Annotated in this window: 120 protein-coding genes, 11 tRNA genes, 6 rRNA genes, 1 pseudogene and 2 other annotated features (2 of these 140 cut by a window edge); of the genes and pseudogenes, 1 reads left to right on the top strand and 137 read right to left on the bottom strand. The window is 45.8% G+C overall.

What is annotated here, in order from left to right:
* The 126 genes and pseudogenes from NYE36_RS00880 to metG all read right to left on the bottom strand — a co-directional run.
* Positions 1–334: the beginning of an energy-coupling factor ABC transporter ATP-binding protein gene (locus NYE36_RS00880; RefSeq protein WP_007615256.1), read on the bottom strand. 512 nt of this gene lie to the left of the window's left edge; only the first 334 of its 846 coding nucleotides appear in the window; its start codon is at positions 332–334; its stop codon lies off the left edge, out of view.
* A 131-nt stretch (positions 335–465) separates the two neighbouring features.
* Entirely contained in the window at positions 466–828 is a 363-nt protein-coding gene (rplQ, locus tag NYE36_RS00875; protein WP_003156550.1) for a 50S ribosomal protein L17, read from the bottom strand.
* 77 nt (positions 829–905) lie between these two features.
* On the bottom strand, positions 906–1,850 hold the full coding sequence (locus NYE36_RS00870) for a DNA-directed RNA polymerase subunit alpha (protein ID WP_003156549.1): 945 nt from the start codon (positions 1,848–1,850) through the stop codon (positions 906–908).
* Between the two features lie 176 nt (positions 1,851–2,026).
* Positions 2,027–2,422 (bottom strand): 30S ribosomal protein S11, encoded by a 396-nt coding sequence (gene rpsK / locus NYE36_RS00865; RefSeq protein ID WP_007410409.1) that lies wholly within the window; start codon positions 2,420–2,422, stop codon positions 2,027–2,029.
* Between the two features lie 20 nt (positions 2,423–2,442).
* Complete coding sequence (gene rpsM, locus NYE36_RS00860; protein ID WP_003156545.1) at positions 2,443–2,808, bottom strand: 30S ribosomal protein S13; 366 nt, start codon at positions 2,806–2,808, stop codon at positions 2,443–2,445.
* Between the two features lie 22 nt (positions 2,809–2,830).
* A complete protein-coding gene (rpmJ, locus tag NYE36_RS00855; RefSeq protein WP_003156543.1) occupies positions 2,831–2,944 on the bottom strand; it encodes a 50S ribosomal protein L36 in 114 nt (37 codons plus the stop codon).
* A gap of 33 nt (positions 2,945–2,977) precedes the next feature.
* Positions 2,978–3,196, bottom strand: a complete 219-nt coding sequence (gene infA / locus NYE36_RS00850) for a translation initiation factor IF-1 (RefSeq protein WP_003156508.1) — start codon at positions 3,194–3,196, stop codon at positions 2,978–2,980.
* A pseudogene (locus NYE36_RS00845) lies at positions 3,174–3,456 on the bottom strand (RNA-binding protein). The gene infA and the pseudogene NYE36_RS00845 overlap by 23 nt, the downstream one beginning before the upstream one ends.
* Before the next feature lie 64 nt (positions 3,457–3,520).
* Positions 3,521–4,267, bottom strand: a complete 747-nt coding sequence (gene map, locus NYE36_RS00840) for a type I methionyl aminopeptidase (protein WP_007410408.1) — start codon at positions 4,265–4,267, stop codon at positions 3,521–3,523.
* On the bottom strand, positions 4,264–4,917 hold the full coding sequence (locus NYE36_RS00835; RefSeq protein WP_007410407.1) for an adenylate kinase: 654 nt from the start codon (positions 4,915–4,917) through the stop codon (positions 4,264–4,266). The genes map and NYE36_RS00835 overlap by 4 nt, the downstream gene beginning before the upstream one ends.
* A 51-nt stretch (positions 4,918–4,968) precedes the next feature.
* The gene (secY, locus tag NYE36_RS00830) at positions 4,969–6,264 is read right to left on the bottom strand and encodes a preprotein translocase subunit SecY (protein ID WP_007410406.1); all 1,296 of its coding nucleotides are present in this window, start codon (positions 6,262–6,264) and stop codon (positions 4,969–4,971) included.
* A gap of 1 nt (position 6,265) precedes the next feature.
* Entirely contained in the window at positions 6,266–6,706 is a 441-nt protein-coding gene (gene rplO, locus NYE36_RS00825; protein WP_003156499.1) for a 50S ribosomal protein L15, read from the bottom strand.
* Between the two features lie 30 nt (positions 6,707–6,736).
* A complete protein-coding gene (gene rpmD / locus NYE36_RS00820) occupies positions 6,737–6,916 on the bottom strand; it encodes a 50S ribosomal protein L30 (RefSeq protein WP_003156497.1) in 180 nt (59 codons plus the stop codon).
* Positions 6,917–6,929: 13 nt separating this feature from the next.
* Positions 6,930–7,430: a 30S ribosomal protein S5 gene (gene rpsE / locus NYE36_RS00815; protein ID WP_003156493.1), complete on the bottom strand. Its 501-nt coding sequence runs from the start codon at positions 7,428–7,430 to the stop codon at positions 6,930–6,932.
* Between the two features lie 24 nt (positions 7,431–7,454).
* Entirely contained in the window at positions 7,455–7,817 is a 363-nt protein-coding gene (gene rplR, locus NYE36_RS00810) for a 50S ribosomal protein L18 (RefSeq protein WP_003156492.1), read from the bottom strand.
* A gap of 34 nt (positions 7,818–7,851) precedes the next feature.
* Positions 7,852–8,391 (bottom strand): 50S ribosomal protein L6, encoded by a 540-nt coding sequence (gene rplF / locus NYE36_RS00805; protein WP_003156490.1) that lies wholly within the window; start codon positions 8,389–8,391, stop codon positions 7,852–7,854.
* Between the two features lie 30 nt (positions 8,392–8,421).
* Positions 8,422–8,820 (bottom strand): 30S ribosomal protein S8, encoded by a 399-nt coding sequence (gene rpsH, locus NYE36_RS00800; protein WP_003156489.1) that lies wholly within the window; start codon positions 8,818–8,820, stop codon positions 8,422–8,424.
* 31 nt (positions 8,821–8,851) lie between these two features.
* Positions 8,852–9,037: a 30S ribosomal protein S14 gene (gene rpsN, locus NYE36_RS00795; protein ID WP_003156488.1), complete on the bottom strand. Its 186-nt coding sequence runs from the start codon at positions 9,035–9,037 to the stop codon at positions 8,852–8,854.
* Between the two features lie 22 nt (positions 9,038–9,059).
* Positions 9,060–9,599, bottom strand: coding sequence for a 50S ribosomal protein L5 (gene rplE, locus NYE36_RS00790; RefSeq protein WP_227579172.1), 540 nt, complete (start codon positions 9,597–9,599; stop codon positions 9,060–9,062).
* 26 nt (positions 9,600–9,625) lie between these two features.
* On the bottom strand, positions 9,626–9,937 hold the full coding sequence (gene rplX, locus NYE36_RS00785) for a 50S ribosomal protein L24 (RefSeq protein WP_003156486.1): 312 nt from the start codon (positions 9,935–9,937) through the stop codon (positions 9,626–9,628).
* Between the two features lie 36 nt (positions 9,938–9,973).
* Positions 9,974–10,342 carry a 50S ribosomal protein L14 gene (gene rplN, locus NYE36_RS00780; protein ID WP_007410404.1) on the bottom strand — a complete coding sequence of 123 codons (369 nt, stop codon included), beginning with the start codon at positions 10,340–10,342 and terminating at the stop codon, positions 9,974–9,976.
* A gap of 40 nt (positions 10,343–10,382) precedes the next feature.
* Positions 10,383–10,646: a 30S ribosomal protein S17 gene (rpsQ, locus tag NYE36_RS00775; protein WP_003156484.1), complete on the bottom strand. Its 264-nt coding sequence runs from the start codon at positions 10,644–10,646 to the stop codon at positions 10,383–10,385.
* A gap of 22 nt (positions 10,647–10,668) precedes the next feature.
* On the bottom strand, positions 10,669–10,869 hold the full coding sequence (rpmC, locus tag NYE36_RS00770; protein ID WP_003156482.1) for a 50S ribosomal protein L29: 201 nt from the start codon (positions 10,867–10,869) through the stop codon (positions 10,669–10,671).
* Positions 10,859–11,293: a 50S ribosomal protein L16 gene (gene rplP, locus NYE36_RS00765; protein ID WP_003156478.1), complete on the bottom strand. Its 435-nt coding sequence runs from the start codon at positions 11,291–11,293 to the stop codon at positions 10,859–10,861. The genes rpmC and rplP overlap by 11 nt, the downstream gene beginning before the upstream one ends.
* Position 11,294: 1 nt before the next feature.
* Positions 11,295–11,951 carry a 30S ribosomal protein S3 gene (rpsC, locus tag NYE36_RS00760; protein WP_003156476.1) on the bottom strand — a complete coding sequence of 219 codons (657 nt, stop codon included), beginning with the start codon at positions 11,949–11,951 and terminating at the stop codon, positions 11,295–11,297.
* Between the two features lie 3 nt (positions 11,952–11,954).
* A complete protein-coding gene (gene rplV / locus NYE36_RS00755) occupies positions 11,955–12,296 on the bottom strand; it encodes a 50S ribosomal protein L22 (RefSeq protein ID WP_003156475.1) in 342 nt (113 codons plus the stop codon).
* Between the two features lie 16 nt (positions 12,297–12,312).
* Positions 12,313–12,591, bottom strand: coding sequence for a 30S ribosomal protein S19 (rpsS, locus tag NYE36_RS00750; RefSeq protein ID WP_003156472.1), 279 nt, complete (start codon positions 12,589–12,591; stop codon positions 12,313–12,315).
* A gap of 57 nt (positions 12,592–12,648) precedes the next feature.
* The gene (rplB, locus tag NYE36_RS00745) at positions 12,649–13,482 is read right to left on the bottom strand and encodes a 50S ribosomal protein L2 (RefSeq protein WP_003156470.1); all 834 of its coding nucleotides are present in this window, start codon (positions 13,480–13,482) and stop codon (positions 12,649–12,651) included.
* Between the two features lie 31 nt (positions 13,483–13,513).
* Positions 13,514–13,801 carry a 50S ribosomal protein L23 gene (gene rplW, locus NYE36_RS00740; protein WP_342496870.1) on the bottom strand — a complete coding sequence of 96 codons (288 nt, stop codon included), beginning with the start codon at positions 13,799–13,801 and terminating at the stop codon, positions 13,514–13,516.
* Complete coding sequence (rplD, locus tag NYE36_RS00735; RefSeq protein WP_007615239.1) at positions 13,801–14,424, bottom strand: 50S ribosomal protein L4; 624 nt, start codon at positions 14,422–14,424, stop codon at positions 13,801–13,803. The genes rplW and rplD overlap by 1 nt, the downstream gene beginning before the upstream one ends.
* Positions 14,425–14,451: 27 nt before the next feature.
* On the bottom strand, positions 14,452–15,081 hold the full coding sequence (gene rplC / locus NYE36_RS00730) for a 50S ribosomal protein L3 (protein WP_007410402.1): 630 nt from the start codon (positions 15,079–15,081) through the stop codon (positions 14,452–14,454).
* 39 nt (positions 15,082–15,120) lie between these two features.
* On the bottom strand, positions 15,121–15,429 hold the full coding sequence (rpsJ, locus tag NYE36_RS00725; protein WP_003156464.1) for a 30S ribosomal protein S10: 309 nt from the start codon (positions 15,427–15,429) through the stop codon (positions 15,121–15,123).
* Positions 15,430–15,677: 248 nt separating this feature from the next.
* A complete protein-coding gene (locus NYE36_RS00720) occupies positions 15,678–16,643 on the bottom strand; it encodes an alpha/beta hydrolase (protein ID WP_015416676.1) in 966 nt (321 codons plus the stop codon).
* Positions 16,644–16,746: 103 nt separating this feature from the next.
* A complete protein-coding gene (gene tuf, locus NYE36_RS00715) occupies positions 16,747–17,937 on the bottom strand; it encodes an elongation factor Tu (RefSeq protein WP_007410400.1) in 1,191 nt (396 codons plus the stop codon).
* Positions 17,938–18,056: 119 nt separating this feature from the next.
* On the bottom strand, positions 18,057–20,135 hold the full coding sequence (fusA, locus tag NYE36_RS00710; protein WP_007410399.1) for an elongation factor G: 2,079 nt from the start codon (positions 20,133–20,135) through the stop codon (positions 18,057–18,059).
* Positions 20,136–20,187: 52 nt separating this feature from the next.
* The gene (gene rpsG, locus NYE36_RS00705) at positions 20,188–20,658 is read right to left on the bottom strand and encodes a 30S ribosomal protein S7 (RefSeq protein ID WP_003156447.1); all 471 of its coding nucleotides are present in this window, start codon (positions 20,656–20,658) and stop codon (positions 20,188–20,190) included.
* A gap of 39 nt (positions 20,659–20,697) precedes the next feature.
* A complete protein-coding gene (gene rpsL, locus NYE36_RS00700) occupies positions 20,698–21,114 on the bottom strand; it encodes a 30S ribosomal protein S12 (protein WP_003156445.1) in 417 nt (138 codons plus the stop codon).
* A 115-nt stretch (positions 21,115–21,229) separates the two neighbouring features.
* Complete coding sequence (locus NYE36_RS00695; protein WP_003156443.1) at positions 21,230–21,478, bottom strand: 50S ribosomal protein L7ae-like protein; 249 nt, start codon at positions 21,476–21,478, stop codon at positions 21,230–21,232.
* Between the two features lie 168 nt (positions 21,479–21,646).
* On the bottom strand, positions 21,647–25,246 hold the full coding sequence (rpoC, locus tag NYE36_RS00690; RefSeq protein ID WP_007410398.1) for a DNA-directed RNA polymerase subunit beta': 3,600 nt from the start codon (positions 25,244–25,246) through the stop codon (positions 21,647–21,649).
* Positions 25,247–25,308: 62 nt separating this feature from the next.
* Positions 25,309–28,890: a DNA-directed RNA polymerase subunit beta gene (gene rpoB / locus NYE36_RS00685; RefSeq protein ID WP_003156440.1), complete on the bottom strand. Its 3,582-nt coding sequence runs from the start codon at positions 28,888–28,890 to the stop codon at positions 25,309–25,311.
* Positions 28,891–29,134: 244 nt separating this feature from the next.
* The gene (locus NYE36_RS00680) at positions 29,135–29,740 is read right to left on the bottom strand and encodes a class I SAM-dependent methyltransferase (protein WP_007410397.1); all 606 of its coding nucleotides are present in this window, start codon (positions 29,738–29,740) and stop codon (positions 29,135–29,137) included.
* 91 nt (positions 29,741–29,831) lie between these two features.
* Entirely contained in the window at positions 29,832–30,203 is a 372-nt protein-coding gene (gene rplL, locus NYE36_RS00675) for a 50S ribosomal protein L7/L12 (RefSeq protein WP_003156436.1), read from the bottom strand.
* 41 nt (positions 30,204–30,244) lie between these two features.
* A complete protein-coding gene (gene rplJ / locus NYE36_RS00670) occupies positions 30,245–30,745 on the bottom strand; it encodes a 50S ribosomal protein L10 (protein ID WP_014416746.1) in 501 nt (166 codons plus the stop codon).
* A 63-nt stretch (positions 30,746–30,808) separates the two neighbouring features.
* Positions 30,809–30,951 (bottom strand) — a sequence feature (ribosomal protein L10 leader region).
* A 48-nt stretch (positions 30,952–30,999) separates the two neighbouring features.
* Positions 31,000–31,698 carry a 50S ribosomal protein L1 gene (gene rplA / locus NYE36_RS00665; protein WP_003156431.1) on the bottom strand — a complete coding sequence of 233 codons (699 nt, stop codon included), beginning with the start codon at positions 31,696–31,698 and terminating at the stop codon, positions 31,000–31,002.
* 94 nt (positions 31,699–31,792) lie between these two features.
* Entirely contained in the window at positions 31,793–32,218 is a 426-nt protein-coding gene (rplK, locus tag NYE36_RS00660) for a 50S ribosomal protein L11 (RefSeq protein ID WP_003156430.1), read from the bottom strand.
* Between the two features lie 167 nt (positions 32,219–32,385).
* A complete protein-coding gene (nusG, locus tag NYE36_RS00655) occupies positions 32,386–32,919 on the bottom strand; it encodes a transcription termination/antitermination protein NusG (RefSeq protein WP_003156423.1) in 534 nt (177 codons plus the stop codon).
* Positions 32,920–33,086: 167 nt separating this feature from the next.
* A complete protein-coding gene (secE, locus tag NYE36_RS00650; protein ID WP_003156422.1) occupies positions 33,087–33,266 on the bottom strand; it encodes a preprotein translocase subunit SecE in 180 nt (59 codons plus the stop codon).
* A gap of 32 nt (positions 33,267–33,298) precedes the next feature.
* Positions 33,299–33,448: a 50S ribosomal protein L33 gene (gene rpmG, locus NYE36_RS00645; RefSeq protein ID WP_003156421.1), complete on the bottom strand. Its 150-nt coding sequence runs from the start codon at positions 33,446–33,448 to the stop codon at positions 33,299–33,301.
* Between the two features lie 85 nt (positions 33,449–33,533).
* A complete protein-coding gene (gene sigH / locus NYE36_RS00640) occupies positions 33,534–34,190 on the bottom strand; it encodes an RNA polymerase sporulation sigma factor SigH (protein ID WP_003156415.1) in 657 nt (218 codons plus the stop codon).
* 62 nt (positions 34,191–34,252) lie between these two features.
* On the bottom strand, positions 34,253–34,765 hold the full coding sequence (gene rae1 / locus NYE36_RS00635; protein WP_003156414.1) for a ribosome-dependent mRNA decay endonuclease Rae1/YacP: 513 nt from the start codon (positions 34,763–34,765) through the stop codon (positions 34,253–34,255).
* Positions 34,766–34,771: 6 nt separating this feature from the next.
* Positions 34,772–35,521 (bottom strand): 23S rRNA (guanosine(2251)-2'-O)-methyltransferase RlmB, encoded by a 750-nt coding sequence (rlmB, locus tag NYE36_RS00630; protein ID WP_003156413.1) that lies wholly within the window; start codon positions 35,519–35,521, stop codon positions 34,772–34,774.
* Entirely contained in the window at positions 35,505–35,936 is a 432-nt protein-coding gene (locus NYE36_RS00625; protein ID WP_003156412.1) for a Mini-ribonuclease 3, read from the bottom strand. Before NYE36_RS00625 ends, rlmB begins: the two co-directional genes overlap by 17 nt.
* 4 nt (positions 35,937–35,940) lie before the next feature.
* A complete protein-coding gene (gene cysS / locus NYE36_RS00620) occupies positions 35,941–37,341 on the bottom strand; it encodes a cysteine--tRNA ligase (RefSeq protein WP_060562031.1) in 1,401 nt (466 codons plus the stop codon).
* The gene (gene cysE / locus NYE36_RS00615; protein WP_007410393.1) at positions 37,338–37,991 is read right to left on the bottom strand and encodes a serine O-acetyltransferase; all 654 of its coding nucleotides are present in this window, start codon (positions 37,989–37,991) and stop codon (positions 37,338–37,340) included. The genes cysS and cysE overlap by 4 nt, the downstream gene beginning before the upstream one ends.
* A gap of 74 nt (positions 37,992–38,065) precedes the next feature.
* Positions 38,066–38,299: a binding site (T-box leader), on the bottom strand.
* A gap of 2 nt (positions 38,300–38,301) precedes the next feature.
* Entirely contained in the window at positions 38,302–39,753 is a 1,452-nt protein-coding gene (gene gltX, locus NYE36_RS00610; protein ID WP_007410392.1) for a glutamate--tRNA ligase, read from the bottom strand.
* A 91-nt stretch (positions 39,754–39,844) separates the two neighbouring features.
* Positions 39,845–40,321, bottom strand: coding sequence for a 2-C-methyl-D-erythritol 2,4-cyclodiphosphate synthase (ispF, locus tag NYE36_RS00605; protein WP_003156407.1), 477 nt, complete (start codon positions 40,319–40,321; stop codon positions 39,845–39,847).
* Positions 40,314–41,012 (bottom strand): 2-C-methyl-D-erythritol 4-phosphate cytidylyltransferase, encoded by a 699-nt coding sequence (ispD, locus tag NYE36_RS00600; protein WP_063096294.1) that lies wholly within the window; start codon positions 41,010–41,012, stop codon positions 40,314–40,316. The genes ispF and ispD overlap by 8 nt, the downstream gene beginning before the upstream one ends.
* Before the next feature lie 12 nt (positions 41,013–41,024).
* Positions 41,025–42,125 (bottom strand): PIN/TRAM domain-containing protein, encoded by a 1,101-nt coding sequence (locus NYE36_RS00595; RefSeq protein ID WP_113766798.1) that lies wholly within the window; start codon positions 42,123–42,125, stop codon positions 41,025–41,027.
* A gap of 113 nt (positions 42,126–42,238) precedes the next feature.
* Complete coding sequence (disA, locus tag NYE36_RS00590) at positions 42,239–43,321, bottom strand: DNA integrity scanning diadenylate cyclase DisA (protein WP_007410390.1); 1,083 nt, start codon at positions 43,319–43,321, stop codon at positions 42,239–42,241.
* 3 nt (positions 43,322–43,324) lie between these two features.
* Entirely contained in the window at positions 43,325–44,704 is a 1,380-nt protein-coding gene (gene radA, locus NYE36_RS00585; RefSeq protein WP_014304212.1) for a DNA repair protein RadA, read from the bottom strand.
* Between the two features lie 93 nt (positions 44,705–44,797).
* Positions 44,798–47,230, bottom strand: coding sequence for an ATP-dependent protease ATP-binding subunit ClpC (gene clpC, locus NYE36_RS00580; RefSeq protein ID WP_007410388.1), 2,433 nt, complete (start codon positions 47,228–47,230; stop codon positions 44,798–44,800).
* The gene (locus tag NYE36_RS00575) at positions 47,227–48,318 is read right to left on the bottom strand and encodes a protein arginine kinase (RefSeq protein WP_003156398.1); all 1,092 of its coding nucleotides are present in this window, start codon (positions 48,316–48,318) and stop codon (positions 47,227–47,229) included. The genes clpC and NYE36_RS00575 overlap by 4 nt, the downstream gene beginning before the upstream one ends.
* Positions 48,318–48,875 carry a UvrB/UvrC motif-containing protein gene (locus NYE36_RS00570; RefSeq protein ID WP_007410387.1) on the bottom strand — a complete coding sequence of 186 codons (558 nt, stop codon included), beginning with the start codon at positions 48,873–48,875 and terminating at the stop codon, positions 48,318–48,320. The genes NYE36_RS00575 and NYE36_RS00570 overlap by 1 nt, the downstream gene beginning before the upstream one ends.
* Positions 48,876–48,888: 13 nt before the next feature.
* Positions 48,889–49,353: a transcriptional regulator CtsR gene (ctsR, locus tag NYE36_RS00565; RefSeq protein WP_003156396.1), complete on the bottom strand. Its 465-nt coding sequence runs from the start codon at positions 49,351–49,353 to the stop codon at positions 48,889–48,891.
* Positions 49,354–49,580: 227 nt separating this feature from the next.
* Positions 49,581–49,696 (bottom strand): 5S ribosomal RNA (rrf, locus tag NYE36_RS00560).
* A gap of 50 nt (positions 49,697–49,746) precedes the next feature.
* Positions 49,747–52,676: ribosomal RNA gene (locus NYE36_RS00555) — 23S ribosomal RNA — on the bottom strand.
* Between the two features lie 175 nt (positions 52,677–52,851).
* A 16S ribosomal RNA gene (locus NYE36_RS00550) occupies positions 52,852–54,401 on the bottom strand.
* Positions 54,402–54,565: 164 nt separating this feature from the next.
* Positions 54,566–54,641, bottom strand: a tRNA-Ala gene (locus NYE36_RS00545).
* Between the two features lie 4 nt (positions 54,642–54,645).
* Positions 54,646–54,722 (bottom strand) — tRNA-Pro (locus tag NYE36_RS00540).
* A gap of 16 nt (positions 54,723–54,738) precedes the next feature.
* Positions 54,739–54,815, bottom strand: a tRNA-Arg gene (locus NYE36_RS00535).
* 11 nt (positions 54,816–54,826) lie between these two features.
* Positions 54,827–54,912 (bottom strand) — tRNA-Leu (locus NYE36_RS00530).
* Positions 54,913–54,926: 14 nt separating this feature from the next.
* Positions 54,927–55,001 (bottom strand) — tRNA-Gly (locus tag NYE36_RS00525).
* A 24-nt stretch (positions 55,002–55,025) separates the two neighbouring features.
* Positions 55,026–55,107, bottom strand: a tRNA-Leu gene (locus tag NYE36_RS00520).
* Between the two features lie 6 nt (positions 55,108–55,113).
* Positions 55,114–55,189: transfer RNA gene (locus NYE36_RS00515), tRNA-Lys, on the bottom strand.
* Positions 55,190–55,225: 36 nt separating this feature from the next.
* A tRNA-Thr gene (locus NYE36_RS00510) sits at positions 55,226–55,301 on the bottom strand.
* Between the two features lie 5 nt (positions 55,302–55,306).
* Positions 55,307–55,382 (bottom strand) — tRNA-Val (locus NYE36_RS00505).
* Between the two features lie 23 nt (positions 55,383–55,405).
* A 5S ribosomal RNA gene (rrf, locus tag NYE36_RS00500) occupies positions 55,406–55,521 on the bottom strand.
* A gap of 50 nt (positions 55,522–55,571) precedes the next feature.
* A 23S ribosomal RNA gene (locus tag NYE36_RS00495) occupies positions 55,572–58,501 on the bottom strand.
* Positions 58,502–58,676: 175 nt separating this feature from the next.
* A 16S ribosomal RNA gene (locus NYE36_RS00490) occupies positions 58,677–60,226 on the bottom strand.
* Together the 16S, 23S and 5S rRNA genes with 9 tRNA genes alongside form the textbook arrangement of a ribosomal RNA operon.
* A 327-nt stretch (positions 60,227–60,553) precedes the next feature.
* The gene (gene lysS, locus NYE36_RS00485; RefSeq protein ID WP_007409949.1) at positions 60,554–62,053 is read right to left on the bottom strand and encodes a lysine--tRNA ligase; all 1,500 of its coding nucleotides are present in this window, start codon (positions 62,051–62,053) and stop codon (positions 60,554–60,556) included.
* Positions 62,054–62,142: 89 nt separating this feature from the next.
* Positions 62,143–63,144 carry a tRNA dihydrouridine synthase DusB gene (gene dusB / locus NYE36_RS00480; protein WP_007409948.1) on the bottom strand — a complete coding sequence of 334 codons (1,002 nt, stop codon included), beginning with the start codon at positions 63,142–63,144 and terminating at the stop codon, positions 62,143–62,145.
* A 21-nt stretch (positions 63,145–63,165) separates the two neighbouring features.
* On the bottom strand, positions 63,166–63,375 hold the full coding sequence (locus tag NYE36_RS00475; RefSeq protein WP_003150668.1) for a helix-turn-helix transcriptional regulator: 210 nt from the start codon (positions 63,373–63,375) through the stop codon (positions 63,166–63,168).
* The gene (gene folK / locus NYE36_RS00470) at positions 63,327–63,830 is read right to left on the bottom strand and encodes a 2-amino-4-hydroxy-6-hydroxymethyldihydropteridine diphosphokinase (RefSeq protein ID WP_007409947.1); all 504 of its coding nucleotides are present in this window, start codon (positions 63,828–63,830) and stop codon (positions 63,327–63,329) included. Before folK ends, NYE36_RS00475 begins: the two co-directional genes overlap by 49 nt.
* Positions 63,827–64,189 (bottom strand): dihydroneopterin aldolase, encoded by a 363-nt coding sequence (gene folB / locus NYE36_RS00465; RefSeq protein WP_003150671.1) that lies wholly within the window; start codon positions 64,187–64,189, stop codon positions 63,827–63,829. The genes folK and folB overlap by 4 nt, the downstream gene beginning before the upstream one ends.
* Entirely contained in the window at positions 64,182–65,039 is an 858-nt protein-coding gene (gene folP / locus NYE36_RS00460) for a dihydropteroate synthase (protein ID WP_007409946.1), read from the bottom strand. Before folP ends, folB begins: the two co-directional genes overlap by 8 nt.
* Positions 65,020–65,904, bottom strand: a complete 885-nt coding sequence (gene pabC, locus NYE36_RS00455) for an aminodeoxychorismate lyase (RefSeq protein ID WP_094032136.1) — start codon at positions 65,902–65,904, stop codon at positions 65,020–65,022. Before pabC ends, folP begins: the two co-directional genes overlap by 20 nt.
* A complete protein-coding gene (gene pabA, locus NYE36_RS00450) occupies positions 65,901–66,488 on the bottom strand; it encodes an aminodeoxychorismate/anthranilate synthase component II (protein ID WP_007409944.1) in 588 nt (195 codons plus the stop codon). Before pabA ends, pabC begins: the two co-directional genes overlap by 4 nt.
* Positions 66,489–66,503: 15 nt before the next feature.
* Entirely contained in the window at positions 66,504–67,916 is a 1,413-nt protein-coding gene (pabB, locus tag NYE36_RS00445) for an aminodeoxychorismate synthase, component I (protein WP_094032138.1), read from the bottom strand.
* 167 nt (positions 67,917–68,083) lie between these two features.
* Complete coding sequence (gene cysK, locus NYE36_RS00440; protein WP_007615206.1) at positions 68,084–69,010, bottom strand: cysteine synthase A; 927 nt, start codon at positions 69,008–69,010, stop codon at positions 68,084–68,086.
* A gap of 75 nt (positions 69,011–69,085) precedes the next feature.
* Positions 69,086–69,976, bottom strand: a complete 891-nt coding sequence (locus tag NYE36_RS00435) for a peptidyl-prolyl cis-trans isomerase (RefSeq protein ID WP_094032135.1) — start codon at positions 69,974–69,976, stop codon at positions 69,086–69,088.
* Positions 69,977–70,021: 45 nt separating this feature from the next.
* Complete coding sequence (hslO, locus tag NYE36_RS00430; protein WP_004264606.1) at positions 70,022–70,897, bottom strand: Hsp33 family molecular chaperone HslO; 876 nt, start codon at positions 70,895–70,897, stop codon at positions 70,022–70,024.
* 10 nt (positions 70,898–70,907) lie between these two features.
* Positions 70,908–71,684 carry a type III pantothenate kinase gene (locus tag NYE36_RS00425; RefSeq protein ID WP_007409940.1) on the bottom strand — a complete coding sequence of 259 codons (777 nt, stop codon included), beginning with the start codon at positions 71,682–71,684 and terminating at the stop codon, positions 70,908–70,910.
* A gap of 148 nt (positions 71,685–71,832) precedes the next feature.
* Positions 71,833–73,752 carry an ATP-dependent zinc metalloprotease FtsH gene (gene ftsH, locus NYE36_RS00420; RefSeq protein WP_004264608.1) on the bottom strand — a complete coding sequence of 640 codons (1,920 nt, stop codon included), beginning with the start codon at positions 73,750–73,752 and terminating at the stop codon, positions 71,833–71,835.
* 97 nt (positions 73,753–73,849) lie between these two features.
* Positions 73,850–74,389, bottom strand: a complete 540-nt coding sequence (gene hpt, locus NYE36_RS00415; RefSeq protein WP_004264611.1) for a hypoxanthine phosphoribosyltransferase — start codon at positions 74,387–74,389, stop codon at positions 73,850–73,852.
* Positions 74,386–75,804 (bottom strand): tRNA lysidine(34) synthetase TilS, encoded by a 1,419-nt coding sequence (gene tilS / locus NYE36_RS00410; protein ID WP_094032137.1) that lies wholly within the window; start codon positions 75,802–75,804, stop codon positions 74,386–74,388. Before tilS ends, hpt begins: the two co-directional genes overlap by 4 nt.
* Before the next feature lie 104 nt (positions 75,805–75,908).
* Positions 75,909–76,910: a serine/threonine-protein kinase gene (locus NYE36_RS00405; protein ID WP_064107682.1), complete on the bottom strand. Its 1,002-nt coding sequence runs from the start codon at positions 76,908–76,910 to the stop codon at positions 75,909–75,911.
* Positions 76,876–77,613: a VWA domain-containing protein gene (locus NYE36_RS00400; protein WP_004264624.1), complete on the bottom strand. Its 738-nt coding sequence runs from the start codon at positions 77,611–77,613 to the stop codon at positions 76,876–76,878. The genes NYE36_RS00405 and NYE36_RS00400 overlap by 35 nt, the downstream gene beginning before the upstream one ends.
* A gap of 67 nt (positions 77,614–77,680) precedes the next feature.
* A complete protein-coding gene (spoIIE, locus tag NYE36_RS00395) occupies positions 77,681–80,170 on the bottom strand; it encodes a stage II sporulation protein E (protein WP_007409936.1) in 2,490 nt (829 codons plus the stop codon).
* Positions 80,171–80,379: 209 nt separating this feature from the next.
* Positions 80,380–80,451: transfer RNA gene (locus NYE36_RS00390), tRNA-Glu, on the bottom strand.
* Positions 80,452–80,460: 9 nt separating this feature from the next.
* Positions 80,461–80,537 (bottom strand) — tRNA-Met (locus NYE36_RS00385).
* Between the two features lie 158 nt (positions 80,538–80,695).
* Positions 80,696–81,082, bottom strand: coding sequence for a S1 domain-containing RNA-binding protein (locus NYE36_RS00380; RefSeq protein WP_004264630.1), 387 nt, complete (start codon positions 81,080–81,082; stop codon positions 80,696–80,698).
* Between the two features lie 80 nt (positions 81,083–81,162).
* On the bottom strand, positions 81,163–81,540 hold the full coding sequence (gene divIC, locus NYE36_RS00375; protein WP_004264632.1) for a cell division protein DivIC: 378 nt from the start codon (positions 81,538–81,540) through the stop codon (positions 81,163–81,165).
* A 17-nt stretch (positions 81,541–81,557) separates the two neighbouring features.
* Positions 81,558–82,193 (bottom strand): spore cortex biosynthesis protein YabQ, encoded by a 636-nt coding sequence (gene yabQ, locus NYE36_RS00370; protein WP_011996177.1) that lies wholly within the window; start codon positions 82,191–82,193, stop codon positions 81,558–81,560.
* A complete protein-coding gene (gene yabP, locus NYE36_RS00365; protein WP_004264638.1) occupies positions 82,190–82,492 on the bottom strand; it encodes a sporulation protein YabP in 303 nt (100 codons plus the stop codon). The genes yabQ and yabP overlap by 4 nt, the downstream gene beginning before the upstream one ends.
* A 78-nt stretch (positions 82,493–82,570) precedes the next feature.
* Positions 82,571–82,831: an RNA-binding S4 domain-containing protein gene (locus NYE36_RS00360; protein WP_007409934.1), complete on the bottom strand. Its 261-nt coding sequence runs from the start codon at positions 82,829–82,831 to the stop codon at positions 82,571–82,573.
* 1 nt (position 82,832) lies between these two features.
* Entirely contained in the window at positions 82,833–84,308 is a 1,476-nt protein-coding gene (gene mazG / locus NYE36_RS00355; RefSeq protein ID WP_060561975.1) for a nucleoside triphosphate pyrophosphohydrolase, read from the bottom strand.
* The gene (locus NYE36_RS00350) at positions 84,298–85,878 is read right to left on the bottom strand and encodes a polysaccharide biosynthesis protein (RefSeq protein ID WP_053573822.1); all 1,581 of its coding nucleotides are present in this window, start codon (positions 85,876–85,878) and stop codon (positions 84,298–84,300) included. The genes mazG and NYE36_RS00350 overlap by 11 nt, the downstream gene beginning before the upstream one ends.
* A gap of 168 nt (positions 85,879–86,046) precedes the next feature.
* The gene (gene spoVT / locus NYE36_RS00345) at positions 86,047–86,583 is read right to left on the bottom strand and encodes a stage V sporulation protein T (protein ID WP_004264646.1); all 537 of its coding nucleotides are present in this window, start codon (positions 86,581–86,583) and stop codon (positions 86,047–86,049) included.
* A gap of 136 nt (positions 86,584–86,719) precedes the next feature.
* Entirely contained in the window at positions 86,720–90,253 is a 3,534-nt protein-coding gene (gene mfd, locus NYE36_RS00340; protein WP_033575247.1) for a transcription-repair coupling factor, read from the bottom strand.
* Between the two features lie 69 nt (positions 90,254–90,322).
* Positions 90,323–90,553, bottom strand: coding sequence for an anti-sigma-F factor Fin family protein (locus NYE36_RS00335; RefSeq protein ID WP_004264650.1), 231 nt, complete (start codon positions 90,551–90,553; stop codon positions 90,323–90,325).
* Positions 90,554–90,614: 61 nt separating this feature from the next.
* A complete protein-coding gene (pth, locus tag NYE36_RS00330) occupies positions 90,615–91,181 on the bottom strand; it encodes an aminoacyl-tRNA hydrolase (protein ID WP_004264652.1) in 567 nt (188 codons plus the stop codon).
* A gap of 84 nt (positions 91,182–91,265) precedes the next feature.
* The gene (locus NYE36_RS00325) at positions 91,266–91,874 is read right to left on the bottom strand and encodes a 50S ribosomal protein L25/general stress protein Ctc (protein WP_014416724.1); all 609 of its coding nucleotides are present in this window, start codon (positions 91,872–91,874) and stop codon (positions 91,266–91,268) included.
* Between the two features lie 84 nt (positions 91,875–91,958).
* Positions 91,959–92,912, bottom strand: a complete 954-nt coding sequence (locus NYE36_RS00320) for a ribose-phosphate diphosphokinase (protein WP_007409928.1) — start codon at positions 92,910–92,912, stop codon at positions 91,959–91,961.
* Positions 92,913–92,933: 21 nt separating this feature from the next.
* A complete protein-coding gene (glmU, locus tag NYE36_RS00315; protein ID WP_004264658.1) occupies positions 92,934–94,304 on the bottom strand; it encodes a bifunctional UDP-N-acetylglucosamine diphosphorylase/glucosamine-1-phosphate N-acetyltransferase GlmU in 1,371 nt (456 codons plus the stop codon).
* A gap of 191 nt (positions 94,305–94,495) precedes the next feature.
* Positions 94,496–94,789 carry a septation regulator SpoVG gene (gene spoVG, locus NYE36_RS00310; RefSeq protein ID WP_004264660.1) on the bottom strand — a complete coding sequence of 98 codons (294 nt, stop codon included), beginning with the start codon at positions 94,787–94,789 and terminating at the stop codon, positions 94,496–94,498.
* A 194-nt stretch (positions 94,790–94,983) separates the two neighbouring features.
* Positions 94,984–95,364, bottom strand: coding sequence for a 2-iminobutanoate/2-iminopropanoate deaminase (gene ridA / locus NYE36_RS00305; RefSeq protein WP_004264663.1), 381 nt, complete (start codon positions 95,362–95,364; stop codon positions 94,984–94,986).
* Positions 95,361–96,218, bottom strand: a complete 858-nt coding sequence (gene purR, locus NYE36_RS00300; protein ID WP_004264666.1) for a pur operon repressor — start codon at positions 96,216–96,218, stop codon at positions 95,361–95,363. Before purR ends, ridA begins: the two co-directional genes overlap by 4 nt.
* A 55-nt stretch (positions 96,219–96,273) precedes the next feature.
* Positions 96,274–97,143, bottom strand: coding sequence for a 4-(cytidine 5'-diphospho)-2-C-methyl-D-erythritol kinase (gene ispE / locus NYE36_RS00295; protein WP_007409927.1), 870 nt, complete (start codon positions 97,141–97,143; stop codon positions 96,274–96,276).
* Positions 97,144–97,286: 143 nt separating this feature from the next.
* Positions 97,287–97,475: a small, acid-soluble spore protein, alpha/beta type gene (locus NYE36_RS00290; protein WP_011996172.1), complete on the bottom strand. Its 189-nt coding sequence runs from the start codon at positions 97,473–97,475 to the stop codon at positions 97,287–97,289.
* A gap of 162 nt (positions 97,476–97,637) precedes the next feature.
* The gene (locus NYE36_RS00285; protein ID WP_003218330.1) at positions 97,638–97,898 is read right to left on the bottom strand and encodes a Veg family protein; all 261 of its coding nucleotides are present in this window, start codon (positions 97,896–97,898) and stop codon (positions 97,638–97,640) included.
* 211 nt (positions 97,899–98,109) lie between these two features.
* Entirely contained in the window at positions 98,110–98,985 is an 876-nt protein-coding gene (gene yabG / locus NYE36_RS00280) for a sporulation peptidase YabG (protein ID WP_015416657.1), read from the bottom strand.
* A 172-nt stretch (positions 98,986–99,157) separates the two neighbouring features.
* The gene (gene rsmA, locus NYE36_RS00275; RefSeq protein WP_004264694.1) at positions 99,158–100,039 is read right to left on the bottom strand and encodes a 16S rRNA (adenine(1518)-N(6)/adenine(1519)-N(6))-dimethyltransferase RsmA; all 882 of its coding nucleotides are present in this window, start codon (positions 100,037–100,039) and stop codon (positions 99,158–99,160) included.
* Positions 100,029–100,592, bottom strand: a complete 564-nt coding sequence (rnmV, locus tag NYE36_RS00270) for a ribonuclease M5 (protein WP_004264696.1) — start codon at positions 100,590–100,592, stop codon at positions 100,029–100,031. The genes rsmA and rnmV overlap by 11 nt, the downstream gene beginning before the upstream one ends.
* Positions 100,593–100,726: 134 nt before the next feature.
* Positions 100,727–102,052 (bottom strand): G5 and 3D domain-containing protein, encoded by a 1,326-nt coding sequence (locus NYE36_RS00265; RefSeq protein ID WP_099686894.1) that lies wholly within the window; start codon positions 102,050–102,052, stop codon positions 100,727–100,729.
* 134 nt (positions 102,053–102,186) lie between these two features.
* On the bottom strand, positions 102,187–102,954 hold the full coding sequence (locus NYE36_RS00260; protein WP_039253034.1) for a TatD family hydrolase: 768 nt from the start codon (positions 102,952–102,954) through the stop codon (positions 102,187–102,189).
* Between the two features lie 76 nt (positions 102,955–103,030).
* Positions 103,031–105,022, bottom strand: coding sequence for a methionine--tRNA ligase (gene metG, locus NYE36_RS00255; RefSeq protein WP_265451348.1), 1,992 nt, complete (start codon positions 105,020–105,022; stop codon positions 103,031–103,033).
* Positions 105,023–105,504: 482 nt separating this feature from the next.
* Here metG and abrB point away from each other — a divergent pair, with 482 nt between their 5' ends.
* On the top strand, positions 105,505–105,795 hold the full coding sequence (gene abrB, locus NYE36_RS00250; protein ID WP_169510469.1) for a transition state genes transcriptional regulator AbrB: 291 nt from the start codon (positions 105,505–105,507) through the stop codon (positions 105,793–105,795).
* A 49-nt stretch (positions 105,796–105,844) separates the two neighbouring features.
* Here the strand turns inward: abrB and rsmI are convergent, their stop codons facing one another.
* The 11 genes from rsmI to NYE36_RS00195 form a co-directional block, all read right to left on the bottom strand.
* Complete coding sequence (rsmI, locus tag NYE36_RS00245) at positions 105,845–106,726, bottom strand: 16S rRNA (cytidine(1402)-2'-O)-methyltransferase (RefSeq protein WP_039253039.1); 882 nt, start codon at positions 106,724–106,726, stop codon at positions 105,845–105,847.
* On the bottom strand, positions 106,701–107,000 hold the full coding sequence (locus NYE36_RS00240; RefSeq protein ID WP_007409921.1) for a GIY-YIG nuclease family protein: 300 nt from the start codon (positions 106,998–107,000) through the stop codon (positions 106,701–106,703). Before NYE36_RS00240 ends, rsmI begins: the two co-directional genes overlap by 26 nt.
* Positions 106,987–107,730, bottom strand: a complete 744-nt coding sequence (locus NYE36_RS00235; RefSeq protein ID WP_004264717.1) for a tRNA1(Val) (adenine(37)-N6)-methyltransferase — start codon at positions 107,728–107,730, stop codon at positions 106,987–106,989. The genes NYE36_RS00240 and NYE36_RS00235 overlap by 14 nt, the downstream gene beginning before the upstream one ends.
* A 60-nt stretch (positions 107,731–107,790) precedes the next feature.
* A complete protein-coding gene (gene yabA / locus NYE36_RS00230) occupies positions 107,791–108,150 on the bottom strand; it encodes a replication initiation-control protein YabA (RefSeq protein WP_004264720.1) in 360 nt (119 codons plus the stop codon).
* Positions 108,151–108,164: 14 nt separating this feature from the next.
* Entirely contained in the window at positions 108,165–108,992 is an 828-nt protein-coding gene (ricT, locus tag NYE36_RS00225) for a competence/sporulation regulator complex protein RicT (protein WP_004264723.1), read from the bottom strand.
* 2 nt (positions 108,993–108,994) lie between these two features.
* Positions 108,995–109,984 (bottom strand): DNA polymerase III subunit delta', encoded by a 990-nt coding sequence (gene holB / locus NYE36_RS00220; RefSeq protein WP_031379324.1) that lies wholly within the window; start codon positions 109,982–109,984, stop codon positions 108,995–108,997.
* A gap of 11 nt (positions 109,985–109,995) precedes the next feature.
* A complete protein-coding gene (locus NYE36_RS00215; protein WP_004264730.1) occupies positions 109,996–110,436 on the bottom strand; it encodes a DUF327 family protein in 441 nt (146 codons plus the stop codon).
* Between the two features lie 12 nt (positions 110,437–110,448).
* Complete coding sequence (gene darA, locus NYE36_RS00210; RefSeq protein ID WP_004264734.1) at positions 110,449–110,778, bottom strand: cyclic di-AMP receptor DarA; 330 nt, start codon at positions 110,776–110,778, stop codon at positions 110,449–110,451.
* Positions 110,779–110,848: 70 nt separating this feature from the next.
* Entirely contained in the window at positions 110,849–111,487 is a 639-nt protein-coding gene (tmk, locus tag NYE36_RS00205) for a dTMP kinase (protein WP_007409918.1), read from the bottom strand.
* On the bottom strand, positions 111,484–112,917 hold the full coding sequence (locus tag NYE36_RS00200; RefSeq protein WP_094032131.1) for an aminotransferase class I/II-fold pyridoxal phosphate-dependent enzyme: 1,434 nt from the start codon (positions 112,915–112,917) through the stop codon (positions 111,484–111,486). Before NYE36_RS00200 ends, tmk begins: the two co-directional genes overlap by 4 nt.
* Before the next feature lie 77 nt (positions 112,918–112,994).
* Positions 112,995–113,841: the 3' portion of a toxic anion resistance protein gene (locus NYE36_RS00195; protein WP_064115727.1), read on the bottom strand. It continues 272 nt past the right edge of the window; only the last 847 of its 1,119 coding nucleotides appear in the window; its start codon lies beyond the right edge, outside the window — the gene reads right to left on this strand; its stop codon occupies positions 112,995–112,997.

The following is a 113,841-nucleotide window of genomic DNA, read 5'->3' as shown; positions in this document are numbered from 1 at the left end:
TGTTTTCTAAACCAAAAGCCACATCATCGCGAACAGTCGTTCCGACAAATTGGTTATCGGGATTCTGAAAGACCATCCCTATTTTTTTTCGCACATCCCACACGGTATCCTCAGTCAGTTTGATGCCGCCGACTTCAATTTCTCCGGCCTCGGGCAAAATCAGTCCGTTCAGCGCTCTGGCCAAAGTCGACTTCCCTGAACCGTTGTGGCCTACGATAGCAAGCCATTCTCCTTCGTATACCTCCAGACTCACACCGTCCAGTGCCGGTCTTTCTGCATCTTTGCGGTAGCGGAATAGAATGTCTTTTACGGATATAAGCTGTTTTTGATCCACGGGCGCCTGACCTCCTCTCAGCTATAGCTCTGCTTTTCTGTCTCATGATAAAAAGTTCTGATATCTAAAAAAAGGGCATAGATCCAGTTAGAAACTGTCCCGCCCTTCTTTAGATACACAAAAATATGTGATTAAACCAATTCGATGATTGCCATTGGTGCACCGTCACCACGGCGAGGACCAAGCTTCATAATACGTGTGTATCCGCCTTGGCGCTCCTCGTAACGAGTTGCAATGTCAGAGAATAATTTTTGAAGTGCATCTTGGTTATTTTCTTCATTAGCAACCTCGTTGCGAATGTATGCAGCTGCTTGACGACGAGCATGCAAGTCACCGCGCTTACCAAGAGTGATCATCTTTTCAACAACAGAGCGAAGTTCTTTCGCACGTGTTTCAGTTGTTTCAATTCTTTCGTTGATGATCAAATCTGTTGTAAGATCACGAAGCATAGCTTTACGCTGTGAACTCGTACGTCCTAGTTTTCTGTATGACATGTGATGTCCCCTCCTTTAATGGAATGCTGTTTCTAAATAAAAAACACACGAAAATCCTAGTTCACATGGAAACTAGATCAATCGTCTTTGCGAAGGCCGAGTCCAAGTTCTTCTAGTTTCGCTTTCACTTCTTCAAGTGATTTGCGTCCCAGGTTGCGAACTTTCATCATATCTTCTTCCGTCTTGTTCGCAAGTTCTTGAACCGTGTTAATGCCCGCACGCTTCAAGCAGTTGTAAGAACGGACAGAAAGGTCAAGTTCCTCAATCGTCATTTCAAGAACTTTTTCTTTTTGATCCTCTTCTTTTTCAACCATGATTTCAGCATGCTGAGCTTCGTCAGTTAAACCGACGAATATATTAAGGTGTTCAGTTAAAATCTTTGAACCGAGAGCAATTGCTTCCTTCGGTCCAGTGCTTCCGTCAGTCCAAACATCAAGTGTAAGTTTGTCATAGTTTGCAACCTGGCCTACACGAGTGTTTTCTACCTGATAAGATAAACGAGAAACTGGCGTAAAGATTGAATCGATCGGAATCACGCCGATTGGCTGATCGTCTCTTTTGTTCGAATCAGCAGGTGTATACCCACGTCCTCTTTGTGCAGTAAGGCGAACTCGGAAACTCGCATTCTCACCAAGAGTCGCGATATGAAGATCCGGATTAAGGATTTCAACATCGCTGTCGTGTGTAATATCAGCTGCTGTGACAGTTCCTTCGCCCTGTACATCAATTTCAAGCGTCTTCTCTTCATCAGAGTAGATTTTCAATGCAAGCTTTTTAATGTGCAAGATTATCGTTGTAACATCTTCCACAACGCCTTCGATTGTCGAGAATTCGTGCAGTACACCATCTATCTGGATCGATGTTACAGCGGCACCAGGGAGTGAGGATAAGAGGATACGACGTAAGGAGTTACCCAGAGTTGTACCATATCCACGCTCAAGCGGCTCTACGACAAACTTACCAAATTTGGCATCGTCGCTGATTTCAACCGTTTCGATTTTTGGTTTTTCAATCTCGATCATTACTTAAAACCCTCCTTCAAAACGTCGAAACCTCGAATAGAATCATATGAGATTCCATCCGAAATTCCCCATTGTTTAGTCCCGTATGTGCTCAGGCAACGAGTCGGTGCATTCGTTTCATAAATAACTGTATCATAACCCATTATTGACAGGGACACAAAATCTATACAAACAAATTACACGCGGCGACGTTTTGGTGGACGGCATCCATTATGAGGAACAGGAGTTACGTCTCTGATAGCTGTAACTTCAAGTCCGGCAGCTTGTAAAGCACGGATTGCAGCTTCACGGCCAGAACCTGGTCCTTTAACAGTTACTTCAAGAGTTTTAAGTCCGTGTTCGATTGAACCTTTAGCAGCTGTTTCAGCAGCCATTTGCGCAGCAAAAGGAGTAGATTTACGAGAACCTCTGAATCCTAGAGCTCCGGCACTTGACCAAGAAAGAGCATTACCATGAGTATCAGTGATCGTAACGATCGTGTTGTTGAAAGTTGAACGAATATGAGCGATTCCTGACTCAATATTCTTTTTCACGCGACGTTTACGCGTGTTTTGTTTACGAGCAGCAGCCATTGTTTAGGTACCTCCCTTACTTATTTTTTCTTATTAGCTACAGTACGACGCGGACCTTTACGAGTACGCGCATTGTTTTTAGAGTTTTGTCCGCGAACAGGCAAACCTCTGCGATGGCGGATTCCGCGGTAGCTTCCGATTTCGATCAGACGCTTGATGTTAAGAGAAACTTCACGGCGAAGGTCACCTTCTACTTTCAGTTTGTCAATAACATCACGGATTTTACCAAGTTCTTCTTCAGTAAGATCACGCACACGAGTATCTTCAGAAACACCAGCCTCTTTCAAGACTTGCTGAGCCGTTGTGCGGCCAATTCCGAAGACATATGTTAAAGAAATAACAACACGTTTGTCACGTGGGATATCTACACCAGCAATACGAGCCATTCTCTGGGCACCTCCTTATTAATTATCCTTGTTTTTGTTTATGCTTTGGATTTTCACAGATCACCATTACTTTTCCTTTTCTGCGAATAACTTTACATTTCTCGCAGATTGGTTTAACTGATGGTCTCACTTTCATGTGTTTCCAACCTCCTTCAGTTTCCGGAGTGCTTTATTTGTAACGGTACGTAATCCTGCCACGAGTTAAGTCATATGGAGATAATTCTACCGTAACTTTGTCTCCAGGTAAAATGCGAATGAAGTGCATGCGGATTTTACCAGATACGTGAGCCAAAACCGTATGGCCATTTTCGAGTTCAACTTTGAACATCGCGTTTGGCAGTGTTTCGACAATCGTACCTTCCACTTCAATTACATCGTCTTTCGCCATTCAAGTGTTCTCCCTTCTTCAAATCAGTAACTTGCTCTCTGACAAATTTCAAAAGAGAAAATCTCAGTTATCCGTTTGTCACACGCCCTGTTTCGTTTATACTGTTCTGAACTTCCGGAGATACGCAATCATAAAGGGTGAATGATTGATATTCTTTTTCTAAGGAGAATGAAATGTACGCTTTTCTCCGTCTGCTTTAGTACACGATGATGAATCTTCATTCCGATGACAGCAGCTAGCCGGTTTTTCTTCCGACCAATTGTAAACCTACAATCTGCCCAGGTGCGGAATGAAAAACATGTGTCATGGAATTCATTTCATCATCTAGACTTTTGTCAGTATATCAAAACCCGTTTCCGTAATCGCAATCGTATGTTCAAAATGAGCACACTTTTTCCCATCTACCGTTACAACCGTCCAGTTATCAGCCAATGTTTTCACATATCGGCTGCCAGCGTTAACCATCGGTTCTATAGCGAGAACCATACCAGGCTTCAGCCTAGGTCCTTTGTTTGGCGGACCGTAATGAGGAATTTGCGGATCCTCATGCAAGTCTTGACCAACACCATGTCCGACATACTCCCTAACAACTGAAAACTGCTCATTTTCGACATACGTTTGTATTGCGTGGGAAATATTCGACAAACGTTCACCTGGTTTTGCTTCCTTCAAGCCTTTATATAAAGACTCCTCTGTTACTTCCAGCAGTCGTTTATCATCATCACTGATGTTTCCTACCGGATATGTCCAAGCAGAGTCACCATGATAACCATTTAATTTAGCACCGATATCAATGCTGATAATGTCACCGTCACGTAAAACCCTTTTACCGGGTATTCCGTGAACGAGTTCTTCATTAACTGATACACAGATGCTCCCGCGAAACCCATTATACCCCTTAAAAGATGGGATTGCACCCTGCTTCTCAATAAAACGTTCGGCAATTTGATCCAATTCTTTTGTCGAGATTCCTGGTTTAATGTGCTTTTTCATCTCTTCATGAGTCAAAGCCACGATTCGCCCTGCTTCCCGCATGATGCCAAGCTCACGAGGGGTCTTACAGATAATCATTTGCTCAATCCTCCAAGAAGCTCTTTCACATCTTTGTACACGTCGTTAATGTCCTGCTGGCCATTGACGTTGACAAGATACCCTTTCTCAGAATAAAAATCGAGTAAAGGCTGAGTCTGCTTCATGTTGACCTCAAGCCGTTTTGAGACGGTTTCCTCATTATCATCTGCCCGTTGATAAAGGTCTCCTCCGTCTTTATCACAAACACCCGGCGTTTTCGGCGGATTGAAAACCAAATGATAGGTTGTGCCGCAAACACTGCAAATTCTGCGTCCAGTCAAACGTTCCATTAAAGAGTCTTTGTCTACTTTAATGTTAATGACATAATCAATCGGCTTGCCGTATTCCTCAAGAATGTTTTCAAGAGCTTCAGCCTGAGCGACTGTTCGCGGAAATCCGTCCAGAAGAAAACCTCTTTCACAATCATCTTTGCCTAGTCTTTCTTTGACAATGCCGATTGTGACTTCGTCCGGTACGAGCTCGCCTTTATCAATATAAGACTTTGCTTCGAGTCCGAGTGGTGTTTCTTCTTTCATAGCAGCACGGAACATATCTCCCGTTGAGATATGAGGTATCCCATAATCCTCAACAATTCGTTCTCCCTGTGTGCCTTTACCGGCTCCAGGAAGTCCCATTAAGACTAAGTTCATTCGGATTTCCCCCGTCCTCTCTTATTTAGAGGAATGGTTAAAACCAGTCCTCTAATTTTTCATAAATCCTCGGTAATTACGTTTCACTAACTGGCTCTCCAGCTGCTTCATTGTCTCCAAGGCTACCCCGACGACAATTAACAATGATGTTCCGCCAATCTGTGCACTTTGAGGCAATCCAGCGAATTGAATGAAAAAGATAGGAAGAATGGAAATCACGGCTAAGAATATAGAACCCACAAACGTAAGTCGATACAAAATGCTCGTAATTCTATCTTGAGTCATTTTCCCTGGACGAACCCCCGGGATATAGCCACCCTGTTTTTTAAGGTTATCAGCCATTTGTTCAGGGTTTACCTGCACAAAAGCATAGAAGTACGTAAAGGCGATAATTAATGCGACATAAACCGCCATGCCCACCGGATGTGTATTGTCAAAGTTGGCTTGAATCCACTTTGTCACATCGTTCTCTCCGAAAAATGACGCGATAGTACGCGGCGTAATAAGAAACGCAACCGCAAAGATTACCGGAATAACCCCTGCCGGATTCACTTTAAGCGGAAGGTGAGTTGACTGGCCTCCGCCAACAGGTGAACGACCTTGCCCTTTTGCATATTGAATCGCGATTTTGCGTACGGCCTGCTGAATGAAAATAACACCAACAATAACGGCCAAAATCGCAATCACCAGTAAAGCGATTTTTACAATATGAATAAACAGCTGATCGCTGCTGCCGACAAATTGAGTCTCATAAATCTGCCCAACAGTTTTCGGAATACTAGCCACAATCCCCGCGAAGATGATGATCGAAATTCCGTTACCTACTCCATTGGAAGTAATTTGTTCTCCCAGCCACATTAAAAAAGCAGTTCCTCCAGTGAGTACTAAAGCAATAATCAGATATGTCGATATGCCGGATTTTTCAATCAGCATACCGTTTGCCAGGTTGTTAAACCCGTAAGACATACCTAATGCCTGGATAAAACCAAGCACAATCGTAAAATATCTCGTGAACTGAGCTAATTTACGGCGGCCGACTTCACCTTGCTTAGACCACTCGGTAAACTTCGGCACAACATCCATCTGAAGCAGCTGAATGATGATTGAAGCAGTGATGTAAGGCGTAATTCCCATCGCAAAAATGGAGAACTGATAAAGCGCACCGCCGCCAAATGTATTAAGGAGATCAAAAACCCCCATCGAACTTTGTGTCTGCAACGCCTGAGCATTTACATATGGCACAGGGATAAATGCACCTATGCGAAAGACGATAAGCATGAGTAATGTAAAAATGATTTTATTCCGAATATCACTCACACGCATAAAGTTGGAGATTGTCTTAAACAAGTTAGATCACCTCAGCTGTACCGCCAGCAGCTTCAACAGCTTCTTTCGCAGAAGCAGAGAATTTATTGGCTTTTACAGTTAATTTTTTCTCTAATTTACCGTTGCCAAGAATCTTTACTCCTGCATTAAGTTTGCTAATAACACCAGTCTCAAGAAGAAGTTCAGGAGTGACTTCCGTTCCTTCCGCAAAACCGTTCAATTTGTCTACGTTCACAATAGCGTATTCCTTACGGTTGATGTTTGTAAAACCGCGTTTAGGAAGACGTTGGAATAAAGGCATTTGTCCCCCCTCGAATCCAGGGCGTACACCGCCGCCAGAACGAGCGTTTTGACCTTTGTGACCTTTACCAGCTGTTTTACCGTTACCAGAACCAATACCACGACCTACGCGATTGCGTACTTTACGTGAACCTTCTGAAGGCTTTAATTCATGAAGTTTCATTAGGACACCTCCTTAGCCTATAATTTATTTTTATTGTTCTTTAACAGAAACTAGATGAGATACTTTATTAATCATACCGCGGATCGCAGCGTTATCTTCATGAACGACAGTTTGGTTTGTTTTCTTTAAACCAAGTGTTCTTACAGTAACGCGCTGATCTTCCGGGCGACCGATTACACTGCGTTTGAGGGTAATTTCTAATTTAGCCATTAATGTTCCCTCCTTATCCTAACAGTTCTTCTACAGATTTTCCACGAAGCTTCGCAACCTCTTCGGCACGTTTAAGCTCACTTAAACCTTGAAGTGTTGCACGGATCATGTTGATCGGTGTGTTAGAACCTAAAGACTTAGAAAGGATATCAGCAACGCCAGCAAGCTCAAGTACCGCACGTACAGGGCCTCCAGCGATAACTCCAGTACCTTCAGAAGCAGGTTTCAACAAGATATTGCCTGCACCGAAACGTCCGATGATTTCGTGTGGAATCGTAGTTCCAACCATTGGTACTTCAATCAAATTCTTTTTCGCATCTTCAACAGCTTTGCGGATTGCTTCAGGTACTTCTTGTGCTTTACCAGTACCGAAACCTACGTGACCGTTTTTGTCACCGACAACGACTAGAGCTGCGAAACGGAAACGACGACCACCTTTAACAACTTTCGCTACGCGGTTAACCGTAACTAAGCGTTCTTCTAACTCTAATTTGCTTGGGTCAATACGACGCATAATCATGTGTCCCTCCTTTTTTTATTAAAATTTCAGTCCGGCTTCACGAGCTGCATCGGCCAGAGCTTTTACACGTCCATGGTATAAGTATCCGCCGCGGTCAAATACAACGTCAGAAACACCTTTCTCAGAAGCGCGTTTCGCAACGAGTTCACCGACTTTAGCAGCAGCAGCGCTGTCACCAGTGCTTTCCACGTTCAAATCTTTATCGAGAGTAGAGGCACTAGCAAGTGTAACGCCATTTACATCATCGATGATTTGAGCATAAATGTGTTTGTTTGAACGGAACACATTCAGACGAGGTCTTTCAGCTGTGCCTGAAAGTTTAGCACGAACACGGGCATGTCTTTTTTGACGAGCAGCATTTTTGCTAGTTTTCGTAATCATCCTTAGGTCACTCCTTTCTTCACTTTAAGCGGTCTTACTTAGCAGATTTACCTTCTTTACGGCGAACAACTTCACCTTCGTAGCGGATTCCTTTACCTTTGTAAGGCTCTGGAGAACGTACAGCGCGGATGTTAGCAGCGATAGCTCCTACACGCTCTTTGTCTGTACCTTTTACAACTACTTTAGTTTGAGAAGGAACTTCGATTTCGATGCCCTCTTCAGGAACGATCTCAACAGGGTGAGAGTATCCAACGTTTAAAACAAGTTTGTTTCCGGATTTAGCCGCACGATAACCGACACCGACTAATTCCAAACCTCTTTCAAATCCTTTAGATACGCCTTCAACCATGTTTCCAAGCAGACTGCGAGTCGTACCATGCAGTGCACGGTGCTCTTTGTGATCAGAAGGACGAGTAACTGTAAGCACGTTGTCCTCAATTTTGATTTCCATATCAGGATGGAAAGTACGAGTTAATTCTCCTTTTGGTCCTTTTACAGCTACAGTGTTGCCTTCGTTCAGCGTTACTGTAACTCCAGAAGGGATCTCAAGCAGTTTTTTTCCTACACGAGACATACTAAAACACCTCCATTCTTGTTAAACTTCTTACCAAACGTATGCTAGAACTTCTCCACCAGCTTGTTTTGCACGGGCTTCTTTGTCCGTTAAAACACCTTGTGATGTAGAAATAATCGCGATTCCAAGACCGTTAAGTACGCGAGGTACTTCATTTGATTTAGCGTATACACGCAAACCTGGTTTGCTGATTCTTTTAAGACCAGTGATAACGCGCTCGTTGTTTTGTCCGTATTTCAAGAAAACGCGGATGATACCTTGTTTGCTGTCTTCTACGAACTCAACGTCACGAATGAAACCTTCACGCTTTAAAATGTCAGCAATTTCTCTTTTCAATTTAGAAGCAGGAATTTCAAGCTTCTCATGACGTACCATGTTTGCATTGCGAATACGAGTCAGCATATCTGCAATTGGATCTGTCATAACCATTATATAATTACCTCCTTCCCATTCTTGGGGATTACCAGCTGGCTTTTTTCACGCCAGGAATTTGTCCTTTATATGCAAGCTCACGGAAACAAATACGGCAAAGTTTAAATTTACGAATGACTGAGTGCGGACGTCCGCAGCGTTCACAGCGAGTGTACTCTTGCACTTTAAACTTTGGTGTACGTTGTTGTTTCGCAATCATTGACTTTTTAGCCACGATTTCGCCTCCCTTTCATTGATTATTTCTGGAACGGCATACCTACTTGAGTTAATAGCTCACGAGCCTCTTCGTCAGAGTTAGCAGTCGTTACGATAACGATGTCCATTCCGCGAACCTTTGTTACTTTATCGTAGTCAATTTCAGGGAAGATTAACTGTTCTTTAATACCAAGAGTGTAGTTTCCGCGACCGTCGAAAGATTTCTTAGAAATCCCGCGGAAGTCACGTACACGCGGTAAAGATACAGAAATAAGTTTATCAAGGAAATCATACATGCGCTCTCCGCGAAGAGTTACTTTCGCACCGATAGGCATTCCCTCACGAAGACGGAATCCAGCAATTGATTTCTTCGCACGAGTAACGACAGGTTTTTGACCTGCGATAAACGTTAATTCTTCAACAGCACTGTCGATTGCTTTTGCGTTTTGAACAGCATCACCGACACCCATGTTGATTACGATTTTTTCGATTTTTGGCACCTGCATAACAGAGTCGTAGTTGAACTTCGTCATTAAAGCAGGTGAAATTTCTTTACTGTACTTTTCTTTAAGGCGGTTCATGAGATAGACCTCCCTTCCTTTAAATACTATTTATCTAAAACTTGCCCAGATTTTTTTGCAACACGAACTTTTTTGCCATCTTCCACTTTGTATCCTACGCGAGTCACTTCACCTGTTTTAGGATCGAGCGGCATAACGTTTGATACATGAATTGGCGCCTCTTGATTAGAAATACCGCCTTGAGGGTTTGCTTGAGTTGGTTTAGAGTGCTTCTTCACCATGTTTACGCCCTCAACTAGAACGCGGTCCTTTTTAGGGAAAGCAGCAAGGATCGTACCTTGTTTGCCTTTATCTTTACCAGAGATAACCATTACTTTATCGCCTTTTTTCACATGCATCCTGATCGCACCTCCTTGAGTAAGGCATTTATTTCATTAGATAACTTCTGGAGCCAGAGAAACAATTTTCATGAAGTTGTTTTCACGTAATTCACGGGCAACCGGTCCGAAGATACGAGTTCCACGCGGGCTCTTGTCGTCACGGATGATAACACATGCATTCTCATCGAAGCTGATGTATGATCCGTCAGTTCTGCGTGCTCCGCTTTTTGTGCGAACGATAACAGCTCTTACGACTTCACCTTTTTTGACAACGCCTCCTGGTGTTGCTTGTTTAACCGTGCAAACAATTACATCACCAATGTTAGCCGTTTTACGTCCAGAACCGCCAAGAACTTTAATAGTAAGTACCTCACGCGCACCGGAGTTGTCAGCAACTTTTAAACGAGTCTCTTGTTGAATCATTATTTGTTACCTCCCTTCGGAAAAAGAATTCCGAACTTTATTAGATAATAACAGCTTCTTCGACAACTTCTACTAGACGAAAACGCTTAGTTGCAGATAATGGACGAGTTTCCATGATCTTTACGATGTCTCCGATTTTAGCTTGGTTATTTTCATCATGTGCTTTGAATTTCTTTGAGTATTTTACGCGTTTACCGTAAATAGGATCCTTTTTGTATGTTTCAACAACAACAGTGATGGTTTTATCCATTTTGTCAGAAACAACACGGCCTTGGTAAACTTTGCGTTGGTTACGTTCGCTCATGCTCACGACCTCCCCTCAGTGATTATTTGTTGGCAGCAATTTCTCTTTCACGAATCACAGTTTTCATGCGCGCGATAGCTTTGCGCACTTCACGAATGCGAGCAGTATTTTCAAGTTGTCCTGTCGCTAATTGAAAGCGAAGATTGAAAAGTTCTTCTTTAAGAGACTTTACTTTTTGTTCAATTTCAGCAGTGGTAAGGTCACGAATTTCATTAGCTTTCATTTGATTCACCACCAATTTCTTCACGTTTTACGAACTTCGTTTTAATTGGCAATTTGTGAGATGCAAGACGAAGAGCTTCACGAGCAACCTCTTCAGACACACCAGAAATTTCAAATAAAACTTTGCCCGGTTTTACAACAGCTACCCAGCCTTCAGGAGCCCCTTTACCGGAACCCATCCGTACCTCAAGCGGTTTAGCAGTGTAAGGTTTTGAAGGGAAAATTTTAATCCAAACTTTACCGCCACGTTTCATGTAACGAGTCATCGCAATACGTGCAGCTTCGATTTGGCGGTTTGTGATCCAAGAAGCTTCAAGAGCCTGGATACCGTACTCACCAAAATGTACTTCAGTACCGCCTTTAGCGCGACCGCGCATTTTTCCGCGATGCTCTCTGCGATATTTAACGCGTTTTGGTAATAACATATTATTTTCCTCCTTCCTCAGTTTTCTTCTTAGTAGGAAGAACCTCTCCACGATAGATCCAGACTTTTACACCAAGCTTACCGTAAGTTGTGTCAGCTTCAGATGTTGCATAGTCGATGTCAGCACGTAAAGTGTGCAATGGAACAGTTCCTTCACTGTAGTATTCAGAACGAGCAATGTCAGCTCCGCCAAGACGGCCGGAAACCATTGTTTTCACACCTTGTGCTCCAGCACGCATAGTGCGTTGGATTTGTTGTTTCTGCGCACGGCGGAAAGAAATACGGTTTTCTAGTTGACGAGCGATGTTGTCAGCTACAAGCTGAGCATCAAGATCTGCTCTTTTGATTTCAAGAATGTTAATGTGTACACGCTTGCCAGTAAGGCTGTTAAGGGCTTTACGAAGTGCTTCAACTTCAGATCCGCCTTTACCGATTACCATACCAGGCTTAGCAGTGTGGATCGTAATGTTAACGCGGTTTGCTGCGCGCTCGATTTCTACTTTAGAAACAGAAGCGTCAGAAAGGCGTTTGCTAATGAATTCACGAATTTTTAAATCTTCGTGCAGGAAGTCAGCGTAATCTTTACCAGCGTACCACTTAGATTCCCAATCACGAATGACTCCGATACGAAGACCGACTGGATTTACCTTTTGACCCACTACTTATCCCTCCTTCTTTTCTGATACAACGATTGTAATGTGGCTCGTACGTTTGTTGATTTGGCTCGCACGTCCCATAGCACGCGGGCGGAATCTTTTTAACGTTGGGCCTTCGTCAACAAATGCCTGAGAAATAACCAGATTGTTAGCGTCCATCTCGTAGTTGTGCTCAGCATTTGCGATAGCAGATTTTAAAACTTTTTCGATGATCGGAGAAGCAGCTCTCGGAGTTAAGTTCAGGATAGATACTGCTTCGCCTACTTGCTTACCTCGAATCAGGTCCATTACTAGACGTGCTTTACGAGGAGCAATACGGACTGTTCTTGCAACAGCTTTAGCTTGCATTTAAAAGCCTCCTCTCTTAGCGTCTTGTTTTTTTATCGTCACTGGCGTGGCCTTTGTAAGTACGAGTCGGTGCGAATTCGCCCAACTTGTGGCCTACCATGTCTTCAGAAATGAATACAGGCACGTGTTTACGTCCGTCATATACTGCGATAGTGTGACCGATAAATTGTGGGAAAATAGTTGAACGGCGAGACCAAGTTTTTACAACTTGTTTCTTGTCCGTTTCATTTAATTTCTCGATTTTTGTCATCAAGTGTCCATCGACAAATGGTCCTTTTTTCAAGCTGCGAGCCATTTTGGAACCTCCCTTCGTGATTGCACTACGGTCCGAAATGAACCGTAGACAACCCCGTTATTTATTTTTACGACGACGTACGATAAATTTATCAGATTTGTTCTTTTTCTTACGTGTCTTGAATCCAAGAGTCGGTTTGCCCCAAGGAGACATTGGTGATTTGCGTCCGATTGGCGCGCGACCTTCACCACCACCGTGCGGGTGATCGTTAGGGTTCATTACAGAACCGCGGACTGTAGGGCGGATGCCTTTCCAGCGAGAGCGTCCTGCTTTACCAACGTTGATAAGTTCGTGCTGCTCGTTACCTACTTGACCGATAGAAGCGCGGCAAGCAGAAAGGATCATGCGAACTTCACCAGAGTTAAGACGTACAAGAACGTATTTGCCTTCTTTACCAAGAACCTGAGCAGATGTACCAGCTGAACGTACAAGCTGTCCGCCTTTACCAGGTTTTAATTCAATGTTATGCACAACTGTACCAACAGGGATGTTGATAAGCGGAAGTGCGTTACCTACTTTGATGTCAGCTTCAGGGCCGGACATGATTTCAGTACCTACTTGAATTCCTTTTGGTGCAAGAATGTAACGTTTTTCTCCGTCTACATAGTTGATTAGTGCAATGTTAGCTGAACGGTTTGGATCGTACTCAACTGTAGCAACGCGTCCAGGTATACCATCTTTATCGCGTTTGAAGTCGATAACACGGTATTGGCGTTTGTGTCCGCCACCTTGGTGACGTACAGTCAATTTACCTTGGTTGTTACGTCCGCCTTTTTTGTGAAGGGGCGCAAGCAAGGATTTTTCCGGCTGGTCAGTCGTGATTTCAGCAAAATCTGAAGTTGTCATGCCACGACGTCCGTTAGAGGTCGGTTTATACTTTTTAATCGCCATTTTGAATTTCCCTCCTTCTTTTTACAGATAATTAAGCTTCAAAAATTTCGATTTCTTTGCTGTCTGCAGTAAGTTTTACGATCGCTTTTCTGCGACGGCTAGTCATACCAGTGTAGCGGCCGACACGTTTTGATTTCCCTTTGTAGTTCATGATGTTGACTTTGTCAACTTTCACTCCAAAGATACTTTCAATTGCATCTTTCACTTCTGTTTTATTAGCTCTTACATCAACTTCAAAAGTATATTTTTTTTCAGTCATTAAATCAGCAGAACGTTCAGTAATGACGGGGCGCTTAAGAACATCACGAGGATCTTTCATTATGCAAGCACCTCCTCTACTTTTTCAACCGCAGCTTTTGTAATCAGAAGCTTCTCGTGGTTGACAACGTCTAACACGTTGATTCCGTTAGCTTGAACAACTGTAACTCCAGGGATGTTGCGTGCAGAAAGAGATACTGCTTCGTTTGCATCCGCAGTTACGATTAAAGCTTTTTTCTCAACAGATAATCCTTTAAGGATAGCTGCCATTTCTTTTGTTTTAACCGTATCAAGAGTAAGATCTTCAAGAACAATGATGTTGTTGTCGTTCACTTTAGAAGACAATACTGATTTGATTGCCAAGCGGCGAACTTTTTTAGGTAATTTGTAAGAATAGCTGCGTGGTGTTGGGCCGAATACGACACCACCTCCGCGCCATTGCGGTGAACGGATTGAACCTTGACGGGCACGACCTGTACCTTTTTGACGCCATGGTTTGCGACCTCCGCCGCGTACTTCAGAACGATTTTTTACTTTGTGAGATCCTTGACGTAAGGAAGCTCTTTGCATAAGAATAGCGTCGAATACTACGCTCTCATTTGGCTCAATTCCAAATACAGACGCGTTTAATTCGATATCACCAGCAGTAGAACCGTTTTGGTTGTATAATGCTACTTTTGGCATGATCAATTTCCTCCTTTCCTAAGAGACTTATTTAGATTTAACAGCACTTTTAACAGTGATTAAAGTTTTTCTCGCACCAGGTACGTTACCTTTAATCAAAAGAAGATTGCGCTCAGCATCTACTTTTACGATTTCAAGGTTTTGGACAGTGATTTGATCTCCGCCCATGCGTCCAGGTAATAGTTTACCTTTGAATACACGGTTAGGATCTACAGGTCCCATTGAACCAGGACGACGGTGGTAGCGTGAACCGTGAGACATAGGTCCGCGAGATTGTCCGTGGCGCTTGATTGCACCTTGGAAACCTTTACCTTTAGATACTCCTGTTACATCTACGATTTCTCCTGCAGAGAAAATTTCAACCTTGACTTCCTGACCAATTTCATACGCATCCATATCCACGCCGCGTAATTCTTTAACGAAGCGCTTAGGAGCAGTTTCCGCTTTTGCAACGTGTCCTTTTTCCGGTTTGTTTGAAAGCTTTTCACGCTTATCGTCAAAACCAAGCTGGATCGCTTCATAGCCATCATTTTCAGCTGTTTTCTTTTGAAGAACAACGTTTGGAGCTGCTTCAATAACAGTTACCGGGATAAGATCACCGTTCTCTGCGAATACTTGCGTCATACCAATTTTTCTTCCTAAGATTCCTTTGGTCATTCGTCACACCTCCTATTAAGATCATTCTATATTTTAGAATTAAAGTTTGATTTCGATATCGACACCAGATGGTAAGTCTAATCGCATGAGAGCATCAACAGTTTGTGGTGTTGGGTTCACAATGTCGATTAAACGTTTATGTGTACGCATTTCAAATTGCTCACGAGAATCTTTGTATTTGTGCACCGCACGAAGGATTGTGTAAACTGATTTTTCAGTTGGCAACGGAATCGGACCAGATACGCTGGCACCAGAACGTTTTGCCGTTTCAACAATCTTCTCTGCAGATTGATCAAGGATTCTATGATCATATGCTTTTAAACGAATACGAATTTTTTGTTTTGCCATTATTTTCCCTCCTTTTCGCCTACATCACGTTAGACAGTTCTCCGTGAGAAAAACCTGATCACCTTGCCATGGCAAAGCGGCCGGGTGTGTCAGCAACCTCTCACTTCATCGCAGTCAAAGACCAACATACACTATTATACAGAAAATAGACGTATGTTGCAAGGTTTATTTAAAGAACCTTGTGGTTTTCACACTTTGATTATTATACAGGTGATACCATGATTAATCAAGGATATGCCTGTTTTCTTTCAGAGATGGAACGATGCGAACCGGCTGACAACTTCGGCAAAGCGATCCGGTTCCTCCAAGTGAGGCGAATGGGCTGAGTTCTCAAACCAATGCCATTCTTTATACGGCGCATCAACCTTCTGATAATATTCATAAGACGTCGTCCCCGGGACCGTCAAATCGTATCTCCCTGACATAAAACAGCACGGTATTATAATAGAAGAAACTGATTCCCCGGCATTAAAGAAAATGAGATCCTCCCACAGGTGTTTCAGGCTGAACATTTGTCCCCGCGCGGCTAAGAAACTCCCTCTCACACCGTACGGTTCACCAAACAGCATTCGCCCCCCTGCTTTAAGAGCACCGATCGGATGATGGGTAAAGCCCCCTCCCCTCATCTCGATACAAAGCAGAAACAACGTTCGCTGCAGCTGTTTCTCCCATGGAGGCGCTCCGATAAAGCTAAGCGTCTTTTCCAGCAGGAAATGTTTGCGTCGCCTGCTCCATTCCATCATCAGCCGGTAAGCTTCCGTTTCTTCCTTTTGAATATTAACCACCTGACTGATACCGATATACGCATAATACAAATCAGGCCTCTCTTGAAGAACATGAAGCGCCAGAACTGAACCCCACGAATAGCCGGCGATATATATTTTTTGCCTGCTGAATTGCTTGCATAAGCGTTCGGTCAAATGAATGGTATCGGCTGTCAGCTGATCCAAGGTCATAGATGAAGCCGGAATTTCCTTTGAATAAGAGAGACCCGCCCCTCTCTGATCCCAGTTCACAACGGTGAAATGCTTTTCCAGCTTATTCTGGTATTTTCTCGCATAGCCGATTTGGGGCGTGCCGGGACCGCCGTGCAAAAACAAAAGCAGCGGATTACTCCTGTCATCACCATTAATCATAATGGTTTGTTCACTGCCATTAATCAGCAATTGCTGAAGCATTGAAATACGATTGGTTTTCTTGAAGTTATCGTTCATCGCTCTGCTCCTAAAATTTGTATACGTTCTATTATACATGGAATCAGCGGGGAAACAAAAAAACGAGGCCCCATAAGGGACCCCGCATTAATGAACGAGTCGATTACTCAGTGATTGTAGAAACAACGCCTGAACCAACTGTACGTCCGCCTTCACGAATAGAGAAACGAGTTCCTTCTTCGATAGCGATTGTAGAGATAAGTTCAACGATCATTTCAGTGTTATCTCCAGGCATAACCATTTCTACGCCTTCTGGAAGATTGATGATACCAGTTACGTCAGTTGTACGGAAGTAGAACTGAGGACGGTAGTTAGAGAAGAATGGAGTATGACGTCCACCCTCTTCTTTAGAAAGAACGTAAACTTCAGCTTTGAATTTGCTGTGTGGAGTGATTGTACCTGGTTTAGCAAGTACTTGTCCACGTTGGATGTCTTCACGAGCTACACCGCGAAGAAGCGCACCGATGTTGTCTCCAGCTTCAGCATAGTCAAGAAGCTTACGGAACATTTCAACACCTGTAACAGTTGTTTTGCTGTTTTCTTCTTGAAGACCGATGATTTCAACTTCGTCACCGACTTTAACTTGTCCGCGTTCTACACGGCCAGTAGCAACTGTACCACGACCAGTGATTGAGAATACGTCCTCAACTGGCATCATGAATGGTTTGTCAGTGTCGCGTTCTGGAGTTGGGATGTACTCGTCAACCGCAGCCATAAGTTCAAGAATTTTTTCTTCGTACTCAGCGTCACCTTCAAGAGCTTTAAGAGCAGAACCTTTAACAACTGGTACATCATCACCAGGGAAGTCGTATTCGCTAAGAAGATCGCGAACTTCCATTTCAACAAGCTCAAGAAGCTCTTCGTCGTCTACCATGTCGCATTTGTTAAGGAATACTACGATGTATGGTACACCAACGTTTTTAGAAAGAAGGATGTGCTCACGAGTTTGTGGCATTGGGCCATCAGCAGCAGATACTACAAGGATAGCTCCGTCCATTTGCGCAGCACCAGTGATCATGTTTTTAACATAGTCAGCGTGTCCTGGGCAGTCAACGTGTGCATAGTGACGAGTGTCAGTTTCGTACTCAACGTGTGCAGTAGAGATTGTGATACCGCGCTCACGTTCTTCTGGAGCACCATCAATTTGATCGTACGCCATAGCTGTACCTTTACCAGATTTCTTATGAAGTACTGTTGAGATAGCAGCAGTTAATGTTGTTTTACCATGGTCAACGTGTCCAATTGTACCGATATTGGCATGTGATTTGGAACGGTCGAATTTTTCTTTAGCCATTCTAAAATCCTCCTTAAGAGCTTTTAATTAGTAATGTATAGAGTGATAGAAAGTGAAAGCAAGCTCTCACTTCCTCATCTTACAATAGTAGTTATACTTGAGTTAAGTGGCAAAATCAATTATTCGCCTTTATTTTTTTTGATAATTTCTTCAGCGATGCTCTTCGGCACTTCTTCGTAGTGATCCATGAACATTGTGAACGTACCGCGTCCTTGCGTGTTAGAACGAAGGGCAGTAGCGTAACCGAACATTTCAGCAAGAGGTACCATCGCACGCACAACTTGAGCGTTACCGCGAGCTTCCATACCTTCTACGCGTCCGCGACGAGAAGTAACATCACCCATGATGTCTCCCATGTATTCTTCAGGAATAACAACTTCAACTTTCATGATTGGTTCAAGAAGAACTGGGTTACATTTGCTGACTGCATTTTTCAATGCCATAGAAGCAGCGACTTTAAACGCCATTTCGTTTGAGTCAACATCATGGTAAGATCCATCAAAAAGTTTCGCCTTGATGTCGATTAGCGGGAATCCGGCTAGGACACCATTTTCAAGAGAGTCTTCAAGACCTGCTTGTACGGCTGGGATGTATTCACGAGGAACAACACCACCGACGATTGCGTTTTCGAATTCAAAGCCAGCGCCTTCTTCGTTCGGTTCAAATTCGATCCAAACGTGACCGAACTGACCGCGTCCGCCTGATTGACGTACGAATTTACCTTCAACTTTTGCACCGGTACGGAATGTCTCACGGTACGCAACTTGAGGAGCACCAACGTTAGCTTCGACTTTGAACTCACGCTTCATACGATCAACAATGATATCAAGGTGAAGCTCACCCATACCAGAGATGATTGTTTGACCCGTTTCAGGGTTTGTTTGTGTACGGAATGTAGGATCTTCTTCAGCAAGTTTCGCTAAAGCGATACCCATTTTATCTTGGTCAGCTTTTGATTTAGGCTCAATCGCTACGTCGATAACAGGCTCTGGGAATTCCATTGATTCAAGGATTACAAGATCCTTCTCATCACATAGAGTATCTCCAGTAGAAGTATCTTTTAGACCTACAGCAGCTGCGATGTCTCCAGCGTAAACAGTAGAGATCTCTTCACGGCTGTTAGCGTGCATTTGAAGGATACGTCCTACGCGCTCACGCTTGCCTTTTGTAGAGTTCTTTACATATGAACCGGAATCAAGTGTACCGGAATATACGCGGAAGAATGTCAGCTTACCGACATAAGGGTCAGTCATAACTTTAAATGCAAGTGCAGAGAATGGCTCTTCATCAGAAGAATGACGAACGATCTCTTCATCTGTGTCAGGACGTACACCTTTGATTGCAGCAACATCAGTTGGCGCAGGAAGGTAGTCAAGAACAGCATCAAGTACAAGCTGAACACCTTTGTTTTTGAAAGCAGATCCAACAAGTACAGGGTAGAATTCAACATTCAGTGTACCTTTACGGATAGCAGCTTTCAGTTCAGGGATAGTGATTTCTTCACCTTCAAGGTACTTTTCCATAAGCTCTTCATCAAGCTCAGCTACAGCTTCAATCAGGCTGCTGCGAAGCTCTTCAGCTTGCTCTTTGTACTCTTCAGGGATTTCTTTCGCATCTGAACGAGTTCCAAGGTCATCTTCGTAGAAATACGCAACGTTTTCTACTAAGTCGATGATACCTTCGAAGTTGTCTTCAGCGCCGATCGGCAATTGAATTGCGTGAGCGTTAGCTTGAAGACGGTCTCTTAAAGTGCCTACAGAGTAAAGGAAGTCTGCGCCGATTTTGTCCATTTTGTTGACAAATACAACGCGCGGCACTCCGTAAGTTGTTGCTTGGCGCCATACTGTTTCTGTCTGAGGCTCAACACCTGATTGAGCATCAAGTACGGCAACCGCACCATCAAGTACACGGAGTGAACGTTCAACTTCAACTGTGAAGTCTACGTGTCCCGGTGTATCGATGATGTTTACACGGTAACCTTTCCACTGTGCAGTCGTTGCTGCAGAAGTGATTGTGATACCGCGTTCTTGTTCCTGCTCCATCCAGTCCATTTGCGAAGCACCTTCGTGAGTTTCGCCAATTTTGTGGATACGGCCTGTGTAGAACAAGATCCGTTCTGTAGTAGTCGTTTTACCGGCATCGATGTGAGCCATGATCCCGATATTACGAGTTTTTTCTAAGGAGAACTCTCTTGCCATTGGGTAATTTCTCCTTCCTTATTAGGGAATTATTATTTTGATTATATGAATCCTACCAGCGGTAGTGAGCAAATGCTTTGTTCGCTTCTGCCATCTTGTGAGTGTCTTCACGTTTCTTAACGGCAGCGCCAGTGTTGTTAGCTGCATCAAGAATTTCGTTAGCCAGGCGCTCTTCCATTGTTTTTTCTCCGCGAAGACGCGCATAGTTAACCAACCAGCGAAGACCAAGAGTTGTACGGCGTTCAGGACGAACTTCTACAGGCACTTGGTAGTTAGCTCCACCTACACGGCGTGCTTTTACTTCAAGTACAGGCATGATGTTTTTCAATGCTTGTTCGAAAACCTCCATTGCATCATTGCCAGTGCGTTCTTTAATGATATCGAATGACTTGTATAGGATTGTTTGAGATTTACCTTTTTTACCGTCGATCATCATTTTGTTGATCAGGCGGGATACCAGCTTAGAGTTGTAAAGCGGATCAGGTAAAACATCTCTTTTTGCTACAGGACCTTTACGTGGCATCTGAATATCCTCCCTTCATAGTTTTAATGATTTATTTGATTACTTTGCTTTAGGACGTTTCGTACCGTATTTAGAACGGCCTTGTGCACGGTTTTCAACTCCGGCAGTATCAAGCGCGCCACGAACGATGTGGTAGCGTACCCCCGGTAAGTCTTTTACACGTCCGCCGCGGATCAGTACAACGCTGTGCTCTTGCAGGTTGTGACCGATACCAGGAATGTAGGCAGTAACCTCGATTCCGTTAGTCAAACGAACACGAGCATATTTACGAAGTGCTGAGTTCGGTTTTTTCGGTGTCATTGTACCCACACGAGTACATACCCCGCGTTTTTGTGGAGAAGATACGTTAGTGTGCTCTTTTTTAAAGCTGTTGTATCCTTTGTTTAGTGCAGGTGACTTAGAGTTTTCAACTTTGCTCACGCGTCCCTTGCGAATTAGCTGATTAATTGTAGGCATGTTGTGTTCCTCCCTTCATTACGTTTTATAACCCACATACCCAGGTGGTTCATCATTAGGCAAAAAACAATGTCTTTACACAAGATTGATATCTTATATAAAAACAAAAAGTACGCTATAACATAATGGCAACAGCTGCTGCTCCCACTTCAATTCCGCAGGCTTTGCCGAGCTTTTTCATGGAATCCACCATACAGACAGCGGTATTTTGGTTCTTTGCAAGCTGGATAACGCCAGCTGTAAGAACTGAATCCGCGTCTTTTGCCACGACGACTTCCTTCACTGAACCTCGTTTTAGAGCTTTCACTGTTTGCTTCGTACCAATAATAATTGATTTGGCCTGTGATACTTTATCATAAGACATAAACATATCCTCCAAAGTAACAGGTTTTATTTCGAGCACCTTGGTTATATTATCACTCTGCGGGACGGATGTCAACAACGTATGACATTTTTTAGTGCAGTCCACCGCCAGAATAATTGTAATACTGAGGAAAAGCTGTCGAAACAGCCTTTCCTGCAGCAGTTTCTATTATTCAGCCGGAACCATATCTTCCGAAGGCTGAACGTTTGAAACAGGTTTTACTTTTCTGTAATTCATCATACCGGTACCGGCCGGAACCAGTTTACCGATGATAACATTCTCTTTCAGGCCGAGAAGTTCATCGCGCTTACCTTTAATCGCAGCATCTGTAAGAACGCGTGTTGTTTCTTGGAATGATGCGGCAGACAAGAATGAATCCGTCTCGAGTGAAGCTTTTGTGATACCGAGAAGGACAGGACGGCCTGTAGCAGGTCGATTGCCTTCAAGCAGCACTTTTTTGTTCGCTTCTGTGAATTGGTGAATATCAAGCAATGTGCCAGGGAGAACATCAGTATCTCCGGCATCGATCACACGGACTTTGCGAAGCATCTGGCGAACCATTACTTCTACGTGTTTATCGCCGATTTCAACCCCCTGCATACGGTAAACCTTCTGAACCTCATGCAGAAGATATTCCTGAACCGTTGTCAGGTCAGTGACTTTAAGAAGTTCTTTCGGATCGATAGAACCTTCTGTCAGCACTTGACCGCGGGTAATCTGATCACCCTCAGCCACTTTCAGGCGTGAGTTGTAAGGTGCCGTGTATGAACGTGTCTCAACAGCGCCCTGAACAACAATCTCCTGCTGTTTGTCGCGGACTTCATTGATTTCGGCAATTGTACCGTCAATCTCAGAAATCGTCGCTTGACCTTTCGGATTACGCGCTTCGAAAAGCTCTTGGATACGCGGAAGACCTTGTGTGATATCGTCTCCGGCAACCCCGCCTGTGTGGAACGTACGCATTGTTAACTGTGTTCCAGGCTCACCGATAGATTGAGCGGCGATAATACCTACTGCTTCGCCGACTTCAACATCAGTTCCGGTTGCAAGGTTACGTCCGTAGCATCGTTTACATACACCATGAGGAGTGTTACATGTGAACGCAGAACGGATCCACACTTCTTCGATTCCGGCTTCAACGATTTCCAGCGCTTTATCTTCATCGATCAATTCATTTTCGTTAATGAGCACAGCACCCGTTTCAGGATGTTTGATCTGTTTTCTGGCGAAACGTCCGATCAGACGCTCTTCCAGACGCTCGATGATTTCCGTGCCTTCTTTGAGCGGTTTTGCAAGAATACCGCGGTCTGTTCCGCAATCTGTTTCACGAATGATAACATCCTGCGCAACATCAACAAGACGGCGTGTAAGGTAACCTGAGTCAGCTGTTTTCAGGGCGGTATCGGCAAGACCTTTACGCGCACCGTGAGTGGAGATAAAGTACTCCAATACTGTCAGACCTTCACGGAAACTTGATTTAATCGGCAATTCAATGATTCGTCCAGCCGGGTTGGCCATCAGACCGCGCATACCCGCAAGCTGTGTAAAGTTAGATGCGTTACCACGGGCTCCTGAGTCACTCATCATGTAGATCGGGTTGACTTCGTCTAATGATTTCATCAGTTTGCCTTGGATAACATCTTTCGCTGAACTCCAAATTGAAATGACTCTTTCATAACGTTCTTCTTCGGTGATTAAACCGCGTCTGAACTGTTTCAGGACATTATCAACTTTGCTTTGTGCTTCTTCTAGGATTTCCTGTTTGTCATCGAGAACGACGATATCAGAAACCCCTACTGTGATGCCGGCTTTCGTTGAATATCTGAAACCGAGGTTTTTCATGCGGTCAAGCATTTTAGACGTTTCCGTGATATGGAATCGTTTAAAGATTTCCGCGATGATTTTACCGAGAATGCCTTTTTTAAACGGTGCGTTGATCGGCTGCTCAGCAATCACAGCTTTTACGTCAGCACCTTTATCTAAGAAGAAACGGTCAGGTGTCTTCTCTTCAATGTTGCTCTTCGTTGGTTCATTCATGTAAGGGAATGATTCCGGAAGAATTTCATTGAAGACGAGCTTACCGACAGTTGTAATTAACAATTTTGAACGCTGTTCTTCAGTAAATGTCACATTCTTAAGGGAGTTCGCTGCAACAGCAACTCTCGTATGAAGGTGAACATAACCGTTTTGATAAGCAAGAAGCGCTTCGTCCGTATTTTTGAAAACCATACCCTCGCCGACTGCTCCGGCGCGCTCAAGCGTCAGGTAGTAGTTTCCTAATACCATATCCTGAGACGGCGTAACAACCGGTTTACCATCTTTAGGGTTCAAGATGTTTTGGGCCGCAAGCATCAGAATGCGCGCCTCAGCTTGAGCCTCAGCTGATAAAGGTACGTGAACCGCCATTTGGTCACCGTCAAAGTCAGCGTTATAAGCTGTACATACTAACGGGTGAAGACGGATGGCGCGTCCTTCAACAAGCGTCGGTTCGAAAGCCTGGATACCTAATCTGTGAAGAGTAGGGGCACGGTTCAGTAAGACCGGATGCTCCTTAATGACAGATTCAAGTACATCCCATACTTCAGGCTGCACGCGTTCGATTTTGCGTTTTGCGCTCTTGATATTGTGAGCAAGGCCTTTTTCAACAAGCTCTTTCATGACGAAAGGCTTGAAGAGCTCAAGCGCCATTTCCTTCGGCAAACCGCACTGATACATTTTCAGATGCGGACCTACGACGATAACGGAACGGCCTGAGTAGTCTACACGTTTACCGAGAAGGTTCTGACGGAAACGCCCTTGTTTCCCTTTCAGCATGTGAGAAAGAGATTTAAGCGGACGGTTACCCGGTCCGGTAACCGGACGGCCGCGGCGTCCGTTGTCAATCAGAGCATCGACTGCTTCCTGAAGCATACGTTTTTCGTTCTGAACGATGATGCTTGGCGCGCCGAGGTCTAACAGACGTTTTAAACGGTTATTACGGTTGATGACACGACGGTAAAGGTCGTTCAGGTCAGACGTTGCGAAACGTCCGCCGTCAAGCTGAACCATCGGTCTTAATTCAGGCGGAATAACCGGAAGCACGTCGAGGATCATCCAAGACGGCTTGTTTCCTGAATTACGGAAGGCTTCAAGCACTTCAAGACGTTTGATCGCACGTGTTCGGCGCTGTCCTTGAGAAGTCTTCAGCTCTTCTTTTAACATATCAACTTCTTTGACAAGGTCGATGTCCTGCAGAAGTTTATTAATGGCTTCCGCACCCATAGAGGCTTGGAATTTGTTTCCGTACTTATCCAGATACGCACGGTATTCCTTTTCAGATAAAAGCTGTTTCTTTTCGAGCGGTGTATTGGCCGGGTCAGTTACGACGTAAGAAGCAAAGTAAATAACTTCTTCCAGCGCACGCGGTGACATATCCAATACAAGACCCATACGGCTCGGTATACCTTTGAAATACCAAATGTGAGAAACCGGGGCAGCCAGTTCAATATGCCCCATTCTCTCACGACGGACTTTAGCCCGCGTTACTTCAACTCCGCAACGGTCACAAACTACGCCTTTATAACGAACCCGCTTGTACTTGCCGCAATGACATTCCCAGTCCTTAGTCGGTCCGAAAATGCGTTCGCAGAACAGGCCGTCCTTTTCAGGTTTCAACGTACGATAGTTTATCGTTTCAGGCTTTTTCACTTCACCAAAAGACCATGAACGGATTTTATCCGGTGAAGCAAGACCGATGTTCATATACTCAAAATTGTTCACATCTAGCAAGGGGCCTACCTCCCTTTTTATCTTCGGATTAACCGATGTCACTTGCCTTTATCAATCAGAGACTATTCTTTCGTTACTGCGTCACGTTCAACGTCTGGAGATGCTGTTTCTTCCGGCGCTTCATCACCTGATAATGCAAGGCCGTCAGCTTGTTTCGCATCTTCCTCGTCTTCTAGATCTCTCATTTCTATTTCTTCTTCATCGCCTGAAAGGATTTTTACGTCCATACCTAAGCTTTGAAGCTCTTTGATCAATACTTTGAATGATTCCGGAACACCAGGCTCTGGAACATTGTCGCCTTTGACGATGGCTTCATATGTTTTCACACGTCCGACCACGTCATCGGACTTCACAGTCAGGATTTCTTGAAGCGTGTAAGCTGCGCCGTAAGCTTCAAGCGCCCAAACCTCCATCTCACCGAAACGCTGTCCGCCGAATTGGGCTTTACCGCCGAGAGGCTGCTGCGTAACAAGTGAGTAAGGACCTGTAGAACGGGCATGAAGTTTATCATCAACCATGTGCGCCAGTTTGATCATGTACATGATTCCGACAGATACACGGTTGTCGAACGGTTCTCCCGTACGGCCGTCATAAAGAACTGTTTTAGCGTCTCTTGACATGCCTGCTTCTTCAAGTGTTTCCCACACATCTTCTTCACGCGCGCCGTCAAATACAGGTGACGCGATGTGAATGCCGAGGTAGCGGGCAGCCATACCCATGTGAAGTTCTAATACCTGACCGATATTCATACGTGATGGTACACCCAGCGGGTTAAGCATGATATCGATCGGCGTGCCGTCAGGAAGGTAAGGCATATCTTCTTCAGGAAGAATCTTCGAGATAACCCCTTTGTTTCCGTGACGTCCGGCCATTTTATCACCTTCAGAAATCTTACGTTTCTGAACGATATATACGCGTACAAGCTGGTTCACTCCCGGAGGAAGTTCGTCGCCGTCTTCACGGTTGAAGACTTTTACGTCGTGGATAATTCCGCCGCCGCCGTGAGGCACACGGAGAGAAGTATCACGGACTTCACGCGCTTTTTCTCCAAAGATCGCATGCAGAAGGCGTTCTTCAGCCGTAAGCTCAGTTACACCTTTAGGCGTTACTTTACCTACGAGAAGGTCTCCGTCGTTGACTTCCGCACCGATACGGATAATTCCGCGGTCATCAAGATTGCGAAGCGCGTCTTCCCCTACGTTTGGAATATCGCGGGTGATCTCTTCCGGCCCAAGCTTTGTATCACGTGCTTCTGATTCATATTCTTCAATGTGAATAGATGTGTATACATCATCTTTCACAAGGCGTTCACTCATGATGATGGCATCCTCATAGTTGTAACCATCCCATGTCATGAAGCCGACCATTACGTTGCGGCCGAGAGCAAGTTCACCAAGCTCCATTGAAGGTCCGTCAGCAAGGATTTCTCCTTTGACTACTTCGTCGCCGACACTGACGATCGGACGCTGGTTGTAGCACGTACCTTGGTTGGAGCGGACGAATTTCAGCAAGCTGTACTTATCCAGGTTGCCTTTTACTTTTTGGCCGTCAATTTCTTCATAGCGGCGCACCCATACGTTTTTCGCTTCCACCCGTTCAACGATACCAGGGTGTTTACAAATAACGGCTGCACCGGAGTCTTTACCGGATACGTATTCCATACCCGTTCCGACGATCGGAGCTTCCGGCTGCATCAAAGGCACAGCCTGACGCTGCATGTTCGCTCCCATGAGGGCGCGGTTCGAGTCATCGTTTTCCAAGAACGGAATACATGCTGTCGCAGCAGATACAACCTGTTTAGGAGATACGTCCATGTAATCCACGCGGTTGCGGGCTACAACGGTGTTTTCCCCTCTGAAACGCGCTACGATGCTGTCATCCAAGAAAGAACCGTCATCGCTCAGCTTAGCATTCGCTTGGGCTACGACATAGTTATCCTCTTCATCAGCAGTCAGGTAGTCGATTCTAGGCGTTACTTTTCCTGTTTCAGGATCAACGCGGCGGTATGGCGTCTCAATGAAACCAAAGCGGTTTACTTTCGCAAATGATGACAATGAGTTGATCAAACCGATGTTCGGGCCCTCAGGCGTTTCAATCGGACACATACGGCCATAGTGAGAGTAGTGAACGTCACGTACTTCCATACCTGCGCGCTCACGCGTCAAACCGCCCGGTCCGAGAGCTGACAGACGGCGTTTGTGCGTCAATTCAGCGAGCGGGTTCGTCTGATCCATGAATTGAGAAAGCTGTGAGCTTCCGAAGAACTCTTTAATAGACGCAATAACAGGTCTGATGTTAATCAGCTGCTGCGGCGTAATTGTATTCGTGTCTTGAATAGACATTCTTTCACGAACGACACGTTCCATCCGGCTTAAACCGATACGGAATTGGTTTTGCAGGAGCTCACCTACAGAACGCAGACGGCGGTTTCCGAGATGGTCGATATCATCAGTGTCACCCACTCCGTGCAGGAGGTTGAAGAAGTAGCTGATAGAAGAAATAATATCAGCAGGCGTAATGTTTTTAATCGCCTCTTCGATGTAAGCATTGCCGATCACATTGATCGTCTGCTCTCCTTCTGCATCGGTAGGAGCATAGATTTTAATGGATTGAAGCATCACTTCATCCTCGACAACGCCGCCGTTAGGATAAAGTTTTCTGAAGCCGATTCCATTTTCTAAGTATGGCAGTACTTTATCAAGTGTTCTTCTGTCAAGAATCTGCCCTTTTTCAGCGAGAATTTCACCGGTTTCCGGATCCACCAGTGTTTCTGCAAGGCGCTGGTTAAACAGGCGGTTCTTGATATGAAGCTTTTTATTAATTTTATAGCGTCCTACATTCGCAAGGTCGTATCGCTTCGGATCGAAGAAACGGGAATCCAGCAAGCTTTTTGCGTTTTCTACTGTAGGCGGCTCTCCGGGACGAAGGCGCTCATAGATTTCAAGAAGCGCTTTGTCACTGTTTTCAGTGTTGTCCTTATCCAGTGTATTGCGGAGATATTCGTTCTCACCAATGAGATCGAGAATCTCTTGGTCGGAACCGAAGCCGAGAGCACGCAAAAGAACCGTAACCGGCAACTTACGTGTGCGATCAATGCGGACATACACAACATCTTTCGCATCAGTTTCGTATTCTAACCATGCGCCACGGTTTGGAATGACAGTCGCGGTAAAACCTTTTTTACCGTTCTTGTCTACTTTACCACTGAAATATACACTTGGAGACCGAACAAGCTGAGATACGATAACACGTTCTGCACCGTTGATGATAAAAGTACCGGTATCTGTCATAATAGGGAAATCACCCATGAAGACATCCTGGTCTTTTACCTCTCCAGTTTCTTTGTTAATTAAACGAACCTTCACTCTCAGCGGAGCTGAGTAAGTCACATCACGTTCTTTTGACTCTTCAACGGGATACTTAGGATCTCCTAAACTGTAGTCAATGAACTCTAGAGAGAGGTTACCAGTGAAATCCTCAATTGGTGATATGTCTTGAAACATCTCTCTAAGACCCTCATCAAGAAACCACTGATAAGAAGAGGTTTGAATTTCAATGAGATTTGGTAATTCTAACACTTCGCTAATGCGAGCATAGCTTCTGCGCTGGCGGTGTCGTCCATACTGAACTAGTTGACCTGTCAACTGATTCACCCCTCAAATCATGCGTATTATATGTGTAATAAGCATCTCTTACGATAAAGAAATACTTTTACAAGACAAAAGAAAAAAGGGTTTCTAATTAAGAAAACCACATCCAAAAACAAATACCGATTTTATTAGCATTTCCATGTTTGTATAATTTATACATGCACTATGATTATTTCAGCATATCATGCAAAATATATACATTGGCATTTTACAATATTAACATAGCTGAAAATTCAAGTCAAACTTTTTTTGCTTTTATGATATAATAGCCTTTCTTTTTTTGAACCACAGAAACTTCGTCAAAAAGCTCCTTCAGTTTTTCAATGGCAGAAGGCCCGCCCTGTTTTTTCTGTATAACGATCCACAATTCACCTGAAGCCCTTAAATGCTCAGCGCTTTTTTCAAAAATGGCATGGACAACTTTTTTTCCGGCGCGGATTGGGGGGTTTGTAATAATAGAAGCAAATGTTTGAGCAGAATCAATATTTGAAAATAAATCACTCTGATAAATTCGAACGTTTTTTATTCCGTTTTTTTCTGCATTTTCATTTGACAGCTCTACGGCTCTTTCATTCACGTCAATCATGTGCACGGTCCGGTCTGTAAATTCACCGGCGAGTGACAGACCGATCGGGCCGTAACCGCAGCCTGCATCCAGGAAGTCACCATCGATCTCCGGCTCTTCAAACGCTTCAATTAAGACACGCGAACCGAAATCAACTTCCTTTTTCGAGAAAACGCCGCTGTCACTTGTGAATGTATAAGATCTGTTCCGCAGTGTAAATGACCATGTCTGTTTATCGCTTTTAACTGAAGGTTTTTCTGAATAATAGTGATCACTCATTATTAGAACCTCCTTTTATAATGGCACTTAAAGAAAAGCAAAGAAAAAGCCCGCCTCATAAAAGCGAGCTTCCCCTACAGGCAAGTGAAGATTACTTAACTTCTACAGAAGCGCCAACTTCTTCAAGTTTAGCTTTAAGCTCTTCAGCTTCTTCTTTCGCAATACCTTCTTTAAGTGGTTTTGGAGTGTTGTCAACAAGTTCTTTAGCTTCTTTCAAGCCAAGACCAGTGATTTCACGAACAACTTTGATAACTTTGATTTTCTGAGAACCTGCACCAGCAAGGATAAGGTCGAATTCGCTTTGCTCTTCAGCAGCGCCGCCAGCAGCAGCTCCGCCAGCTACAGCTACAGGAGCAGCAGCAGTTACGCCAAATTCTTCTTCGATTGCTTTTACTAGGTCGTTCAATTCAAGTACAGTTGCTTCTTTAACGGAAGCAATGATTTCTTCGATATTTAAAGCCATTTGAAATTCCTCCATTTGTTTTATTTTAGGGTAAAATCAGATTAAGCGCCTTGTTCTTCCTTTTGTTCTGCAACTGCTTTAGCTGCAAGTGCAAGGTTGCGAACTGGAGCTTGAAGTACGCTAAGCAACATAGAAAGTAAGCCATCGCGTGAAGGAAGTTCAGCAAGAGCTTTCACTTCTTCAACAGAAGATACTTTTCCTTCGATAACGCCCGCTTTGATTTCCAGAGCTTCGTGATTCTTCGCGAACTCGTTAAGAACTTTTGCCGGAGCGACAACATCTTCAGTACTGAATGCGATCGCATTCGGTCCAGTTAAGACATCATTCAAACCATCAAGTTCAGCTTGTTCAACCGCACGGCGAGTCATTGTGTTTTTGTACACTTTGAACTCTACGTTAGCTTCGCGAAGCTGTTTACGGAGTTCAGTTACTTCAGAAACGTTAAGTCCGCGGTAGTCAACGATGATCGTTGATTTGCTTTCTTTCAGTTTAGAAGCAATCTCTTCAACAACAACTTTTTTTGTATCAATTGCGCTGCTCATGGTTACACCTCCTGTAGATTTTGTGTAACACTTATACCGCTAGGTGATCACGACTGTGACGACGATTTCATATAAAAAGCCTCCATGTGGACATGGAGGCTGTATATACAAGCATACGTAACGTAATAGCTGTGATATATATACACCTCGGCAGGATATTAAGCCTCAACGGCCCCTGCTGTCTACGGTATAAATGACATATTATATTTTACAACATTTTGAATCATATCAGAATGCTGATCTAAAGTCAAATATTATTTTACGTTGAAAGTAGAAGCGTCTACTTTGACACCAGGGCCCATAGTAGAAGTAACGGCAACGTTTTTCACGTAAACACCTTTAGCCGCAGCCGGTTTTGCTTTCAGGATTGTATCATACATTGTTGTGAAGTTCTCAACAAGTTTTTCATCCTCGAAAGAAACTTTTCCGATCGGAACATGGATGTTACCAGCTTTGTCAACGCGGTATTCTACTTTACCAGCTTTGATTTCGCCGATTGCTTTTTCCACTTCGAATGTAACAGTTCCTGTTTTAGGGTTTGGCATAAGACCTTTTGGTCCAAGCACACGGCCGATTTTACCGACTTCACCCATCATGTCAGGAGTCGCAACGATTACATCGAATTCGAACCAGCCTTGCTGGATTTTCGCGATGTAATCAGAATCGCCAACGTAGTCTGCACCGGCAGCTTCAGCTTCTTTTGCTTTTTCGCCTTTAGCGAATACAAGCACGCGCTGAGTTTTACCAGTTCCGTTAGGAAGTACAACTGCACCGCGGATTTGCTGATCGTTTTTACGAGGGTCAACCCCTAAACGAAAAGCAACTTCAACTGTAGCGTCGAATTTAGCTGTGTTTGTTTTTTTAGTAAGCGCCACTGCTTCAGCGACATCGTAAGCTTTCGCACGGTCTACAAGCTTCGCAGCTTCAACGTACTTTTTACCTTTTTTAGCCATTTTAAAATTTCCTCCTTATGTGGTTATAGCGGAATAACCTCCCACGAATAAGGGTTGCGAACTTGTGAAAACTCGCAACCCGACAAGAAACAAATTAATCCTCGATAACGATACCCATACTGCGGGCAGTACCTTCAACCATGCGCATTGCCGCTTCAACGTCTGCTGCGTTTAAGTCAGGCATTTTCGTTTCAGCGATTTCGCGAACCTTATCGCGCTTAACGGTTGCCACTTTATTACGGTTTGGTTCACCAGAACCAGACTCAATTCCAGCTGCTTTTTTAAGCAATACTGCAGCAGGCGGAGTTTTTGTAATAAATGTAAATGAACGGTCTTCGTAAACCGAAATTTCAACAGGAATGATTAAACCAGCTTGGTCAGCTGTACGAGCGTTAAACTCCTTACAGAATCCCATGATATTTACACCGGCTTGACCTAGTGCAGGTCCAACTGGCGGCGCTGGGTTAGCTTTTCCAGCAGGAATTTGCAATTTTACAACTTTTACTACTTTTTTAGCCACGAGACACACCTCCTTAAGTCCGTGATGTGGTAATAGGGTAAACCCTCCCACTCAAGGTTTCATTCTTTATATGAATGACGAAATATCAAGCTAGCTGCCTTGGATTAGTCCAAGACGTACCTTTGCTATATTATCATTAATATATAGCAATTTCAAGTTTTTTCACATTACAATTTGTCGATCTGGGTAAATTCCAGTTCAACCGGCGTTTCACGGCCGAACATGTTAACGAATACTTTCACTTTGCTCTTATCATAATCAATCTCTTCAATTGATCCTGTAAAGTTGGCGAAAGGTCCGTCTATGACTTTGACTGTCTCATTCAATTCAAAATCAATGTCGGTTTTCCGCTCATCCATGCCCATGCGTTTTAAAATGGTTTCCGCTTCGCCAGGAAGAAGCGGAGTCGGCTTTGAGCCTGAACCGGCTGATCCGACGAATCCGGTAACGCCCGGCGTGTTGCGGACCACATACCAGGAATCATCAGTCATGACGATTTCAACAAGCACATAACCCGGGAACACTTTCTTTTTGACTACTTTTTTCTTGCCGTTCTTAATATCAGTCTCTTCTTCTTCAGGGACGACAACGCGGAAAATTTTATCCTGCATTCCCATTGATTCCACACGTTTTTCAAGGTTCGCTTTTACTTTGTTTTCATAACCGGAATACGTATGAACAACATACCAATTCTTTTCCATTCTATCAGGACTCTGCAGTCCTTCCCTCCCCGCATTTAAAAATGAAGTGTAAAACAAAAAATAGGCTCAGGGCCTATGAATCCTTTTTTCAACAACACAATAAAAAACCCGCTGAACGGGTTTTGGCAAACGATATTATGATCTATTATAGCACGTATTGCTGATCATTATTCAACTATTAAACGAATTAATTGAGAAATTCCTGTATCAAGGAGGGCAAAAAAGATAACAAAAAAGATAACCGTTGAAATCACCGTGATCGTATAGCGCGTTAACTCTTTGCCTTTAGGCCAGCTAACCTTTTTCATTTCTTTCCCAACATCTTTAAAGAAACTCATCATGCGCATGTAAAAGACCTCCACAATTTAAAAAGCGAACACTATTTTGTTTCTAAATGAGCTGTATGTGAATTGCAAGTGCTGCAGTACTTCTTAACTTCTAACCGCTCAGCCGCTGATGCAGAGCTTTTCATTGTCGTATAATTACGATTTCCGCATGTTTTGCATGCCAGCGTAATCTTTTTTCTCATGTCGTTACACCTTTTCCTAAACATTCATTTATCTTAATAAAATAGCACAGTCAGAAAAATTCTGTCAATATGACACAGAAACCTGCTACAGGCTGATCTCTCTTATTTCTAAATACTTTTCAAGCTTGCGCTTCACGCGCTGCAGGGCATTATCGATTGATTTTACGTGTCGGTTTAAGTCATCTGAAATCTCTTGGTAACTTCTTCCGTCCAAGTACAAAACAAGCACCTTTCTCTCCAGATCGCTCAGCAGTTCTCCCATTTTCATTTCGATATCATCAAATTCTTCCTGATTAATAATCATCTCTTCAGGATTTAACGTTTTGGCGCCTGAAATGACATCAAGCAGTGTTCTGTCAGATTCTTCATCAAAAATAGGTTTGTCTAAAGAAACATAGGAATTTAAAGGAATGTGTTTCTGACGGGTAGCTGTCTTTATTGCGGTAATAATCTGGCGGGTAATGCATAATTCTGCAAAAGCTTTAAATGAAGTAAGCTTGTCCTCTCTAAAGTCTCGGATAGACTTATATAAGCCTATCATCCCTTCCTGTACAATATCTTCTCTGTCGGCCCCTATTAAAAAATAAGACCTTGCTTTCGCCCGTACAAAATTACGGTACTTCGTAATCAAGTAATCTAACGCATCACTATCCCCAACATGAACCTTTTCAATGACCTGCTCGTCCTCCAACTGGCAAAATTGCACTTTGTTGAACTTTCCCTTGCTGTTCTGTAGATTCACTGCGATCCCCCCGGCGCACGTAGATAGAAATATTATACATTAATGGGCGAAAAAGCGTCAACCTAATCCAGACCGCCTCGGCGCCACTTTTCAAACGTTTTCAAAACCTCTTCGGACAGCTCGATTTTACCCGGTGGTTTTTCAGAAGTGATCTTTGAAACCCGCCTTTGAATCCGGCGTTCTATCGTATCCACTTCCCTCAGGAGCTCCCGGGCGGATTTGCGGAGAGCCCCTTGTCCGAAAATCGCCCACTGCTCCGTATAATCGGAGGTTGCGACATGAATCTGTGTCGCAATATTATTCAGCGCCTGGGCAAGCTTCTCGATCCGCTCATCCGCCGTTTCATTCTCCCGTGTGAAAATCACTTCGACTCTGTGATTCGTTTGTTTTTTCTCTATGCCTTTTACCAGGTGTGCGTCAAACACCACAATGACTCTGATTCCCGTGTAGGACTGATATTCCGCCATCTTCTGGATCAGTACATCTCTCGCTTCTTCAAAACTGTTCGCTTTTAAATCCTTTAGCTGCGGCCAAGCTCCAATCATGTTGTATCCGTCTACTAACAGGATGTCCATCTGTCTTCATTCCCCTAAAGGATTGCGCTTCCGGTAGACTTCATACATGAGAAGGCCGGCCGCTACCGACGCATTCAGAGAAGTGACTTTTCCGGCCATCGGAAGCTTAATGAGAAAATCACATTTCTCTTTCACAAGCCGGCCCATTCCTCTGCCTTCGCTTCCGATAACGAGCGCCAAAGGCATCTTGCCGTCCATAGAGCGGTAGTCTTCCCGGGCGGATGCATCCGTTCCGACGACCCAAATCCCCCGCTCCTTCATTTCATCAAGTGTCCGGGCAAGGTTGGTCACCTTCACGACGGGAATGTGTTCAATCGCACCGGTCGAGGCTTTTGCGACCGTCGAAGTCAGTCCGACCGCTCTGCGTTTCGGAATCACGATGCCGTGTGCACCGACAGCGTCAGCCGTTCTCATGATGGAACCCAGATTATGAGGGTCTTCCAGCTCGTCCAATATGAGAAAGAAAGGCTGTTCGTTTCTCTCTTCCGCTCTTTTATATAATTCGTCTAATTGTGCATATTCATATGCCGCCACCTGGGCGACAACACCCTGATGCTGCCCCTCCACCATCTGATCGAGTTTTTTCCTCGGTACAAATTGAATGGTGACGCCGCGCTTTTTAGCAAGCTCCATAACTTGCTGGGCCTGTCCTTTTACTGTGTTTTCCGCCATCCATAACTTATACAGCTTGCGATCTGACTTCAACGTCTCAATCACCGCGTTTTTTCCTATGACGTAATCATGTTGCTGACTCATTTGTTTTCCTCCCTGACGTCCCGACTTGTATAGCCTCAGCAATCAGCTGATTCAGTCTTTCTTCTCTTTTCTCAAGAAAAAGGTATCCGAGTAAAGCCTCAAAAGCTGTACTATGGCGGTACGTCTGTACATCTGTGTTTTTAGGCGTCGTCCCTGATTTCGCGTTTCTGCCTCTTCTCAGCACGGCTTCCTCTTCCTCCGTGAAAAAGGATTCGTCCTGAAGGCGGAACAATATGTCTGCCTGTGATTTTGCCGATACAATCCGGCTCGCCTTCTTATGAAGGTCATTCGGTTTCGTAAAGCCCTGCTTAAGCAGGTGATGCCGGACGTATATTTCAAAAATGGCATCACCCATATAAGCAAGCGCAAGACCGTTTAACTGCTTTGAATCTTTGATTTGTTCAAATTGAAGCATCCGCTTACTCTCCCCGCTTCCAGCGAGTTCCCTGGGCCGTATCTTCAAGAATGATATTCATGCTTTTCAGCTGATCGCGAATCTGGTCTGACAAAGCAAAATCGCGATTGCGGCGGGCTTCATTTCTCTTCTCAATCAACTCTTCAATCTCTTCGTCGACAAGCTCTTCTTCGCCGAGCGTAAGTCCGAGAACAGATCCGATTCTGTCAAACATGCTGATAAAGGCTTTAATGACGTGATCCGCCGTATTGTCTTCCTGCATGTAGTAATTAGCGAGCTTCGCCAGATCAAACCAAACGGAAATTGCATTCGCCGTATTAAAATCATCATCCATTGCTTCTTCAAACGCAGTGCGGTGCTCTTCGATTTTAGCGAGCCATTCCTCATCATTGTCAGTCAGATTCGTGCTGCTAATCAAACGATGGTTTAAATTACTGTAGGCCGTCTTCAGGCGGTTAAACGCGTTTTTTGTTTTCTCAAGCAGCTCTTCCGAATAGTTGATCGGGTGGCGGTAATGAACGGACAGCATGAAAAATCTCAAAAGCTGCGGGTCATATTGCTTAATGATATCGTGCACCAAAACAAAGTTGCCGAGCGATTTTGACATTTTCTCATTATCGATATTGATATATCCGTTGTGAAGCCAGTATTTTGCGAATGTCTTGCCTGTTAATGCTTCAGATTGGGCGATTTCGTTTTCATGGTGCGGGAATGTCAGGTCCTGACCGCCGGCATGAATATCGATCTCGTCACCCAAATACTTTTTCACCATTGCGGAGCATTCAATATGCCAGCCCGGGCGGCCTTTTCCCCAAGGGCTATCCCATGAAATTTCTCCGTCCTTAGCAGCTTTCCAAAGAGCAAAGTCCAGCGCATCCTCTTTCTTCTCGCCGACACGGATACGCGCGCCTGATCTGAGTTCATCAATTGATTGCTGAGATAGCTTGCCGTAGCCTTCGAAGGCCCTTGTTTTGAAATAGACGTCGCCTTCTGATTCATAAGCGTAGCCTTTTTTAATCAGCTCGCTGATAAATTCAATAATGGCGTCCATGTTTTCCATGACCCGGGGGTGAAGATCCGCTTTCCGGCATCCGAGGGCGCCCACATCTTCAAAATACGCTTTAATGAACCGTTCAGAAACGGTCGGGACGTCCTCGCCGAGCTCGTTGGCCGCCTTAATCAGTTTGTCGTCAACATCGGTGAAATTCGATACGTATTGAACATCGTATCCTTTATACTCTAAATAGTTGCGTACGGTATCATACACAATCGCCGGACGGGCGTTTCCGATATGAATATAGTTGTATACAGTCGGTCCGCACACGTACATTTTTACTTTTCCTTCCTCAAGAGGAACGAATGTTTCCTTTTTCCGTGTCAATGTATTATAAAGTGTAATGGTCATTTTTGGTTGATCCTTTCTTTTTTATCTTCCAGTTCAGCCTGCAGCTCAAAAATCTGCTGCTCCAATGCTCTTAACCGGTCAGCAACCGGATCGGGCAAGTCTTGGTGATTGAGATCGCGTTTGATTTTTCTTCCGTTCTGAATGACGACTTTCCCCGGTATGCCGACAACGGTCGAAAAGTCGGGAACATCACGAAGCACAACGGAACCGGCCCCTACTTTAGAACCCTGCCCGACCGTAATAGAGCCGAGCACCTTCGCTCCGGTTGCAATTAAAGCATCATCCTTTATGGTCGGATGCCGCTTCCCCTTTTCTTTTCCCGTTCCCCCGAGAGTGACACCTTGGAATACCGTCACGTTATTGCCGATTTCACATGTTTCCCCTATGACGACCCCCATACCGTGGTCAATGAAAAACCTTCTCCCGATGGTCGCGCCGGGATGGATTTCAATTCCGGTAAAGAAACGGGCAATCTGTGATATCAGGCGCGCCAGGAAGAAAAATCTCCGTTTATATAAAGCATGTGCAATCCGATGCGCCCATATAGCATGTAAACCAGAATAAGTTAAAACAACTTCGAAATAGCTTCTTGCTGCCGGATCTTGATCGAACACTGTATCTATGTCTTCTTTTAGCATTTTAAAAAACACATGCTTCCCCCCATTCTCTCCCCGCTCCAGTCTGTTTTTCCGCCTATAAAAAAAGCGTCTCTGCATGTAAACATGACAGAGACGCTTTTACCGCGCGGTTCCACTCTGTTTGAAAAACAAGTCACTGTTTTCCCAACTTAAAAGCCGGTAACGGCGGCGGCCGCCTTTAAATACTGATTTCCGCAGAAATGTTCTTCAAAGGTCTTAAGGGCGCACTTCTAAAACATGACGCATGAATCTCTCTCAGCCGATGAAGATTCTTTCTGTAATGGTCATTGTTTTATACTCTTCCCTGTCAACAATCGTATATTTAAATGCTTTTCAGGCGTCTGACGGCTGTTTCTCTGCCGATCAGCTCAATGGCCTGCGGAAGCTCCGGACCGTGTGTCTGACCGGTAACCGCTACACGAATCGGCATGAACAGCTTTTTGCCTTTATGGCCTGTTTCTTTCTGAACAGCTTTGATTGAGGCTTTGATCAGCTCAGGCGTAAATTCTTCAAGCTCTTCAAGCTTCGCAGCAAATACGCTGAGCACTTCAGGCACCTGTTCCTCTTCCAGAACAGCTTTTGCCTCTTGATTATACTCGATCTCATCTTTAAAGAACAAATCAGTCAGCTCGACAATTTCAGCGCCGTAGCTCAATTGCTCATGGTAAAGAGAAATTAATTTACGAACCCATTCCTGCTCCTCGGCAGAAAGCTCAGTGCCGACTTTTCCTGCTTTTTGCAGGTGCGGCAGGGTCAGCTCAACCACTTGATCAAGATCCAGCGCTTTGACGTATTGGTTGTTGACCCATTTCAGTTTATGCATATCAAACAGAGCCGGTGACTTAGACAAACGATTCACATCAAAAATTTCAATGAATTGTTCTCTTGTGAAAAGCTCTTCTTCACCGACGGGAGACCAGCCGAGAAGTCCGATAAAGTTAAACAGCGCTTCAGGCAGGTAACCCAGCTCATCATACTGCTCAATAAACTGGATAATTGATTCATCACGTTTACTTAATTTTTTGCGGCTTTCATTTACGATAAGCGTCATATGTCCGAAGACAGGAACATCCCAGCCGAATGCCTGGAAAATCATGATCTGTTTCGGTGTATTTGAAATGTGATCCTCACCGCGGAGTACGTGCGTCATTTTCATTAAGTAATCGTCAATCGCGACGGCAAAGTTATACGTCGGTGTTCCGTCTTTTTTGACGATGACAAAGTCGCCGATGCCGTCTGATTCAAAAGAAATCTCACCTTTTACGATATCGTTAAATGCGATGATTTTCCCTTCCGGCACGCGGAAACGGATGCTCGGCTGTCTGCCTTCGGCTAAAAACTGCTCCTGCTCTTCCTGAGTCAGGTTTCTGTGTTTGCCGGAATAGCGCGGCATTTCCCCGCGGGCGATTTGCTCTTCACGTTCTTTCTCAAGTTCTTCTTCCGTACAGAAACATTTATAAGCAAGCCCTTTTTCAAGAAGCTCTTCATAGTACTTTTTGTAAATGTCGTTACGCTCAGACTGGCGGTACGGGCCGTATTCTCCGCCGATATCCACACTTTCATCCCAGTCCATGCCGAGCCATTTCAAATAGTTGAGCTGGCTTTGCTCTCCGCCTTCAATATTTCGCTTTTTATCCGTATCCTCAATCCGGATAATAAACTTTCCGCCTTGGCTGCGGGCAAATAAATAGTTAAAAAGCGCCGTTCTGGCGTTACCGATATGCAAATGTCCGGTCGGACTCGGTGCATAACGAACGCGTACTTCATTTCCCATGTTCAAATACTTCCTTTCATCTTGTCTGTAGCCTCTAGCCGAATATATGTATCTATTCTACCACCAAATAGACCGGGCATCAAAACAATGATCAGGCTTTTTGGATCAGAACGGTCGCCTGAGCGGCAATTCCTTCGGCTCTTCCGGTAAACCCGAGCTTTTCTGTCGTCGTCGCTTTTACGTTTACTTGAGAGACGTCCGCCTCAAGGCCTTCCGCTATCCGTTTTCTCATAGCATCAATATGCGGCGCCATTTTCGGCTTTTGCGCAATAATCGTGCAGTCTATATTTCCGAGTACGTATCCTTTTTCTTTTACAATGTTCCAGACATGCTGAAGCAGCTTAAAAGAATCCGCATCCTTGAATTCCGGATCAGTATCTGGGAAATGCTTGCCGATATCTCCTTCACCTGCCGCTCCGAGACACGCGTCTGCGACTGTATGCAGCAATACATCCGCATCGGAATGCCCGAGCAGCCCTTTTTCATAAGGAATTTCAATTCCGCCGATGATAAGAGGACGGCCTTCCGTTAGTTGATGCACGTCAAATCCTTGTCCGATTCTAAACATTATGATTCCCACTTTCCGCTTTCATGATTGCTTCCGCAAATATCAGGTCATCCGGCGTTGTCAGCTTAATATTGGTATAGCTGCCTTCAACGATACTCACCTGATATCCATCAAGACGCTCGACGAGGCTGGCGTCATCCGTCCCTAAGAAGCCTTTGTTTTCCGCTTCCATATGCGCCTTTTTCAATAAAGAAAGACGAAAAGCCTGCGGCGTTTGAACGGCCCACAAGCTTGAACGATCAAAGGTCTCCGCAACCCGGGAGCCTTCCGCCCGTTTTATCGTGTCTTTCACAGGAACAGCCAGGACAGCCGCTCCCGCCTCCTCTGCTGTTTCAACGAGCTTATCGATATGCTGATGTGTGACAAACGGGCGCGCTCCGTCATGAACAAGTACGACCGATTCCTTATCAATCACTTTCAGTCCTTCGTATACACTGTGCTGACGCTCCGCCCCCCCGGTAACAAGCTCAATTTCCGTCTGAATCGGAAATTGAGCCAGCAGCTGGCGAAAATCTTCCCGTTCACTCTCGTTTATCACCAGGATTATTTTCTGACAGGGTGCGTGGCTTTCAAAAACCCGCAGTGTGTGTATAATAACAGGCGCACCTTTTAAGCTGATGAACAGCTTATTTTTCCCGGCCTTCATCCGTTTTCCTTGTCCGGCAGCCGGAATAACGACAACATACTCCATATGAACTCCCTCTTAAAGAGCTTTCTCAAGCAGCTTGGGCTTGGCAAAAATCATTCGTCCCGCCGCTGTCTGCAGTACGCTGGTTACGAGCACATCAATATGTTTCCCTATATAATTGCGGCCTTCTTCCACAACAATCATCGTCCCGTCATCCAAGTAAGCCACACCTTGATTATGCTCTTTCCCGTCCTTAATCACCTGCACATTCATCTCTTCGCCCGGAAGCACAACCGGCTTCACCGCGTTTGCAAGGTCATTAATATTCAGTACCGCAACCTTCTGAAGCTCACATACTTTATTTAAATTAAAATCATTCGTCACAACGACACCGGATGTCAGCTTCGCAAGTTTGACAAGCTTGCTGTCAACCTCCTGAATGTCCTCGAAGTCGCCTTCATAAATTTCAACCGTAATATCCAGTTCCTTTTGAATGCGATTCAAGATATCCAGTCCGCGGCGTCCTCTGTTACGTTTTAAAACATCTGAAGAATCAGCGATATGCTGTAATTCCTCCAGCACAAATTGAGGAATGACAATGACGCCTTCTAAAAAGCCCGTCTGACAAATATCTGCAATTCTCCCATCAATAATAACACTTGTATCCAAGATTTTCAGCCTTTTATCCTGTTCCTCCTGCTCCTCATCAGCACTTCCCTTTTTCTTCTGCATTCTTGCAGAAATGGAGAAAAGACTGATCAGTTCATCCTTTTTCTTAAATCCGACTTGGAAGCCCAGGTAACCGAGAAAGAAAGCCAGAAAGACCGGAATGATGGTGCTGAATATACGGTACGGAATATTGTCCAGCGGAATCACGTTTACAATGAGATATGCGATGATAAGTCCAAAAACCAATCCGAGACTCCCGAATAACAGATCCGGCACCGGAGCTCTCAGCAAAGAATCTTCAATCCATTTTACCCAATTAATCACATATTCTGTCGTCCATATACTGATGAGAAAAAAGATAATAGCACCAATTGCAGCAGACGTATATGGGTTTGTTATTAAAGGTATGTCCTGTATATTTGACAGCACAAACAATTCAGGTATTAAAAAGATACCGACAACGCCGCCCACAATAATGAAGAACGCCTGAACTATTCGTTTTAACATACCTCCACCTCCTTTTAAGTAGCATTTTTTCAGCAGACTGTCAGAGCCTACAAATTCAGAATAAACAAAAACTAACAATAATATACCCGGATTCCGACAGGTTTAAGCGATTCTTAAAGCTGTCTATCTATATAGTGTTTTTCCTGAAGGCGTTTTAAGCCTTTTTTGATTTTTTTGGCGCGCACTTCGCCGATACCTTCGACATCATCAAGCTCTTCTACAGTGGCTTCCGTTATGCTTGGCAAAAATCCGAACGCCTCAACGACATTTTCAACAATCGGCATCGGCAGACGCGGAATTTTGTTCAGCAGCCTGTATCCTCTCGGGAGCACATAATCATCAAGATTGGTAGAAGCCGGATATCCAAGCAGCTTAAACAGAATGGAATCATCAAGCAGATCATAGCTGGACATATCCTGAAGCTCTTTTAACAGCACGAACGGATCTTTGATTTTTTCTTTGACATAGTCTTTGATGAAAAGCGCCGCCTCTTCTTCCATGTCCGTAATCAGTTCAATCACCTGCAGACGGATTAAGTGGCCTTCCGTTCCGAGTTCTTTAATATACATATTGATTTCATTTTTTATTCGGAGCACCATTTCATATCGATGCATGACGGACAGCACGTCACTGAATGTCACAAGCTCCTCAAACTCTAATGCGTTTAAAGCCGTAATCGTTTTGTCTAAAATGGTTTTATACTTCTCGAGCGTTTGAATGGCCTGATTTGCCTTTGTTAAAATAAAACCTATGTCCTTTAGTGTGTACTTCATGCTGTCCTGATATAACGTAATGACATTTCTGCGCTCAGAAATGGCGATGACGAGACAGCCGGTCTGCTTCGCCACCCGTTCCGCCGTACGGTGTCTCATTCCCGTTTCTGAAGAAGAAATGGTCGCCTCCGGCATAAGCTGCGTATTCGCATAAAGAATTTTCTGGCCGGAATCACTTAGAATAATGGCACCGTCCATTTTGGCCAGCTCGTATAAGTGAGCGGGCGCAAATGATGTATTAATATGAAAACCGCCATCCACGACTTGCTTTACCTTATCATTGTATCCGACAACAATCAGGCCGCCTGTATTTGCCCGAAGTACATTCTCTATCCCGGCTCTGAGCGGGGTGCCCGGTGCAACGAACTGCAGAATTGCAGACAGGTCAAGCTCTTGTTTCGCCCCTTTTTTCTCTTTTTCCATCTATTATGATCCTCCTAATGAAGTACGAAGCGCTTCTGCAACATTTGCTACTCCGACAACCTCAATCCCTTTTGGTATTGTCCACCCGTCTGCATTCGCCTCAGGTATGATCATGCGCTTGAAGCCGAGTTTCGCCGCTTCCTTTACGCGCTGTTCGATTCTTGACACCCTGCGGACTTCTCCTGTCAGACCCACTTCACCGATAAAGCAATCTGCGGGATTCGGCGGTGTATCTCTGAAGCTTGAGGCAATGCTGACGGCTACTGCCAAATCAATCGCCGGTTCATCCAGTTTGACCCCGCCGGCGACCTTTAAATACGCATCTTGATTTTGAAGCAAAAGACCCACCCGCTTCTCAAGCACAGCCATAATTAACGACACCCTGTTGTGGTCAATGCCTGTAGCCATACGGCGCGGGTTTCCAAAACTGGTCGGTGATATGAGCGCCTGAATTTCAACCAGGATCGGTCTCGTTCCTTCCATTGACGCAACGATACTCGAACCCGATGCCCCGGCAGAACGCTCTTCCAAGAAAATTTCAGAAGGGTTCAGCACTTCCGTAAGCCCCTCTTCCCGCATTTCAAAGATGCCCATTTCATTTGTGGAGCCGAAACGGTTTTTTACGGCCCGCAAAATACGGAATGTATGGTGCCGCTCTCCTTCAAAGTATAGAACGGTATCGACCATGTGCTCAAGCAATCTCGGCCCTGCGATCGATCCTTCTTTTGTGACGTGCCCGACGATAAAAATAGGTATGCCGTTTGTTTTCGCGATTTTCATCAATTCGGCCGTACACTCTCTTACTTGTGATACACTGCCGGGAGCTGAGGTGATATCACTTTGATAAACGGTCTGAATGGAGTCTACGACAACAAATGCGGGTTTCATCTCTTGTATAGCAGACGAAATATACTCCATATCGGTTTCAGATAAAACATGTAACATTTGGCTGTTGATTCCAAGTCTGTCGGCGCGCAGCTTCGTTTGCTTCACGGATTCTTCCCCTGAAATGTAAAGCACGCTGCCGGCCGTATCAGCTAATTGTGCGGATACTTGGAGAAGGAGCGTTGATTTTCCGATCCCGGGATCGCCGCCGATTAATACTAACGAGCCTTTCACAACGCCGCCGCCAAGCACTCTGTTGAATTCTTCGAGCTTTGTTTGGACGCGGGGTTCTTCCGATGTTTCAATTGATGTAATGGGTGATGGTTTCTGGACGGTTTGAACGGAGTGGGAGAAAGCCGCCCGCCGATTCGCCGGCGCTTTTTTTATGGTTTCTTCCACCATTGTATTCCAAGCCCCGCAGCCCGGGCACTTTCCCATCCATTTTGCGGATTCATAACCGCATGAGTGGCAGATGAATTTTGTTTTTGATTTAGCCATATATGTTGTAAGACCTCTTCCTTATCGAATATTTCTCTATATAACAAAGTGAGGCATACACTCGCTTACGTATGCCTCATGTTTGTCACTATATTAGTTCGTTTTAGCAGTTGTTTTTACGACAAATTCGCCGTCCTCAACATCAAGAACAATGTGCTGGCCTTTATCAATATTGCCTCTGAGGAGTTCTTCTGATAACCGGTCCTCCACATGCTTTTGAATCGCTCTTCTTAACGGACGTGCGCCGTATTCCAAATCGACGCCCTCTTCTGCCACTTTTGCTTTTGCAGCATCCGTCAGCTCGATAGAGAGATCTTGTTCTTTCAGACGTTTTGTTAACTGATCAGACATAAGCGACACGATGTCTGTAAGATGTTTTTTCTCAAGGGAGTGGAAGACGATAATTTCGTCAATCCGGTTGATAAACTCAGGTCTGAAGGCACGCTTCAGCTCTCCCATGACTTTGTCTTTCATGTCTTTATGGTTTTGTGATTCATCCTGCACATTGAAGCCCACATATTTGTTGCGTTTCAGCTCGCTCGCTCCGACGTTTGACGTCATAATCAGGATCGTGTTGCGGAAATCCACAGTGCGTCCTTTTGAATCAGTCAAGCGTCCGTCTTCAAGCACTTGCAGGAGTATGTTAAACACATCAGGATGCGCTTTTTCAATTTCATCAAGCAGTACGACAGAATAAGGTTTTCTTCTCACTTTTTCTGTCAGCTGACCGCCTTCATCATAGCCGACATATCCCGGAGGAGAACCGACAAGACGTGAAGTTGAGTGTTTCTCCATGTATTCGGACATATCCACTCTGATCATCGCTTCCTCATCACCGAAAATGGATTCCGCCAGCGCTCTTGCCAGCTCTGTCTTCCCAACGCCTGTAGGGCCTAGGAAGATGAATGAACCAATCGGGCGTTTCGGGTCCTTCAGACCGGCTCTTGCACGTCTGACAGCCTTTGCAACGGCTACAACAGCTTCATCCTGGCCGATGACGCGGGAGTGCAGAATGCTTTCCATATTGAGAAGCTTATCTGTTTCCGTTTGGGCAATTTTAGATACAGGCACCCCGGTCCAGCTGGATACAACCATCGCAATATCCTCTACAGAAACTTCGGAGTTCTCCTGGCCTTGTTTTTCTTTCCAGGTTTTTTTCGTGTCTTCCACCTGTTCTCTCAGGCGCTGCTCCGTATCACGAAGGGAAGCCGCTTTTTCAAACTCCTGGCTCTGAACGGCAGCGTCTTTTTCCTTGCGAACTTCATCGAGTTTCTGCTCAAGCTCTTTTAAGTTCGGAGGCGTTGTGAACGAACGGAGACGCACTTTTGAACCGGCTTCATCAATTAAATCGATCGCTTTATCCGGAAGGAAGCGGTCAGAAATATAACGGTCGGACAATTTTACCGCCGCTTCAATCGCTTCATCGGTAATGGATACGCGGTGATGCGCTTCATAGCGGTCACGGAGTCCTTTTAAAATTTGAATGCTTTCATCGGCTGACGGCTGATCCACCTGAATCGGCTGGAAACGGCGCTCGAGAGCCGCGTCTTTTTCGATATATTTACGGTATTCATCAAGCGTTGTCGCGCCGATGCATTGAAGCTCTCCGCGGGCCAGTGAAGGTTTTAAGATATTCGACGCGTCAATCGCACCTTCTGCTCCCCCCGCTCCGATCAGTGTATGCAGTTCGTCAATGAATAAAATAATATTGCCGGCCTGACGTATTTCATCCATTACTTTTTTCAAGCGGTCTTCAAATTCTCCGCGGTATTTCGTACCGGCTACAACCGTACCCATGTCTAATGTCATTACGCGTTTATCACGTAAAATTTCCGGCACTTCATTATTGATGATCTGCTGTGCAAGGCCTTCAGCAATCGCGGTTTTACCGACACCCGGTTCTCCGATAAGAACGGGGTTATTCTTCGTTCTGCGGCTTAATACCTCAATAACACGCTGAATTTCTTTGCTTCGGCCGATAACCGGATCAAGACTGTCTTCCTTCGCAATCGCAGTTAAATCACGCGCCAGACTGTCCAGCGTCGGCGTGTTTGCATTGCTGTTCGTACCGGATGCAGAAGATCCCGTCTCATTGCTTCCCAGAAGCTGCAGCACTTGCTGTCTCGCTTTATTCAAGCTGACACCGAGATTATTCAGAACTCTCGCCGCTACGCCTTCTCCTTCACGAATCAGTCCGAGAAGTATGTGTTCTGTTCCCACATAAGAATGTCCTAGCTTTCTAGCTTCATCCATGCTGAGCTCAATGACTTTTTTTGCTCTTGGCGTATAATGAATCGTTTGAGACATTTCCTGTCCCCGTCCGATTAAGCTCTCCACTTCTTTCTGAATTTTATCCGAACCGAGTCCGAGTGCTTGGAGTGCTTTAGCCGCAATCCCTTCTCCTTCACGAACCAGACCTAATAAGATATGTTCAGTTCCAATATTGTTATGGCCTAAGCGCAGTGCTTCTTCCTGTGCCAGTGCCAATACCTTTTGAGCTCGCTCTGTAAACCTTCCAAACATCATATCGAATCATCCTCCTGTCTATTTGCACTCATTTCTAAATGCAGCCTTTCCCTGATAAGAGCCGCTCTTCTCGCGTCTCTTTCGTTCGGCCGTAATGCACCGCCCGAATATTGCTGGAGAAAACCCGGCTGTGTCAAAATCATCAGTTCATTAAGTATATTGCTTGATAGCCCTTTAATGATCCCCAGGTCTATCCCCAGCCGAACGTCAGAAAGGCATTTCGCCGTTTCCTTTGATTCAATCATACGGCAGTTGGATAAAACACCGTAAGACCTGAATACCCGATCCTCCAATTCAATTTTCGAGGTTTGGTAAAGCGCTTCTCGGGCTGAACGTTCCTGCTCAATCAGCTGGGCAGCCACACTGTTTAAATCATCTACAATGTCCTGTTCTGATTTTCCGAGTGTGATTTGATTTGAAATTTGAAAGATATTTCCTAATGCTTCGCTGCCTTCACCGTAAATTCCTCTAACAACTAAACCTAATTGGTTAATTGCCGGTATAATTCGATTCATTTGCCTAGTTAATACAAGGCCCGGCAAATGCATCATGACTGAAGCCCTTAGTCCCGTCCCTACATTTGTAGGACAGCTTGTTAAGTACCCTCTCTTCTCTCCAAAGGCGTAATCCACTTTCTCCTCAATCCAGTCATCAACCTGGTTTGCCGCTTTTATGGCGTTGAGAAGCTGGAAGCCGGGGAAGAGGCATTGAATTCTGATATGATCTTCTTCATTTAACATAATGCTGACTTCTTCATTTTCAGAAAGCAGACAGCCGCCAAAAGGAGATTCCGTTAAATTAGGACTGATCAGATGTTTCTCCATCAGCACCCGTTTTTCCAAAGGCTGAGCTTCACTCATTCTGATTAAATGAAATTGACCGATATCAGGCAGTTCTTTTCCTGAAAAGTGATCTTCGAATTGCTGAATGATGGATGAGGCTTCTTCATTCGTATACCTGGCAGGAAACTTTATATTTTCAAAGTTTCGGGCCAACCGTATACGGCTGCTGAGTACAATGTCACTTTCAGGTCCCTTTTGCTTCATCCAATTGCTTAGTGCGTCCTGAATAAAATGCTTGAGCGACATTACCCTTGTTCCCCCTCACTGTCTTTACTTTTTAATTTCTGCTCTAACGATCGGATCTGATCCCTGACCTCCGCTGCTCGTTCAAACTCTTCGTGGTGTATTAAAGATTCAAGTTCTTTTTTTAACATTTCCATTTGCCGTCTTACATGCAGGTTTCCGCCTATTCGTTTTGGAATTTTCCCGGCATGCACCGTATTCCCGCTGTGAACTTTTCGCAAGATCGGCGTAATTTGGCTGTAGAACGTATCGTAACATTCCGCACAGCCGAAACGCCCTGTTTTTCTCAGCTGCTGAAACGTCATACCGCATTTCTTACAAGCTGTGCCTTGCTCTGAGTAGCCGAACATTTGAGAACCGGTGTTTTGAAATGAAGACTCCATATTCAGCAGCCCTGATAATAAATTATGGATCGAGAACCCTTGGTTTCCACTTATACTGTATGAATCGCTATTTTCTTTTGCACATTGTTCACAAATATGAACTTCTTGTTTTTCTCCATTAACAACTTTCGTAAAGTGAAAAGTGGCCGGTCTCTCATTGCATTCTTGACAAATCAATCTTTTCACCCGCTTACTTTAGTTTTAAAGATGTGAGCATTGCTTTCATCATTCTGGCTCTTAGTTCATCCCGTTCGGGCAAATCAATATATAGAACTGAACGATCCATTACACTCACCATCATTTTAGCTTCTCTTTCCGAAATAACTCCGTCCTCTAACAGTCTGAGAATAATATCATCAGAGGCTGCCTGGGACAAGTGGGTATGAATCTGCGAAATAATATTATTGATGAGGACGACTTCGTTATTCATTTTAATTTTGATAATACGAATATAACCGCCGCCTCCCCGTTTACTTTCAACAATATATCCTCTTTCACTTGTAAATCTGGTGTTGATGACATAATTTATTTGGGAAGGAACACATTGAAATTTATCAGCGATTTCACTGCGTTTGATCTCTAAAATTTCTTTGCCATTTTGATCTAATACTTGTTTCAAGTACTGTTCAATGATGTCAGAAATATTATGTCCCACTCAACCCCCTCCTTTATTGACTTTGACTATATTTGACTTTAATCTTACTATAAGGTGTTTCGCAAAATTTTTCAACTGTATCGCTCTATCTCTATTATTTCCACTTTGCACAAGCATAAAACCTGCTTTTGCAAAAAGGCATATCGTTACGTTTCTCATATTATATAACGTATGCAGAAAAACACAAAAAAGGCAGCTCATGATGAGCTGCCTTTACCGTAATGATAGCTTGGCGGCGTCCTACTCTCACAGGGGGAAACCCCCGACTACCATCGGCGCTGAAGAGCTTAACTTCCGTGTTCGGCATGGGAACGGGTGTGACCTCTTCGCTATCGCCACCAAACCATTGAGAGTGTTCTCTCAAAACTAGATAACAGTAAGCATACATTCAAATTGGTTAAGTCCTCGATCGATTAGTATCTGTCAGCTCCATGTGTCGCCACACTTCCACCTCAGACCTATCAACCTGATCATCTTTCAGGGATCTTACTTCCTTGCGGAATGGGAAATCTCATCTTGAGGGGGGCTTCATGCTTAGATGCTTTCAGCACTTATCCCGTCCGCACATAGCTACCCAGCGATGCCCTTGGCAGAACAACTGGTACACCAGCGGTGCGTCCATCCCGGTCCTCTCGTACTAAGGACAGCTCCTCTCAAATTTCCTGCGCCCGCGACGGATAGGGACCGAACTGTCTCACGACGTTCTGAACCCAGCTCGCGTACCGCTTTAATGGGCGAACAGCCCAACCCTTGGGACCGACTACAGCCCCAGGATGCGATGAGCCGACATCGAGGTGCCAAACCTCCCCGTCGATGTGGACTCTTGGGGGAGATAAGCCTGTTATCCCCGGGGTAGCTTTTATCCGTTGAGCGATGGCCCTTCCATGCGGAACCACCGGATCACTAAGCCCGACTTTCGTCCCTGCTCGACTTGTAGGTCTCGCAGTCAAGCTCCCTTGTGCCTTTACACTCTGCGAATGATTTCCAACCATTCTGAGGGAACCTTTGGGCGCCTCCGTTACCTTTTAGGAGGCGACCGCCCCAGTCAAACTGCCCACCTGACACTGTCTCCCCGCCCGATAAGGGCGGCGGGTTAGAAGGTCAATACAGCCAGGGTAGTATCCCACCGATGCCTCCACCGAAGCTGGCGCTCCGGTTTCCAAGGCTCCTACCTATCCTGTACAAGCTGTACCAACATTCAATATCAGGCTGCAGTAAAGCTCCACGGGGTCTTTCCGTCCTGTCGCGGGTAACCTGCATCTTCACAGGTACTATAATTTCACCGAGTCTCTCGTTGAGACAGTGCCCAGATCGTTGCGCCTTTCGTGCGGGTCGGAACTTACCCGACAAGGAATTTCGCTACCTTAGGACCGTTATAGTTACGGCCGCCGTTTACTGGGGCTTCAATTCGCACCTTCGCTTACGCTAAGCGCTCCTCTTAACCTTCCAGCACCGGGCAGGCGTCAGCCCCTATACTTCGCCTTACGGCTTCGCAGAGACCTGTGTTTTTGCTAAACAGTCGCCTGGGCCTATTCACTGCGGCTCTCTCGGGCTTGCACCCTAACAGAGCACCCCTTCTCCCGAAGTTACGGGGTCATTTTGCCGAGTTCCTTAACGAGAGTTCTCTCGATCACCTTAGGATTCTCTCCTCGCCTACCTGTGTCGGTTTGCGGTACGGGCACCTCTCACCTCGCTAGAGGCTTTTCTTGGCAGTGTGGAATCAGGAACTTCGCTACTATAATTCGCTCGCCATCACAGCTCAGCCTTCACGGGAAACGGATTTGCCTATTTCCCAGCCTAACTGCTTGGACGCGGATATCCAATACCGCGCTTACCCTATCCTCCTGCGTCCCCCCATTGCTCAAATGGTGAGGAGGTGGTACAGGAATATCAACCTGTTATCCATCGCCTACGCCTTTCGGCCTCGGCTTAGGTCCCGACTAACCCTGAGCGGACGAGCCTTCCTCAGGAAACCTTAGGCATTCGGTGGAGGGGATTCTCACCCCTCTTTCGCTACTCATACCGGCATTCTCACTTCTAAGCGCTCCACAAGTCCTTCCGGTCTTGCTTCACAGCCCTTAGAACGCTCTCCTACCACTGTTCGAAGAACAGTCCGCAGCTTCGGTGATACGTTTAGCCCCGGTACATTTTCGGCGCAGAGTCACTCGACCAGTGAGCTATTACGCACTCTTTAAATGGTGGCTGCTTCTAAGCCAACATCCTGGTTGTCTAAGCAACTCCACATCCTTTTCCACTTAACGTATACTTTGGGACCTTAGCTGGCGGTCTGGGCTGTTTCCCTTTCGACTACGGATCTTATCACTCGCAGTCTGACTCCCAAGGATAAGTCATCGGCATTCGGAGTTTGACTGAATTCGGTAACCCGGTAGGGGCCCCTAGTCCAATCAGTGCTCTACCTCCGAGACTCTTACCTTGAGGCTAGCCCTAAAGCTATTTCGGAGAGAACCAGCTATCTCCAGGTTCGATTGGCATTTCACCCCTACCCACACCTCATCCCCGCACTTTTCAACGTGCGTGGGTTCGGGCCTCCATTCAGTGTTACCTGAACTTCACCCTGGACATGGGTAGATCACCTGGTTTCGGGTCTACGACCACGTACTCAATTCGCCCTATTCAGACTCGCTTTCGCTGCGGCTCCGCATCTTCTGCTTAACCTTGCACGGGATCGTAACTCGCCGGTTCATTCTACAAAAGGCACGCCATCACCCGTTAACGGGCTCTGACTACTTGTAGGCACACGGTTTCAGGATCTCTTTCACTCCCCTTCCGGGGTGCTTTTCACCTTTCCCTCACGGTACTGGTTCACTATCGGTCACTAGGGAGTATTTAGCCTTGGGAGATGGTCCTCCCGGATTCCGACGGAATTTCACGTGTTCCGCCGTACTCAGGATCCACTCAGGAGAGAACGAAGTTTTGACTACAGGGCTGTTACCTCCTATGGCGGGCCTTTCCAGACCTCTTCATCTACCTCGTTCCTTTGTAACTCCGTACAGAGTGTCCTACAACCCCAAGAGGCAAGCCTCTTGGTTTGGGCTGATCCCGTTTCGCTCGCCGCTACTCAGGGAATCGCATTTGCTTTCTCTTCCTCCGGGTACTTAGATGTTTCAGTTCCCCGGGTCTGCCTTCTCATATCCTATGTATTCAGATATGGATACCACTCCATTACGAGTGGTGGGTTTCCCCATTCGGAAATCTCCGGATCAAAGCTTGCTTACAGCTCCCCGAAGCATATCGGTGTTCGTCCCGTCCTTCATCGGCTCCTAGTGCCAAGGCATCCACCGTGCGCCCTTTCTAACTTAACCGTTAAAAAGAATCACTACGTGATATCTTGCATTACTAATTGAATGTGAATTACTTCTGTTATCTAGTTTTCAAAGAACAACATCTCGAAGAATCGAATGATCCTTCAAAACTAAACAAGACAGGGAACGTTCTGTTTATAAGACCCAAGGTCTTATATTCCGTTAAAATCCTTAGAAAGGAGGTGATCCAGCCGCACCTTCCGATACGGCTACCTTGTTACGACTTCACCCCAATCATCTGTCCCACCTTCGGCGGCTGGCTCCATAAAGGTTACCTCACCGACTTCGGGTGTTACAAACTCTCGTGGTGTGACGGGCGGTGTGTACAAGGCCCGGGAACGTATTCACCGCGGCATGCTGATCCGCGATTACTAGCGATTCCAGCTTCACGCAGTCGAGTTGCAGACTGCGATCCGAACTGAGAACAGATTTGTGGGATTGGCTTAACCTCGCGGTTTCGCTGCCCTTTGTTCTGTCCATTGTAGCACGTGTGTAGCCCAGGTCATAAGGGGCATGATGATTTGACGTCATCCCCACCTTCCTCCGGTTTGTCACCGGCAGTCACCTTAGAGTGCCCAACTGAATGCTGGCAACTAAGATCAAGGGTTGCGCTCGTTGCGGGACTTAACCCAACATCTCACGACACGAGCTGACGACAACCATGCACCACCTGTCACTCTGCCCCCGAAGGGGACGTCCTATCTCTAGGATTGTCAGAGGATGTCAAGACCTGGTAAGGTTCTTCGCGTTGCTTCGAATTAAACCACATGCTCCACCGCTTGTGCGGGCCCCCGTCAATTCCTTTGAGTTTCAGTCTTGCGACCGTACTCCCCAGGCGGAGTGCTTAATGCGTTAGCTGCAGCACTAAGGGGCGGAAACCCCCTAACACTTAGCACTCATCGTTTACGGCGTGGACTACCAGGGTATCTAATCCTGTTCGCTCCCCACGCTTTCGCTCCTCAGCGTCAGTTACAGACCAGAGAGTCGCCTTCGCCACTGGTGTTCCTCCACATCTCTACGCATTTCACCGCTACACGTGGAATTCCACTCTCCTCTTCTGCACTCAAGTTCCCCAGTTTCCAATGACCCTCCCCGGTTGAGCCGGGGGCTTTCACATCAGACTTAAGAAACCGCCTGCGAGCCCTTTACGCCCAATAATTCCGGACAACGCTTGCCACCTACGTATTACCGCGGCTGCTGGCACGTAGTTAGCCGTGGCTTTCTGGTTAGGTACCGTCAAGGTGCCGCCCTATTTGAACGGCACTTGTTCTTCCCTAACAACAGAGCTTTACGATCCGAAAACCTTCATCACTCACGCGGCGTTGCTCCGTCAGACTTTCGTCCATTGCGGAAGATTCCCTACTGCTGCCTCCCGTAGGAGTCTGGGCCGTGTCTCAGTCCCAGTGTGGCCGATCACCCTCTCAGGTCGGCTACGCATCGTCGCCTTGGTGAGCCGTTACCTCACCAACTAGCTAATGCGCCGCGGGTCCATCTGTAAGTGGTAGCCGAAGCCACCTTTTATGTCTGAACCATGCGGTTCAAACAACCATCCGGTATTAGCCCCGGTTTCCCGGAGTTATCCCAGTCTTACAGGCAGGTTACCCACGTGTTACTCACCCGTCCGCCGCTAACATCAGGGAGCAAGCTCCCATCTGTTCGCTCGACTTGCATGTATTAGGCACGCCGCCAGCGTTCGTCCTGAGCCAGGATCAAACTCTCCGATAAAGTGTTTGACTGACTACGCACATCGCTGTGCGATTTATTTAAAACTTTGAATTAACAGGTACGTTTTGTCTTGTTTAGTTTTCAAAGATCATTTTGTTCACTTTCTCAAGCAACTTTTTAAGTATATAATAAGTTTCTTTTAAAGTCAACATATTTTTTATAAATGGTGGAGCCTAGCGGGATCGAACCGCTGACCTCCTGCGTGCAAAGCAGGCGCTCTCCCAGCTGAGCTAAGGCCCCGAAGTGGTCGGGAAGACAGGATTCGAACCTGCGACCCCATGGTCCCAAACCATGTGCTCTACCAAGCTGAGCTACTTCCCGATTTTTAAAAATATTATGGCGCGCCCGAGAGGAGTCGAACCCCTAACCTTTTGATCCGTAGTCAAACGCTCTATCCAATTGAGCTACGGGCGCATAACAATGAATGCCGAGGGCCGGACTTGAACCGGCACGGTAGTCACCTACCGCAGGATTTTAAGTCCTGTGTGTCTGCCAATTCCACCACCCCGGCGTGGATGGTATAGTTGGAGCGGAAGACGGGATTCGAACCCGCGACCCCCACCTTGGCAAGGTGGTGTTCTACCACTGAACTACTTCCGCATACAGGATAACTATCCTGTATAATGCGGGTGAAGGGACTTGAACCCCCACGTCATAAGACACTAGATCCTAAGTCTAGCGCGTCTGCCAATTCCGCCACACCCGCGTAACATGGTGAGCCATGAAGGACTCGAACCTTCGACCCTCTGATTAAAAGTCAGATGCTCTACCAACTGAGCTAATGGCTCTTTTTAAAAGACTTATGTTATTATCTTGTCCAAAAATGGTGCCGGCCAGAGGACTTGAACCCCCAACCTACTGATTACAAGTCAGTTGCTCTACCAATTGAGCTAGGCCGGCAAATATGGTGGAGGATGACGGGCTCGAACCGCCGACCCTCTGCTTGTAAGGCAGATGCTCTCCCAGCTGAGCTAATCCTCCATATATTACACTTACGTGTAATAGCTTGGCGGCGTCCTACTCTCACAGGGGGAAACCCCCGACTACCATCGGCGCTGAAGAGCTTAACTTCCGTGTTCGGCATGGGAACGGGTGTGACCTCTTCGCTATCGCCACCAAACCATTGAGAGTGTTCTCTCAAAACTAGATAACAGTAAGCATACATTCAAATTGGTTAAGTCCTCGATCGATTAGTATCTGTCAGCTCCATGTGTCGCCACACTTCCACCTCAGACCTATCAACCTGATCATCTTTCAGGGATCTTACTTCCTTGCGGAATGGGAAATCTCATCTTGAGGGGGGCTTCATGCTTAGATGCTTTCAGCACTTATCCCGTCCGCACATAGCTACCCAGCGATGCCCTTGGCAGAACAACTGGTACACCAGCGGTGCGTCCATCCCGGTCCTCTCGTACTAAGGACAGCTCCTCTCAAATTTCCTGCGCCCGCGACGGATAGGGACCGAACTGTCTCACGACGTTCTGAACCCAGCTCGCGTACCGCTTTAATGGGCGAACAGCCCAACCCTTGGGACCGACTACAGCCCCAGGATGCGATGAGCCGACATCGAGGTGCCAAACCTCCCCGTCGATGTGGACTCTTGGGGGAGATAAGCCTGTTATCCCCGGGGTAGCTTTTATCCGTTGAGCGATGGCCCTTCCATGCGGAACCACCGGATCACTAAGCCCGACTTTCGTCCCTGCTCGACTTGTAGGTCTCGCAGTCAAGCTCCCTTGTGCCTTTACACTCTGCGAATGATTTCCAACCATTCTGAGGGAACCTTTGGGCGCCTCCGTTACCTTTTAGGAGGCGACCGCCCCAGTCAAACTGCCCACCTGACACTGTCTCCCCGCCCGATAAGGGCGGCGGGTTAGAAGGTCAATACAGCCAGGGTAGTATCCCACCGATGCCTCCACCGAAGCTGGCGCTCCGGTTTCCAAGGCTCCTACCTATCCTGTACAAGCTGTACCAACATTCAATATCAGGCTGCAGTAAAGCTCCACGGGGTCTTTCCGTCCTGTCGCGGGTAACCTGCATCTTCACAGGTACTATAATTTCACCGAGTCTCTCGTTGAGACAGTGCCCAGATCGTTGCGCCTTTCGTGCGGGTCGGAACTTACCCGACAAGGAATTTCGCTACCTTAGGACCGTTATAGTTACGGCCGCCGTTTACTGGGGCTTCAATTCGCACCTTCGCTTACGCTAAGCGCTCCTCTTAACCTTCCAGCACCGGGCAGGCGTCAGCCCCTATACTTCGCCTTACGGCTTCGCAGAGACCTGTGTTTTTGCTAAACAGTCGCCTGGGCCTATTCACTGCGGCTCTCTCGGGCTTGCACCCTAACAGAGCACCCCTTCTCCCGAAGTTACGGGGTCATTTTGCCGAGTTCCTTAACGAGAGTTCTCTCGATCACCTTAGGATTCTCTCCTCGCCTACCTGTGTCGGTTTGCGGTACGGGCACCTCTCACCTCGCTAGAGGCTTTTCTTGGCAGTGTGGAATCAGGAACTTCGCTACTATAATTCGCTCGCCATCACAGCTCAGCCTTCACGGGAAACGGATTTGCCTATTTCCCAGCCTAACTGCTTGGACGCGGATATCCAATACCGCGCTTACCCTATCCTCCTGCGTCCCCCCATTGCTCAAATGGTGAGGAGGTGGTACAGGAATATCAACCTGTTATCCATCGCCTACGCCTTTCGGCCTCGGCTTAGGTCCCGACTAACCCTGAGCGGACGAGCCTTCCTCAGGAAACCTTAGGCATTCGGTGGAGGGGATTCTCACCCCTCTTTCGCTACTCATACCGGCATTCTCACTTCTAAGCGCTCCACAAGTCCTTCCGGTCTTGCTTCACAGCCCTTAGAACGCTCTCCTACCACTGTTCGAAGAACAGTCCGCAGCTTCGGTGATACGTTTAGCCCCGGTACATTTTCGGCGCAGAGTCACTCGACCAGTGAGCTATTACGCACTCTTTAAATGGTGGCTGCTTCTAAGCCAACATCCTGGTTGTCTAAGCAACTCCACATCCTTTTCCACTTAACGTATACTTTGGGACCTTAGCTGGCGGTCTGGGCTGTTTCCCTTTCGACTACGGATCTTATCACTCGCAGTCTGACTCCCAAGGATAAGTCATCGGCATTCGGAGTTTGACTGAATTCGGTAACCCGGTAGGGGCCCCTAGTCCAATCAGTGCTCTACCTCCGAGACTCTTACCTTGAGGCTAGCCCTAAAGCTATTTCGGAGAGAACCAGCTATCTCCAGGTTCGATTGGCATTTCACCCCTACCCACACCTCATCCCCGCACTTTTCAACGTGCGTGGGTTCGGGCCTCCATTCAGTGTTACCTGAACTTCACCCTGGACATGGGTAGATCACCTGGTTTCGGGTCTACGACCACGTACTCAATTCGCCCTATTCAGACTCGCTTTCGCTGCGGCTCCGCATCTTCTGCTTAACCTTGCACGGGATCGTAACTCGCCGGTTCATTCTACAAAAGGCACGCCATCACCCGTTAACGGGCTCTGACTACTTGTAGGCACACGGTTTCAGGATCTCTTTCACTCCCCTTCCGGGGTGCTTTTCACCTTTCCCTCACGGTACTGGTTCACTATCGGTCACTAGGGAGTATTTAGCCTTGGGAGATGGTCCTCCCGGATTCCGACGGAATTTCACGTGTTCCGCCGTACTCAGGATCCACTCAGGAGAGAACGAAGTTTTGACTACAGGGCTGTTACCTCCTATGGCGGGCCTTTCCAGACCTCTTCATCTACCTCGTTCCTTTGTAACTCCGTACAGAGTGTCCTACAACCCCAAGAGGCAAGCCTCTTGGTTTGGGCTGGTCCCGTTTCGCTCGCCGCTACTCAGGGAATCGCATTTGCTTTCTCTTCCTCCGGGTACTTAGATGTTTCAGTTCCCCGGGTCTGCCTTCTCATATCCTATGTATTCAGATATGGATACCACTCCATTACGAGTGGTGGGTTTCCCCATTCGGAAATCTCCGGATCAAAGCTTGCTTACAGCTCCCCGAAGCATATCGGTGTTCGTCCCGTCCTTCATCGGCTCCTAGTGCCAAGGCATCCACCGTGCGCCCTTTCTAACTTAACCGTTAAAAAGAATCACTACGTGATATCTTGCATTACTAATTGAATGTGAATTACTTCTGTTATCTAGTTTTCAAAGAACAACATCTCGAAGAATCGAATGATCCTTCAAAACTAAACAAGACAGGGAACGTTCTGTTTATAAGACCCAAGGTCTTATATTCCGTTAAAATCCTTAGAAAGGAGGTGATCCAGCCGCACCTTCCGATACGGCTACCTTGTTACGACTTCACCCCAATCATCTGTCCCACCTTCGGCGGCTGGCTCCATAAAGGTTACCTCACCGACTTCGGGTGTTACAAACTCTCGTGGTGTGACGGGCGGTGTGTACAAGGCCCGGGAACGTATTCACCGCGGCATGCTGATCCGCGATTACTAGCGATTCCAGCTTCACGCAGTCGAGTTGCAGACTGCGATCCGAACTGAGAACAGATTTGTGGGATTGGCTTAACCTCGCGGTTTCGCTGCCCTTTGTTCTGTCCATTGTAGCACGTGTGTAGCCCAGGTCATAAGGGGCATGATGATTTGACGTCATCCCCACCTTCCTCCGGTTTGTCACCGGCAGTCACCTTAGAGTGCCCAACTGAATGCTGGCAACTAAGATCAAGGGTTGCGCTCGTTGCGGGACTTAACCCAACATCTCACGACACGAGCTGACGACAACCATGCACCACCTGTCACTCTGCCCCCGAAGGGGACGTCCTATCTCTAGGATTGTCAGAGGATGTCAAGACCTGGTAAGGTTCTTCGCGTTGCTTCGAATTAAACCACATGCTCCACCGCTTGTGCGGGCCCCCGTCAATTCCTTTGAGTTTCAGTCTTGCGACCGTACTCCCCAGGCGGAGTGCTTAATGCGTTAGCTGCAGCACTAAGGGGCGGAAACCCCCTAACACTTAGCACTCATCGTTTACGGCGTGGACTACCAGGGTATCTAATCCTGTTCGCTCCCCACGCTTTCGCTCCTCAGCGTCAGTTACAGACCAGAGAGTCGCCTTCGCCACTGGTGTTCCTCCACATCTCTACGCATTTCACCGCTACACGTGGAATTCCACTCTCCTCTTCTGCACTCAAGTTCCCCAGTTTCCAATGACCCTCCCCGGTTGAGCCGGGGGCTTTCACATCAGACTTAAGAAACCGCCTGCGAGCCCTTTACGCCCAATAATTCCGGACAACGCTTGCCACCTACGTATTACCGCGGCTGCTGGCACGTAGTTAGCCGTGGCTTTCTGGTTAGGTACCGTCAAGGTGCCGCCCTATTTGAACGGCACTTGTTCTTCCCTAACAACAGAGCTTTACGATCCGAAAACCTTCATCACTCACGCGGCGTTGCTCCGTCAGACTTTCGTCCATTGCGGAAGATTCCCTACTGCTGCCTCCCGTAGGAGTCTGGGCCGTGTCTCAGTCCCAGTGTGGCCGATCACCCTCTCAGGTCGGCTACGCATCGTCGCCTTGGTGAGCCGTTACCTCACCAACTAGCTAATGCGCCGCGGGTCCATCTGTAAGTGGTAGCCGAAGCCACCTTTTATGTCTGAACCATGCGGTTCAGACAACCATCCGGTATTAGCCCCGGTTTCCCGGAGTTATCCCAGTCTTACAGGCAGGTTACCCACGTGTTACTCACCCGTCCGCCGCTAACATCAGGGAGCAAGCTCCCATCTGTCCGCTCGACTTGCATGTATTAGGCACGCCGCCAGCGTTCGTCCTGAGCCAGGATCAAACTCTCCGATAAAGTAGTTTGACTGACTACGCACATCGCTGTGCGATTTATTTAAAACTTTGAATTAACAGGTACGTTTTGTCTTGTTTAGTTTTCAAAGATCATTTTGTCTTTCGTTCAAGCGACTTTATTATTATATCTTATCATTCTCTTGAAGTCAACAACTTTTTAAATTTCTTTTTTCGTCAGCGCCTTGTTTAGCGGCAACGAATAATAATATACCACCTCACAAATAATAGTGCAATAGTTTTTTAAAAGAAAATCAAAAAAGTTTTACGAGCGGCTTGTTTCTAAAAAAGCGCCGTACTGCGATAAGCAGAAACGGCGCCTTCCCTTTTATTAGCGTTGTCTCATTTGAGGGAATAATAAAACGTCTCTGATAGACGGAGCATTTGTTAACAGCATGACAAGGCGGTCGATACCGATACCCAATCCCCCGGTCGGCGGCATGCCGTATTCAAGAGCTTCAACGAAGTCTTCATCCATCATATGCGCTTCATCGTTTCCTTCTTCTCTTTCTTTTAACTGCGCTTCAAAGCGTTCCCTCTGGTCAATAGGGTCATTCAGCTCCGTAAACGCATTAGCGTGCTCACGGCCGACGATAAACAGCTCAAAACGGTCTGTAAAGCGAGGGTCCTCCGGATTTTTCTTAGCAAGAGGAGAAATCTCTACAGGGTGGCCGTAAATAAATGTAGGCTGAATGAGTGTTTCTTCAATTTTTTGTTCGAAGAATTCATTGATGATATGACCCACCGTCATTGAGTTTGTGATCTCGATACCATGCTCTTTTGCATGACCGCGCGCTTCTTCAACAGTCATCTCATTCCAGAAATCTACACCTGTCGCTTCTTTGACCGCATCTACCATGTGGAGTCGTTTCCACTCAGGTTTCAGATCAATCTGCTCTTCGCCGTACTGGATTGTGGTGCTTCCAAGCACTTCCTGCGCAATATGTGCAACGAGGTTTTCCGTAAGGCTCATAATATCTTTATAATCGGCGTACGCTTCATACAGCTCGATCATCGTGAATTCAGGGTTGTGGCGTGTAGAAACACCTTCGTTACGGAACACGCGGCCGATTTCGTAGACTTTTTCCAATCCGCCGACAATCAGGCGTTTCAGGTGCAGTTCAATCGCAATACGCATATAAAGAGGCATGTCGAGTGCGTTATGGTGCGTGATGAACGGGCGTGCAGACGCTCCTCCCGGTATGCTGTGCATCGTAGGTGTTTCAACTTCTAAGTATCCATGGTCATCTAAGTATCTTCTCATCGCTTGGATGATTTTGCTGCGTGTGATAAACGTTTGTTTGCTGTCAGGGTTTACGATGAGATCGAGATAGCGCTGGCGGTAACGCTGTTCAACGTCTTTTAACCCATGATATTTATCAGGAAGAGGACGCAGTGCTTTTGTCAGCAGTTCAAAAGATGTCGCTTTGACAGAAAGCTCGCCTACGTTTGTTTTGAAAACTTTCCCCGTGATGCCGATAACGTCTCCGAGGTCTGAAGATTTAAAGATTTCATATTGTTCTTCGCCGACACTGTCTTTTCTTACGTAAATTTGAATTTGACCTTCTAAGTCCTGCAGATGCGCAAAGCCGGCTTTCCCTTTTCCGCGCTTTGTCATCATACGGCCTGCAATGGTCACTTCGACCGCTTTTTCTTCCAGTTCTTCTTTAGAAAGCTCCTGGTAGGCGTCAATGATCTGTTGAGATTGATGCGTTCTCTCGAAACGTTCACCGAAAGGGTCAATGCCGTTTTCTCTCAGCTGGTTCATTTTATCTCGTCTGACTTGCAGCTGGTCGTTCAATTCCTCATGATTTTGCTCTTCTTGACTCATTGGTATCACTCCGTTACATTTTGATTTCACGAAAAAGCAGAAAAACTGCCAGCGGTAAGCTGGCAGTGAGCAGCAATAGAGGGTGTATATTAACCTACTTTTGCATCTTGAAGCTCTTTTGCCTCTGCTTCGGCGGTAAATGCATCTAAAAGCTGCACAACTTCTTCACGCGTCTCACATTGGTTAATTTCGTTGCGTACATTCGCATTGCCTCTGACACCTTTCAGATACCAGGCAGCGTGTTTTCTCATTTCTCTGACTGCCACATTTTCGCCTTTTAACTTAATCAGGCGGTCTAAGTGCAGTTTGCATACCGACATTTTTTCACGGACTTTCGGTTCGTCTTTTAACTCGCCGGTTTCAAGGTAGTGCACCGTACGGTAAATCATCCACGGGTTGCCGAGTGCGGCCCGGCCGATCATGACGCCGTCAACTCCTGTTTCCTCAAGCATGCGTTTCGCGTCCTGAGGCGTTTTGACATCACCGTTTCCGATGACGGGAATGGAGACGGATTGCTTCACTTCTTTAATGATATCCCAGTTCGCAGTGCCTTCATACATTTGCACTCTTGTGCGGCCGTGCAGGGCAACGGCTTTTCCGCCGGCACGTTCAACGGCTTGGGCATTTTTCACCGCATAAATGTGCTCTTCATCCCAACCCATTCTCATCTTCACTGTAACCGGCTTATCAACAGCATCTACTACTGCGGATACCATTTCATAAATCTTATCAGGGTCGAGAAGCCATTTGGCGCCCGCGTCACATTTTGTAATCTTGGGTACGGGACATCCCATGTTAATATCAATAATATCAGCAGTCGTGTTTTGATCTACAAACTTCGCCGCTTCCACAAGGGTTTCCTTTTTCCCTCCAAAAATCTGAAGGCTGAGCGGTTTTTCACGTTCATCAATGTAAAGCATCCCCATTGTTCTTGCGTTGTTGTAAAGAATCGCTTTGTCACTGACCATTTCAGCGCATACCAATCCGGCTCCGAATTCCTTTACAGTCAATCTGAACGCTGAGTTGCAGACACCGGCCATAGGGGCAAGCACAACCCGGTTTTTCAATTGAATATCACCGATTTTAAACATTTTTCCCCTCCTTTCATTTGTCTATTTTTCAGGCGGGGCCAATTCGTCCGCACTTATATTTAAAACATCTGCCGCATCTTGAATGATGGCATCTGACGGCAATCGGTTTCCGCGTTCAATTTCACCGACAATAGAAACTGATATACCTAATGCTTTTGCAAATCCTTCTTGAGTATAACCTTTCAGCTTTCTGAATGCACGAATTCGCCTACCCCAGATTTCTGCTTCCATACTCTTACACCTTCTTGGTTTGTTTCAGCGCTTATCGTGATATGATCCGCCTGCGGGCATATTTCTTTTAACGGCGCAAGGACAAATAAGCGCTCATACATTCTCGGATGCGGAACAATCAGCCGCTCTGTTTCAATATTTTCACGATTATACAGCAAAATGTCAAGGTCTGCCGTCCGCGGTCCCCAGCGAATCTCTCTCGTTCTGCCTAATTCAGCTTCAATGCTCTGCGTTACATCAAGAAGTTCAAAAGGAGATAACGACGTTTTCACTTCAACCGCCATATTGAGAAACTGATCTTGATCCTCATAGCCGACGGGATCTGTTTCATATATGGAGGACACCTTTGACACCGTCACGCCATGATGCCGGCTGAGCATGGCCACTGCCTGACGCAAATAATGTTCACGGTCGCCCATATTGGAACCGAGGCCGATATATGCCGTATTGTTCATGATTTCTTTCTCGTCATTTCTATGGCTACTGATTTATAATGGCCGGGAATCGGCGGGTCAGGCTTAACAACCTTTACCGTACATTGCTGCACCGGCTCAAATTTCTCAAGGACGGTGTCTGCGATCCGTTCCGCAAGGGTCTCGACCAAATTAACGGGCTCGCCCTCAACGATGCCGCGGCAGACACTGTACAATTCCGCATAGTTAATGGTATAAGAAAGGTCATCCGTTTTTCCCGCTTTGCTCAAATCCAGTTCGGCAGTCAGGTCTACTTTGAAGCGCTGGCCGAGTTTGTTTTCTTCTTCGAACACGCCGTGATATCCGTAAAACTCCATACCTTCCACATATACTTTATCCATAATGCACGCCTCCTTTGTTCAACATAGCATCCATCATCTTCGTCATTCTTGCGATCTCTTTGACATCGTGCACCCTCACAATGTCGCAGCCTTTTTGGACGCCAAGGCATACTGTCGCTCCCGTGCCCTCGGCACGTTCTTCAGGGGGAAGGTCAAGCACACGGCCGATGAACCTTTTTCTCGATGTCGCCAGGAGCAGCGGATAACCTAACCCGCTGAACACCTCCAGCTTGTTCATGACAGCCAGATTGTCCTCATAGTTTTTCGCAAAGCCGATCCCCGGATCCAGAATCATGTTTTCATCTGTGACGCCGGCTTCTGCGGCAATTTTTACGCTTTCCATCAAGTCTGCAAGCATATCAGGAATAAGATCGTTGTAGTTTCTTTCCATGCGATTATGCATTAAGATAATCGGAACCCCGTGTGCGGCGGCTACTGACGCCATGTCAGGGTCACCTTTCGCCCCCCAGATGTCATTAAGGATAGAGGCTCCCGCCTTGACCGCTTCGTCTGCCACGGACGCTTTGTACGTATCGATTGAAAGCGGAATGTCCAGCTCGCTTGTGATCCGCTCTATGACTGGGATGACTCGTGACATTTCCTCATCAGCCGACACGAGTGATGCGCCGGGTCTTGTCGATTCGCCGCCGATATCTATGATATGCGCCCCTTCTTCAGCCATCTTCGCCGCATGCAGAAGCGCCCTTTCCGTACTGTCGTATTTACCGCCGTCAGAGAAGGAGTCTGGCGTTACATTTAATATCCCCATAACGAGCGTCTTCTCTTTATAGGACAGAGCGCCTTTTTTTGTATGAATCAGTTTAGGCTGTTCAATTGTTTGCTGCGCCATTTTGTTCCTCCTCCTGTACATTCGTTTTGTTTATTTCCTGCTGATACTGCTTACGGAGCAATTGCACCGTTTTTCCGCTCACTCTGGGCAGCGGCACTTCCTCTATTTTAGAAAACGGGATGATTTCAAGCACGGAGTTTGTCAACCATGCTTCATCCGCTTCAAGCATTGATTGAAAACGGAATCGGCCTTCGGTGACTTCTGTCCCCTGCCGTTTCAATTCATCAATGACAAACTGTCTCGTTACACCATCGAGAATTCCCGTATCCAAGGATGGCGTAAAGACCTTGTCTCCTTTTCGCCAAAACACGTTGGAGACAATGCCTTCCGCGACATCTCCTTCTCCGGTCAGGAAAATGCCTTCAAGATTGGGATCATTCCCGATCTCCCGTTTAGCATACATGTTGTTTAAATAGTGATGGGATTTTAACCGAAAAGTTCCTTCAGGCGTATTTCTCCTGATAGAGAGAAGCCTGCCTTCTTTTTGAACAGGCAGAGTTTCCGGATTGAGCCGGTTGACGAAACAAAGGACGGTCGGCTTTTCATAAGTCTGCGCGGCAAATCCCTTATCGCTGACGCCTGCCGAGATGTTAAGCCGGACACGCGCGCTGCCGTCCTTGATGTCATTGAGGAGCAACAGTCTCCGGAGCATATCAAGCAGCTCCTGTTTGTTCACCTCATATGCAATCTGCAGATCCCGAAGCGCCCTGTTGAGCCTGGCGACATGCGCATCCGGCAGAAACGGCCGGCCGCTGTAAAGCCTGAACGTCTCGAACGCGCCGATCCCGTACAGATAACCATGGTCAAAAGGAGAAAGCGCCGCTTCTTTCTCCTCTATATATTGACCATTCAAATATATAATCACACCGTCACTTCCTTTTTGCGGTGTGTCTCTATAAAGTTTCTGAGCATCTCTTTGCCGAAGGAGGTCATGATGGATTCCGGATGGAACTGAACACCTTCAACAGGCAGCTCATTATGGCGGATTGCCATAATTTCTCCTTCTTTGGTTTGAGCGGATACCGTAAAACAATCCGGCAGCGTGTCCGCTTTGACAATAAGTGAATGGTACCGGGTGGCGACAAGCGGATTTTGCAGGCCTTTAAAAATCGTCTGTCCGTCATGCATAACTTCTGACGTTTTGCCGTGCATGAGCCGCTCCGCTCTGACGACGTCGCCGCCGAATACTTGCGCAATCGACTGATGTCCGAGACATACGCCGAAAATAGGAATACTGCCGGCAAAATGTTTGATCGCTTCGAGGCTGATCCCCGCTTCATCAGGACTGCACGGCCCGGGTGAAATCATTAAGAAGTCCGGACCCAGCTCTTCAATCTGCTCAATCGTAATCTCGTCATTCCGTCTGACGATCAGTTCCTCCCCGAGTTCACCCAAATATTGAACCAAGTTGTACGTAAATGAATCATAATTGTCAATCATTAAAATCATCTCTGCTCACCTCGTCTAATTTTTTGTCTCTTCTTCGCTCAGCTCTAACGCCTTTTTCATCGCAAAAGCTTTTTTGAACGATTCCTTGTATTCATGCTTCGGAACCGAATCAATGACTACTCCTGCTCCGGACTGCATGAAAGCATGTCCGCCGGCTGCATAGATCGTCCGGATCACAATGTTAAACTGCAAATCTCCGTTGAATCCGAACCAGCCTATAGATCCAGTATAAAGCCCCCGTCTTGTCGGCTCAAGCTCTTCTATAATTTCCATCGTTCTCACTTTGGGCGCTCCCGTGATGGTGCCCCCCGGGAACACTGCATGAATAATGTCTGTCGCGTCATATCCGTCCTGCAGCTCTCCCTGTACGTTTGACACGATATGCATGACGTGGGAATACTTTTCGATCGCCATAAATTCGTTAACCCGCACGGAGCCGTAGCGCGATACGCGCCCGAGGTCATTGCGCTCAAGATCAACAAGCATGACGTGTTCCGCACGTTCTTTTTCGTTGTGAATTAATTCATCAGCCAAAGCCTTGTCTTCAGCATCGTCTTTTCCTCTTGAACGCGTACCCGCGATGGGTCTCGTTTCAAGCTTCTTCCCCTTCTTTGTCACCAATAGCTCCGGCGACCCGCATATCACTTGAAACCCCGGTGTCTCGAGATAGGCCATGTAAGGAGACGGATTGACGTTTCTCAAGTGTTTATACACCTCATACGGGTGAACGGATAAGGACTGAGACTGCCTGATGGACAAATTAACCTGGAACACATCGCCGCTCGCGATATATTGTTTAATTTGTTCTACAGCCTGTGAAAATCCTTCTTCAGTGAACGGAGCGGCGTACGATCCGTCCCCATTCCGATTCAGCGGTGAAAAAGGCTCGTCCGCCGTTTGGAGGGAACACCACATGTCCTCTAAGCGGGACAGCTTTTCTTCCGCAGGATCCGCTTCTTCCGCTTCAGTATGGGTAATGAGCCATAACGCCTCTTCCTCATGGTCATAAACGGCCACATCATCAAAAACAAGAAAGTAAATATCAGGTGTTTCCAGATCATCTAACGACAGCATCTTAAAATTCTCAATATATCGGGCGTAGTCGTAACTGATAAAACCAATCGCACCGCCCTGAAAGTCCGGAAACTCAACGTTTGTTTCCGTTCCGAGCGTTCCAAACCATTCATGAAAGGCCCGCAGCGGGTCACCTTCTTTAAACAGTGTTTCCCCCTCATGCTTGATCGTTGTAATTCCGTCTTTCCCTCTGACGGACGCAATCGGATCTAGACCGGCTATACTGAATCTTCCCCCTCTCGCGCTTTCGAGCAGAACATGCCGTTTTCTCGATTTCGAAAGGTTTTCATATCGCTGTAAAAATGCTTGTTTCGTAAAAGGTATTTTTCTTCCTGCCGGTCTGCGTTGTGCCATCATATCAATCCTCTGCTTCGTTTTACTGTAGTTTTATTTTAAAGCAATCACACTGGTGAAAAAAGTGAATTTCACTTCCAACCATAAAATTCGAAACGTTTTTTGGATTTTCGATGCTTCAGGCACAAAAAAACTCCCGGATACAGCCGGGAGCCGTGTATATGTCTCTATTCAAACTGATAAAGCGGTGTGCTTAAGTAACGTTCCCCGTTACTAGGGATGATCGCAAGCACTTTCTTGCCTTTCCCCAGTTTTTTCGCGATTTCCAGTGCCGCGTAAATGGCCGCTCCGGAAGAAATGCCGCCGAGAATCCCTTCTTCTTTTGCCGTTTTACGGGCATATTCAAATGCATCCTCGTTTTTGACGGGAATGATCTGATCATAGATGTCCGTATTCAATGTTTCAGGGACAAATCCCGCTCCGATACCCTGAATTTTATGCGGGCCCGGTTTTCCGCCGGAAAGAACCGGAGAATCCGCCGGCTCTACCGCATAGATTTTGATGGATGGATATGCTTCTTTCAGCACTTCGCCCGCTCCCGTGATGGTTCCGCCGGTACCGATTCCGGCCACGAACGCATCAAGCTGGTCGTCACCAAACTGTTCTACGATTTCTTTCCCTGTCGTTTGGCGGTGAATTTCCGGGTTTGCCGCATTGTTGAATTGCTGAGGCACAAAGTATCCGTGTTCCTCGGCAAGTTCTTCCGCCTTTTTAATGGCGCCCTTCATTCCTTCTGCGCCGGGAGTCAGCACAAGCTCCGCTCCGTATGCGCGCAGCAGATTGCGTCGCTCCATACTCATCGTATCAGGCATAACGAGAATGGCTCTGAGACCTTTAGCCGCTGCCACCATCGCAAGACCGATCCCTGTATTTCCGCTTGTCGGTTCAATGATTGTGTCGCCGGCTTTTAATTTTCCTTCTTTTTCAGCCGCTTCAATCATCGCCACTCCGATACGGTCTTTTACGCTGCTGCCCGGATTCATGTATTCAAGCTTCAGATATACATCTGCACTGTTTTCATCCGTCAGGCGATTCAATTTCACAATAGGAGTATTTCCGATTAGTTCAGTAATAGAATTTGCAATACGCACCATGTTGGACACCTCAATTTCCGACTAAATTTATTGGTATTATAAATATAAGTTATCAATTTCAAAATTTTTTGTCAATCATTTAGTTCTTTTTTCCCCGTAGAACCAAGAGACCCCCGCCTCTTTCCACAGCGTTTTGACTGTCGCCTTGTCACCTAATTGATCCATCGCGATCTGGCGTCTGATTTGGCTCTTCACTTCATTGTATGAGAAAGTTCTCGATTTAAGCTTTTCTTTCAGCTGAATGACGGCGTATCCTGAAGAAACTTTAATCGGTTCAGCGGACCATTCATCTTCTTTAAGACTTTTAGCTTCTGTGATATATGCGTGCGGGATATTTTCCTGGTTTTCTGTCACAAAGCCGAGGTCTCCGCCATACTGAGACGTATATCTGTCCGTGGAACGTTCAGCGGCGACGGCTTCAAAACTGGAACCGCCTTTCAAATCAGCAAGCACCCTGTCCGCCTCATCTTTGTTTTTGACGACAATGTGCCGGATTCTGTAGGAATCATCGAAATGGTACAATTCTTTATTTTTATTATAAAATGATTGCATTTCCTTATCCGATATATCGATGTCCTTCGTCAGCAGTTCTTCAAGAAGAATGTTGTAGCGGATCTGGTCTCTCCATTCTTTTTCGGTAATATGGCTGTCTTCATAAAATGAATTATCTACCGCTTTGATTAAAAGAAACTCCCGCTCCAATTCGCTGTTTGAAACTGTAAGTTTATTCTTTTTCGCAAGCTCTTCCACTACTTCTGCATTAATCATGTCTTCCAGAGTTGATTTTCCGTACTGGTCTTCCATCTTTTTCATCCAGTCTTGCCGTGTGATATGTTTATCACCGATTGTCGCGATGGATTCTTCAGATGACCCCGCGGCTTGGGATTTTGTTAACTTATACGCCACTGTCACACTGCATACTAACAGCACCGCTACAATAATCGTCAAAAGTGTTCTCGATTTCAAAATCTACCCCATCCCTTTTATAAAATAGAACAACCCGCTAAAGAGCTAGCGGGTTGTTTCGTCACGAAGCTCTTCCAGTTCTTCTTTTGTAAATAAATATTTCTCATTACAAAAATGGCAAACCGCTTCGGCTTTTCCGTCTTCTTCTATCATATCTTGTATTTCTTTTTTGCCTAGTCCTAAAATGGCCGTTTCGAATCGATCTTTTGAACAAGAACAGTGAAATTTGACCGGCATTGTTTCGAGAACGTCCGGTTTTTGACCCAGAACTTCTTCTAAGATTTCTTCCGGTGTCAGGCCTTTTTGAATCAATTTTGAAATCGGTTCGATTTGAGATAATTGCTTTTCAATTGTTGAAATGGTTTCTTCATCAGTCCCCGGAAGAAGCTGAATGATGAATCCGCCCGCAGCGAGAATCGTGTTATCAGGATTCACTAGAACACCTACGCCGACAGATGAAGGGACTTGTTCAGAAGAAACAAGGTAATACGTGAAGTCATCACCGAGTTCACCCGAGACAATCTCTACTTGTCCCGTAAAATAATCACGCAAGCCCAAATCTTTTACGACACTGAGTGTTCCGTCAGTTCCGACCGCCCGTCTGACATCCAGTTTCCCTTGTTCATTGAGGTCAAAATGAACGTGCGGGTTTGATACGTATGCTCTTACCTCACCCTTTGCGTTCGCATCTGCGACAATGGCTCCGATCGGGCCGCCGCCTTCTATTTTGACTGTCAGCTTATCTTCACCCTTAAGCATCGCTCCGAGCATCAGAGAAGCTGTCATCGTCCGGCCGATTGCGGCTGATGCCGTCGGCCATGTGTCATGCCTTCTTTGCGCTTCGTTAACCATATCTGTCGTTCTGGCTGCATAAGCCCGCACTTTACCGTCATATGCAATTGCTTTAATTAAATAATCCATCGTTTACCTCCTATACGTGACCCACGCGATTTCGCTCATAAATGATTTCCAGCCCTTTCAGAGTGAGAAACGGGTCAACAATATCAATACAGTCTGATTCGTTTGCGATTAATGACGCAAGCCCGCCTGTCGCAATGACTTTCGGTTCCTGTGTTGCCTGCCATTTCATCCGCTTCACTATACCTTCAACTTGTCCGACATAGCCGAAAAGGATGCCGGACTGCATAGCGCTTACCGTGTTTTTGCCGATGATATTGTCCGGACGGGCAATTTCAATTCTTGGAAGCTTCGCCGCACGTGAGTACAGCGCTTCCGTCGAAATCGTAATGCCGGGAGCAATCGCGCCGCCCATGTATTGTTTGTTTTCATCAATGTAGCAATACGTCGTCGCCGTTCCGAAATCCACAACAATTAAGGGGCCTCCATACTGCTGGATCGCCGCAACGGCATTGACGATCCTGTCAGCTCCCACTTCTTTCGGATTGTCATACTTTATATTTAAACCTGTTTTCATTCCCGGGCCGACAACTTGCGGCTCGATGTGAAAGTATTTTGTGCACATTCTTTCTAAAGAAAACATAATCGGCGGCACCACGGATGAGATGATAATCCCTTCAATCTGTTCAAACATGAGTCCGGAATGTTCAAATAAGGAGCGGAGCAGCATGCCGAATTCGTCTTCTGTTTTGTGCCTGCTCGTTTCTATGCGCCAATGATATTCTAATTCCCCATCATGATATACACCAATCACGGTGTTGGTGTTCCCCACATCTATAACCAGTAACAACCTCTATCACCACTTTTGAATAGTTTCTAATCATAACATTTTCAACATTCTACAATACCATACACGATCTGCGGCTCTTTTGTAAACAAAACGAAACCAGTAAAAAAACCGCCGGTATACGCCGGCGGTTTTCATATCAGAAAGCGAACTATTCTTTCGGCTCGTCTTTCTTTTCGTCTTCTGTTTTAGACAGGATGTTTACTTTCACATCGTCTTTTTGAAGATGGTCATCTGAGAAATTGCGCTCAGGGAGTTTTCCGTGATCCACAAGATGCTTGATTTGTTCCGCATCTAATGTTTCCACATCAAGCAATGTCTGAGCAATCAATTCAAGCTTATCGCGATTTTCAGTCAGGATGGTTTTCGCACGCTCATAACATTCTTTAATGATGCGCTGAATTTCCTGATCGATTTCGTAAGCGATCTGATCACTGTAGTTTTGCTCGTTGTTGAAATCCCGGCCCAGGAATACTTGACCGCCTTGAGATTGACCGAACTGAAGCGGTCCGAGTTTTTCAGACATACCGAACTCTGTCACCATTCTTCTGGCAATGTTCGTTGCCCGCTGGAAGTCATTGTGAGCGCCCGTGCTGACTTCGCCGAAGATAATTTCCTCGGCAACGCGTCCGCCCAGAAGACCGACAATTTTATCGAGAAGTTCAGGTTTTGTCTGGAAGTAACGGTCTTCTCTCGGAAGCATGACCGCGTATCCGCCAGCCTGCCCCCTCGGAACGATCGTTACTTTATGAACCATATCGGCTTCATCCAGCACAAGTCCGATAACGGTGTGACCGCCCTCATGGTACGCCACGATATTGCGTTCTTTTTTCGATATGACGCGGCTCTTCTTCGCAGGACCCGCAATGACACGGTCCGTTGCTTCATCAATGTCGCGCATATCAATTTTCTTCTTGTTTTGACGGGCAGCAACGAGTGCCGCTTCGTTAAGAAGGTTTTCTAAATCGGCGCCTGAGAAACCGGGTGTTCTTGAAGCGATTGCTTTTAAGTTCACCGTTTCATCAAGCGGTTTGTTTCTCGCATGCACCTGTAATACGGCTTCACGGCCGATGACATCCGGACGGTCTACCGTAATCTGACGGTCAAAACGTCCCGGACGGAGCAATGCAGGGTCAAGAATGTCCGCACGGTTTGTCGCAGCGATAATAATGATTCCTTCATTCGCACTGAAACCGTCCATCTCAACAAGCAGCTGGTTCAGCGTCTGTTCGCGTTCATCATGCCCGCCGCCAAGACCTGCGCCGCGCTGACGTCCCACCGCGTCGATCTCATCAATGAAGATCAGACAAGGTGCATTCTTTTTCGCATTTTCGAATAAATCACGCACACGGGAAGCACCGACACCGACAAACATTTCAACGAAGTCAGATCCGCTGATGCTGAAGAAAGGAACGCCCGCTTCACCGGCTGAGGCTCTCGCAAGCAGCGTCTTACCGGTTCCCGGAGGTCCGACTAACAGCACGCCTTTAGGGATTCTGGCGCCAAGCTCGGCAAATTTGCGAGGATCTTTCAGAAACTCAACAACCTCAACAAGCTCCTGCTTCTCCTCATCCGCGCCGGCTACATCTTTAAACTTCACGCGTTTCTTTTCTTCCGTATACAGCTTCGCTTTGCTCTTTCCGAAGTTCATGACACGGCTGCCGCCGCCCTGAGCCTGATTGAGCAGGAAGAAAAACAGAATAAAGATGATGACAAACGGAATGATCGTCGTTAAGAACGTCACCCACCCGCTTGTTTCCTGTGCGGGATCAACTTTTACGTCCGTCTTTTTAATTGCGTCAAATATCTGGTCTGCTCCTTTTCCTTCAGGAACATGTGTTAAAAAGTACTGGTCTTTGTCGTATTTTTTCAGCTGTCCTTTTACCTCATAAACACCTCTGACAGGCTGAACCGATACGCTATCAACTTTCCCCTCATCAAGGTTCTTGATAAACGTACTGTACGACATATTTTCTGTTTTCGGGTTTGAAGTCTGGAAGTAACTCACAACCCCGATTACTACTAATAAAATAAGTAAATAAAAAATGGTATTACGGAAGACCCGATTCATTCCTTACCTCCTCCCACAGTAAGCACAACTATGTTCAATAGTACCATAGAAAATCATTCCAATACAACCGATAACCATCTCGGAAGCAGGCAGCCGATCAGCTTTCATAAATCGCCGGTTTTAATACTCCGATGTAAGGCAGATTGCGATAGCGTTCGGCATAATCAAGTCCGTAACCCACAACAAACGCGTCAGGAACTTCAAAGCCTACGAAGTCTGCTTTAATGTCCGCTTTTCTTCCGCTTGGTTTATCCAACAGGGTAACAATCTTAATTGATTTCGCTTTACGATATCGGAAGAGTTCTACGAGATAGCTCAAGGTTAACCCACTGTCGATAATATCTTCAATGATTAAGATGTCCCGGCCTTCTACAGATGTATCCAAATCTTTGATGATTTTGACTTCTCCGGAAGAAACCGTGGAATTTCCGTAGCTTGATACATCCATGAAGTCCATTTCCAAATATGTATCAATATGCTTTATAAGATCAGCCATAAAAGGAAGCGCTCCCTTTAACACACCGATTGCCAACGGAAACGTGTCGCTGTACTCGCTTGTTAATTGTTCTCCAAGCTGTTTTACTTTCTGCTGGATCTCATCTTCTGAGATCAGCACTTTTTCGATATCCTGTTTCATGTTAATGCTTGCCCCCTACACTTTTCATGCTGTCTATATTGTAATACAATGCGGTCACTGTTTGAAATCACAAGATCGTCAAAGATGGATTTTTTCAAGCCAGGCAGCCAGATAATTTCACCGCTCGCATCCGTTACAATCGGCCATTCGTCCCGATCCCGCAGAGGCAGTTTATGATCAATAAATATATCTTTCACCTTTTTCGAGCCATTCATCCCTTTAAGTTTGATCCGGTCACCGATTTTTCTCGTCCGGATTGTTAAAGGAAATTGCACCTTGTTTCTGCTTGTCATAAAAACAGCATTCCCATTTTTGATATGAGGGTCAGCCTGATCGGCCACCTCTATCATAAAGCCGTTGGGGAGAACAGCAGTCTCGCCTTCCGCTCCTTGCAGCTGCAGCTCAAAGGGAATTTTTTCACATTGCCATTGTTCAAATGTAAACAAACATGTCTGATATGATTTGACCACCTTCAGCCCTTTCGGAAAATCAAGCACTCCCGAGGCGCTTCCATTTTCCGCCCATTCGAGAAACTGCTGTATGTGGCGGGCGGAAAACGACGATGGAACGTTTTCATAAAGATAGTTTAATATTAGTTGAACTCCTCTTCTTTGTAAAGGTATCGGAAGGGCAAGCAATTGAGAGGAATTGACTTCAACCGATGTGTCAGACTTGCTTGTAATAACCTTATTCATTCGTTCTTTCGTTAATAACTGCAGGTATTGTTCGTCTTCTGTCAGTGCTTCACTCACCTTTTGAAACATTTTATGAACGTCAGGTGATTCATGTTTTAAAAAAGGAAGCACGGTCTTTCTGAATCTGTTTCTTGTATAATCGTCTTTTGCATTGCTCTCATCCGTTCTGTAGCTGAGCCCTTCTTGACGGCAGTATTCAAGGATTTCATCCTTTGCCGCATAGAGGAAAGGCCTGATCAGCCAGCCGGATGCAAATTCGCGGACGGGCTGCATTCCCGCAAGCCCTGCCCCGAGCGTACCTTTCGCAAGCCTCATGAGTATTGTCTCAACCTGGTCATCGCCGTGATGAGCCAGCGCCAAAAACTTCGCTTGGTGTTTTGTCATCAGATCTTCGAAAAACTGATATCTGCAATCACGCGCGGCAGCCTGCTTGTTCAGCTTATTCTTCTTTGCGTATGCAGAAACATCAATCTGTACCGTTTCGCAGAGGATATGTTCCGCTTCGCAATATGACTGCACAAACTTCATATCTTCTTCAGATTCAGGACCCCTGAACTGATGGTCGACATGCGCCGCTATGATAACGGAGGAATGCCCGAAGTGCTTATTCAGCATACTGAGAAGCGCCATTGAATCAGGGCCTCCGGAGACCCCGGCAATAATCGTTTCTCCCTCCGCCTGAAGATGATATGTTTTGAAAAAATCTTCCACGCTTTTCACAATGTCCCCCTCACAATGAGCAGGTTTTTTAAAGATATACATATCCTATCACTTTCATTCCCTCCAAGCAAAGAAGAAGCATGAGCGCAGGCGTCCGGCCGGCACTAGATAAGAAAAAAGACGATGTAAGCGAAATAAAGGGCGAGAACGCTGATTAAAATAAGTGTTGTTTCAAACAAACCATTGTGCTTTGCGGGTTTTTGTTTAGGTTTATACCGCGTTTGAGATACAGTGCCCTGCCGCGGTTTTGATTGCGGCGGCTTAGGCTTGGCGGCGGCTTTCCTTTTGCTCCCGGCACTCTGCCCCGCCGTCAGGATGTCATGCTTCATGGCTTCCGCAGACGGATATTGGCTGTTTAAAGCAGAAAACAGAACCTTCTTATACTTATTCAGAAACGGGTGGCCTTCAATGATAGAACGAAGCTGTTCTTTCGGCTGTCCTGACTTTTTGCACTCTTTCTTCTGGACACAGTGGATCATGATCATTGCGACAGCAAACAGGTCATAGGATGGTTCTGCTTTTCTTGTTCCATACCCCCAATAGCCCCTGTCGTAAAACTCCGTATACTCTTTAATCGCGCGGCCCTGTTTTGTCGTTCCCCCTACATCAATGCAGCGAATGGCAGCCGGTGGTCCGGTTACAATGAGATTGTCCGGTTTGAGGTCGCCAAAAACCCACCCTTGCTGATGAAGGACTGACAGGCTGGAAAGAAGCTGCACCATCAGCACCGGAATCCACTCCGCTCCCTTACTGCTGATATATTGCGGAAGAAGCGGCCCTTCTATGTACTCCATCACGTAAAAAGAGACATTTTTATTCAGCTGCGGAATAAACGCGTCGTCCGCATCAAAAAAAGAAGGCCCCATCGTTTGCGACCGGGCCTTTGAAAAGGATTTTAAGACATTCACTTCAGAGGTAACAGACATGCTGTCGCTGCTTATTTTCAAAGCGACCTGTCCGCCTGATGCTTCTGCCAGATATACAATACCGTTAGCCCCTTTTCCAAGCTGTTTGAGCAATCTGTAGGATTTGCCGTTCCATTTGCCCTGAATTGCCGTCCCCGGTGCCAAACTACATGCCAAACTCGTTAAAGCGTCGTTCATCATCTGCCAACATGCTCCTTCTTGAGCGGATTCTCTCAAACTGCTGCGTCGCTTCCCGGATAGCGGGGCCCGTAGGGGTGATACCGCCGGTCGACAGCTTCGCAAAAAGTGCAGAAAGGGATTCAAGCTTCGGCGTCCAATTCAGCACAAGCTCAACTTCCTGGCTTTTCCCGGGAAATATACACATTGCAAATTCATTTTGCCCGGCCCGGGAATTTAAACTGATGGAAAGATCGATCAGCGCTTCTTTCACCGTCGGCAGTTTCGGCGCCATACTCGCACTCGTATCAACCAGCACAAGCACTTGCAGATGAACCGTTTCGCCGAGTTCATCAACCACTTCCATCACTTCTCCGCGTTTTTCAGGAGAAAGCTCTTCCATTTCAACGTTTTTCCCTAAGATTTGTTTAAGCTCTTGATTGACGACACCTTGCAGCGTCTGGGTCATTGCTTTTTTCGTCACCATTTGAACCGTCTGAGACAATTGTGACGCATACACAACTTGATGGACGCCGCCTCCGGCCATGGCGATGCCTTCAACTTCCTTCATTGCTTCTTGGTCAATCGCGTTTTCTTCCATAATTCCTATAACATTCACCGTAATCCCCTGCTCCTTGGCGAAAGCCGCCATTGCGATCGGGTCTTCACCATGATTGGAGCAGCCATCTGTAATCAGCAGAACTTGATTTAAATGTCCCTTATTCACATACATTCCTCCCGGTGATACGATTAGTCCCATCTTCGCCAGAAGGAAAGTGATTTATACGAATGGATTAAGAAATCTCCTTTTTATTTTGGAAAACCGCCGGCACCGGTATGGAAGCCCATTTCGGCGTGTTGTGATCAATCCGGACAACAACCACTGTCATATCGTCTTCGATTTGGCCGGAACGCGTTCTGATGACCTCTTCCATTAATATATCAGCGATTTCCTGCGGATCTTCGGTTTTCAGCCCTTTCATTTTCCGCTTCATCCACAGGTCGTGGTTTTCAACGTGCTTCGGCCCTTCAAAAATACCGTCACTCATCATGACGAGCAGATCTCCCGCTTTTAACTGTTCACTTACAACCTCCACATCAAATTCATTGATGATGCCGATCGGCAGATTGCTGGCCTGCACTTTCATGACTTGATCTCCCCGCTTGATAAAACTCGGCGTTGAACCGACCTTCAAGAATTTGCAGCTTGCATCCTGAAGATCAATGATAGAAAGATCGAGAGTTGAGTAAATTTCGTCTGTCGTCCGTAAAGACAGAATACTGTTGATCGTTTTGATCGCTATTTTTTCATCAATACCTGATTCGAGAATTTTTTCGAGCAGCTTAATCGTTTCGTTGCTCTCATAATGGGCCCTCGCCCCATTGCCCATGCCGTCACTGATCGCGGCCGCATACTTTCTCGCCCCCAGTTCCATCATGCTGTAGCTGTCGCCGGAGACAAGGCCGCCGCCTTTTGCCGCATGAGCCGCGCCTGTCGATACCCGGTACGACTTGGTCGAACCGAACGCGACATGGCTGTAGCCATTCGGATGAGTCGAGTGCTGTTCGCTTTTGACAAGTATCTGCTCCTCAAGAATGTCAGACAGCATCGGGGCGATAATTTTCTCACTCTCGCCGTGTCCTCCGCTGAACGGGATTGTCATTTCGATATCAATATTGCCCTGCTCCAAGCTGTATATCTCGACATGCTGAATCTCGATTCCGAAATGCTGAAGCGCCTCTATCATTTGTTCTTCCTGAATAAAATGCTGCTCCCTCTCCCGTTTTATTTCCCGAGAAAAGTCCGCCATGACCTCAGAAACCCCCAACAGCTGCTCGGCAACAAGCCTTCTGCTGTCCTGAACTTTTCTCTTCAGTGTCAGATGGGCGTGATGGTGGGCAAGTTCGTCCTCAATCAGCTCTTCCACCTGTCTGGATTTGGAACAGTGCTGTTGAAACTCCTTTTTTAATCTGCGGTTTGAAGCATACTGTTTTTCTTCTGTTTCATGCATAACCTGTTTCATTAAGTCATATGTTTTATCAAAGTTTTGAACCCAGCATTTGCTTTTCTTATAGCAGGATTGGCAGGAGTGCTCGGTGATTTTGCTTAAAAAGAGATCCACTTCCCCTTCTTCCGCCTGCTCATCGGAAGACGTCTGATGAAAGGTGGCGAAGCTCTCCGACAAGGCATGAAACACATTGGAGAACTGGTCTACTTTCTGGGCGGTGACATCTCTGATTTTCCTCGCGTACTGCTGCTGTTCCTGACTGTGCTCAGCAGTTCCCGGTATGTATCGCGCCACCTTTTTCGTAATCGATTGGGGCGTAATCAAAAACAAAACAACGGCAATCAAAGATTCATAAAGGGTGGTCATTAATCCGGCAGACCCTTCTCCATATAATGAAATCAGCAGTGAGCCGATCACTAACCCGACTGCGGCTCCGGCTTTCTTTCCTTCTTTCAGCAGCCCGCCAAGAAGCCCGGAAAACGCAAGCAGACTCATTTGATAGAGGTTCCCGATATTCGCAAGCCCGAGGATCAGTCCGGTCACCACACCGACCGTACAGCCGATGCTTGCCCCGCCGACAAAGGAAAAACTCAGCACGACATAGCGGGCCAGGATATGTTCAGCCTGCATTCCCTGAAATGAAACACCGGCAAGCCCGGTTAAAACGGATGCGATCAAGATCATAAAACAGATGATTTCTTCTATTTTTAACGATTGCTTCACTTTTTTGATCGTGAAGATCGGCAGGCTTTGCAAAAAGATCAGCGTCAAAATAAAGGCCAGGCCCGCCTCGACAACAGCCATCACATAATCATAGGTGGTAAAAGCGCCGCTCTCAAAATAAACAAATCCGATTCTCGCCGCAGCCATAGAGAAAAACACCACGATCGGCAGCATCTTCACCCGGTCCTGCACGATATATGTACCGATTTTTGAAAATAGAGTGAAGACGGCCAAAGCTGTGAGAATCAATAAAGAGTGTTTCGGCGAAATGGTTAAAGCGCCCGCAAGTAAAGACAGACAAGCATAGAAGGCTTTATCTCTTCTGATCAAAAGCATCGCTCCGAAAAACGGCAGCGCAAACGGAAGAACCTCAGATAATATGAAAGCCCGTCCAAGTAAAAAACCGATCACGACATAAATGAAACCCTTATAGAAAAAAAGTGAATGCGCTTGATGGACTGTAAGCTTTGCCGCCTTTTCAAAAAACGATTGCAGTTTTTCCAGAGCTTGTCCCGCCATCGGCCCGTTCACTCTTCTTTCCGCTTTTTCCATTGCTCTCATCCCCCACCTGTTTTATTCGTTGCTTGTCATTATAAATGAAAGCCCAGATAGGATTTTGTCAAAAGAAGGTAACAATTCCAAAGAACTCTTCGACGCTTTCTCCCTTGTTCCCCTTTCCTTTCGTATTTCCTCCGACATTTCTCAAAAAGTTGTCTAAATATGAAAAAATCGGCTTCTGCAACAGAAGCCGATTCGCTTGATGACCCGTACGGGATTCGAACCCGTGTTACCGCCGTGAAAGGGCGGTGTCTTAACCGCTTGACCAACGGGCCAGATATATATGGTAGCGGCGGAGGGGATCGAACCCCCGACCTCACGGGTATGAACCGTACGCTCTAGCCAGCTGAGCTACACCGCCATATAAGGTGCTTATAAGCACAAGTTATATAATACAAAGGTTTCTTCATTCCGTCAACAGAAACTTTGAAGTTTTAATTTTCTGACTATAATGGCGCATACAAAAAAAGCACCCGCTGGGATAGACGGATGCTCCATGTATTTATAGAAAGCAGCAAGTTATCCTCTTCTTGCTCCGCGCCCTCCACGTTTTGATTCCGTGTTTCGTTTTAAAGATGATAAGCGGTCTTCGCTATCTTTAAGAAACTTGTTCATTTTCTGTTCAAAAGATTCTTTCGGACGGAAATCATTTCTAGGTCTGGCTTGCGGACGGTCTTTAGCTTTTTTAATTGATAAACCAATTTTCCCGTCTTTTTCAACGTTGATGACTTTCACTTCAACTTGATCGCCGACTTTTAAATGCTCGTTAATGTCTTTAACATAATTATCGGCTACCTCACTGATATGAACGAGACCGGTTGAGCCTCCAGGCAATTCAACAAATGCTCCGAAATTTGTAATACCTGTTATTTTCCCTTGCAACTTGCTGCCAACTTCAATCGACATAAAAAAAGTGCTCCTCCTTAGGCTTATAAAAAGATCGTTTGTTTAATTATACCTAAATAAAAATTTAAGTGTCAACAAGGCTACTTGCTCTTCTTTTCTACATTGAAGAGTATCTCACCATTTCCTGACATAAACAAGTCTCTTCTGGCAAGCTCTGTGACGTAATCCTCATCCTTTAATTTGGAAATTTCATCTTTTAAATCAGCCTGTTTCGCGTTCAATTCTTTCACTTGTTTTTCCAGCTGAGCTTTCTTTTCTTCGTTTGCGCTAAGGGAAGAGGTCTGTGACCACAGAGAACCCGCTAAGACAATAGCCGTCAACAACACAAGGGCGCCGAATACGATCAACCGTCTGAAAAGCCCTTTCCGCCTTCTTTTCATAAGCTGGGATTGCCGTTCAACCTGCTCTTTATAGTCGTTTTGGATTTCAGTTATTGTACGTTCTCTAGATAGATTCAAACCAGACGGTCCTCCTTTCACCTTTTCAAAATACGTATCATGGTCGATCTGATTGTTATGATTAGTTTCTTGCTCTTTTGTAAAAATCCTGCACTTTTTTGAAAATATCGTTTGAAAGTAAGACGCCACTTTTCAGGAAGAAGTTTCAATAATTGTTTCAACAGGAAAAACAGCGGATACAGCAAAAACGTTACGATCTTAAAAAGACACTTCGCAAAAAAGGCACTCACCCGATAGGAGTATAAAGAAACAACCGTGATCAGCCCGATGAGCAGCTTAAAGAGCAGAAGCACCGGACGGAACAGCACGTGCTGAATGAGCTTTTTTGCGAATTGGTAAAGAGACACCGCAAGATGAATGGCAAATTTCAGTATTTTTATATACATTCGTTTAAACAGGCTTTGGTACGTCGCAATCCCCAGTAAGACAGCCAAGAAAATGTATACCCTGAGTTCTCCTTCATTCACGTTGAGCAGCACATAGAAAAACAGCAGACCTTGTACAATCCAAAAGAGAATGTCATGAATGAATAACAGCCATCTGGCCGTTTTGGCGCGGCTGACAAACAGCCTGTATGTATCAAGCGACGCTCCGAGCCAGGCGCCCATACCGGTCATTGCCAGCATCGTATAAAATTGGGTGGTCAGCGTCATTTAAACAACTTGCTAAAAAACCCTTTAGCTTTATCCCCTTGCTGCTCGTCTAAATATACAAGGTCAAACACCCTGCCTTTTATAGATACAATCCCTTTTTCCACATCAAGATTTTTCATCTGCAGGTTCTCGCCTCTGACGGAAAGCATTCCCATAACCGTTTCCAGCAAAAACTCTTCGTTGTCAAAACTTTCTACATGCTTGACGCCCGAAATGTCTAAATGCTTTCTCCCTTTCATCGTTACATCATGCTGTTCCGGAACAGAAGAAGAACCTTTTTGCTCATAATATGAATTCATCTATTCAGCCCCCATATCCTCGATACTTTTAGCATTATTACTGCATTGTATGAGGCGGGAGCCTTGTTTAGAACAAGCCTATTCGCCGAGTTTTTCTTCTTTGACGATTGTATACATGCCCGCGGCTTCTTCTTTTTTCGTTGTTTCTTTCAATTCGTTTACCTTCACGGTGACAAGCTTCTGGCCAAAGCGGACCGTCAGTTCATCACCGGCTTTTACGTCTGAGCTGGCTTTCGCCTGATTCCCGTTAACGGTGATTCTCCCTTGATCGGCGACCTCTTTCGCCAATGTGCGGCGTTTAATTAATCTGGATACTTTTAAAAACTTATCAAGTCTCATATCAGAATCTCCTCTCCATTTCTTTTGCTTCATCCCACAATTTGTCCATTTCCTCAAGTGACATTGCGGTCAATTCAAGGCCCTTTGCTGCCGCTTCTTTCTCAATATAAGCAAAGCGTCTGCGGAATTTGTCATTTGTCATGGCGAGCGCTTCCTCAGGCTCAATTTTATAGTATCGGCCGATATTGACCAATGCAAATAAAACATCGCCGAATTCAGCTTTTAAGCTGATTTCATCTGCTGATTCGGCGGAAGCCTCTGCAGAAAATTCCTTCAGCTCTTCATTTACTTTATCCCATATATCCTGAACGTCATCCCAGTCAAAGCCGGTTTTTGCGGCTTTTTTCTGAAGCTTGGCCGCTTTTGCAAGAGAAGGCAGTGTTTTCGGCACGGCATCCAGCAATGAAGTGGATGTTGTTTGCTTTTCCGCCTTTTTGATTTCTTCCCAGTTGGCGACGACATCATGTTCATCCTGAACCTTAACATCCTTAAACACGTGCGGGTGCCGTCTGACCATCTTCGCACTGATGTCTCTGATGACATCATCAATTGAGAAATACCCCTCGTCTTCTCCGATCTGGGCGTGCAGCATAACCTGAAGCATGACGTCCCCGAGTTCTTCTATCATGTGATCCGTGTCCTCTTCGTCAATGGCCTCAAGCAGTTCGTAGCATTCCTCAATCATATACTTCTTTAATGACTGGTGTGTCTGCTTTTGATCCCACGGACAGCCGTTCGGCCCGCGAAGCTCGCGAATAATACTTCGGAATGCAGAAAATTCCTGGTAAAGGAGTTCTTCTTTTTTAATCGGCGGAACATACACGCTTGTTAAGTTATTTATTTCTACATTGCGGTCAAGCTCAAACAAAGGCACCTTGGTCATCTTTTCTCCCTTGCTTCCGGCTGCCGTGACGATGACCACTTCATAGTCGTCAGGCAATTTCTCCATAAGCGTCAGCTTCACCTCAGAGGCCGTCATTTGGTCATAAACCTGGCAAATGATCAGGTGATGGCGGAGTTCGAGCTCATCCGGCGTCATTGTTTGCGCATCCGTAAATTGAAACCCTTCAATCGGATCAATTCGCAATGCATTAAAAGTGGCATCCAAAAAGCTTTGCCCTCCGGCAGTATGAACAGCTGCCTGTTGTTCTTCCCGGCGTTCAAATAACAGCTGAACGGTTTTCTCAGCGACAAACGGATGCCCGGGCACAGCGTAGACGACATCCTCTTGCTTCGCTTTTTCAAACAGAATGTCCGCGATCTCTTCATAGACCGCTTCAAACTGATCATGTTTTTCATAAATATCATCAAAATACCGGATGTCCGCTTCCGTCTCTTGCTCTAATTCCGGAATCAAAGGGTGGTCTTTCGTTCTTATATATAAATGCTTCGCCTGAGTCAGCAGCTTATGTACGCCCACTGTCAACTGATCCATGTCTCCGGCGCCGAGACCGACGACCGTAATGTTACCTGCCATGTTTTTCTCTCCTCTTTTTCAATTTGCTTAAAGCACTGCCGAAAGGAAGGCCGCTCAGCTCTTCGTCCGTGAAAATCTTCATTCTTATCATACAATAAATAAACAATAGCCCTCCGATGACCGACGCAGACAGACTCTCACATACAGCTCCGGCCCTGCTGACAGGAACAAATAACTGCCATAGCTTCATATATACGAGCAGAAAGAAGACCATCAGCAGACTGCACCAGCACAGACGGGCAATCACGCCGCTGATATTCGTCAGCCAGCCCTTCGACCAAATTCTCCGGAGATTCAGGCACGCAACTGCGGCAAATGCCAAGACGGTCGCCAGTGCCGCTCCTGTAATACCCCAGCCGGGGACCAGCCAAACATTCAGCACCCATTTCAGCGCCCCTCCCGCCAAAACGGATACGGCGGGGAAAACGGTATGTCCCGCTCCTTGCAGAATCGCGGCTGCCGTAAGCGCAATCGAGGCAAAAAAGATAGATAAGCTGAATATTTGTAAGGTCTGCGTCCCCTCACTGTTTTGGAAAAGCATGATATTCACCGGCTCTAAAATGCAAAAAAGCCCGGCTGATGCACCGATCCCTACCGCAAGGCAGAGCTTGACGGCTGATGTCGCTTTCTCTTTTATGATAAACGGCTTATTCTCATGCACCGCTTTTGAAATTGAAGGAACCAATGACGCGGCGATACTGACGGCAAACACGGTTCCCAGCTGAAGGAGCGGCTGTCCGCGGTCATATATGCCTTTCAGCTGTTTCGCGGCATGGCTCTCCGTCCCGTCTGAAAGCAGTGAATATAAGTTTAAGGCGTCTACAAGCTGAATCAAAAGCATGAGTACACTGCTGATACAGATGGTGACTGAATAAAGCAGCAGCTTTTTTACAATGACGGCCGTTTCGATATGTCCGCCGTCTTTCTTGGTTTCTTCCCGCTTATACCAGAAAACAGCCAATACACAAAGGGCCGCCAAGCTTCCGGCAATTGATCCCGAGGCCGCCCCCGCACCAGCCGCGTATAATGAACGGCCGCTTTTCAAAAGCCAGAAGGATAAACCGAGAAGCACCGCCACGCGAAGAAGCTGTTCCGTAATCTGGGATAAGGCTGACGGCATCATATCATGCACGCCTTGGAAATACCCCCGGAAAACCGCCGTAAACGGAAACAGTATGAAAGCGAACGCCGCGACCCTTATCAGCATCACAAGGCGGTCGTCACCCATAAAACCGGCCAACGGCGCCGCGCCGGCATACATGAGCGCAAACAGAACAAGTCCGGCCGCCGTGACATAAAGGGCGGAAATTTTCATTATTTTTTGTTTATGATCGCTATAATCGTTCATTAATTTTGAGATGATTACCGGAAAACCGGATGTTGACAGCATGACCGCGATCCCTAAAAACGGATACACCTGCTGATAAATGTAAAATCCGACGTCACCGACAATATTCTGAAAAGGAACCCTGTACACGGCGCTTAATATCTTCGTCACGATGCCCGCAACGACGAGCACAAAAGCACCTTTCCATGCCGATTGCCGCTTGGCGCCAACTGAATCGTTCATCCAAAAGCTCCTTCCAGCCGCTAGAAAATTACGTCTATAAAACGAGCTTATTATATCACAATCCTAACGGCCGAACCGATAGAGAGCACATATGAATATGAAAAAGAACAGCACTTGTATAAGAGCTGCTCTTTCTCCGTTTTCTTATTTCAATAATGGTAATAAGACCTACTGCTCCATTTGTCTCGCCAAAAAACTGGCTGCCGTTTCTACCGCTTTATGTTCTACTTCTCCAAGTGCCTGTTCTTTGGAAAAGATGACCACGGCACCGATAGGATCGCCATTTGCCACGATCGGAGCTATTGTATAGGAGCTCATATCTTCATCAATGTCATTAACAAGCTGCGCGGACTTCACGTCGTTTTCTACCACTGAGCTGCGCTGATCCATCGTTTTTTCGAGCAAATCGCTGATGGCTTTGTTCAGAAATTCTTTTTTTGAACTGCCTGAAACGGCAATATACGCGTCACGGTCGCAAATCAAGACGGAATGGCCGAGACTGTCATACAAAGCATCTGCATATTCCTTCGCAAAATCGCCAAGCTCACTGATAGGAGAATACTTTTTCAATATAACTTCTCCGTCGCGGTCAACGAATATTTCAAGCGGGTCTCCTTCCCTGATTCGCAGTGTTCTCCGAATTTCTTTAGGAATGACGACCCGTCCTAGATCATCAATACGACGTACGATACCTGTAGCTTTCATCTCTCTGGTGCCTCTCTTTCATGTGATGATATTTAAGGGAAAGTACTAAAGCTCTTTACTTTATGTAGCTTCCGCCACTCGCTTGAAATTAGTATCCGTCACATCAAATGTAATATACACCAGAGAGTAACAATTTTTATGAAGACGCGATTGTTTCTTTCTTCACATCCTGAAGGCCTTTCAGCATGCCGAGCACGGTTTCCAGCCACTCTTCCGTTTTACGGCCTTTCGTCTGTACTGAGATTTTCAGCTTTTTCCCTTCCATTCCCAGTCCGATCTGCCGGCCGTATTTATTGCCGAGTTCGAACAATTTCTGGCCGTCAATCTGTGCGCTGGCCTCTTCAGAAATGGTAAATCTGATCGCGTCTTTATCCTGCTTGATGAGTTCGACGCGTTCATATTTTCCGTATACCTTCATCTCAGCAACCGTAAACAGCCATTCAACCTCTTTAGGGTAGCTGCCGAACCTGTCGATGATTTCATCTTGAAGCTCATTTTTCTCCTCAATTGTGGCGATTGACCTGAACCGTTTGTACATGTCGATTTTTTGCTTGCCGTCTTGTATATAGTTCTCAGGAATATACGCGTCAAGCTCGATATCGATTTCTGTCTCAAACTGTTCGCTTTTCGGAATATCGCCTTTCCGCTCTTCAATCGCTTCCTTGAGCATTTGCGAGTACAGGTCAAAACCGACTGAGTCGATAAAGCCGTGCTGCTGCGCGCCGAGAAGGTTCCCCGCTCCCCTGATCGTCAAGTCACGCATGGCGATTTTAAAGCCTGATCCCAGCTCGGTAAATTCTTTAATCGCCTGCAGCCGTTTTTCCGCCACCTCAGTGAGCACTTTGTCTCTGCGGTACGTAAAATACGCATAAGCAACGCGGTTGGAACGGCCGACCCGTCCTCTCAGCTGATACAGCTGAGACAGCCCCATTTTGTCTCCGTCGAACACAATCAAGGTATTGACATTTGGTATATCTACGCCTGTCTCAATAATAGTCGTGCTGACAAGGACGTCTGATTCCCCTTCCAGAAAATTGAGCATGACGCTTTCCAATTCATTTTCGGTCATTTTTCCGTGGGCATATGCCACTTTCGCATCGGGAACAAGCATGGAAATTTCATCAGCCTTCCGCTCGATGTCATCCACGCGGTTGTACAAGAAATATACCTGTCCTCCGCGCGCCAGTTCTCTTTCGATGGCTTCCCGCACAAGCGCGCCGTTGTATTCCACGACATATGTCTGAACAGGGAAACGGTTTTCCGGCGGCGTTTCAATAACAGATAAGTCCCGCACACCGAGCATGGACATATGAAGCGTACGCGGTATCGGCGTCGCTGTAAGAGTCAGCACATCGACATTGGCTTTGATCTGTTTGATTTTTTCCTTATGCGTTACGCCAAAGCGCTGCTCTTCATCAATGATGAGCAAGCCGAGATCTTTATAGACGACGTCTTTAGATAAGAGCCTGTGGGTTCCGATTACGATGTCTACCGTTCCGTTTTTCAGGCCTTTAATCGTTTCATTGGATTCTTTTCTCGTTCTGAATCGGCTGAGAAGACCGATGTTAATCGGATAGTCCTGGAAACGCTCCATAATGGTTTCATAATGCTGCTGCGCGAGTATTGTCGTCGGCACAAGAAGCGCGACCTGCTTTCCGTCGGCGATCGCTTTAAAGGCCGCTCGGATGGCTACCTCCGTCTTCCCGTAACCCACATCACCGCAAAGCAAACGGTCCATCGGGCGCTCTCTTTCCATGTCCTTTTTAATCTCCTGAATGGAACGGAGCTGGTCCTCTGTTTCCTGATAAGGGAAAGCAGATTCGAACTGCCGCTGCATTTCATGATCCGGCGAGAACGCATAGCCTTTGCTTGCTTCCCGTTCCGCATAAAGCTTAATCAGATCATCGGCAATATCCTGAACGGAGTTTTCAACTTTTTTCTTCACCCGTTTCCATTCACTGCCGCCCAGTTTATAAAGCTTCGGTTCTTTTCCTTCAGAGCCGACGTACTTCTGCACCTGGTCGATTTGTTCTACAGGGACGTACAGCTTATCGCTGCCCTGATAATGAATGTTGAGGTAATCTTTATGAATGCCTTTGATTTCTAGTGTTTCGATCCCCAAATACTTACCGATCCCGTGGTTGACGTGGACGACATAGTCACCGACCTGAAGCTCGGAATAGCTTTTGATCCGTTCGGCATTTGTCAGCTTCTGCTTTCTCGGCTTTTTCTTGATTCGGTTTTTGAACAGCTCTTCCTCCGTAATGACGGCCAGCTTCATCAGCGGCAGTTCAAAACCGGATTGCAGCTCGCCTTCCATGACATAGACCTGTCCTTGCACAAGCGCTTTGGAGCTGTCCGTTTTTGCGGCTTCAATTTCGTAATCAGCCAGCACGGATGCCAATCTGTCGGTTCTGTCCTTATTTGCGCCTAAAAAGACGACGGTGAAGTTTGATTTCTTAAAGCGCTCCATTTCACCTGCGAGCACATTCATCTGCCCGTGAAAACTCTGCATCTGCCTGCTTGTCACATTCACGATATTCTGAGGGCTTGTATGCTGGACATGACGCAAAAATAATGAATAATAAATAGCCGGGCGCCGCTTTTCGCTCATAAGCTCCTGAAAGCTGAAGGATAAATGAATGTCATGCAGAATTTTCCCTTCCTCGAGCAGACTTGTCATAAATTCGGCCTCTTCTTTTTGCAGCTGATCCTCCATTTCATGAATGCGGCTGACCTCGTCTAACAGTAACAACGTGTCTGCCGGTGTATAATCTAGCAAACTAGCAGGTTTTTCGTAAAAGTACGAGAGATACTTCACAAGTTCCTGATCAGTCTGTCCCGTTGATAACCGTTCTTTATCATGTGAGATATTGATATGAAGCATTTCCTTTTGTTTGTCCTGCTTCAGCTTTTTCAGACTGTCGGCCAGCCCTTTATCGAGCCTTTCCATTGCCCGGGCTTTTTCTTCCGCCCTGATGATCAATTCCTTCGCCGGTCCGATCGCCACATGTTTGAGCGTCTCAATTGATCTCTGGTCATCAGAATTGAAGCTTCTGATGGAATCGACCTCCGTATCAAACAGTTCAATTCGCACCGGATGCTCCGACGTCAGCGGATAAATGTCGATAATTCCGCCGCGAATACTGAATTCACCGGGTGCAGAAACCATATCGGAACGCTCATACCCCACCTCTACAAGGCGCGCGGACAGCTGATCCGGTTCTATTTCGTCTCCGAGTGAAATGACGATCTGGCTGCTTTTCCACAGCTCCTTCGGCGGAAGCATTCTTCTCACTGCCGCAACGGGCGCCACAACGACCGGCGCTTCTCCGTTTGTTAATCTATTAATGACATCAAGCCGCTGAGCGCGCAGTTCAGGGCTCGCTACTGCAATTTCTGAAGAAATCAATTCATTCACGGGGTATAAAAAAACAGATTGATCCCCGAGAAGCGCCGTCAGATCTTCCGTCACTTTTTGGGCCTGATATAAATTATGGGTGATAAAGAAAATCGGCCTTTTCGTTTCCTGTGCAAGGGCGGAGGTAAAAACAGAACGCGCGGAACCTGACAGACCCGCAAGCAGCTGTTCCTTCAGCCCCTCATGTAAACCGTTGACAATGGATTTAAAATCATCGCTTTCTTTAATAAAGGTTTGAATGTTGTCCATATGGGCCCTCCTCTCTATTTTCTGCAAGAACAGAAAAACGCTTTGGTCTAGAATCTACACCAAAGCTTCTTATTGAATAAATGTGTTGTGTTCATGGTAGTGCGGATTGCGCTCCAGCGCCTCTTGGCAGTCTTCACAAATTGTAAGAACATGGACATCTCCATTGTCTTTATATGAAATCATATCGTTTCTTTCCTCATTTGTTAAGTGCTGAAATCCAAGTGACTGTGTCGGCACCGTCGAATATTCCAGGCTCCCTACCTTAAAGCCGCAGTGGCGGCAGAAATAATGCAAAGCCATACGTTGGACCTCCTGATGTGAAAAAATCATTTTTCCCTAGTATGGTCTCCCATTATTTATCTTATACATTTGCATTAAATTCGTTCATGACTTCTAAAAAAGGTTTCGTTAAGGAAGCTTCGCAGGCTTTTACGGTTTTTGAGACGGCATCATTGATATGCGGCGCTTCTTCCTTCGTAAAAGCTCCCAGTACATAGTCAACGACTTTCATTCCGTTGACGGGGCGGCCGATTCCGATTCTGACCCGGTCAAATTCAGGGGTTCCGAGGTGCTGTATAAGCGATTTAATTCCGTTATGTCCGCCTGCGCTCCCTTTCGTCCGGAGCCTGATTTTTCCCGTCGGAAGATCAAGGTCATCGTATATGACTTTCAGATCTTCATGATCGGCATCATAATAATCCAGTAGCGGCCGCAAACATTCCCCTGATAAATTCATATATGTAAGCGGTTTAACAAGTAGAACTTTTTTTCCGGAAACAAACCCCATTCCGTAAAGTCCGTTGAATTTCGTTTTATTCAATTCAATATTCCATTCTTTAGAAAGCTCGTCAATGGCCATAAAGCCGACATTATGTCTCGTGTTCTCATAGGTTTTCCCGGGGTTACCGAGACCGGCAATCACAAGCATCGTAAATCCTCCCTCAACATCGCTGTAATTCTTCTCATTCTAGCACAAAAGACGTAACCTCGGGCGGGTTACGTCTTAAAGCGCTTATTGATTTTCTCCTTCGGGCTCTTCCCCAGGAGACGGTTCTGCATCTTCTTCGAATGCTTCCTGCTTAGGAGGAAGGATGGAAGCCACGACTTCTTCCGGATCGTTTGTAAATGTATAATTGCCGTCAGCAGTCAGATCTGCGATGGTCAGCACATCATTCATCTCAAGTCCTGAAATATCAACATTGATTGTCTGAGGGATGTCCTTCGGTCTGGCCTTAATCGAAAGCTCATGCAGCGGCTGCTGGATGACGCCTCCGTCTTTGACTCCCTTCGCCTCTCCCGTCAGCTGAATCGGCACCTCGGCCTCCAGCTCCTCACTCATATTCACGACTTGAAAATCGGCGTGCGTCAATTCGTTTTTGAGCGGGTCTGTCTGAAGATCAGTCACCATAACCGATTGCTGATTTCCGTTGACATCAATTGTGATAATCGTGTTTTTTCCTTCGTCCCGCAATGTTTTAAGCAATTCGACACTGTCTAAAGAGACAGGCGTATTCGTTGTTTCTTTACCGTATATAATCCCTGGAACATGTCCTGAATGACGGATTTTCCGAAGCGTCGAACGTTTAAAATCTGTTCTTTCATTTGCTTTTAAAGTTGCCATATTCAGCACCATCCTAATTATCGTTTTATCGTCCTATTAGAACAATACCCACAATAACTGGGATTTAAACCTTAAAGTTTCGGTTTAGCTGAATAAATAGCTGACAGATTGTTTCTCGTGAACGCGGATAATCGCTTCAGCCAGAAGCGGTCCGACAGAAAGCTGCTTAAAGCGTTCGATTTTTTTCTCATCAGGAAGCTTAATGCTGTTCGTTACGACAAGCTCCTTGATTTTAGAGTTATTGATCCGCTCAACGGCAGGACCTGACAGTACAGGGTGCGTACAGCATGCATACACTTCTGCAGCTCCGTTTTCAACCAGCGCGTTAGCGGCAAGTGTGATTGTGCCGGCCGTATCAATAATATCATCGATCAGAATCGCTGTTTTACCTTCCACGTTACCGACGATGTTCATCACTTCTACCTCATTCGGTCTAGGACGGCGTTTGTCGATAATCGCGATCGGCGCTTTCAGACGGTCCGCAAGTTTGCGGGCGCGCGTCACACCGCCGTGGTCAGGAGAAACAATAACGATATCTTTCAAGTCTTTACCTTCAAAGTAATGGCCTAAAATCGGAACACCCATTAAGTGGTCAATCGGAATATCAAAGAAACCTTGAATTTGCGGCGCGTGTAAATCAAGCGCGATCACGCGTGTCGCACCCGCTGTTTCAAGCAGGTTTGCAAAAAGTTTTGCCGTAATCGGTTCACGTGATCTTGCTTTTCTGTCCTGGCGCGCATAACCGTAGTACGGAATCACAATGTTGATTGTTTTCGCGGAAGCGCGCTTTAAAGCGTCAACCATAATCAGCAATTCCATGATGTGCTCGTTGACCGGCGCACTTGTAGACTGAATGATATAGCAATCACAGCCGCGAATACTTTCTTCTATGTTGATCTGGACCTCTCCGTCACTGAATCTTGTAACAGAGCACTTTCCTAATTGAACCCCTACATTATCCGCGATTTCTTTTGCAAGTTCTGGATTTGAATTCAAAGAAAAAATCTTTAAATTCTTATCTCCGTATTCGTTAGACATGGTAAACCTCCGATTTTAGGATTATTTTTTATGAATGTTTTTCACATAATCTTCTTTATTTACTTGTCTTGCTCTGGCAATGGCAAGCGCTTCGCCCGGCACATCTTCAGTTACGGTTGAACCCGCAGCGACGTACGCGCCTTCTCCCACTGTAACAGGAGCGACCAGATTGGAGTTGCAGCCAATAAAGGCGCCGTCTTCAATTTTGGTTAAATACTTTTTCTTCCCATCATAATTGACCGTGATGGAGCCGCAGCCCAGATTCACATCCGTGCCCACTTCGGCATCACCGATATAGCTTAGATGAGATGCTTTGCTTCGGTCGCCGAATTGTGTTTTCTTGATTTCAACAAAGTTTCCGATCTTCACTTCATTGCCGATTGCGGAATCGGGTCTGATGTGAGCAAAAGGACCGATATTTACATCATTCCCAACTTTGCTGCGATTGACAACGGATTGTTTAATCACAGTGCGGCTGCCGATTGAGCTGTCCTCTATCTCAGTGTGGGGGCCGATGACGCATTCATCGCCGATTTCAGCTTGTCCCTTTAACACAGTTCCGGGATAAATAACTGTATCTTGTCCGATACGTGCGTCAGGTGAGATGTACGTATTCATCGGATCGATTAAAGTGACTCCGTTCTGCATATGCCGTTTGTTAATACGCTCTTTCATATACATTTCAGCCTGAGAAAGAGCGACTCTATCATTCACTCCGAGCGTCTCTTGGAAGTTACCAGTCTGGTAAGCGGCAACAGTTTCGCCTTCGTCTTTGAGGATTTCGATCACATCCGGCAGATAATACTCGCCTTGGGCATTTTCATTCGAAACCTGTTCGATGACACGAAAAAGAGCCTCGTTATCAAAACAGTACGTTCCCGTGTTAATTTCTTTCACAAGACGTTCTTGCTCCGAAGCATCCTTGTGCTCCACGATTTTTTGAACGGCGCCGTCTTCACTGCGGATGATTCTTCCGTATCCGGCGGGATCGTCGGCAACGGCCGTTAACACCGTGGCTTTTGCACCTTTGTCTGTATGTTCATTCAGCATGGCTTCCATCGTCTCCGCCGTCAGAAGCGGTGTATCGCCGCAAATAACGATCGTGACACCCTTTTCTCCGTGAAGAAATGGTTTTGCCTGTTTGACCGCATGAGCCGTACCGAGCTGTTCTGCTTGGAGAGCGTAATCGCTTTTCTGTCCGAGCTGCTTCTTCACATCTTCGGCGCCGTGTCCTACGATGGTGACAAGCTTCGCTAAAGATAATTTCAGAGCTTCGTCTGCGACGTGCTCTACCATAGGCTTTCCGCATACCGGATGAAGGACCTTGTAAAGCTTCGATTTCATTCTCGTTCCTTTTCCGGCAGCTAAAATCACTGCAAACCGCTTATCCATTTAATGGCCTCCAATATCCCTTTTATCCATAGAAAAATATATCCTAAATAGCTGTTGATTTCAAGAAGACATCAAAAAGTGCAAGAATTTTCTATGTAATCGCTTTATTACTGAAAAATCAGATTTAAAAAAGGACTGCCGGAAAAGGCCTTGTGTCAGCCTTTATCAGCAGTCCTTACATTTTGTTATGTTTAAGAAGCCCCGGCTTCTTCATATTCTAATGCTTCAGAATCACCCAAACGATGATACTCATTTAAAACAGCATCCTGGATCTTGCCCCGCGTGCTGGAATTAATAGGATGAGCAATATCGCGGAATTCTCCATCAGGGGTGCGTTTACTCGGCATCGCAACGAAAAGACCATTGTTTCCATCAATCACACGAATATCATGTACGACAAATTCGTGATCCAGCGTGATGGATGCAATCGCTCTCATGCGACCATCGGTATTCACGCGGCGTAATCTTACGTCAGTAACTTCCACAGTAGTTCACCACCTTTTCCCTATATAAAAGCATTAGTCTAACAATTCCACGATTCTTTTTAAATTCCTGCACGTTTCAAAAAGTTTTTTTGAAAATATAGGATATACATACACAATTAGGTGATAAACCATATTTGGGGATCATATACTGCATAAAAAAAGTGATCCCGGAGACGGAACCACTTTTCTGAGATTTAAGATTTCACCAGCGCAATGACTTCAATTTCCACGAGAGCGTCTTTCGGCAGTCTCGCCACTTCCACACAAGACCTTGCCGGCTTATGTACATCAAAGTATTGTCCGTACACCTCATTCACTTCCGCAAACTGCTCCATATCAGCAATAAACACCGTTGCTTTGACAACCGTCTCGAGAGAAGCGCCCGCTTCTTTCAGCACAGCTTTTAAATTGCTGAACACCTGATGCGTTTGCTCTGTGATATCACCGTTTACCATTTCTCCTTCAGCAGTAAGAGGAATCTGGCCTGAGCTGTAAAACATGTTGTTTACGATGATTCCCTGTGAATATGGCCCGATCGCTGCCGGCGCGTGTTTTGTATGGATTGCTTTTGTCATTTTTCTGTCTCCCCATTCTTTAAATGCTGTTCTTTAAAAAATCGCAGAAAATTGCCGTTTTGAATCTCAATCGTTTTGTCTTTCATATTGATGGTTGAAAGCGTGAGCAGTGACATGTATTCATCGACAAGCCGTTCGTTCACTCCCTCGGCTTCAACCAAGACGCCTATTCCCGCAACGTTTGCATTAAACTCATCAAGCAGGCTGATCATGCCGTTAATGGTGCCGCCGGCTTTCATAAAATCGTCAATAATCAAAACGTTCGAACCCGTAGCCAAACTTCTTTTCGCAAGCGACATCGTTTGAATGCGGTTAGACGACCCTGATACATAATTGATGCTCACCGTGGAGCCTTCCGTCACCTTATTGTCTTTTCGCACGATGACAACCGGAACGTTCAGATAACTGGCCGCTGCGTAAGCAAGAGGGATTCCTTTTGTCGCAACGGTCATCACCACATCAATCTCCCGCTCCGCAAAAACGGAAGCAAAAAGCCTGCCTACATGAGAGAGGACAGATGGTTTTCCTAAGATATCCGTTAAATATACATAACCGCCCGGAAGGATACGCTCAGGATTTACTAAAGACTGTCCCAGCTCCTGTATAAACGCTTCTGCTTCAGCCTGTTTCACTTTCGGAATGTATTTGACGCCTCCGGCAGCTCCCGGCACTGTAAGCAGCGTCCCAATGCCTTGCTGTTCAAAGGTCTGTTTAATAATCGTTAAATCTTCACTGATTGATGACTTTGCTGATTGATACCGTTCTGAGAAAAACGTTAACGGTATTAATTCATGCGGATGGGTTAACAAATAATTTGTTAAGTCCACCAATCTGCCGCTGCGACGAAACTTCATGAACTTACCCCCAAAATCCGAATAATTTAAAAATAATATAACTTAACATACGGATTTAATCAAGAGCATTCTGTTCGCCGATCATCCGCACCGCGTACACTTGATCACAGAAACCTCTTAACCCGTTATAAATCCGCTGCACCTTCGATTCGTATTGAACCAAACCGAATACAGTCGGTCCGCTTCCGCTCATTAACACCGCATCAGCGCCGAAGCGTTTCATTTGATTTTTAATCATCGCCACCTCGGGATGGAGGCTGAGCGTAACCGACTCCAATACGTTTCCTAATTGTCCGCATACCTTTTGGAAGCTTTTTTCTTCAATCGCGTCAATCATCGCCTGCACATCAGGATGCCGAACCTGCTGTAAGTTCAGCCGGCGGTACACTTCGGCAGTCGATACCCCGATCGTCGGTTTGGCGAGCACGACCCAGCAATGAGGCGGAGCACTGATGTGCCTGATCTTCTCACCGCGTCCGGTTGCCAGAGCAGTGCCCCCGTATACACAGAAGGACACGTCTGAACCGATTTCAGCTCCAAGCTCCGCGAGCTCTTCGACAGAAAGCTTTAAATCCCAAAGCCTGTTCAGCCCTCTGAGCGTGGCTGCCGCATCGCTGCTTCCGCCGGCAAGCCCTGCCGCTACAGGAATCACTTTTGTAATCATAATGGAAACGCCTTTTTTGACTTGAAACCGTTCTTTAAGCAGTTTGGCTGCCTGATAAGCCAGATTCCTTTGATCATCCGGAACAAAGCGATTATGCGACGCCACTCTGATAACGTTTTCGGGCAGTTCTGTCAGTTCAATCCGATCTGCCAAATCAATTGTCGTCATGATCATCTCCACTTCGTGATAACCATCCGGGCGTTTACTCGTCACATCGAGGGACAGATTGATTTTGGCCGGCGCTTTTTCTAAAATACGCATAGCTTTCACCTACTTCTCCATCTAAACATAAGTATGAACATTGTATCACATTTGGAGACCCGGAGGTACTTATCCGAAATTGACGCCGGTTTTGAATGCCGATAGAAAAAACCGGGGAACGGATTGTCCCCCGGGCCACTGCATTATCGGTTATTTTGGTTCTGAGCCGCCATCTGCTGTTCGGCAATCTCAATCGCGCGTTTTACCATATTCCCGGCGTCACGCGCCCGAATGCCTCCCCAGCCCTCGTTTTTCACCGTATCGTAAAAACCAAGGTCCTTCGCCAGCTCATATTTGAACTCATCTGACATAACTCCACGACGTCTGCCCAAACGAAACAACCCCTTTTATAGAATTGATCACCATTCGTGCACGCCACGATAAAACATGTGACACCTATAGCTTCCGTTTAATCGGCTGAAACTTTCGAGGGAATAATTAGAAGAGCTTTAGAAGGCAAAACAAAAAGCAGTAAACAAAAGGTTCACTGCCCATTAAAATGCTACTGAGCTTGCCGCATCGTCATTGAATGTCAATTCAACAGTCTCAGTCAGAATATCAGCATAACTGTATGAAACTCTTTCAAACGAATTCTCGTCTTGATCTAGTTGTATCACAAAAACAGAAGGGTACGTCTCAGCTAAAATGCCCGAACGCTCAATCGTTTTTCGGCGGCCGCCGTTTGCTTTTAACGTAAGCCGTTTACCTAAATTCCCATCAAGCGATCTTTTTATATCGGACAACGTCTTCGCCATTGCATCCACCTCACTACATTTATTGTACAACAAGAGCCCAATTTTGTCAAATAAAATTTAAATTATATCAACGTTAATAAGTCATTGTCAACAAAATTATTTTGACAAAATTCTATTGATTTCTGCGTTATTTTTCACAAGTTCCGGAAATTTATGTATCAATATGTAAAATAATTAACCCGCATAGCGAAATATATGCGGGTTTTATCACTCATCCATTTGATTTATACGGCATACCGACACGCAGCACACCCTTCGTTTCAATTCCTCCCAGCCCTTTCTCTCTCGTCAGCGTATTTCTCAGAACATCCCATACATTGATCCGCTCCATAAACGGAGTGAAGCTGATTTTCGCGACAATATATACCGGGTCAAGCGCGTGGATATTGACGCGTGACGGAGAACTTGCGAAATTCGCGCCCGCTCTGATTAAAGACTCGAAATGAGATTGGCAGGCCCCCGCGAATATGACCAGCTGATCCAAATGAGGGACTTTACGCCTCGCTCTTTGAACGGTTTCGACAAAGTGTTTGGAATGCCTGTAGGCGCTTAAATCGTTCACGCCTCCCTTATGCTTGGAATATGCATCATGGCCGGTGATGACTAAAATATCCGGCCTGTATTTATCAAGCAGCTCGTCAATTGATGCCGGCATTTTTTTCTCATGGCAATGAATTCCGTATACCGGCACACCGATTTTTTCATAAAAGTTCAGGCACTTTTTCAAATAGGCCTCATCGCCGTCCAGATGCAATACCTTTCCGGGCATATGAAAGTAGTGCTCCTGATGCTGATATTGATTTGTCGCATAATATTCCTGTTTTTCCCGAAGCAGCTTATAATCCTGGCGGAGCAGCTCGAGAGATTCATTCATCCTGCTTTCATCTCTTTTCTTTCTCATGGCCTGTTCGTCTTTTCTGACAGGCTCCAAATCAGAAAAATCAGCATCCGCAATCAATCTGACTTCGTCACCATGCAGGATGGCAATTGAATTTCCGTTGTTTGTTTGTTCTATACCGATAATGCGAAATAAAACATCCATTTGATAGGATTTCCTGGCTACCATATCTCCTATTTGAAATTGCACGTTACCCACTCCACAAATAGACTAAGCCTCATCATGAAAGAAGTCTTGGCAAATACACCTCTTTCCGCTGCGGCGCTTGATGTTTCAAGCTTTTCTTGCAGTTGAATGAATAAGGTTCTCCTCTAGCCTATGTAGCGGCAGTCCAAGTGGTGACGCAAAACAAAAAGCCCTCTTAGAAAAGGGCTTTATGCAATCCGTTGGACAGGAGCGCGAATTCTTCTATGGACAGGGATTCACCGCGCCGCTTTCCGTCAATATTCGTTTCTTGAAGAACTTCTTCAATTTGAGCTTTTTTCTCTTTTCCGCCCGGAAGATTGTTCACAAGGTTGTTAAGCAAGGTTTTCCGGCGCTGTGCGAAGCTTGCTTTAATCAGCTGGAAGAAAAACGGTTCATTATCGACGTCAACCGCCGGGCCGTCACGAAGCAAGAGACGGATGACGGCAGAATCGACATTAGGCTGAGGCACAAACACCGTTTTCGGGACGGTCATGACGGTTTTGGCCTCCGTATAGAACTGAACCGCAATGGAAAGCGATCCGTACTCCTTAGAGGAAGGATCAGCGGCCATTCGCTCAGCGACCTCTTTTTGCAGCATCACGACAATTCCTTTTAACGGAAGATGTTCTTCCAAAAGCTTCATGATGATCGGCGTCGTCACATAATATGGGAGATTCGCCGTCACCATAATTTCATCACAATCCTGAAACTGCTCTTCAATGACAGATTTGACGTCTGCTTTCAGCACATCTTGATGAATGATCGTTACATTGTCATACGGAGACAGCGTATCATTGAGAATGGGCAGCAGGCGCTGATCAATTTCAAACGCGACGACCTTTTTTGCCCGTTTGGCAAGCTGCTCTGTCAGCGCGCCGATTCCGGGCCCGATTTCAATGACTCCGGTCCGATCCGTAATTTCCGCATGGTCCACAATTCTGTCCAATATATTTGTATCAATTAAGAAATTCTGCCCCAGACTCTTTTTAAAAGAGAAACCGTACTTTTTCAGAATTTCCTTCGTTCTGATAGGTGTCGCGATATCTTTATTGTTCATCCTGTTCCTCCTGCCTCATAGCATCGAGCGCATCAATAAAATCACTTCTTTTGATTTGAAACATTTGCAGCCGTTTTTGAAGCTGCTTGCCGTTTGTATAGCCGATCTTCAGCAGGTCGCCCAATCGTTCGCGGCGTCTTTTGGCAGCCGGTCCGCCGATCAGACCGGCCTGTATGACATCTTCAGCTGAAATCTCACTCGGCTTTGCCTCCATCTCTTCATGCACATTTTCCAGACATGCTCTGATGCTTTCAATGGATGCGTGCTCAACGCCAATGCCGCGCTTGTTTTTCGGTTTGGCAAGATGTTTGGGCAGAAATGCGTGTTTACAGCCGGGTACTGCTTCAGAAATGGTTTTCCGGATCTTTTCCCCCGGAAAATCCGGGTCCGTCAGTACGATGACCCCTCTCGTTTCCTGCGCCAGCCGAATCTGTCTGATGACTTCGTCTCCGATTGCGGAACCGTTTGTCTCGATCGTATCCGCATCAACGGCAAGTTTTATGCGCGCAGTGTCATCGCGTCCCTCGACTACAATAATTTCTTTAATTTTCATTACTTCCTCCAAAAAAACTTTTTATATCCAAAACGAAACCTTTGCTTACATGTCACGTCTAATATACTGAAAATACACTTTACCTATTATAACGAAAAAAACAGAGGGCGCAAAACCCTCTGAGTGAATCGGAATTAATTTAAGATTTTTATTTTGACCTGTTTCTTTCCCCAGCGGTAAGCTGAAGATTTTTCAGGGAAAAAGACATCAATCCGTCTTCCTTTAATGGCTGAGCCTGTATCAGCGGCCACGGCATCCCCGTATCCGTCTACGTGGACTCTTGTGCCGAGCGGAATGACGCTTGGGTCTACCGCAATGACTTTAGCATTCGGATTGCTTGTCAGGTTAACGCCTGTAGCCGTATGGCCGGAACAGCCGCTGCAGCTTGCGGTATAAGCCGTGGAAGACACGGTAATCACTTTACCGGAAGATCCGGTTTCGCCAGAAGATGCCTTCACAGGTGCACTGAGCTGCTCAATCTTGGGACTGTGCCGCTTTGTGCCGACCGCAATGATTTGATCTTTGCTTTTTTCAGATGTTTCTTCTTTAACAAGCTTTCTTGAAACTTCTTTTCCATTTTCTTTGACAACATGAAAATGCTTTTTAAGTTTGCCTTCTTTTCCTTTTTGAACGATCTTTTCTTTCCCGCTGTCGAGAGACGCATCTTCTTTTTCTTTCACTTGATACGCTATTTTTTCCTCAACTACATCGGTGACTTTTTCGATACGAGTGATTTGTATGCCGGCCTGATTTTTTGTGAGCTTTTCGTGTAATGCCGGTTTTACTTTATCTTCGTCTTTCATGTCCATCTTATGCTGCGTTAAAAAGTCAGCGACCGTAGTCGAAGTCGTCCATATTTTCTTTTTCTTTCCCGCATCATTTACAGTGACCCGAAAAGCCGGGTCGACCGTGACTTTCATGCCGTTTGTCACTTTCGTATCTGCTGCTGGATCTATTTTATCGTGCTGATTCACAGGTGTATGCTGTTCATTCAGAAATGCGCCGACTGTTTTTGCCGTTGACCATAAAGTCTTTTCTTCTCCGCCTCTTGTCACACGGATCTGCTTTGCAGCTTCATACACGACATTCATGTTGTCTGCCAATGCTGTCTGCTTAGACGGGGTAATCCGGTCTTCATTTCTCGTCTCTATATGTAAATCTTCCAGAAGTTCCCCAACCGTTTTTGCATGAGTGCGTATTTGCTTTTTCTTGCCGTTGATGGAAACAGAAACTGATTGTTTTGAGAGCTCATGTGCCCCGTATGCAGTCCCGGTTCCGCCCAGCAGAATAATAGCTGCAATAAGAATAACCTTGCTTTTACCAAGCTTTACGGAAAACAGTTTTTTCATTTTTTGTGTGATGAAAAACGCCTCCTTCTCCTCGGAGAGATTATATAGAGTATCTAAAATGCTGTCAACCCTCCCATCTCGAAGATGAAAAACCTTCAGCGTATCCCTCATTATGCAAAAACAAAGCAAAAAAAGGAAGAGAGACATATCGACAACCTATCTTATGAGGAGAAGGAAGCTTGTAGAACCGTTTTACATATCCACTGAATCGGACAAGCCTTTACACGTTACGACAGCGCATTCTGTCAGTTCATGCGGAAAAGTCTTTTTGCGTTTTCAGTTGTAATTGAGGCAATTTCTTCATATGTCAGCCCTTTTAATTCAGCGAGCTGTTCAGCAACATATTTTACGTAGCTTGGCTCATTTCGTTTACCGCGGAAAGGATGCGGTGTCAGGAAAGGACAGTCCGTTTCAATCAGCAAACGGTCATTCGGAATTTCCTTTGCTGCTTCTTTTGGTTTCTTTGCATTTTTGAAGGTAACCGGTCCGCCGAATGAAATATAAAAATTCATATCCATACACTGCCGCGCAACCTCCGCGCTCCCCGTAAAGCAGTGCATAATACCGCCGACTTCTTCCGCCCCCTCTTCTTTCAAAATCGTGACAACATCTTCCGTTGCATCACGATTATGAATGATAATTGGAAGGTTCACTTCTTTGGCGAGAGCGATTTGTTTCCGGAATACTTCTTTCTGAATGTCTTTTGGTGATTTATCCCAGTGGTAATCAAGGCCCATCTCTCCGATTGCCACAACTTTTTCGTGAGAGGACAGTTCCTTAATCCATGATAAATCTTCCTCTGTCATGTCAATTGCGTCTACCGGATGCCAGCCGATCGCAGCGTATATAAAGTCATATTCCTCAATCAGCTCCATCGCACGCGTGATAGTGGGTTTGTCGAAGCCGACAACGACGATTCGTTCAACTTCTTCAGCCTTTGCACGCGCAATGACTTCCTCTAAGTCTGTGTCAAATTGCTCGGCATTTAAGTGCGCATGTGTATCAAAAAGCATCATAAAAACTCCTTTCTTGTTGAAAAACAAAAGGTGTTCGACGGAATGTTACACGTGAAACACCTTTTGCATCTATTTATTTAATTCGAGTGCCTTTCGGTAATGACTGGTCGACAGCTACAACTTTGAGAACGCCGTCTGATTCTCCTGCCAGTATCATTCCTTGAGAAAGCTCACCTCTCAGTTTTACCGGTTTTAAATTCGTTACACAAATGATCTTCATTCCCACAAGCTGATCAGGTGTGTAATGCTTCGCGATACCTGATACAACTTGGCGCTGTTCAAAGCCCAGATCAATTTGCAATTTCAGCAGCCGATCTGCTTTTTTCACCGGCTCTGCGGACAAGACTTCTGCGACGCGAAGTTCTGTATCCATAAATTGATCAAACGTAATTTCAGGAAGACGCTCTGCTTCTTGCGGCTCTTCCGCCTTTTCTTCTTTAGCAGGAGCAGTTCCTTGCATTTTTTGCTTGATGTAAGCTACTTCCTCTTCAGCTTCAAGACGAGGGAAAAGCGGTTCCCCTTTTTTCACTTTCGCGTTCTTCAATTGACCGAATGTCTGAATGCTGTCCCATGCTTTAAGGGACTGACCCTCAACTCCGAGCTGGGCAAACATTTTTTCAGGCGTTTGTGTCAAGAAAGGCTGGAGCAATACGGCTGAGATACGTAAAGATTCAGCTAAATGATACATGACGGAACGTAATTCTTTTTCTTTTTCCTGATCTTTAGCAAGCACCCACGGAGCAGTTTCATCAATATATTTGTTCGTACGGCTGATTAATTGCCATAGCGTTGATAAAGCGACTGAAAACTCCATTTTTTCCATTGCCTTTTCATAAGCTTTAACCGTTTCACCGGCTACAGAAGAAAGCTCTGAATCAAAATCGGTCACATTTCCTTCATATGAACCAATCTCACCGTCAAAATATTTTTGGATCATTGCAACTGTACGATTCAGAAGGTTTCCTAAGTCGTTCGCCAAGTCATAATTAATCCGTTCTACGAAACCTTCCGGCGTAAAGACACCGTCTGAACCGAACGGTACTTCGCGAAGCAGGTAATAGCGAAGTTCATCCAATCCGTAGCGTTCAATTAACGTTACCGGATCAACGACATTTCCTTTTGATTTCGACATTTTTCCGTCTTTCATCAATAACCAGCCATGCGCGAATACTTGCTTAGGCAGCGGGAGATCAAGCGCCATCAGCATAATCGGCCAGTAAATGGTATGAAAACGGACAATTTCTTTACCGACAAGGTGGACGTCAGCCGGCCAGTACTTTTTGTAAAGCTCATCATTTTCCGTATCATAACCGAGCGCTGTAATATAGTTGAACAGTGCGTCAATCCATACATACACGACATGCTTCGGATTTCCCGGCACTTTTACGCCCCAGTCGAACGTCGTTCTGGAAACGGCCAAGTCTTCAAGCCCCGGTTTAATGAAGTTGTTAATCATTTCATTTTTGCGTGATTCAGGCTGGATGAAAGAAGGATTTTCCTCATAAAACTTCAGCAGGCGGTCTGCGTATTTGCTCATGCGGAAGAAGTATGACTCCTCTTTGATTAATTCGACCGGATGGCCGCTGTCCGGGCTTTTTCCGCCGACAACCTCACCCTTCTCATTTCTTTCCACATCCACCAGCTGTGTTTCCGTATAGAATGTTTCATCAGGGATGCTGTACCAGCCCTCATACTCATCCAGGTAAATGTCACCATTATCAAGAAGTTTTTGAAACACTTTCTCGATAATTTCTTTGTGCCGGCTTTCCGTCGTCCGGATGAAATCATCGTGAGAAATGTCGAGCTGCTTCCATAGTTTTTGGATTTCAGCAACTGCACGATCCACATAAGCTTGAGGCGTGATATTCTCTTCCTCCGCTTTCTGCTGGATTTTCTGTCCGTGCTCATCCGTTCCGGTTAAGTAGCGTACGTCAAATCCTTTTAATCTTTTGTAACGCGCCATCGCATCGCCGGCCACGGTAGTATAAGCATGGCCGATATGTAATTTTCCGCTCGGATAATATATCGGGGTTGTAATATAAAAAGTATTATTGTCTTGCGGCATGTTGCAACCTCCCATTCAGAATGTCGAAAAGCTCACGCCCAAAGGACGAGAGCGGTTTTATTTGATATACAATATTGATATTTGTCCTCTATCTATGATACCATCTTAGCCTTTAAGATCAAGGATATATACGTACTGCGCGTAAAAGAGTAAATAAAATTAAAAATTTTTATTGAAATTAAAAAAAGTCTTAACATGTCGAATTTTGTCGTTTATAATCTACTAATATAAAACATCTTGGTTCGAAAGTCTTGATTTAAAAGGATTTTCAGTAGGATAATAGGTTCGAAAAAGCAGTCAAAAAGCCTGTTATTTCAGGATTTCCAAGGCTTTACTTACTATAAGAACTAATTCTTACAAACAATAGCAAACAAAAAGATTGACGATTATTGGAAACCTTGTTATGCTAGGAATGTAAGGAATTTTGTCGAATAATGACGAAGAAAAATATAAACTACAAATAATTATCTCTCGGGAGGAGACTGTTAATGAAATCTACTGGTATCGTACGTAAAGTTGATGAACTTGGACGCGTAGTTATCCCAATCGAACTTCGCCGTACACTGGGCATCGCAGAAAAAGACGCTCTTGAAATTTATGTTGATGATGAAAAAATCATCCTTAAAAAATATAAACCAAACATGACTTGCCAAGTAACTGGTGAAGTTTCTGACGATAACCTTAAACTTGCCGGCGGCAAATTGGTACTCAGCAAAGAGGGCGCTGAGCAAATCATCTCTGAAATTCAAAACCAGCTTCAAAACCAAAAATAAGCTATTTCATACAAAAACCGTTCTTGTTACGATACAAGAACGGTTTTTTTTATGATTGAATGTGATAAGCGTCATAAATCTCGCGTTTCGGCACGTCCCGATCTACCGCTGTTTGTTTTATGGCCTGTTTGGAAGAAGATCCTTCATTTATGTAATGCTCCACATGTTCTTTCTCAGAAAGCTCCGTCCACCAAGGCTTTTCCTCTTCATCCGGTTCAGCGGTTTGATTTCCTTCGACAACGAGACAGAACTCACCGCGGATTTGATCTTCATTAGCCCATTCCATCACCTCGGCGATGGTTCCTCTGATGAATTCCTCGTACTTTTTCGTTAATTCTCTCGTGACGGCGATGGTTCGATTACCCAAAACATCATGCATTGCTGTTAATGTTTCTTTTAATCTGTGCGGCGCTTCGTAAAATATCATCGTTTCCTGCCGTTTTTTCAGGATTTCGAGTTCTTTCTTCTTTTCTTTTTTCTGTCTGTTTAAAAATCCGTAGAAGAAAAACGGCTGCGGGGTGATGCCTGATGCGGTCAGCGCGGTTAATGCCGCATTAGCACCCGGAAGCGGAACGACATATCCGCCGATTTGGGTGAAATCTCTCACAATCTCAGCCCCCGGGTCGGAAATTGTCGGCATGCCGGCATCACTGACCAATGCCACATTCTTTCCGTTTTTCAGCCATTCAATGATTTTATGGCCGCTGCTTTCTTTATTATGTTCATGATAGCTGATGAGAGATGTTTCTATATCATAAACATGGCACAGCTTTTTCGTCTGTCTCGTATCTTCGGCAGCTATGACATCGGCCGATTTCAGCGTCTCTACTGCACGAAAGGTCATGTCCTCCAAATTGCCGATCGGTGTAGGAACAAGGTACAGAGTTCCCATTTCAGATTTTCCGTTAAAACTCATCTGGCGTCTTAACATATACAGCCTCCTTGCTGCGTCGTTTTTCTTCTATATATTGCTCTTTTTTCTTTCGGGTCAGCTGTTTAAAACGGTATTCCGCCTGCATCGCTTCCCGTTTTGTTTCAAATGATTCCGCATGGCATAACGAAACCGGCCGCCGCGCCCTTGTGTACTTCGCACCCTTTCCCTCATTGTGGGTTTTCAGCCGTTTTTGCAGATCATTTGTATAACCGGCATACAGACTGTTGTCATTGCACAGCAGCACATAAAAGAAATGACTATTTGTCTCCATATAAAATCGTGCGGATCTCTTTCGTATATTCATTTTGTTCATTGTATACGAACAGCGGGGGAAGAATTTTGAGATCAGGGCGGCCGCCTTTAATTCCTTCAACCAAAATGGTATTCGCTTCTTTACCTTGTTTCGGATAAATAAACTGAACCCGTTTCGGTTCTATTCGGTACGCTTTCATTAATTCAAAGATTTCCAAAAGCCTCCCCGGCCGATGAACGAGAGCCGCTTTTCCGCCTTGCTTCAGCAGTTTGCTGCTGACGGAAATCACATCTTCAAGCGTGCAAAGAATTTCGTGCCTTGCGATTCTGAGATGCTCGTTCAGGTTCTGCTCCGCCTCTTTCGGTGTTTTAAAATAAGGCGGATTGCAGGTGACAACATCATATTTATTATGTCCGAGTCTTTCCGGCATATTTTTCAGATCATCATGAATGAGACTGATCTGACCGCCCAGCCCGTTGTATTCCACGCTTCGGAGCGCCATATCATACAAGCGTTCCTGAATTTCAACCCCGGTGATATCGGCTTTTGACCTTGTGCTGAGCAAAAGCGGCACAATGCCGTTCCCCGTGCATAAATCAACGATGTTCCCCTTTTGAATCGGAACGTATGCAAACTTAGACAGCAGCACGGCATCTAATGAAAAAGCGAAAACCGTCGGACTCTGTACTATTTTCATATCCTCTGCTAATAAGTAATCCAATCTTTCATCATCACGTAATGAAACCATAATCTTATTCCTTTCGGCACTCTTTGAAAAAGGCTTCCGACATCAGCGGAAGCCTTTTCCTTATTTTTTATTTAAGAAGGACAGACAAAAAAGGCAATCTCCCTTGCGGACGCTCCCATAATGGACGTTGCAAATATGAAAGCCTTCTTGATACAGCCGGGCCAGATTGTCGTACCCTTCTCCTATATCACTCTGCTCTGCCTTCTGTGTTTTTGTTTCTTTCTGGTCGGCTTTGAATTTCTCAATTTGCTCTGTCGTATCATCAAGCCGTTTACGCAAATGCTTATTTTCAAGCTGAAGATGGTGATTCTCTTCAATCATTTCGCCGATATGCTGCTTTAAGTCACCCAGCTGACGGTACAGCGAACCGATTTGTTCCTCCAGGTTTATGACAGTATCAAATAACTCTTTTTTATCCAAGGTTCCACACCTCGTTAATCTGTGGTTTGTGCGGATACGACGCCCTCTTCCAAGAGCTCTTCCCAAGTATATTCTATCACTTTTTCACGATTCTTCAGTTCCACCTGAAGCACCCGTTCCAGAATATTAAGACCGACAACCTTTGCGGGGCCGTTTGCCGTCGTAATCATTTCGCCTAAATCCGGCAGCTGTTCTTTTGCCGTCTCATACTCATCATTTTCGTACTTCAAACAGCACATCAAACGGCCGCACAGACCGGAAATCTTCGTTGGGTTCAACGATAAATTTTGATCCTTCGCCATTTTGATGGACACCGGTTCAAAATCACCGAGGAACGTGGAGCAGCAAAGCATTCTCCCGCATGGTCCGATACCGCCGAGCATTTTCGCCTCGTCCCTCACCCCGATTTGGCGCAATTCGATTCTCGTTTTAAAGATAGAAGCCAAGTCTTTGACCAATTCCCTGAAATCAACCCGTCCGTCTGCTGTAAAGTAAAAAATGACTTTATTGCGGTCAAATGTAAACTCAACATCAACCAGCTTCATATCTAAGCCGTGGTCAGCCACTTTTTTCTGACAGACTTCAAAAGCGGACAGGGCCTCCTGTTTGTTTTCTTCTACAATGAGAAGATCGCGTTCATCAGCAACGCGTATGACCTTTCGAAGCGGAAGCACAACATCATGCTCGTCCACTTGTTTATTTGCGATGACAACCTGCCCGTATTCGACACCTCTTACGGTTTCAACAATGACGCAGCTGTCTTGTTCTATATCAAATCCGTTCGGATCAAAATAATAAATTTTCCCCGCTTTTTTAAAGCGGACGCCTATTACGTTGTACAAGCTTATCCCTCCTGCAACGTTAACACCAAGTGCTCCATTAATCCCTGCACATTCACATTGGAATGAAGCCGTTTTTTTGCTTCTAAAACAGCGAGAATTTGGTTCGTAACGCTTTGTTGTGTAAATTGCAGCGCATGCTGTTTTATTGATTGGAATAAGTCTTGATAAATCAGTTTATCTTCATTTCCAATTTGGATGGATAATACATCACGGTATATCAATAAGAGCATATCAAGACCCATTTCTTGATGGGTTTTTTCTTTGAAAAAGGGCACCCACTGATCCTGAATGAAGAAAAAGGCATGTCCTTTCCGCTGATGTAAGACTTCATACAATTTTATCACTTTCGCTCTGGACTCTGCAAACTCATCATTTCGACTTAATTCGACTGCTTCCGCAATATTATTTGTCATATTTGCTAAGAGCCGGGCCATGTGAGGGCTCACTTCCTGTTCAATCAGTCTTTCTTCTATGGCTTTCGGCTGAAGCGGCTGGAACGGAAGGACCTGACATCTCGAAACGATGGTATCCAGTATTCGGTGGAGCTGCTCAGTAATAAGAATTGCGATGGTATCTTGACTCGGCTCCTCTAAAAATTTCAGCAGACTGTTTGCCGCATTTGTCGTCATTTGGTCCGCATGGGATATAATGTACAGCTTTTTATGCGATTCCAGTCCTGTTTTAGAAAACTCTTCCTGAAGCGATTGGATCTGAGCCTTTTTAATGGATAATCCGTCGGGCTGAACCACATGGAGGTCGGGATGGTTTCCGGATTCAATACGCTTACAGTTCCGGCACTCCCCGCAAGGCTCAGTCCCGCCTTCAAGGCAAAAAAAGCTTTTTGCGAGAAGCAGTGCGGCATCCAATTTGCCCGTACCTTTTTTGCCTTCAAACAAATATGCATGAGAAAGCCTTTTCTTTTCAATGCTGTTATGCAAAAGCCGCATCACTCTGGGCTGCTGCCCGGTCATTTCCTTCCATGATATTGCCATTGTATCACTCTCTATGTGTAAAGGTTAATCAATAAACCTTTTATTTCTCCGATTCGATCCAGCAAATCAATTGCCGGTTTTTCCTGATCTAACATTTCTTCTGTCAGCTGAAGCAGTTTTTCATCTATTTCTTTCACAAGCCCCAGAGTCCGGCTGCTTCCGTACAGGTCAAAGCTTTTCTCCGTCTCATGCGATAATCCGCTGTCTACGGCCTCTTTTACAAAACGTTTTACCAATCCTTTGAATTTCGCTAAGTCTTTGAAGTTTCTCGACTTCGTCAGCCTTTTCCCGAACGTTTCTATATCCGTTAAGAACCTGCTCAGCTGATCAAATTTCAGCTTGCTGCTTTGGCTGTCCATTGAACTTTTAAATGTTCCGGAAAGCTCTGCCGCTTTATAAGCAGGCTGCTGCTTTTTCTCAATAAATGTACGTAAGTCAGAATTTATTTTCACGTCGTCAAATCCTTAAAATTGATGAAATTCATCGACCGGGAGGACAAAGACCGTCGCTCCGCCGACTTCCACTTCGACGGGATATGGAACGTAGGAATCCGCATTCCCGCCCATCGGGGATACCGGGGCAATCATCTGATCACGTTTACAGCCATTCTCTTTAATGAGGCTGAGCGCTTTATCGACACGGATATCTTCCACCCCGATCATAAACGTCGTATTGCCTGATTTAAGGAATCCGCCTGTTGTCGCAAGCTTCGTCACCCTGAAGTTGTGGTCGGTTAATACTTTCAAAAGCCTGTTGCTGTCCTGATCCTGCACCACTGCCACTATTAGTTTCATTCTCTAGGCCCCCTTTAGGTTGGAAAGAACATTATCGTTACATTCATTATAGCAACTTATGAGAAACAGGTCACAACTGAATTTTTTTCAATGCTTCATTTATCACTTGAAGTGCGTCCTGAATGACGAGTTCCTTCTTTTTCGATGCGTCGATTGTATGGAATCTTTCCGGAAAACGCTGCATGACCTTTTGGTATCCTTCCCGTACTTTCGTATGAAAGTGCAGGGCCTCAAGATCGAGACGATTCTTCTCTCTTGAATCATTCGACGTAATCCGTTTCAACCCTTCTTCCGGCTCAATAGAAAAATAGATGGTAACATCAGGCATCGTATCGCCGATTGCAAACTGGTTGATAGAAAGAACTTCATCAATGCCGAGCCCTCTCGCATAGCCTTGATAAGCCAGAGAACTGTCAATGAAACGATCGCACAGCACAATGCGGCCTTCTTTCAATGCAGGCTGCACCTTTTCGACTAAATGCTGTCTTCTCGCCGCAGCGTAAAGCAGCGCCTCCGTTTTTGCATCCATCAGTGTATTGTTTTTATTTAAGATCACTTCTCTGATCTGTTCCGCAATGTCGATGCCGCCCGGTTCTCTTGTCGCTGTCACCGGGAGCCCCTCTGCCGACAAAATCTCTTTCATTTCCTGAAGCACAGTCGTTTTCCCTGCACCTTCAGGACCTTCAAATGTTATAAATAAACCGCTCATGATTTCTCCTCTTCTATATAGACAAGTAATTGTTCCCCGTTTAACAAGCCTTGAATATGCGCGTCCATGCCGATTAAACGGGAAAGCTTTTGTACGATCTCTTCTGTTATCCGTTCTCCGTCCATGATCAGCGGAATTCCCGGCGGATAAGGAATAATGTTGCCCGCATGCAAGCGCCCGGCCGCCTTATTTATATCTGCAGGCTCTTTTGTAAACTTCCGCATCTCATTTTGCGGGTATTCAAGTGTCGAAATGGACGGAAATGTCCAATTCACGGCATCCGGCAATTTATCGGGCGGTGTATTCTCCAGTTTCTGCTGTATGTTTCTTACGGTTGCCTGTTCTATCATCCGCCGGCCGCCTATCGGCAGTACGAGCAATACTTGGTACTCGTCAGCCAGCTCGGCAACAATGTCTTCACTCTCCAAAATGCGTTGTAATGAATAGCCGGAATGTCCGAGCTTTGACCGAAGAATTAATTTTAACGGGTCCGCCCGCAGCCCATATCCGGAAGGCTCGATTATTTCAATAGAAGAAATTGATGCGAACCTTCGTTTGATATTCTCAATGTGCTCCATATGAACGGGAAGTGTCCCTTTTTCAGCAATATCCTGCACATAAGCGCGCGCCGTGTCTAAAGATGCCATAATCGGGTATGACGGGCTGCTGCTTTGCAAACTGCTTACATAATAAGTTAATCGATCTCTGTCAATTCTGGTGCTGTTCAAATGAAAGTAAGACCCCATCGTCATAGCCGGAAGCGTTTTGTGAGCCGATTGAACAACGGCGTCTGCCCCCATAGCCAATGATGAAGGCGGGAAAGGCCGGCCTAACACAAAGTGAGCCCCATGTGCCTCATCCACCAGTACAGGAACGCCGTATGAATGGGCTTTGTTAACTGCCGCAGTCAAATCGGCAGCATGCCCGTAGTAAGTCGGATTGGTCAGAACAAGTCCTTTCGCGTTCGGATATGACGCCAGCGCTTTTTCGATGACTGAAAGGGATACATGTGCCGGCACATGCATGTTTTCATCGATTTCCGGCGCCAAATAAACCGGCTTGGCTCCGGCCAATGCCACCGCATGGAAAACAGACTTGTGACAATTACGCTGGATCAGAATGGGTTCACCCGGTTCACACACAGCTAAAATCATCGCCAGATTGCCGGCGGTCGTTCCATTGACGAGAAAGAAACTTTCCTGAGAGCCGTAAAATCTGCTCACCAAATCCTGCGCTTCCTTAATGACCCCCGTCGGGTGATGCAAGTCATCAAGACCCGTGATCTCAGTCATATCAATAGATAAAAGAGATTGATATACAGATTTGGCTTCATCAAAAAAGACATCTCCATTGTGATGTCCCGGAACATGAAAAGAATACGTATTTCGGTGCGCATGCTTCATCAGCGCTGTATATAAAGGTGTGTCCATTTTTAAACAAATCCTTTGCCTGTCTTTCTTATTATATCGTGCCTGCGAGCCAACTTAAAGCTAAGACTTTTTGGCATCTAGCCGTTATCCCGGCCGGATCTCATATCAAGCAGCTTCTTTTTTAAATCGCCTTCCATGATAACAAGCTCCTCCTCGGCACGCCTGCGTTTCATCCTGCCTTCTTCTTGAATAGACATGATTTCTTCAAGTGTGCTGACTAAGCTTTCCTGCACTTTTTTGAGGGTTTCTGCCTCAACAAGTCCGCGCTCATTGGCTTTCGCGGTCTCGACTGTACTTGTTTTCAGAAGTTCAGCGTTTTTCAGCAGCAATTGATTTGTCGTATCCGCCGCCTTCTGCTGCACATCTGCCGCACTCCGCTGCCTCATAAGCGTCAGCGCGATGGCGACTTGATTCTTCCATAAAGGAATAGCCGTAACAATGGAGGACTGAATTTTCTCTGCCAGTGCCTGATTTGTGTTTTGAATCAGGCGGATTTGCGGCGCACTCTGAAGCGTAATCTGCCTGCTCAGCAGCAGATCATGCACCCTCTTATCCAGACGGTCGGCAAACTGGCGAAGATCATTCACTTCCTGCGCGGCCATTTGATTGTGTTCTTGTAATTCGGCTTTTCTTGCCGCTTCGGGTATCAGCTTTGTTTTCAGCTCATCTAATTTTAATTCCCCCGCTGCTATATACATAGTTAAATCAGTAAAGTACTGTTTATTTTGGGCGTACAGCTGATCTAACAATTTATTGTCACTCAACAGCACATTTTTAGAATGTTCCAGTCTTCTGCTGATACGGTCAATCTGCACACTTGTCTTTTGATATTTCGAAAGCACTTCCTGCACAGAACCGGACACCCTTTTAAACAGCCGGGCGAAAAACCCTTTGTTCTTCATCTGCAGATCATCAGGGTTTACC

It is taken from the genome of Bacillus sp. FSL R5-0593, assembly GCF_038603755.1.
GTDB lineage: Bacteria > Bacillota > Bacilli > Bacillales > Bacillaceae > Bacillus > Bacillus velezensis.
Note: the sequence above shows the minus strand (reverse complement) of the source record. Positions and strands in the feature narration are given on the sequence as shown.

What these genes read in the sequence shown, in the direction of transcription:
- rplQ (WP_003156550.1), bottom strand. Translation starts at nt 828, where the DNA reads ATGTCATACAGAAAACTAGGACGTACGAGTTCACAGCGTAAAGCTATG.
- NYE36_RS00870 (WP_003156549.1), bottom strand. Translation starts at nt 1,850, where the DNA reads ATGATCGAGATTGAAAAACCAAAAATCGAAACGGTTGAAATCAGCGAC.
- rpsK (WP_007410409.1), bottom strand. Translation starts at nt 2,422, where the DNA reads ATGGCTGCTGCTCGTAAACAAAACACGCGTAAACGTCGCGTGAAAAAG.
- rpsM (WP_003156545.1), bottom strand. Translation starts at nt 2,808, where the DNA reads ATGGCTCGTATTGCTGGTGTAGATATCCCACGTGACAAACGTGTTGTT.
- rpmJ (WP_003156543.1), bottom strand. Translation starts at nt 2,944, where the DNA reads ATGAAAGTGAGACCATCAGTTAAACCAATCTGCGAGAAATGTAAAGTT.
- infA (WP_003156508.1), bottom strand. Translation starts at nt 3,196, where the DNA reads ATGGCGAAAGACGATGTAATTGAAGTGGAAGGTACGATTGTCGAAACA.
- map (WP_007410408.1), bottom strand. Translation starts at nt 4,267, where the DNA reads ATGATTATCTGTAAGACCCCTCGTGAGCTTGGCATCATGCGGGAAGCA.
- NYE36_RS00835 (WP_007410407.1), bottom strand. Translation starts at nt 4,917, where the DNA reads ATGAACTTAGTCTTAATGGGACTTCCTGGAGCCGGTAAAGGCACACAG.
- rplO (WP_003156499.1), bottom strand. Translation starts at nt 6,706, where the DNA reads ATGAAACTTCATGAATTAAAGCCTTCAGAAGGTTCACGTAAAGTACGC.
- rpmD (WP_003156497.1), bottom strand. Translation starts at nt 6,916, where the DNA reads ATGGCTAAATTAGAAATTACCCTCAAACGCAGTGTAATCGGTCGCCCG.
- rpsE (WP_003156493.1), bottom strand. Translation starts at nt 7,430, where the DNA reads ATGCGTCGTATTGACCCAAGCAAATTAGAGTTAGAAGAACGCTTAGTT.
- rplR (WP_003156492.1), bottom strand. Translation starts at nt 7,817, where the DNA reads ATGATTACGAAAACTAGCAAAAATGCTGCTCGTCAAAAAAGACATGCC.
- rplF (WP_003156490.1), bottom strand. Translation starts at nt 8,391, where the DNA reads ATGTCTCGTGTAGGAAAAAAACTGCTTGAGATCCCTTCTGGAGTTACA.
- rpsH (WP_003156489.1), bottom strand. Translation starts at nt 8,820, where the DNA reads ATGGTTATGACAGATCCAATTGCAGATATGCTGACTCGTATTCGCAAT.
- rplE (WP_227579172.1), bottom strand. Translation starts at nt 9,599, where the DNA reads ATGAACCGCCTTAAAGAAAAGTACAGTAAAGAAATTTCACCTGCTTTA.
- rplX (WP_003156486.1), bottom strand. Translation starts at nt 9,937, where the DNA reads ATGCATGTGAAAAAAGGCGATAAAGTAATGGTTATCTCTGGTAAAGAT.
- rplN (WP_007410404.1), bottom strand. Translation starts at nt 10,342, where the DNA reads ATGATTCAACAAGAGACTCGTTTAAAAGTTGCTGACAACTCCGGTGCG.
- rpsQ (WP_003156484.1), bottom strand. Translation starts at nt 10,646, where the DNA reads ATGAGCGAACGTAACCAACGCAAAGTTTACCAAGGCCGTGTTGTTTCT.
- rpmC (WP_003156482.1), bottom strand. Translation starts at nt 10,869, where the DNA reads ATGAAAGCTAATGAAATTCGTGACCTTACCACTGCTGAAATTGAACAA.
- rplP (WP_003156478.1), bottom strand. Translation starts at nt 11,293, where the DNA reads ATGTTATTACCAAAACGCGTTAAATATCGCAGAGAGCATCGCGGAAAA.
- rplV (WP_003156475.1), bottom strand. Translation starts at nt 12,296, where the DNA reads ATGCAAGCTAAAGCTGTTGCAAGAACAGTCCGTATTGCTCCTCGTAAA.
- rpsS (WP_003156472.1), bottom strand. Translation starts at nt 12,591, where the DNA reads ATGGCTCGCAGCTTGAAAAAAGGACCATTTGTCGATGGACACTTGATG.
- rplB (WP_003156470.1), bottom strand. Translation starts at nt 13,482, where the DNA reads ATGGCGATTAAAAAGTATAAACCGACCTCTAACGGACGTCGTGGCATG.
- rplW (WP_342496870.1), bottom strand. Translation starts at nt 13,801, where the DNA reads ATGAAAGATCCTCGTGATGTTCTTAAGCGCCCCGTCATTACTGAACGT.
- rplD (WP_007615239.1), bottom strand. Translation starts at nt 14,424, where the DNA reads ATGCCAAAAGTAGCATTATACAACCAAAACGGTTCTACTGCTGGTGAT.
- rplC (WP_007410402.1), bottom strand. Translation starts at nt 15,081, where the DNA reads ATGACCAAAGGAATCTTAGGAAGAAAAATTGGTATGACGCAAGTATTC.
- rpsJ (WP_003156464.1), bottom strand. Translation starts at nt 15,429, where the DNA reads ATGGCAAAACAAAAAATTCGTATTCGTTTAAAAGCATATGATCATAGA.
- NYE36_RS00720 (WP_015416676.1), bottom strand. Translation starts at nt 16,643, where the DNA reads ATGAACGATAACTTCAAGAAAACCAATCGTATTTCAATGCTTCAGCAA.
- tuf (WP_007410400.1), bottom strand. Translation starts at nt 17,937, where the DNA reads ATGGCTAAAGAAAAATTCGACCGTTCCAAATCACATGCCAATATCGGT.
- fusA (WP_007410399.1), bottom strand. Translation starts at nt 20,135, where the DNA reads ATGGCAAGAGAGTTCTCCTTAGAAAAAACTCGTAATATCGGGATCATG.
- rpsG (WP_003156447.1), bottom strand. Translation starts at nt 20,658, where the DNA reads ATGCCACGTAAAGGTCCTGTAGCAAAAAGAGATGTTTTACCTGATCCG.
- rpsL (WP_003156445.1), bottom strand. Translation starts at nt 21,114, where the DNA reads ATGCCTACAATTAATCAGCTAATTCGCAAGGGACGCGTGAGCAAAGTT.
- NYE36_RS00695 (WP_003156443.1), bottom strand. Translation starts at nt 21,478, where the DNA reads ATGTCTTATGATAAAGTATCACAGGCCAAATCAATTATTATTGGTACG.
- NYE36_RS00680 (WP_007410397.1), bottom strand. Translation starts at nt 29,740, where the DNA reads ATGAGTGATCACTATTATTCAGAAAAACCTTCAGTTAAAAGCGATAAA.
- rplL (WP_003156436.1), bottom strand. Translation starts at nt 30,203, where the DNA reads ATGGCTTTAAATATCGAAGAAATCATTGCTTCCGTTAAAGAAGCAACT.
- rplJ (WP_014416746.1), bottom strand. Translation starts at nt 30,745, where the DNA reads ATGAGCAGCGCAATTGATACAAAAAAAGTTGTTGTTGAAGAGATTGCT.
- rplA (WP_003156431.1), bottom strand. Translation starts at nt 31,698, where the DNA reads ATGGCTAAAAAAGGTAAAAAGTACGTTGAAGCTGCGAAGCTTGTAGAC.
- nusG (WP_003156423.1), bottom strand. Translation starts at nt 32,919, where the DNA reads ATGGAAAAGAATTGGTATGTTGTTCATACGTATTCCGGTTATGAAAAC.
- secE (WP_003156422.1), bottom strand. Translation starts at nt 33,266, where the DNA reads ATGCGCATGATGAGTTTCTTTAAAGATGTTGGGAAAGAAATGAAAAAG.
- rpmG (WP_003156421.1), bottom strand. Translation starts at nt 33,448, where the DNA reads ATGAGAAAAAAGATTACGCTGGCATGCAAAACATGCGGAAATCGTAAT.
- rae1 (WP_003156414.1), bottom strand. Translation starts at nt 34,765, where the DNA reads ATGGACATCCTGTTAGTAGACGGATACAACATGATTGGAGCTTGGCCG.
- rlmB (WP_003156413.1), bottom strand. Translation starts at nt 35,521, where the DNA reads ATGAGTCAGCAACATGATTACGTCATAGGAAAAAACGCGGTGATTGAG.
- NYE36_RS00625 (WP_003156412.1), bottom strand. Translation starts at nt 35,936, where the DNA reads ATGCTTCAATTTGAACAAATCAAAGATTCAAAGCAGTTAAACGGTCTT.
- cysS (WP_060562031.1), bottom strand. Translation starts at nt 37,341, where the DNA reads ATGACCATTACACTTTATAATACATTGACACGGAAAAAGGAAACATTC.
- gltX (WP_007410392.1), bottom strand. Translation starts at nt 39,753, where the DNA reads ATGGGAAATGAAGTACGCGTTCGTTATGCACCGAGTCCGACCGGACAT.
- ispF (WP_003156407.1), bottom strand. Translation starts at nt 40,321, where the DNA reads ATGTTTAGAATCGGACAAGGATTTGACGTGCATCAACTAACGGAAGGC.
- ispD (WP_063096294.1), bottom strand. Translation starts at nt 41,012, where the DNA reads ATGGAGTATGTTGTCGTTATTCCGGCTGCCGGACAAGGAAAACGGATG.
- NYE36_RS00595 (WP_113766798.1), bottom strand. Translation starts at nt 42,125, where the DNA reads ATGTTAAAACGAATAGTTCAGGCGTTCTTCATTATTGTGGGCGGCGTT.
- disA (WP_007410390.1), bottom strand. Translation starts at nt 43,321, where the DNA reads ATGGAAAAAGAGAAAAAAGGGGCGAAACAAGAGCTTGACCTGTCTGCA.
- radA (WP_014304212.1), bottom strand. Translation starts at nt 44,704, where the DNA reads ATGGCTAAATCAAAAACAAAATTCATCTGCCACTCATGCGGTTATGAA.
- clpC (WP_007410388.1), bottom strand. Translation starts at nt 47,230, where the DNA reads ATGATGTTTGGAAGGTTTACAGAGCGAGCTCAAAAGGTATTGGCACTG.
- NYE36_RS00575 (WP_003156398.1), bottom strand. Translation starts at nt 48,318, where the DNA reads ATGTCGCTCAAGCATTTTATTCAGGACGCACTAAGCAATTGGATGAAG.
- lysS (WP_007409949.1), bottom strand. Translation starts at nt 62,053, where the DNA reads ATGAGTCAAGAAGAGCAAAATCATGAGGAATTGAACGACCAGCTGCAA.
- dusB (WP_007409948.1), bottom strand. Translation starts at nt 63,144, where the DNA reads ATGTTTAAAATCGGTGATATTCAATTGAAAAACCGGGTTGTGCTTGCC.
- NYE36_RS00475 (WP_003150668.1), bottom strand. Translation starts at nt 63,375, where the DNA reads ATGGAAGCAGAAATCTGGGGTAGGCGAATTCGTGCATTCAGAAAGCTG.
- folK (WP_007409947.1), bottom strand. Translation starts at nt 63,830, where the DNA reads ATGAACAATACGGCATATATCGGCCTCGGTTCCAATATGGGCGACCGT.
- folB (WP_003150671.1), bottom strand. Translation starts at nt 64,189, where the DNA reads ATGGATAAAGTATATGTGGAAGGTATGGAGTTTTACGGATATCACGGC.
- folP (WP_007409946.1), bottom strand. Translation starts at nt 65,039, where the DNA reads ATGGCGCAGCAAACAATTGAACAGCCTAAACTGATTCATACAAAAAAA.
- pabA (WP_007409944.1), bottom strand. Translation starts at nt 66,488, where the DNA reads ATGATTTTAATGATTGACAATTATGATTCATTTACGTACAACTTGGTT.
- pabB (WP_094032138.1), bottom strand. Translation starts at nt 67,916, where the DNA reads ATGGCACAACGCAGACCGGCAGGAAGAAAAATACCTTTTACGAAACAA.
- cysK (WP_007615206.1), bottom strand. Translation starts at nt 69,010, where the DNA reads ATGGTGCGTATTGCAAATTCTATTACTGAACTAATCGGAAATACTCCT.
- hslO (WP_004264606.1), bottom strand. Translation starts at nt 70,897, where the DNA reads ATGGATTATTTAATTAAAGCAATTGCATATGACGGTAAAGTGCGGGCT.
- ftsH (WP_004264608.1), bottom strand. Translation starts at nt 73,752, where the DNA reads ATGAATCGGGTCTTCCGTAATACCATTTTTTATTTACTTATTTTATTA.
- hpt (WP_004264611.1), bottom strand. Translation starts at nt 74,389, where the DNA reads ATGAAACAGGATATCGAAAAAGTGCTGATCTCAGAAGATGAGATCCAG.
- NYE36_RS00405 (WP_064107682.1), bottom strand. Translation starts at nt 76,910, where the DNA reads ATGATGAACGACGCTTTAACGAGTTTGGCATGTAGTTTGGCACCGGGG.
- spoIIE (WP_007409936.1), bottom strand. Translation starts at nt 80,170, where the DNA reads ATGGAAAAAGCGGAAAGAAGAGTGAACGGGCCGATGGCGGGACAAGCT.
- NYE36_RS00380 (WP_004264630.1), bottom strand. Translation starts at nt 81,082, where the DNA reads ATGTCGATTGAAGTTGGCAGCAAGTTGCAAGGGAAAATAACAGGTATT.
- yabQ (WP_011996177.1), bottom strand. Translation starts at nt 82,193, where the DNA reads ATGACGCTGACCACCCAATTTTATACGATGCTGGCAATGACCGGTATG.
- yabP (WP_004264638.1), bottom strand. Translation starts at nt 82,492, where the DNA reads ATGAATTCATATTATGAGCAAAAAGGTTCTTCTTCTGTTCCGGAACAG.
- NYE36_RS00360 (WP_007409934.1), bottom strand. Translation starts at nt 82,831, where the DNA reads ATGAGACTTGATAAGTTTTTAAAAGTATCCAGATTAATTAAACGCCGC.
- mazG (WP_060561975.1), bottom strand. Translation starts at nt 84,308, where the DNA reads ATGGCAGGTAACATTACGGTCGTCGGTCTCGGCGCCGGAGACATGGAT.
- NYE36_RS00350 (WP_053573822.1), bottom strand. Translation starts at nt 85,878, where the DNA reads ATGAACGATTCAGTTGGCGCCAAGCGGCAATCGGCATGGAAAGGTGCT.
- spoVT (WP_004264646.1), bottom strand. Translation starts at nt 86,583, where the DNA reads ATGAAAGCTACAGGTATCGTACGTCGTATTGATGATCTAGGACGGGTC.
- mfd (WP_033575247.1), bottom strand. Translation starts at nt 90,253, where the DNA reads ATGGACAACATTCAAACCTTTATTAAAGAAAGCGATGATTTTAAATCC.
- NYE36_RS00335 (WP_004264650.1), bottom strand. Translation starts at nt 90,553, where the DNA reads ATGGCTTTGCATTATTTCTGCCGCCACTGCGGCTTTAAGGTAGGGAGC.
- pth (WP_004264652.1), bottom strand. Translation starts at nt 91,181, where the DNA reads ATGCTTGTGATTGCCGGTCTCGGTAACCCCGGGAAAACCTATGAGAAC.
- NYE36_RS00325 (WP_014416724.1), bottom strand. Translation starts at nt 91,874, where the DNA reads ATGGCAACTTTAAAAGCAAATGAAAGAACAGATTTTAAACGTTCGACG.
- NYE36_RS00320 (WP_007409928.1), bottom strand. Translation starts at nt 92,912, where the DNA reads ATGTCTAACGAATACGGAGATAAGAATTTAAAGATTTTTTCTTTGAAT.
- glmU (WP_004264658.1), bottom strand. Translation starts at nt 94,304, where the DNA reads ATGGATAAGCGGTTTGCAGTGATTTTAGCTGCCGGAAAAGGAACGAGA.
- ridA (WP_004264663.1), bottom strand. Translation starts at nt 95,364, where the DNA reads ATGACAAAAGCAATCCATACAAAACACGCGCCGGCAGCGATCGGGCCA.
- purR (WP_004264666.1), bottom strand. Translation starts at nt 96,218, where the DNA reads ATGAAGTTTCGTCGCAGCGGCAGATTGGTGGACTTAACAAATTATTTG.
- ispE (WP_007409927.1), bottom strand. Translation starts at nt 97,143, where the DNA reads ATGCGTATTTTAGAAAAAGCGCCGGCCAAAATCAATCTGTCCCTCGAT.
- NYE36_RS00285 (WP_003218330.1), bottom strand. Translation starts at nt 97,898, where the DNA reads ATGGCGAAGACGTTGTCCGATATAAAAAGATCGCTTGATGGGAATTTA.
- rsmA (WP_004264694.1), bottom strand. Translation starts at nt 100,039, where the DNA reads ATGAACAATAAAGATATCGCGACACCTATCAGAACGAAGGAAATTCTG.
- rnmV (WP_004264696.1), bottom strand. Translation starts at nt 100,592, where the DNA reads ATGAAAATTAAAGAAATTATTGTAGTCGAGGGACGCGATGACACTGCG.
- NYE36_RS00265 (WP_099686894.1), bottom strand. Translation starts at nt 102,052, where the DNA reads ATGAGGGATACGCTGAAGGTTTTTCATCTTCGAGATGGGAGGGTTGAC.
- NYE36_RS00260 (WP_039253034.1), bottom strand. Translation starts at nt 102,954, where the DNA reads ATGCTTTTTGATACACATGCGCACTTAAATGCCGAGCAATTTGACACA.
- metG (WP_265451348.1), bottom strand. Translation starts at nt 105,022, where the DNA reads ATGCCGCAAGACAATAATACTTTTTATATTACAACCCCGATATATTAT.
- rsmI (WP_039253039.1), bottom strand. Translation starts at nt 106,726, where the DNA reads ATGTTAAGACGCCAGATGAGTTTTAACGGAAAATCTGAAATGGGAACT.
- NYE36_RS00240 (WP_007409921.1), bottom strand. Translation starts at nt 107,000, where the DNA reads ATGGAGACAAATAGTCATTTCTTTTATGTGCTGCTGTGCAATGACAAC.
- NYE36_RS00235 (WP_004264717.1), bottom strand. Translation starts at nt 107,730, where the DNA reads ATGGTTTCATTACGTGATGATGAAAGATTGGATTACTTATTAGCAGAG.
- holB (WP_031379324.1), bottom strand. Translation starts at nt 109,984, where the DNA reads ATGGCAATATCATGGAAGGAAATGACCGGGCAGCAGCCCAGAGTGATG.
- darA (WP_004264734.1), bottom strand. Translation starts at nt 110,778, where the DNA reads ATGAAACTAATAGTGGCAGTGGTGCAGGATCAGGACAGCAACAGGCTT.
- tmk (WP_007409918.1), bottom strand. Translation starts at nt 111,487, where the DNA reads ATGAGCGGTTTATTTATAACATTTGAAGGTCCTGAAGGTGCAGGGAAA.
- NYE36_RS00200 (WP_094032131.1), bottom strand. Translation starts at nt 112,917, where the DNA reads ATGGACACACCTTTATATACAGCGCTGATGAAGCATGCGCACCGAAAT.